Consider the following 81760-nt stretch of genomic DNA (forward strand, 5'->3'; position numbering starts at 1 on the left):
CCCCCGCCTCGATCGCCACATCACTGCCGGTTCCCATTGAAATCCCGACCTCCGCCGCCGCCAGGGCGGGCGCGTCATTGATCCCATCGCCGACAAAGGCGGCATCGGCTTCGCGGACGATCTCCTGCTTGCCTTCGGGCAGCACGCCGGCATGGATCTCGGCAATGCCGATCTGGCTTGCGACATGGCGAGCGGCCGCTTCGGTATCGCCCGAGATCATCACCGGCGTCACGCCCATCTCTTGCAGCGCAGCAATTGCCCGGGGCGTGGTGGCTTTCATCTGATCGGCCACCCGGATCAGCCCGGTGACGGTGCCGTTCCTGGCGACGAAGACGAGGCTTTCCCCCCTTGCTGCCGCCGCCGAGGCGCTGGCCTTCAGGCCGGCGGGAATTGTGCTGAACATCCGCGCGGCGCCGACCGCGATACGGGAGCCGTTAACCGTCGCCTCGGCCCCATAGCCCGGACGGGCCGAGAAATCCTGCGCCACCGGCAGCCTCTCTGCCGCACCGGCTGCGGCCAGAATCGCGGCGGCCAGCGGGTGGTCCGAGCCGCGTTCGACCGCAGCGGCCAGCGGCAGGATGTCCTCCGGCCCCTCGACCCCGACCACGCGGGGGCGGCCCTCGGTCAGGGTGCCGGTCTTGTCGAAGCAGATGCGGCTCTGACCCGCGAGCCGTTGCAGCGCCTCGCCGCGCCGGAACAGCACCCCCATCTGTGCCGCGCGCCCGGTTCCCACCAGAATCGAGACCGGTGTGGCCAGCCCCATCGCACAGGGACAGGCGATGATCAGGACCGAGACCCCGGCCACCAGCGCCCGCGCCATATCGCCGCTGACGGCCAGCCAGAGCCCGACCGTCACCGCCGCCACCGCCAGCACCGCCGGCACGAACCACATCGTCACCCGGTCGATCAGCGCCTCGACGGGGAGTTTCGAACCCTGGGCCTCTTCCACCATCGCGGTGATCCGGGCGAGAACCGTATCCGCGCCGATCGCCGAGACCCCGATCACCAGCGCGCCATTGCCGTTGATGGTGCCGCCGGTCACACGGTCGCCGGTCGCTTTGGTCACCGGGAGAGGCTCGCCAGTCAGCATGCTTTCATCCACCGCCGAATGGCCCGAGACGATCCGGCCATCGACCGGCACCCGCTCGCCCGCGCGCAAGGTGACCCGCATTCCGGGCGTCAGATCGGCAACCGCGATCTCACTGCCATCCTCAAGCCTTGCGGTTTTGGGTTGCAGGCCGATCAGGCTGGCAATGGCGGCACCGGCCCGGCCGCGCGCGCGGGCCTCCATGGCGCGGCCCGCGAGGATCAGCGTCACGATCACCGCCGCCGCCTCGAAATAGACGGCGCGGGCGTTTTCGGGGAAGAGGCCCGGCAGGAACAGGACCAGGGTGGAATAGGACCAGGCCGCCAGCGTGCCAAGCGCCACGAGGCTGTTCATATCCGGCGCGCCGCGCAGCAAAGCCGGGATGCCTTTGAGGAAAAACCGCCGGCCGGGGAAGGCGAGAACCAGGCTCGCCAGCAGGAATTGCATCACCCAGAGCGGCCATGTGCCGAAATTCAGATGCAGCCAGTGGTGAAGGGCGGGGATCAGATGGCCGCCCATCTCGGTGACAAAGACCGGCAAGGTCAACAGCGTGGCTACAGCCGTATCGCGCCACAAAGCCCGCTCATCCGCTGCCGGATCGGCAGGCGGGGCCATCGCGAGCGGCGCCGCCTTGTAGCCGGCTTTGGTCACCGCGCGGGCGAGCAGCGCCGGATCCACCGGTTGCGAAAGCGTGACCTTCGCCCGCCGCGTAGCCAGATTGGCCGTGGCCGAGACAACGCCGGGCTGCGCCATCAGCACCCGCTCCACCCGCCCGGTGCAAGTGGCGCAGGTCATGCCCCCGACCGAGAGTTCGACAGTCACCGGCTTTACCGGATAGCCGATTTTCGCGACGCTGGCGGCCAGGGCGGCGGTATCGGCGGGCGCGTGAAAGCGCACCTGGGCCTCGCCGGTGGCGAAATTCGCGCTTGCCTCCTCGACGCCGGGCACGGCTTTCAGCGCCCGTTCAACCCGGGCGGTGCAGGAGGCGCAAGTCATGCCGTCCAGCTGCAGCCGGACAAAGCCAGGGGGGGGCGCGGAGACGGTGTGGGGCAGGGCGGAGGATACGGTTGTCATGGAATGATCCCTTTCGGGGATGACATATGGGGCTTCCAGTCACGGGAAGGTCAAGACCCGGCACCGCTAAATCGCCATGCAGCTTTCGCATGGCAGCCCTGAGCCTGTGCCGGGCTTGACCTTTCCCCTGCGGGAAGGCGCATATCAGGGTCAAAGACAGGAGTTCACCATGACCAGGCTTTCCGTTCCCGATATGAGTTGCGGCCATTGCAAAGCCTCGGTCGAGGCGGTGCTGAAGCCGATTGCCAGCTCTGTCGAGGTTGATCTGACCGCGCGTGAGGTGCGGGTAGAGGGCGTTGCCGCCGAGGCGGCGGTGGCCGCACTGGATGGGCTTAGCTGAGCCCCTGGCTGAGTCCGCGCGAGGGCCTGTGTCAGGGTCTCTGTCAGGGCCTGTGCCGGCACCCGGTCGGGGGCATTTTACGACCTGAAGGAGAAAAGTGTTTCTATCCCGCCTCTTTCAGGGGCGGGAACTGTGGCGAATGCCGCACATGTGAACATTTCCGTCGGATTGGTGCCGAATCACCCACTTGTATAGTCCGCCACCAGGGCGCAAATGATGCTCGTAAGCAGCATGTCTGCGGAGTGCCTCTCGAGAGCAGAAAGATAGCGAGCAGTAAGATGGCGACGAAACAACAACCTCAGCAGGGTGGAAGCCAATCCCCCGCACCCCAGCAGCAGCAGCAGCAGGGCAGCACCCCGCAGCAGCAGGGCGGGAAGACGATTTTCACCGACTGGGCCTCGATCTGACCTGAGACGGAATCAGGGTCGCAGCAGGGTCTTCGGGCTGTGCCGGCACAAGTGGATGACCGGAGCGGGTTTATCAGGGCGGTGGTTGATGGCCCACAGGATCCCCGATACACAGAAACAGATCAGGGGGTCAGCCATTGGCTGGCCCCTTTTCGCGTTTTGCGGCACTGTTCGGTGTCAGGCCCGGTGGCCCGGGGCTTGTGTCCCGCCTGGCGGGCTGCGAGACTTGGCCTGAAGCCCGCAGCGCTTTGCGGCCTGCCATTGCGTGCCGCCATTCCCTCATGCCAGTCTGCCCATCCAGCCTGCCCCAGCCAGTCTCTCCATGTCAGCCGCAGAGGATTTGCCAGTTTGAACCCCGTCTCTTCCATTCCCAATCTGGGCCCGGCCTCCGAGGCCGCCTTTGCCCGGGCCGGGATCAACAGCGCCGAAGATCTGCGCGCGGTAGGGGCGGATGAGGGCTATCGGCTGCTGCTGTTATCGGGCAGCCGACCGCATTTCATCGGCTATTATGTGCTGGTGATGGGGCTGCAGGGGCGGCCCTGGAATGATTGCAAGGGCGACGAAAAAAAGGCGCTGCGCAAGCGCTTTGATGCGATCTGCAAGGAGGCGCGCAATTCCGACAGCGGCCGGGGGCTCGCGCTGGATATCGCGCTGCGCGAGATCGGTGTGATTGCGCGGGCGGGCTGAAACAGGCGCGCGCGCCGGTGCCGCGCTCAGGCGACGCGCAACTGGCGGGCAAGCGCCTCATTGCCATCGACCAGATCGCTGAGCCGCGTCGCGTCGAGCCTGGCGTAAAACGCATCCAGCGCCTCGTTCAGCACGCAGGTCAGGCGGCAATGCGCGGCCAGCGGGCAATCGCTCTTATCCGGGCCGATACAATCGCTGAACGCCAGAACGCGCTCGAATTTGCGAAACACCTCGCCAACGGTGACATCCTCGGGCGCGCGCGCCAGCATCAGCCCGCCGGAACGGCCCCGGATGGTCTTGAGGAAACCCTGCTGCGCCAGCAGATAGATCACCTGCGCCAGATGGTTTTCGGATGCATTGCAGGACTGGGCGATCTCGGCCCGCCGGACGATCCGGCCGGGATTGACGGCGCAGAACATCAGGGTCTTCATGGCGAGGCTCGTGCGCGTGGTCAGATGCATTCCCGGGGCTCCTGAGTGACGAATTCAGGTAATTCTCGTGCCTTTCTTACCTCTCGCGCCATGACATAGATCAGATATGCCTTTTTCCGAGGCATTTTTGCGCGCCCGCAATGGGGGGAAGTGGCGCAATATGCAGATGCAGCATTGCACTTGGATCAGGGCGGCTGTTCATATGACTGTAACCGTAAGCGAGACAGGGTTTCCCAGTGACCACAGCCAGCCACTCCTTCAGCGAACTCCTGCCCGGCGAACTCTCGACCGATATCCTGCGCCATCTGACCTTTACGCTGGGCAAGGATGCGCCCAATGCCAGTATCTATGACTGGCGGATGGCACTGTCCTATGCTGTCCGGGACCGGATCGTCGGCCCCTGGTTCGCCTCGACCCGCAAGACCTGGGCCTCGGGGCATAAGCGGGTCTGCTATCTGTCGATGGAATTCCTGATCGGGCGTCTGCTGGAAGATGCGATCGTCAATCTTGGCCTTTACGACAAGGCCGATGCGGCGATGACGGCGGTGGGGATGGATCTGCGCATGCTGATCGGGAATGAGCCGGATGCAGCGCTTGGGAATGGGGGCCTCGGGCGGCTGGCGGCGTGCTTCATGGAGTCGATGGCGACGGTGGGCTGCCCGGCCTATGGCTATGGCATCCGCTATGAACACGGCCTTTTCCGCCAGCTTTTCGAGGGCGGCCGCCAGGTCGAGACGCCGGAAGACTGGCTGAGCCAGGCGCATCCCTGGGAATTCCCGCGCCCTGAAAGCGCCTATCTGATTGGCTTCAAGGGCGAGATCACCAAAAAAGACGGCAAGCAGGTCTGGGTGCCGGGGGAAACCGTGCTGGCCGAGGCGCATGACACGCCGGTGATCGGCTGGGAAGGCAAATGGGCCAACACCCTGCGGCTCTGGGCCGCGAAACCGACGACGCAATTCGACCTTGAACGCTTCAACCGCGGCGATTACGCGGCGGCGGCCGAGCCGGAGGCGCTGGCCCGCACGCTCAGCCGCGTGCTTTATCCCGATGACACCACCTATCAGGGCAAGGAGCTGCGGCTGAAGCAGGAATTCCTGCTGACCTCTGCCGCGCTGCAAGACATCCTCCGCCGCTTCCTTGCCTCGAACAGCAATCTGCGCGATCTGCCGAAACATGTCGCGATCCAGATGAATGACACCCATCCCGCGATTGCCGGGCCAGAGCTGATCCGGCTTCTGACCGACGACCACGGCATGGATTTCGCCGATGCGCTGGAAACCGCGCAAGGCTGTCTGGGCTACACGAACCACACGCTTTTGCCCGAGGCGCTGGAGCGTTGGGCGACATTTACCTTCGGGAATGTGCTGCCGCGCCATATGCAGATCGTCGAGCGCATCGACACCTGGCACCGCGATACCTACAATCCGCCGCACTATATCGGCATCGTCAAACATCACGAAGTGCGGATGGGGGAACTGGCCTTCATCACCTCGCATAAGGTGAACGGGGTTTCGGCGCTGCATTCCGAATTGGTGAAGAAGAACCTCTTCTCCGAGCTGAACGCCCTGCATCCTGGACGGATCATCAATGAAACCAATGGTGTAACCCCGCGCCGCTGGCTGAAAATGTGCAACCGCCCGCTGGCTGGCCTGATCACCGAAACCATCGGCACCGGCTGGGAGGATGACCTTGACCGCCTGAAAGGGCTGGAGCCGCATGTCGAGGATCCCGCCTTCAGTCAGGCTTTCCATGAGGCAAAGCGCGTCAACAAGATCCGCGTCTCGAACCGGATCGGCGAGGTGTACGGTGTCAGGATTTCGCCCGATGCGATGTTCGACGTTCAGGTCAAGCGCATCCATGAATATAAGCGCCAGCTCCTGAACATCCTGGAGACCATTGCGCATTGGAACAAGCTGAGGAACGGCCAGATCGCCGATCCGGTGCCGCGCGTGAAGATCTTCGGCGGCAAGGCGGCGCCGGGTTATGCGGTGGCGAAAGAGATCATCCGGCTGATCAATGACGCGGCCCAGGTCATCAATAGCGATCCGAAAACCGGCGATCTGCTGAAAGTGGTCTATCCGCCGAATTACAATGTATCGATGGCGGAATGGCTGATCCCGGCCGCCGACCTTTCCGAACAGATCTCGACCGCCGGCAAAGAGGCCTCTGGCACCGGCAATATGAAATTTATGATGAACGGTGCGCCGACCATCGGCACGCTGGACGGGGCGAATGTCGAGATTTTGCAAGAGGTTGGCGCGGATAACTTCTTCCTCTTCGGTCTGACCGCAGAAGAGGTGATCCAGCGTCGCAAAGAGGCCGAGCATGAGCGCCGCGCCATCGAATCCAGCCAGGAATTGCAGGATGCGCTGCAAATGATCGCCGAAGGGCGCTTCTCCCCCGATCAGCCCGACCGCTATCACGGCATTGTCCATGGCGTCTGGCACCATGACTATTTCCTCGTCTCGTCGGATTTCGCCTCTTACCATGCGGCCCAGGCCCAGGTGGGTGCCGCCTTTGCCGATCGCGAGCGCTGGACCCGGATGGCGGCCCTAAATACGGCGCGCAGCGGATTCTTCTCGTCTGACCGCACAATTCGTGGCTACATGAAAGATGTGTGGGATGTGACACCGGCACTGTAAGCCGGATGAAGGGAAGGCCCAGCAATGGGAACAGGCGCTGGACGACCGAATGATGCGGATGCCCGGGCGATAGCCGAGGGCCGCCACGCTGATCCTTTTTCGGTTCTCGGATTGCATGAAAGCGCCGGCGAATGGCGGGTCACCGCCTTCATGCCCGATGCCGCGCGGCTGATCGTGGTCACGCCTGGCGGCGAATATGCCGCAAGGCCCTGGCCGGGCATTCCCGGCATGTTCACCTCTGTGCTGCCGGGCTGGTCGGGTTATCGCCTGCGGGCCGAGGGGGCGGGCTGGGCCTGGGAATATAACGACCCCTATGCTTTCGGCCCGGTCCTTGGTGAAATCGACGAATATCTGCTGGGGGAGGGCAGCCATCAAAGGCTCTGGCAGGCGCTTGGTGGCCATCTGATCAGCCATGAAGGGGTCGAAGGGGCGCATTTCGCGGTCTGGGCGCCTTCGGCCGGGCGCGTCTCGGTGGTGGGCGCCTTCAACACCTGGGACGGGCGCCGCCATGTGATGCGGCAGCGCGGCCAGACCGGCATCTGGGAGATCTTCATCCCGGGCCTCGCCGAGCGCGAAAGCTATAAATACGAGATTCGCGGCCAGGGCGGCGCGATCCTGCCGCTCAAGGCCGATCCGGTTGGCTTTGGCTCGGAGCATCCGCCTCGCAATGCCAGCGTCCTGCGCCGCCTGCCGGGCAGCCATGATGACGGCGCCTGGCCCGCCATCCGCGCAAGCCGCAATTCCGTCGATGCGCCGGTCTCGATCTATGAGGTCCATACCGCCTCCTGGCGCCGGACGGAGGATGGGCGTATCCTGTCCTGGGCCGAGCTTGCCGAGCAATTGCTCGGTTATGTCGAATGGATGGGCTATACCCATATCGAGCTTTTGCCGATTTCCGAATATCCGTTCGACGGGTCCTGGGGCTATCAGCCGATCGGGCTTTTCGCGCCCACGGTGCGGCATGGCACGCCGGATGAGTTCCGCGCCTTCATAGCCGAGGCGCATCGGCGCGGCATCGGGGTGATCCTTGACTGGGTGCCGGGCCATTTCCCCACCGACCCGCATGGGCTGGGTCAGTTCGACGGCACCGCGCTTTACGAACATCGGGACCCGAAGGAAGGCTTCCACCAGGACTGGAACACGCTGATCTATAATTACGGCCGGGCCGAGGTCTCGAACTATCTGATCTCGAACGCGCTTTACTGGCTGGAGATTTACGGCGCCGACGGGCTCAGGGTCGATGCGGTGGCCTCGATGCTTTACCGCGACTATTCGCGCGAGCCGGGGCAGTGGGTTCCGAACAAGGATGGCGGTCGCGAGAATTACGAGGCGATTGCTATGCTGCGCGCGATGAACACCGCCGTTTATGCCCATTGTCCCTGGGCGATGACGGCGGCGGAAGAGTCGACCAGCTTCCCGGGCGTGTCCCGGGCGGTGGATCAGGGCGGTCTGGGCTTTGGGTTCAAATGGAATATGGGCTGGATGAATGACAGCCTTGATTACATGCAACTCGACCCGGTTTACCGGCAACACCACCATAACAAGATGACCTTTGCCTCAAGCTACGCCTATAGCGAGAATTTCGTGCTGCCAATCAGCCATGACGAGGTGGTGCATGGCAAAGGCTCGATGATTGGCAAAATGCCGGGGGAAGGTGAACAGAAGTTCGCCAATCTGCGCGCTTTCTACGGCTTCATGTGGGGGCATCCGGGCAAGAAGCTGTTGTTCATGGGCCAGGATTTTGCGCAGGGGCGCGAATGGAACCATGATCGCGGCCTTGACTGGGAGCAGGAAAGGATCCCGGCCCATCGCGGGGTACAGCTCTGGCTCAGGGATCTGAACCGGCTTTATCGCGACACGCCGGCGCTTTACCGCCATGACACCCGCCCGGAAGGGTTCCGCTGGCTGCTTGCGGATGAGGCGGAAACCTCGGTCTTTGCCTGGACCCGCTTTGGGGATGCCGGTGATGCGCCGGTTGTGGTCGCCTGCAACATGACACCGGTGGAACGCCGTGTCAGGCTTGGCCTGCCGGCGGCTGGCTTCTGGCGCGAGAGGCTCAACAGCGATGCCGCCGTCTATGGCGGGCTTGATCGTGGCAATATGGGTGGGGTGATAGCCGAGAAAATCAATGCCCAGGGTGAGGGGTTTTCAGCCCTGGTGACGCTGCCGCCGCTCTCGGCTGTTTTTTTGGAGCATGTGATCGAGTAACGGCCCGGTCATCAGATACCGTCATTCCGGGGAGGGGACTATGAAGGCAAGAGTGAATAAGAGACTGTCGGCCCAGGCCATGGCCTTCGTCCTCGCCGGCGGGCGGGGATCGCGACTGAAGGAGCTGACCGACCGGCGTGCGAAACCGGCGGTCTATTTTGGCGGCAAGCAGCGGATCATCGACTTCGCGCTGTCGAATGCGCTGAATTCCGGCATTCGGAAGATGGCGATTGCGACACAGTACAAGGCGCATAGCCTGATCCGCCACGTCCAGCGCGGCTGGAGTTTCTTCCGGGCCGAGCGCAACGAATATCTTGATGTGCTGCCCGCCAGCCAGCGGATGGATGAGGTGAACTGGTATCGCGGCACCGCCGATGCGGTGGCGCAGAATATCGACATTATCGACAGCTATGGTGTTGAATATGTTGTGATCCTGGCCGGGGATCACATCTACAAGATGGATTATGAGATCATGCTGCAACAGCATGTCGATACCGGCGCCGATGTGACCATCGGCTGTCTGACTGTACCGCGCAAGGAGGCCTCGGCCTTTGGGGTAATGGCGGTGGATGGCACGATGCGGATCACCGATTTTCTGGAGAAACCGGCCAATCCGCCGGGGATCCCCGGGGATGAGGCGCATGCGCTGGCCTCGATGGGGATCTATGTTTTCGACTGGGCGTTTTTGCGCGATCTTTTGCTGCGCGATGTGGTCGACAGCAATTCCAGCCATGATTTCGGCAATGATCTGATCCCGTCTATTGTGAAGGGCGGCAAGGCGATGGCGCATCGTTTCGCCGACAGCTGCGTGACGACGGGGATCGAGGATGAGCCTTACTGGCGCGATGTCGGCACGCTGGATGCCTATTGGCAGGCCAATATCGACCTGACCGAATTCGTGCCGAAGCTGGATCTTTATGACCGCAGCTGGCCGATCTGGACCTATGCCGAGATCGTGCCGCCGGCCAAGTTCATCCATGATGAGGACGGGCGGCGCGGGCAGGCGATTTCCTCGCTGGTCTCGGGGGATTGTATCGTCTCGGGGTCGGAAGTGCGCAATTCGCTGCTGTTTACCGGATGCCGGGCGCATAGTTTCTCGGTGCTGGAACATGTGGTGGCGCTGCCGAGGGTGGATATCGGGCGGAATGCGGAGCTGAGGAATTGCGTGATCGATTCCGGGGTGATGATCCCGGAGGGACTGGTGGTGGGCCATGACCCGGAGGAGGATGCGCGCTGGTTCCGCCGCAGCGAGGGGGGCATTGTGCTGGTGACGCAGGCGATGCTGGACCGGCGGGCGCGCGAGATGTGACGGGGAAAGCCGGGGGCCAGCCCCCGGAGCCCCGGAGTATTTAAGTCAAGAGGAAGAGGAAGGCGCTTATGGGCGGTCGGGTTTTGTCAGTGGCGTCAGAGGCGGTGCCTTTGATCAAGACCGGCGGGCTTGCCGATGTGGTGGGGGCGCTGCCGGCGGCTCTGGCGGGCGCGGGCTGGGAAATGCGGGTGATGCTGCCCGCCTATAGGCCCTTGCGCGGGCTTTTGGCCAGGGGGGGCGGCTTTCGCGAGGTGATGCGCGAAGACGGGCTTTGGGGTGGTGAGGGGCGCGTCTTTGCCGGTGAGGCGGGCGGGCTCTCGCTGTTTTTGCTGGATGCGCCGCATCTTTATGATCGTGAGGGCGGACCTTATCACGGGCCTGGTGGGGACTGGGGGGATAATGCGCAGCGTTTTGCCGCCTTGTCCTGGATGGCGGCGCGGGTGGCGCGGGAAGGGGTGACGCTGGCGCGCGGCAAAGCCTGGAAGCCCGACATCCTGCACGCGCATGACTGGCAGGCAGGGCTGGCGCCGGCCTATCTGGCCTATCACGGTCCGGGCGGCTGTGCCTCGGTGATGACGGTGCATAATATAGCCTTTCAGGGCCATGCTCCGGCGCGGTTACTGGCAGAGTTGCGGTTGCCACCGGCGGAGTTCCATGCCGATGCGCTGGAATATTACGGCGGCTTGTCCTCGCTGAAGGCGGGGCTGATCACGGCGGATCGGATCACCACCGTCTCGCCGAATTACGCCGACGAGATCATGCGACCGGAATTCGGGCTGGGGCTGCAGGGGGTGCTGGCGGCGCGCAGCACAGTGGTCTCGGGCATCCTGAACGGCATCGATACCGGTCTCTGGTCGCCCGAGGCCGAGCCGGAAAACCCCTATTCCGCGCGTGCTCTCGCCGGGAAGGCAAAGGCGCGGGCTGGTTTGCAGGCGGAGTTCGGGCTCTCGGTGCCGGGACCGCTGACGGTGCTGGTTTCGCGGCTGACCGATCAGAAAGGCGTCGATCTTTTGCCCGCCGCTTTGCCGGACTTCATTGAGGGCGGCGGTGGTCTGGCGGTGCTGGGCTCCGGCGATCCGGGGGCCGAGGCGCAGATGCTGGCACTGGCGGCGCGCTGGCCGGGGCGCGTCTCTGTCAGGATCGGCTATGACGAAGCGCTGTCGCATCGGCTGTTTCAGGGCGGCGATGCGGTGCTGGTGCCGTCGCGGTTCGAGCCTTGCGGCCTGACACAGATGTATGGGCTGCGCTATGGCACTATCCCGCTGGTTGCGGCGGTGGGGGGGCTGGCCGATACGGTGATCCATGCCTCGCCTGCGGCGCTGGCGGCGGGGGTGGCGACCGGCATCACCTTCTGGCCGACCGATGCGCTGGCGCTGGCGCAGGCGCTGCGCCGGCTGAACGCGCTTTATGCCGATCAGAAGATCTGGAGCCGGTTGCGCCGCAACGCGATGGCGCAGGAGAATGGCTGGTCGGTTTCGGCAGGCGCCTATGCCGCGCTTTACGAGGGGATGCTTCGGTGAGCGCCGCCGCTGCCGGCCCAGCCACCGGCCTGATCACCGGCTCTGGGCTCCCCTGGCCGATGGGGGCCAGCCTGACGGCAAAGGGGGTCAATTTCGCGACCTTCTCGGCCAATGCGACTGCGATCGAGCTGTGCCTGTTTTCGCCCGATGGCGGCACCGAAATCGCGCGGCTGCCTTTTGTCGAGCGCGATGGCGATATATGGCATCTGCATGTCGAGGGGCTGGGCGAGGGCGCGCTTTACGGGCTGCGCGCCCATGGCCCCTGGGCGCCGGAACAGGGGCATCGCTTCAACCCGAACAAGCTGCTGATTGACCCCTGGGCGAGGGCGCTGCACGGCACATTCCGGTGGGATGATGCGGTTTTCGGCTATGTGACCGGCGATCCGGCCGGCGATCTCAGTTTCGATAGCCGTGACTCGGCGCCGTTCATCCCGAAATCGGTGGTGGCCGCGCCGCTGCCGGCGCTGGACCATCCGCGCCCGGAGCACCCCTTTGCCGAAGCCGTCATCTGCGAGGCGCATCTGAAAGGCGCCACCATGCTGCATCCCGGCGTGGCCGAGCCTCTGCGCGGCACCTGCGCCGGTTTTGCCTCGGATATGGTGATCGGCCATCTGGCGCAGGCCGGCGTCACGCATGTGGAATTCCTGCCCGTCCATGCCATCGCCGATGAGCGGTTTCTGGTGGCAAAGGGGCTCAGGAATTACTGGGGCTATAACACGCTGAACTGGTTCACGCCCGAGCCGCGCTATACCGGCCCGGGCGGCATGCAGGCCTGGCGCGGGATGGTCACCCATCTGCACCGTGCCGGGATCGGGGTTATCCTTGATGTCGTCTACAACCATTCGGCCGAAAGCGACGAGCATGGGCCGCATCTCTCGCTGCGCGGGCTGGACAATGCCAGCTTCTACCGGCTCTCGGGCGGGCGGCATTACGCCAATGATGCGGGGACGGGAAACACGCTTGATCTGACGCATCCGATGGTTTTGCGGCTGGTGATGGACAGCTTGCGCTATTGGGTCGAGACCGGGCTGGTCGACGGGTTCCGCTTTGACCTTGCGACGGTGCTGGCACGAGAGCCCGGCGGTTTTGACCCCGGCGCCGGTTTTCTCGATGCGCTGCGCCAGGATCCGGTGCTGGCGAGGGTCAGGCTGATCGCCGAGCCCTGGGATATCGGACCTGGCGGCTATCAGCTGGGTGCCTTTCCGCCGCCCTTCAGCGAATGGAATGACCGCTACCGCGACGGTGTGCGGCGTTTCTGGCGCGGTGAGCCGGGGCAGGCGGCGGATCTGGCAGGCGCGCTGCTGGGCTCGGCTGCGATCTTCGACCATTCCGGGCGGCAGGCCACCGCTTCGGTCAATTTCCTCACAAGCCATGATGGCTTCACGCTGCAAGACCTTGTCAGCTATAGTGAAAAACATAATGAGGTCAATGGCGAGGGCAATCGCGACGGCCATTCCGACAATCATTCCGACAATATGGGCGTCGAAGGGCCGAGTGGTGACCCGGCCATCCAGGCCGCACGGGCTCTGCGCAAGCGCAACCTGCTGGCGACGCTGTTCCTGTCGCAAGGCGTGCCGATGTGGCTGATGGGCGATGAGATCGGCCATAGCCAGGGCGGCAATAACAACGCCTATGCCCAGGACAATCCGATCACCTGGGCCGACTGGAGCTGCGCGGATCTGGCGCTGACAGCGTTTCTCGGCCGCCTTGCCGCGCTGCGCCGCGCGCATCCCGCGCTGCGCCAGCACCGTTTCCTGCATGGCAAAACCCGCGCCGATGGCTTTCGCGATGTGGTCTGGCGCCGCGCCGACGGACAGGAACCCGCGCCGCAGGACTGGCAGGACCCGGATTTCCGCTGTCTCTGTCTTGAACTGCGCATGGCAGCCGAAGGCGGCGAGGCCGGTCATGGGCCACTGTTCCTGGTGTTCAACCAGGGGGGCGCGGTGCCGCTGCACCTGCCCGAAACCGCCCGGGGCTGGCAGCTGGTCCTTGACACCACCCACCCGGATCTTACAGCTGAGGCGGCACCGGACTCCGTTCCGGAAAATGCGGTTCTGGTAATGATTCCAGCCTGTTCCGCCGAAGGCGCCTGTATTCCCCACCCCCGTGTTCCTCCAGGAGAGAGCGGATGAAACTGACCGTCGCGACCACGCCCATCTCAGGACAGAAGCCCGGCACCAGCGGGCTGCGCAAAAAGACGCGCATTTTCATGGGGCGGCATTACCTGGAAAACTTCATCCAGGCGCTGTTCGATGTGGTGGGGGCCGAGGGCAAGACCTTCGTGCTGGGCGGTGACGGGCGCTATTTCAATGACCGCGCGGCCCAGGTGATCCTGCGCATGGCCGCCGCCAATGGGGCGGCGAAAGTGATCGTCGGGCAGCGGGCACTTTTGTCAACTCCGGCCGCCAGCCATCTGATCCGGTTGAATAAAACCGATGGCGGCATCATCATGTCCGCAAGCCATAATCCGGGCGGCCCGGATGAGGATTTCGGCGTCAAATTCAATATGCCGAATGGCGGGCCGGCGCCGGAATCGGTGACCGAGGCGATGTTCGCCCGCACCGGCACAGTCTCGGAATACCATATTTTCGAGAGCACCGATGTCGATCTCTCGACCCAGGGTCAGCAGCGCCTGGGCGATATGATCGTCGAGGTGGTCGATCCGGTCGCGGACTATGCCGATCTGTTGGAGACGCTGTTCGATTTCGACGCCATCCGCGCGCTGTTCCGGGGCGGTTTCCGGATGCGGATGGATTCCATGTGCGCGATCACCGGTCCCTATGCGGTTGAGATCCTTGAAAAACGTCTTGGAGCCGCGCCGGGCACGGTGGTCAATGCGACGCCCTTGCCGGATTTCGGCGGCATGCATCCCGACCCGAACCCGACCTGGGCCTCGGATCTGATGGAAGAGATGATGGGCGATAATGCCCCCGATTTCGGCGCCGCCTCGGATGGCGATGGCGACCGCAATATGGTGGTGGGGCGCGGCATCTATGTCTCGCCTTCGGACAGCCTGGCGGTGCTGGCGGCCAATGCGCATCTGGCCAGGGGCTACCGGTCCGGGCTGAAGGGGGTGGCGCGCTCGATGCCGACCTCGGGCGCGGTGGACCGGGTGGCCAAAAGCCTTGGGATCGAGGCGTTCGAGACACCGACCGGCTGGAAATTCTTTGGAAATCTGCTGGATGCGGGGCGTGTTACCCTTTGCGGCGAAGAGAGTTTCGGCACCGGATCAGACCATGTGCGCGAGAAAGACGGGCTCTGGGCGGTGCTTTTGTGGCTGAATATCCTTGCAGTGCGCAAGGAAAGCGTCGCGGATATCCTTGCCGCCCATTTCGCGCGGTTCGGCCGCAACTATTACTCTCGCCATGATTTCGAGGCGCTGGATTCCACCCGCGCCGACCAGATGTTCGCGACCCTGCGCGAAAAGCTGAAAACCCTTTCAGGTCAAAGTTTTGCAGGCCTTTCCGTCACCAACGCAGATGATTTTGCCTATCACGACCCGGTCGATGGTTCCCTGTCGCAGCGTCAGGGCGTGCGGGTGATCTTTGGGGAGGGCACGCGGGCAGTCTTTCGTCTGTCCGGCACCGGCACTGAGGGCGCCACGCTGCGGCTTTATCTGGAATCCTATGCGCCGGGACCGGGAGGGCTGAATGATGATCCGCAATCCGCCCTGGCCGATGTCATCAAAGCGGCGCATGAAATTGCGGATATTCAGGGTTTTACCGGGCGTACCTCACCTGACGTGATCACCTGAACCCGGTATTCGGAACGCGACAGGAGCGGGTCACAGATACGACGCAATGATCGACTGAAATTGCAATCGCCTGGGCGTCGGGCGGTTCATTTTCGGACCAGGCTACGAACTTGCTTATCAGTATGTCGTCTGGACCACGCCGCAAACGCAGCTGCATATCTGGTTCGGGCTGATTTTTCCCTCGGCGGGCTTTGCGGGGTGCTGACTGTTCCGCCCTGTTTGCGGGTGGGGCGCGGTTACCGGCTGATATGGAGTACCGCTTTGCTGGCCACCACTCAGATCCTGATGAGCGCAATTCGGCCCTTTCAACTTCAGGCGACGATTCACGGCCAGCTTTGGCTGGCGGTAGGGCTTGATTTCTCTGGCTTTGTGAGCTGGGCTGTTTCTATGGCTGGCTCGCGGTGGCGCGGGTACGCGATGCCTGGGGCAGTGGGCGCGGCGCCATTATCACCTTTATCCCGATCTGTTCTTTCGGCCTCGCCGTTCCACTGAGCCGGGATCATCGGGAACAGGGAAAAAAGCCTGCCAATCTGCAAGCCGTGATGATTGTTCTGATGGCTGGTTTCGGGATGTATTTCCTGTTGAAACATACGGGGCGAAATCTGGGGCAGGCGCAGATCCATGCCGAAGCGCTGACCGGAGATCCCCGTTTCGCGAAAGCGACCCTGAGGCGATCTTTCGCGTCTTTGTCCCGGGAGTTGCAGACCCCGATGCAGGTCGATGACACTACCACTCTGGTCGCGATAGATGCCGGGAAAGACTGGATCCGCTTTATCTATGTTCTGGATCACGATTACCCGCAGAGTGTCGGGACATGGCAAAGCTCCATTTCGGCTGACGTCTGCGAGGACAAAGCTGTCCTTGCCGCTATCGGTGCCGGCTGAGGCTATGATTTCACCTTCCGGCAGCGGGACGGCGAAGAGATCGGCTCTTTCTCACTGGATAAAACAGGCTGTCTGATCTGAGCGCGCGCAAGAGCGGCGCCCTTTGCATCCCGGTGCCATAAGCCCTATATGCGGACCATGTTACCGCTGTCAGCGCGGGCTTGGCCGTTCGGAGGAATGTCATGGGTGAGGCAAGGAAGATGCAGGGAAGCTGGAAGAAAACCGACTGGCGCGCTCTACCCAGAATCCAGATGCCGGATTACCCGGATGCCCAGGCCCTGACCGGGGCCGAGGCGCAGCTGTCGAAATATCCGCCGCTGGTCTTCGCGGGAGAGGCACGGCGGCTGAAGAAGCAACTGGCGCTGGCGGGCGAGGGCAAGGCCTTCCTGCTGCAAGGCGGCGACTGCGCCGAGAGCTTTGCCGAATTCTCGGCCGACAATATCCGCGACACTTTCCGCGTCATGCTGCAGATGGCGGTGGTGCTGACCTGGGGTGCGAAAGTGCCGGTGATCAAGGTGGGCCGGATGGCGGGGCAGTTTGCCAAGCCGCGTTCGGCGCCGACCGAGGTGATCAATGGGGTCGAGCTGCCCAGCTACAAGGGCGATATCATCAACGGCTTTGACGCGACGCCCGAGGCGCGGATGCCCGATCCGAACCGGATGCTGCAGGCCTATACCCAGGCGGCGGCCTCGCTGAACCTTTTGCGCGCGTTTTCAACCGGCGGCTTTGCCGATATCCACCGTGTGCATTCCTGGACGCTGGGTTTCGCCGAACATGATAAGGCGGAACAATACCGCGCCATGGCCTCGCGGATCTCGGATGCGCTGGACTTTATGAATGCGGCCGGGGTCAATTCTGAGACCGCGCATCAACTCGCCCAGGTCGATTTCTACACCAGCCATGAGGCGCTGCTGCTGGAATATGAAGAGGCGCTTTGCCGCATCGATTCCATCTCGGGTCAGCCGGTGGCGGGGTCGGGCCATATGATCTGGATCGGCGACCGCACGCGGCAGCCCGATGGCGCCCATGTCGAATTCTGCCGCGGTGTGCTGAACCCGATCGGGCTGAAATGCGGGCCCTCAACCACCGCCGAAGATCTCAGGGTGCTGATGGCAAAGCTGAACCCGGAGAATGAGCCGGGCCGGCTGACCCTGATCGCGCGCTTTGGCGCCGGCAAGGTGGGGGACCACCTGCCGCGCCTGATCAAAACCGTGCAGGAGGAAGGCGCCAATGTCGTCTGGTCCTGCGATCCGATGCACGGGAACACCATCAAGGCGGCCTCTGGCTATAAGACGCGGCCTTTCGATTCGGTGCTGCGCGAGGTGCGGGAGTTCTTCTCGATCCATAAAGCCGAGGGCACGGTCCCGGCGGGCGTTCATTTCGAGATGACCGGCCAGGATGTCACCGAATGCACCGGTGGCCTGCGCGCGGTCACCGATGAGAATCTGCAAGACCGCTATCACACCGCCTGCGATCCGCGCCTCAACGCCTCGCAATCGCTGGAGCTGGCCTTCCTTGTCGCCGAAGAGCTGACCCGCCAGCGCGAGGAAACCCGGCGCGTGGCGCTCTGATTTTTGCCGGGAGAGCCCGCCGGGCTCTCCCCTGACAGGGACCTGAGCGGCCCGGGGCGTCCGCAGTCCACGGGGCCAGAGGGAGCGCAGATGCCGAAAAAGCTGTTCCTGCATATTGGGCGCGCCAAAACCGGCACCTCTGCCTTGCAATTTCAGCTGCGGCTTATGCGAAGAACGCTGGCAGCACAGGGTATCCTTTACCCATCGACCGGTTTCAGAAGGGTGAGCCAGGGGGGAATTGCCCTGGCCTGTCATCAGAATTCCGCGAGCAGCGACGCGGACCTCACGGCATTGCGCGAGAAGTTCGAAGCCGAAATTCTCCCCTTTGACCGGATCATCGTCAGTTCGGAAGGGTTCCAGAATATCACGACGCGGAACCGTCCTGATTATTTCTTCCGCCGGAACCAGCAGGATTTTTACGATATTTCCGTGCTTTGTGTGGTCCGTGAATTCCTCGCCTGCGCCATGAGCGCCTATTCACAGCGGGTGCAGATCACCGGGATGGTTTCCACGCCCGAACAGTTTTGCAGCTGGTTCGCAAAATTCAGCCTGCCTGGCTTCTTTGACTTCTGGAGCGCCTTTGGTGACCGCGCGATTTTCATCGGTTATGAGGCCGAAATTGCCGCGCATGGCTCTCTCCTGCCACGTTTTGCACAGGAGATGGAGGTTGATCTCCTGTGCCACACGGGCGCCGAAATGGTTCTCAAACCACTCCATCAGTGGCAATCTGCTGATGTTCAAGCTGTTGGTGAATTCGACCGTCGGACATCGGGAGGAATTCAATCTGGCTTTGCAGCGGCTCGCCGCGCTGAAACCGCGCTATGCGGGGCGGTTTCATATCGGAGACGCAATGGCGGAGCGGCTGCGTGCGGCCGATGGCGGTTATAATGCCGCCTTGTCCGCGCGGATCGGTGATCCGCCTTTGCCTGGCTTCAGCCAGGCGCCGCCGATCTTCCAGGAAGAACACTGGAGCGAGGATCTGGAATGCTTCCTGTCGCATTTCCACTTTCAGCATCTGCGCGAAATGCCGGAATTTCAGCGTCTGCCACCGGCATCCCTGATCCGCGCCCTGAACCGCGAATAGCTTCTGGGCCGGCAGGCGGGTTAACCCGTCACATCCGGCCGTGAACGGCGCCGGGAAAAACGGGAGGTCCGCCCGGATCAGGGGCGGAGCCTCTTGTCTTCCGGGGATCAGTTGCGCACCAGCTCCACGATTTCGACGCGGCGGTTCTTTGCGCGGCCTTCCTCGGTCCGATTGGTGGCGACCGGGGCGACCATGCCGGCGCCGGCCGGGGTGATGCGGTCGGCGGCGATGCCCTGCGCCGCCAGCGCATCCGCCACCGCCTGGGCCCGACGCTGCGACAGCGAGAGGTTGTAATCGAACGCGCCCTTGCCATCGGTATGGCCGACGATCAGCACCTGCAATGTTGCGCTGTCCTGCAACATTGCCGCCAGCTGGTCGATCTGCTCTTTCGATTCCGGCAGGATTTCGGCGCTGTCGAAATCAAAGAGGATGCCATAGATGGCGATCCTGCCGTCGCGGGCCAGGGTCTCCTCCATCTCGGAGGCCTTGATCACCTGCATCCGCGCTTCCATCGGGGCGACTTCGATCACATCCAGCAGGATGAAGGGCCGGGCCTCCGGCTCGAAACTGGTGGCATAGAGCGAGACATAGACATCGCCCTCGGGTCGGACGAGTTTTGCCGCCAGAAAGCGCTGCTGGTCGCCATAGATCAGCCCGTTATAGCGGGCGCCGGGGTTGATCAGGCTGTTGAAACGCGGGCCGCAATCGGCCTTTGAACAGGTGAAGAGGGTCTCGAAACCAGCCTCTTTCAGCGCGGTTTCGTAATTGCGGAAGACCTCAAGCGCCGAGCGGTCCATGGGCGCGCGGTAGAGGAAATGCGAGACCCTGCCCTCCAGCGGCTGGCTTGCCTCATAGGCGGCGGCGCCGGTGCCGGCCGGCAGGGACGGGCCGGTGATCAGCAGGAATTCGTCAAAGGCATTGACCGCGTAATCGCGGATCTCGGTCCCGGCATAGCGCGGGATCAGCGGGTGATCGGCAGAGCCCGTGACATCCTGCGCGGCCCCGGGCTGTGCGAGGAAGGGTAGCGTGGCAAGCAGCAGGAAAAGCATTCTGAGCAGTGACATAATGAACTCCAGACCTGAAACGGGTGGGGCGGACCGGGTGTTCCCCCCTGATACGCCCCCTGATATGTCGATGGACGGATCGGCGTAGCGGGGCCGGCTGGTGCTGGCCCCCGCCGGACGCGAAAGCCGGGAGGGACAGCAAGGCGGGTTCTCCCGCAGTGCTGCCCGCAAAAGGCCGCCGCTGCCGGGCGGGGCTGCCGGTTGGTCGCCCCGATCTGAGGCTAACGGCCCGGTCAAACACGCGTCAATGCTTTCTTTCCGTGGGGGAAGGGGGAGGGGCGAAGGCCGCTCATCCTCCCCGGAACACCGCGATCCCCTGAAATGCAAACAGCCCTCCGGTCAGGAGGGCTGCAGCGGATTGTAACAATGGCTTCTACGCCCTGCCTGTATCCCCGGCCCCGGCCCGGCAAGGACAGGACGGATGATACCGTGGACGGAATCAGATGCCTTCGGGTGCCGCAGCCGGAGCCTCTGCTGCTGCCGGGGCAGCATGAGACGCTGCCGAAGCACGACCGGTGGCCAGCGGGTCTTCCTGGCGCTGGACCGAGCCCTCGAAATGGGCGCCCGATTCGATGGCGATGGTCTTATGGATGATGTCGCCTTCGACGCGCGCGGTCGAGGTCAGGCGCACCTTGAGGCCGCGCACACGACCGATCACGCGGCCATTCACCACGATATCGTCAGCCACGATCTCGCCGCGGATGGTGGCGCTTTCGCCGACCGTCAGCAGATGGGCGCGGATATCGCCCTCGACCGTGCCTTCGACCTGGATATCACCCGAAGTGCGCAGATTGCCCACAACGGTAAGGTCGGAGGAGAGCACCGAGGCCACAGCTTTGCCCTTGGGCGCCGAGGGGGTGAAATCCATGGAAGGTTTCGACACGGGGACCTCCGGCGCCTTGGGTTTGTCTGCTTCGGGTTTCGCGCCCGGCTCGTTGATGCGGCTCTTAGAAAACATTTCTCGCTGCCCTTATGAAGGTCATCGGGTTCACGGCTGTGCCCCCGATGCGGACTTCGTAGTGAAGATGAGTGCCGGTGGACCGGCCTGAATTGCCCATATCACCGATCTGGTCGCCGCGCGACACCTTTTGTCCGACCTGTACACGGATCTGTGACATATGGGCGAAGCGGGTCTCGATCCCGAAAGCATGCTGGATCTTCACAAGGCGGCCATAGCCGTTCGACCAGCCGGCCTGGATGACGGTGCCTTCGGCGGTGGCATAGATCGGGGTGGCGTAGGGGCCGGCGATATCGGTGCCCTCATGCATCCGCGTGCCACGCCCGAACGGATCATCGCGCCGCCCGAAGCTTGAGGTCCAGCGCACATTTGTCGCCGTGATAGGGGTGGCAAAGGGCGCTTTCCAGGCGGCGAGACGGTAGAGATCCATCTCTTCCATGTCTTTCAGAATCGCATTGGCGCGTTTCTCGCCATCGCTCAGCGGCCCGCCCATGCTTGACGCCGTGATCGGCGCAAGCGGGCCGCCCTGGCCGGAATAGCCCTTGCGGACGGTGGCGATCAGATCATCGGGGTTCATCCCGGCCGCGCGGAACATCTTTTCCAGCGGCTCGACCGAGACGGTCACCGCGTCTTCGATTTTCGCGAAGATCGCGTCATTGCGCAGCTCCAGCGCGCGGCGGTCCTCGATGGCCAGCGCCAGCTCTTCGCGGGCGCTGTCGGCCTCGGCAAGGCGGGTATCGCGCTCGCGGGCGGTCGTCTCCAGCTTGGAAGTCAGGAAGCCAAGCGTTTCGCTGGTGTCGCGGATGCGGCCCATCTCGGTGGTGTCGCCGCCCTGTTCGCCCAGCATGCCGGTCAGTTTCGCAACCTCGGCGCGCGCCTCGTCACGTTCGCGGATCACACCGCGCAGGCTGTTTTGCACCACGTCGATGCCGGTCTCCAGCTCGCGGCGGCGATCTTCCGAGGCGAGCAGCATCTCCTGCATCGCCGAAACCTGTTCCAGGGCCGAGTTGAAGCGCTCCTGCGCCTGGGCGGATTCGGTCACCCGCAGATCGCGGTCGGCGGAGAGCATGACGAGCCGTTCCTCGAAGATCACCCCCTGGCGCTGGCTTTGTTCGCGTGAGGATCCGGCGCCGATCGACTGCATCATAAAGATCGAGGTGGCCACGATCGTCCAGGCGATGGCCAGCGCGCCGACCACGACCACGATGGCCTGGGTGGCGGGCTTCAGCCGCAGGTAATGGGTTCCGTGATCGGATTTCAGATAGAGCCGCTGTTCGGGAAACACCGATTCAAGCGCTGTATTGATCCGGATGGCCAGTCTTCCAATCACGCGGCATTCCATCTTAATGGGCGCCCGATCTGCCATGCCCCGCCCTGGATCAGGCGTGGCCCGGCCGGGCAAGGGTGGGCAGACCCGATTCCGGGCGCCGGCAGCAACTGACCCGGTCTGTCCCGGAGGCATTTGCAGTATCGGCGCCAGTGGCGGGCGGGCGGGGCATCCGGTCGGATATCCGCTCCTGCACCGACAATGCGGCAGAGAAAGGACGACCCGGAAAACAACACCGTCCGAAAACACGCCCGCCGGGGACGAGGATGAGTCGCCCTCCGCCGGATCAGACGTGATTAGCGGCGCAAGGGCGCGCTCGCAATATTTCCGCTCTGTGACAGGGCCGCAGCGGCTGGCCATCGCCTGTTCCCGGCGGTTTCTTGCCGATAGACGCTCTGGACCGGGTTCCGGCCGGTGCGCCGGTCAGGCCGGGGTTTCGGCCTCATCCCCTTCGGCCAGCGGCCAGTAGAAGTCCGGCGGCAGCCCGGCCTCGGCGCGCTTTTCCTCGTTGAAGGGTGGTTTCAGCTGGCCGTGGAAATAGCGCCGGACCAGGGCATGGAAGACCTCTTTCGGATCCGTGCCATCGCGGCCGCAAAGCCAGTTGAACCATTTCGAGCCATAGGCGACATGGCCGACCTCTTCGGCATAGATCACCGCCAGCGCCTCGAGTGCGCCGGTCTTCTCGCCCTGGTCGCGCGCGCGCTGAAACACCGCGATCATACCCGGCGTCACGTCAAGGCCGCGCGCCTCCAGCACCATCGGCACCACGGCGAGGCGGCCCAGGAAATCGTCCGCCGTGTCTTCGGCCGCGCGCCACATGCCGGCATGGGCGGGCAGGGCGCCGTAGAAACTGCCCATTTCCTCAAGCACATCCGAGAGCAGCGTGAAATGTTTAGATTCCTCATCCGCAGCCTTCACCCAGTCGTCGTAAAACCCCGGCGGCATTGGATGCGAGGCGAAGCGAGCGATGATATCCCAGTGCAGGTCGATGGCGTTCAGCTCGATATGGGCCACGGCATGGAGCAAAGCGATCCGCCCATGCACGCTGCCCGTGCGCCGGCGCGGCACATCGCGCGGCGGCAGCAGATCGGGTTTATCAGGCCGGGCCGGGCTTAGCGGCGGCAGGGCCGCACCGATCTCCAGCGGCTGGCCGGCCTGACGGCTGGCAAACCACAAGGCGGCATGGCGGCGGCTGATCGCCGCCTTGGCGCGGCCATCGGCCGTGGTCAGCACCTCGACCGCCATCTCCGACAGGGTCATCGCCATCGCGCTCAGCCCTGCAGCGCCCTGGCTGCCGCCAGCACCTCTTCGGCATGGCCCTTGACCGAGACCTTCGGCCAGACCTGCGCGATCAGGCCGTCGGACCCGATCAGAAATGTGCTGCGGGTGATGCCCATATAGGTCTTGCCATAGTTCTTCTTCTCGCCCCAGGTGCCGTAATCCTCGCAGGTGCTGCTTTCGGCATCGGAGGCGAGGATGATCCCCAGCCCATGCTTGCGACAGAATTTGTCATGCGCGGCAACGCTGTCTTTCGAGATGCCGATCACCGTGGTGCCGGCCCCGGCAAATTCCGCCTTGAGACGGGTGAAATCCTGCGCCTCCAGTGTGCAGCCAGGAGTGTCGTCTTTGGGATAGAAGTAAAGCACCACCTTGCCTGGCGCGAGCGCCGACAGCGAGACGGTGCCGCCGCCATCGCGGGGCAGGGTGAAATCAGGGGCTTTGTCGCCGGCAGCAAGGGTGGTGGTCATCTCGGTCCTTTCCGAAAGCAGATCCGGTCTGAGGGCGGTCGCCCAGGCAAGACCCCGCGCGGGCGGGCACTTGCGGGTCACGGGGCTTTGTGTTTCGCCCGGCTTCGCGCCAGGATAGAGGCAAGCGGCTACCGGTGCCAGAGGTTCAGGCTGAGGTTCAGGCTGAGGTTCAGGCTGGGGCACAGGCTGCTCAGCCAGGGCGGCGGGCGGCTCAGGGGCGATGAACAGCACCCGGGTCGCGGGAATTGAAGGGCGAAGACGCAGTGAGCGGGGAAAGCAGCGCCGGGAAGACCAGTGCCGGGAAGACCAGTGCCGGGCACGGTGCTGCCGGAGATAATGACGCGGAGCGGGCCGACCCGGTTTCCGCCATATCGGACATTGCCGATGCCTTGCCGGACGGAATCGCCGAACCCCGGGAAATCGGGGCATCGGGGCCGGAGGCGTCTGCCCGGGACGCATCCTGCCGCGACGTGCCTGAGCGCGAAATGCCCGATGCCGCGCGGGTAACAGAGCCAAACCCGCCGGGGGATGCATCGCCCCAGAAAGGGCAACAGAGAGGGCAACAGACGGGCCAGAGCGCGACAGCCGCGCAAGTCCCGCAGCCTCCCGTGCCTGTGGTCACCGCGTCGGTTGCTTCCGCTCCGGACCAGCCGGCCGCATCTGAACCCTGGGATCTCGACGACCCGCTTGCCGCGTCGCTGCCGCGCAACCCTGTCGCCGGCGATCTGGCCACAGCCATGACCGCAACCATGACCGCAGCCGCAACCGGCGCGACGCCGGAGCCGGAAGCGAAGAAGCGCCCCCGCCGGTTCCTTGTCAGCCGGGCCGAGGCGCGGGCGCAGCGGGCGCAAAAGCTCAGGCCGAGGATCGGCCTCAGGCTCGGGCTCTTCCTGCTGTTTCTGCTCGGCTTCGTTGGGCTTGCGGGATTTGTGCTGCTTGGCCGCAGCCTGACGCTGCCGGTCTGGGCGGTGGCCTCGATCGAGCAGCGGCTGAATGACACGCTGGGCAAAAGCCACCTGCCCGAAGGCAGCGCGATCTCGCTGGGCGAGGTGACGGTGACCATCTCGCCCGACCTGACACCCAATCTCGACCTGCGCGATCTGCGGCTGATCGACAGCAAGGGCTCGTCGCTGCTGAGCCTGCCCGAGCTGCGGATCGACCTTGCGCCAGGTCCTTTGATTACGGGCCAGATCAGGCCCAGCCTCGTGCGGATGACGGGGGCCAGGGTTGCGGTCGCCCGCGATGCCGATGGCCGCATCGCGCTGAGCTTTGCCGGGCTTTCGGGCAGCCCGCAGATGGGGACGCCGGCCGAGGTGCTGGATGCGCTGGACCGCATGTTCTCGACCGGCACGCTCAGCGCGCTTTCAACGGTCGAGATCGACGGCCTCGCGCTGACGCTGGACGATGCGAGGGCCAGACGGAAATGGGAGCTGGGCGACGGGCGGCTGATGGTCGCGAACGGGGTGGACAGCCTCTCGGCCGAACTTTCGGTGACGCTCCTGACCGGCGCGGCGCCCGCGCGTGCGACGCTGGCGGTCGAGACCGCGAAAGGCGACAGCTCGGCCCGGTTCTCGGCCACGGTCGATCAGGTCGCGGCGCGCGATCTGGCGGTTCAGGCGGCGCCGCTGGCCGCTTTCGCCGTGCTGGATGCGCCGATTTCGGGGCGGCTCGACGGCACGCTGGACGCGGGCGGCAGGCCGGGGGTTCTGGCGGGGCGGCTTTCGCTGGGGCCGGGGGCGCTGGATCCCGGAGCCTTGCGGGCAGAGCCTGCGGATACGGCGGAAACCGCGACCGGCCTCATCGAAGGCCCGCCGCCACCGCCGCGTCTGATGGCCTTTGAAAGCGCCACTGTCGCGCTGCGCTATGATGCCGGGTTGCAGCGGGTTTTCCTCGATGAGGTCGATGTGCAAAGCCCCTCGCTCAGGGTCTCGGCTTCGGGAACCACCGATCTCGGCGATGCCGGGGGCCAGCCGGTTCAGCCCGGCGATCTGCCGCAATCGGTGGTCACCCAGCTGAGTATCGGCGAGGTGATGGTCGATCCGGATGGGCTCTTCGAGGCGCCGGCGCGCTTCTCTTCGGGCTCGGCTACCTGGCGGCTGCGGCTCGATCCTTTCTCGGTCGAGATAGGCGAGGTGGTGCTGAACGAGGGGGATGACCGGCTGGTGCTGTCGGGCCATGCGCGCCTTGATGCGGGCGGCATCTGGTCTGGCGCGGTGGATGTGGCGCTGAACCGGATCTCGACCGAAAGGCTGATCCGGCTCTGGCCGCTGGCGGCGGTGCCGCGCACGCGGAACTGGCTTGCAGAGAATGTCGGCCAGGGCGCGCTTTCTGACGTGGCCGCGGCGCTGCGTTTTCGCAGCGGCGAAGAGGCGCGGTTCGCGCTGGATTACGAATTCTCCGGCGCCGAGGTCCGCGTGGTCAGATCGTTGCCGCCGATCCGGAACGGCCATGGCCGCGCGGCGATCCAGGACAATACCTATACGCTGGTGATCGAGGGCGGCGAGATCACCGCGCCCGAGGCCGGTGCCGACGGGGCGCGGATCCGGGTCGATGGCTCGCTGTTCCGGGTGCCCGATATCCGCAAGAAACCCGCCGATGCCGAGGTGCGGCTGATCGTTGATGCCGGCCTGACCGCAACGCTGTCGCTGCTGGATCAGGAACCGTTCCATTTCATCTCGAAAGCCGGGCGCCAGGTGGATCTGGGCGAGGGGCGCGCGCTGCTGGTCGCCGATCTGCGCTTTCCGTTGAAGCCGAAGATCCTGACCGAGGACATCCGCTATGATGTCAGCGGCCGCATCCTCGATTTCCGCTCGGATCGGCTGGTTGCGGGCAAAGAGATCCGCAGCGATGATCTCGCGGTGAAGGTAACGCCTTCGGGGATGCGGATTTCCGGCGAGGGCAGCATTGCCGGCGTTCCGGTCGTTGCACGCTATGAACAACCCTTTGGCAAGGATGCTGCCGGCAAGGCCACTGTCACCGGGACGGCGCGGCTCAGCGATGCGGGGCTGCGTCGGCTGGGGGTGCAATTGCCGGAAAACTGGATCTCGGGCGAGACCCGGGCCGAGGTGGAAATCGCGCTGCCAAAAGGGGCGCCGGCGCGGCTGAGCCTGAAAAGCGACCTTAAGGGGCTTGGCCTGAACCTGCCACCGCTGAGCTGGACCAAGACGAGGGACAGCAGTGGCCGCCTTCTGGTCGAGGCGGCTCTCGGCCCGGCACCCGAGGTGACGAAGCTGGAGCTGAACGGCCCGGGCCTCAGCGCCAAAGGCCGGCTGACCACCAAAGCCGGCGGCGGGCTTGACCGCGCCAGTTTCCAGGAACTCAAAGCCGGCGGCTGGCTTGATGCTGCGGTCGATCTGACGGGGCGTGGCAAGGGCGCCGATGTGGGCGTGACCCTGACCGGCGGCCGGATCGACCTGCGCGAGATCCCGAAAAGCAAGGCGGGGGCAGCGCCCGGCAGCGGCGGCGGCGCCATCGCGGTCAATCTTGACACGGTGGTGGTGACGGGGGGGATTTCCCTGACCGGACTTTCCGGCACCTTCACCCCGCGCCAGGGCGGGCTGGACGGCAGTTTCGTCGCCTCGGTCAACGGGAAAAGCCGGATCGCCGGCGCCACCATGCCCTATAAAGGCGGCACGGCGGTGCGGATCACCTCGAATGATGCCGGGCGGGTGATGGCGGCGGCCGGCTTTTTCGATATGGGGCGGGGCGGCTCGCTCGATATGACCATCCAGCCCCGCGACGTGCCGGGCCAGTATAGCGGCGTGGCAACGGTCACCAGTTTCTCGATCCAGAACGCGCCGGTGCTGGCCGAGCTGCTGTCGGCGGCCTCGGTGGTCGGGTTGCTGGAACAGCTTCAGGGCGGCGGCATCCAGTTTTCCGAGGGCGATGTCTCTTTCCTGATCCTGCCCGAAGGCGTCCAGATCGCCCAGGGCGCCGCCATCGGTGCTTCGATGGGAATATCGTTTGCCGGATTCTACCATTCCGCCAGCAGCCGGATCGACATCCAGGGCACCATCTCGCCGATCTATCTGCTGAACGGGATCGGCCAGATCTTCACCCGCAAAGGCGAAGGATTGTTCGGTTTCAACTACCGGCTTGCGGGGGCCGCGAAAAATCCGCAGATCAGCGTCAATCCGCTGTCGATTCTGACACCGGGGATGTTTCGCGACATCTTCCGCCGGCCCGCTCCGGTGCTGAAAGGCGCGGGCTGAAGGGGCTAAGACTGGGAGCAGGGCGGATGCAGCTTTCCGATTTCGATTTCGACCTGCCCGAAGCGCTGATCGCGACGCGGCCGGTGCGGCCCCGGTCATCGGCGCGGCTTTTGCTGGCCGAAGGCGGCAGGGTCCGCGATCTCTATGTGCGCGACCTGGTCGATATTTTCCGCCCCGGCGACCTGCTGGTGCTTAACAATACCAAAGTGATCCCGGCCCGGCTGACCGGCAGCCGCGCGCGCGGCGATGCGGTGGCAAAGATCGAGGTCACGCTGATGGAGCCCGCAGCCCAGGGCGGCTGGCGCGCCATGGCGAAACCCCTGCGCAAGGTGAACCCTGGCGAGGTGATCCGGTTCTCCGACCGGCTTTCCGCGACAGTCGCGGAAAAGGGCGAGACCGATCTGCGGCTGGAATTCAGCCTCAGCGGCCCCGATTTCGACGCGGCTTTGCTTGAGGCCGGCACCATGCCGCTGCCGCCCTATATTGCCGCGAAACGGGCGCCGGACGCCGCCGATAACCAGGATTATCAGACGGTCTTCGCCCGTTGTGCCGGCGCGGTGGCCGCGCCCACCGCCAGCCTGCATTTCGACGCGGATCTGCTGGCCGCCCTGCGCGCCAGGGGTGTCGATTTCACCGAGGTGACGCTGCATGTCGGTGCCGGCACTTTCCTGCCGGTCAAGGTCGAAGACGTCACCACCCATAAGATGCATTCCGAATGGGGCGAGGTCAGCGAGACCGCCAGCGCCCGGATCCGCGCGACGAAAGCTGCGGGGGGCCGCGTGATTCCGGTCGGCACCACCGCGCTCAGGCTGATCGAAAGCGCCGCGCGGGAAACCGGCGAAATCGCGCCATGGTCGGGCTGGACGGATATCTTCATTTACCCGGGATTCACCTTCCGCGTGTCCGATGCGCTGATGACCAATTTCCATCTGCCGAAATCGACGCTTCTGATGCTTGTTTCGGCGCTTATGGGACAGGAGAGGATGCGCGAAATCTACGATCATGCCATCGTGAACCAGTATCGGTTTTTCTCCTATGGCGACTCGTCGCTGTTGATCCCATCAGACGGCTGATCGTCAAAGACAGCCCGCCGGCCATCCTTTCGCGGAGCATCAGATGCTGAGAGTCCTTTACACCACCTGGCCGCTTTTGCTGGGAGTGCTGCTTTTGATGCTGGGGAACGGCGTCCAGGGCTCGCTGCTTGGGATCCGCGGTACGATGGAGGCGTTTACGACCTTCCAGCTGTCCTTCGTGATGTCGGCCTATTTCCTCGGCTTCCTGCTGGGCTCGCGCTATGTGCCGGGGATGATTCAGCATGTCGGCCATATCCGCGTCTTCGCGGCGCTCGGCTCGCTGATCTCGGCGGTGCTGGTGGTCTATCCGATGCTGATCGACTGGCAGGCCTGGGCGCTGATGCGGGTGGTGATCGGTTTCGGCTTTGCCGGCGTCTATATCACGGCGGAAAGCTGGCTGAACGATACCGCGACCAATGAGACGCGCGGCCAGGCGCTGTCGGCCTATATGATCGTGCAGATGATCGGCATCATCTCGGCCCAGGGGCTGCTGGCGATTGGCGACCCCTTTGGTTATGACCTCTTCCTGATCCCCTCGGTTCTGGTCTCGCTGGCCTTCCTGCCTTTGCTGCTGGCGACCTATCCCAGCCCGAAATTCGAGACCGGCCAGCGGCTTGGCTTTCGCGAGCTTTACCGAATTTCGCCCCTGGGCTGCGTCGGGATCTTCCTGATCGGCGGTGTGTTTTCGGCAATGTTCGGCATGGCCTCGGTCTGGGGCTCGATCAGCCTCCTGTCGATCGGGCAGATCGCGCTTTTCACCTCGGCGCTCTATATCGGAGGGCTGATCCTGCAATATCCGATCGGGCGGCTGTCGGATCGGATCGACCGCCGCAAGATCATCGTCTGGCTTTCGGTGGTGGCAACCGTGATCATGGCGGTGGCGACCATTTTCCCGCTGCCTTTCCCCGCCTATCTGGTGGTGGCGGCGCTTTTGGGCGGAATCACCTATCCGATCTACGGGCTGATCATCGCCTATACCAATGACTACCTGTCGAAGGAGCAGATGGCGGCGGCCTCGGCAGGGCTCTTGTTCATCAACGGCGTGGGCTCGATCTTCGGTCCGCTGATCGTCGGCTGGCTGATGGGGCGCGATGTGATGGGGCCACGCGGTTTCTTCTTCTTCGTCGGTGTGCTTTACGCCATGCTGGCCGGTTATGCCGCCTGGCGGATGACCAAACGCGCGACGCCGGTGATGACCGGCGCCTATGCCAATATCGCGCCGATGGCCTCGGCGGTGGCCTCGGTCGCAGTGGTCGAGAATGCGGCCGAGATCAACCCTTCGCCGGAAAATCCCGAAGCCGCGGCCGAGGCCGCCCAGGCGCTGATCATCCACCGTGATCAGAGCACGCCGGCCGCCGCGCCCGAACAGCCCGCACCTGATCCAGCACAGCAAGGCGATGACAGGCGCGCATCCGGGGCAGGGGAGCCGGACCCGGGCGAAGAAAATCCACCTCAGCGCGAAGCCTGAGGTTGCACCCCGCCCCCCCCGCTGCCAGTCTGGCCGAGGATTGGCCGGCAGCGGGAGGTGAGGATGTCAGACCCGATCGAGGTTCTGCAATTCTGGATCGAGGAAATCGGTCCGGAGGGCTGGTATGCCGGTGGCGAGGAGATTGACGACGCCTGCGCCAGCCGGTTTGGAGAGCTCTGGCAGGCCTTGCATGAGGGTGGGCTGGAGCATTGGGTCGATGGCACGATTGGCACGCTTGCCTATCTGGTGATCGCCGATCAGTTCGCCCGCAATATCAACCGCGGCCAGGCCACGGCTTTCGCAACCGATGCGAAAGCGCGCGATGCCGCGCGCCGCGCACTGGATGAAGGCTGGGATCTCGGCGCGCCCGAACCCGAACGGCAGTTCTTCTATATGCCCTTCGAGCATTCCGAGGATCCCGCCGATCAGGCGCTCGCCGTCCGGCTTTTCGCGGAACGGATGCCGTCGAGCCCGGAAAGCCTGCTCCACGCGCGGGCGCATCAGGAAATCATCCGCCGCTTTGGCCGTTTTCCCTTTCGCAATGCGGCGCTTGGGCGGGAAACCACGCCGGCAGAGGCCGAATTCCTTGCCGCCGGGGCCTACCCGGCGCTGGTCGAAACCCTGCGAGCCAGCCATGCATCAGGTGCATAGGGGCGCGGCGCTAACTTTGTTGCCTGGTTAAACCGGATTGTTTAAGGGTAAACCAGTTTTTATGGGCCAGTTCTTCTGAGGGAGGCGGAAATGGCGGATTCGAGTTTTGATGTGGTGGTGATCGGTTCCGGTCCTGGCGGCTATGTGGCGGCGATCCGGGCGGCACAGCTGGGCCAGAAAGTCGCGGTGGTCGAGCGCGAGAATCTGGGCGGCATCTGCCTCAACTGGGGCTGTATCCCGACGAAGGCGCTGCTGCGCTCGTCCGAGGTCTTCCACCTGATGCACCGCGCGAAGGAATTCGGCCTGAAGGCCGAGGGGATCTCTTATGATCTTCCCGCGGTGGTCGCCCGCTCGCGCGGGGTGGCGAAACAGCTGGCCGGCGGCGTCGGGCATCTGCTGAAAAAGAACAAAGTCACCGTGATCATGGGCACCGCCAAACTCGCGGGCGGCGGCAAGGTGGCGGTCACCACCGATAAAGGCGCTGAAACGCTGGTGGCAAAAAACATCATCCTCGCCACCGGCGCCCGCGCCCGCGATCTGCCGGGGCTGGAGGCTGACGGCGATCTGGTCTGGTCCTACCGCCATGCGCTGGTCGCCAGTCGGATGCCGAAAAAGCTGCTGGTCATCGGCTCCGGCGCCATCGGCATCGAATTTGCCAGCTTCTTCAACACGCTCGGCGCCGAGACCACCGTGGTCGAGGTGATGGAGCGCATCCTGCCGGTCGAAGACACCGAAATCTCCGCCTTTGCGAAAAAGCAATTCGTCAAACAGGGGATGAAGATCTTTGAGAAAGCGGCGGTGAAAAAGCTCGACCGTCACCCGGGCAAGGGCATTACCGCCCATATCGAAATCGGCGGCAAGGTCGAGACCCAGGAATTCGACACCGTGATCTCCGCCGTGGGGATCGTGGGCAATGTGGAAAATCTGGGCCTTGAAGAGCTGGGCGTGAAGATTGACCGCACCCATGTGGTGACGGATGAATATTGCCGCACCGGCGTGCCCGGGCTTTACGCCATCGGCGATATCGCCGGCGCGCCCTGGCTGGCGCATAAGGCCAGCCATGAGGGCGTCATGGTTGCCGAGCTGGTCGCCGGCCAGCATCCGCACCCGATCAAACCGGGCTCCATCGCCGGCTGCACCTATTGCCACCCGCAGGTTGCCTCCGTCGGCCTGACCGAGGCGAAGGCGAAAGAGCAGGGCTATGAGATCCGCGTTGGCCGCTTCCCCTTTATCGGCAACGGCAAGGCGATTGCTCTGGGCGAGCCCGAGGGCATGGTGAAAACCGTGTTCGACGCGAAAACAGGCGAGCTTCTCGGCGCCCATATGGTCGGTGCCGAAGTGACCGAGCTGATCCAGGGCTATATCATTGGCCGCACGCTGGAGACGACCGAGGCGGAATTGATGGAAACAGTCTTCCCGCATCCCACTCTTTCAGAGATGATGCATGAATCGGTGCTCGACGCTTATGGGCGCGCCATTCATTTCTGAACGCTATTGAGGAGGCCAGATGGCTTCGCTGAACCGGGTCGTGATGCAGAAGATCAGCCTGCAATGGCTGGTGGATCTGGAACCGGCAAAGCTTGATGCGGCGGAAATCTCCGGAAACTGGGGCGAGCGCCTCGGTTTCCTCAGCTACAGCGCGTTTCATTATCCTGACCATGACCCCTGTGCCGGCCCGTTCCGGGATGCGGATGGCAAGCGCTGCAAATTCGACGTGATCCTCGCCAATCAGGTCTGGGAACATATCGAGCGCCCCTACGCGGCGACCCGCAATGTGCTGCGCATGCTGCGCCCCGGGGGATGGTTCTGGCTCGCGGTGCCCTTTTTCGTGCCATATCATGCGGTTCCGGTCGATTGCTCGCGCTGGTCGGCCCTCGGGCTGAAGAATCTGCTGATCGAGACAGGCTTTGACGAAGACAGCATCATGGCGGCGCAATGGGGCAACCGCGCCGCCGCTTTGCGCAACCTTGAACCCGACTGGCCCCCCGCGTCATCCTCGGATGACGATCTGACCAATGATCCGGAATTTCCCCTGGTCTCCTGGGCCATGGCACGCAGACCGCTTGACCGCGCCGCCTCTGGCTGATCTGCGCCTCCGGCGGGAGTATTTAAGTCAAGAGGAAATGCCATCTTCCTCTTGATCTAAATACTCCCCGCGGAGCGTCCCGCAGCCGCGATTTACGCAAAGGGGTTGCGCCACGCGGGCCGGGCAGCTATACGCGCGGCACTTCACAGGCGGAGGCGGGCCTTTGCGGGGAGAAATCCTGCGACAGGTCCACCGGTTGGGGCAATTGCCCTGAAACCTCTGCTCAGGCGCAAACCGGAAAGGTATTTGGACATGGCGCTCCCTGAATTCTCGATGCGTCAGCTTTTGGAAGCTGGCGTTCACTATGGTCACCAGACGCAGCGCTGGAACCCGCGTATGGCCGAGTATATCTACGGCGACCGCAACGGTATCCATATCGTTGACCTGACCCAGACCGTCCCGATGCTGGACCAGGCTCTGAAAGTCGTGCGCGACACCGTCGCCAAAGGCGGCCGTATTCTTTTTGTCGGCACCAAGCGTCAGGCTCAGAAGCCGATCGCCGAAGCCGCAGAGAAATGCGCTCAGTATTACATGAACCACCGCTGGCTTGGTGGTACGCTGACCAACTGGAAGACCATCTCCCAGTCGATCCAGCGTCTGAAGCAGATCGACGAGACCCTTGCGGCAGGCGCAGAAGGCCTGACCAAGAAAGAGCGTCTGAACATGGAACGCGACCAGTCGAAGTTGCAGGCTTCGCTGGGCGGCATCCGTGAAATGGGCGGTGTGCCGGATCTCCTGTTCATCATTGATGTTGGCAAGGAAGACCTCGCCATCCTCGAAGCGCAGAAGCTGGGCATTCCGGTCGTGGCCGTGGTTGATACCAACTGCTCGCCCAAAGGCGTGAACTATGTGATCCCCGGCAATGATGACGCTGCCCGCGCCATCGGTCTCTACTGCGACCTGATCGCCCGTGCAGCCCTTGACGGGATGTCGGCTCAACTCGGCGCCGCCGGCGTTGACCTCGGCGCGCTCGACGACGCGCCGGCAGAAGAAGCCACCGCCGAAGAGGCCTGATCTCAGGGCAGGGGGGCGCTGTTTCTCAGCCCGCCCCCCGCGACTGTCACCGGGTTGTTGCGCGGCGGGGATAGCCCCGCCGTGATCCGTTTCTACCTTTCCGAAGGAGCTGAAGAATGAGCATCACCGCCGCAATGGTGAAAGAACTGCGCGAAACGACCGGCGCAGGCATGATGGACGCCAAGAAGGCGCTGACCGAGACCAATGGCGACATGGAAGCCGCTATTGACTGGCTGCGGACCAAGGGCCTTGCGAAAGCTGCGAAAAAGGCTGACCGCATTGCGGCCGAGGGCCTGATCGGCGTGTCCGTGACCGCCGGCAAGGGTGTTGCCATCGAGATCAACTCGGAAACCGATTTCGTTGCGAAGAACGCCGATTTCCAGAAGCTCGTCCGCGAGATCACCGAAGTTGCGCTGACCACCGCCAATGACGTCGAAGTGCTGAAAGCCACCCATCTGAACGGCAAGCCCGTTTCGGAAGTGCTGACCGATGCCATCGCCCGGATCGGCGAGAACATGACGCTGCGCCGGATGCATGCGCTGGAAGGCGACACCGTTGTGTCCTATGTCCACAACGCTGCCGCCGACGGCATGGGCAAGATCGGCGTGCTGGTTGCGCTGAAAGGCGATGCCGCCAAGGCACAAGAGATCGGCAAACAATTCGCGATGCATATCGCGGCGACCAACCCGCTCTCGCTGTCGGAAGCGACGCTGGACCCGGTCATCGTCGAGCGTGAGCTGGCCGTGCAGACCGCCAAGGCACTGGAAGAAAACGCCTCCTCGGCCAAGCCGAAGCCCGAGCAGGTGATCCATAACAACATCATCCCGGGCCGGATGAAGAAATTCCTCGCCGAGAACACGCTTCTGGGCCAGGCTTTCGTCATCAATCCCGACCTGACCGTCGAAGCGGCTGCCAAAGAGGCCGGCGTCGAGATCACCGGCTATGCCCGTGTGGCGGTTGGCGAAGGTATCGAGAAGAAAGAAGAAGATTTCGCGGCTGAAGTCGCCAAGACGCTGGCTGGCGCCTGATCTTCCCGGATCCTTTGCGGGATCCGTTTACTCCGGGGGCCGTACCGCAAGGTGCGGCCCTTTTCCATTCAACTGCTCAGAGGTGCTGGCAATAACGGCTGGCATCCATCTGTATTTACTCGTCAATCCGGCAGCAACTGGGTGGGCGGGGTCAGCTGGCGGCCTGTGCCATGGGGTCGGGGAAATGCTGGAAGATCATGTTCAGGAGCGCACCCTTGGCCACCGCCTGAGCCGTGGTCTCAACCGCCAGCGCATCGCGGGCAAGCCGCAGGTGTTTTTCAACCATGGCCGGCGAAACGCCCATCAGGAGCGCCACATCCTGGGTGGTCTTGCCATCCGCCACCCATTCCAGCGCCTCGCGCTGGCGCGGGCTGAGCGAGCGGGCGCGCGAGAGCTGCGGCAGTTGCACGATCCTGAGATGCATCATATGGGCGATGGCGCTGATCTCGTCGCTGCGCTCTGCAAAAATGCGTTCGACATCGGCATGGTCAAGATCGGTATCCGCAATCAGCCCAAGCGCGCCCTTCGCCCGGGTCGAGGCTTCCGGAAAGCTGACGGTGATGCCGGCTTTGATGCCCATGGCAGTGTTCTGACGCACGATTTCCGCTTCTTCTGGCGCGAGTTTTCCGGCCGCCAATGCCTCATGCACCCATTGCCAGGTGCGGATGCCGGAATTGCGCTCGGCCCAGCGGAAGACCGGGCTGCGGCTGAACAGGCCGCTCTCAAAGTAGCGCCGCGCATAGTCCTGGTTCATCGTGCTGAGAAACAGCGCATCATCCGGGTCGCCGATCGTTTTCAGATGGCGAAAGCGGGTAAAGCCATAATTCGCCCTGGCAAAGCCCAGGGATGCGAAATGCCGGGTCGCGATGTCCCAGGTCTCATCAATGCTCGTCGACTGCGCGATATAGCCAAGAAGCTCGAGGACTGAACTGCGGGTCATATGGGCCTCCATTGGCGTAGCGGCATGGGGTCCGCCAGGCCAGTTGCTGCTGGTAACTGTTTCTAATTATGCAGACGTGCGGAACCTGTCGAGCCTTGGTGAGCATTGCAGAAAAATGTGACGGAAGATTTCATAAATAGCAGGCCGGAAGGGCCGATGGCGGGATTTTTCGACCCTCGCCATGTGAATAATAACACAAATACAATGTGTTATCTGTTTTGACGGCATTGCCGGGCGCGGCGGGACGGTGTCGGGAAAAATTTCAGCCCCCCGATCAGGTGGCGCCCTGAAATCCGGCGAACCTGGCGCAGGGTTACAATATTCCGGCTTTCGGCGCAGATCCCGACCTGTTCGCCGGGACCGGGTGTCTGACCCTGTGCGGTACTGTCCGGCAGGTGTTGAGACCTTTGCGGAGCGAAAGCCCTATGGTGTGAAATGCGCGCCGGGCGGTTTTGCGGGGATCGTCGCCAATCAGGAGGGCCGCCGTCCCGATCAGTGCAAAACGCCTTCAGCTGGTCTCAGATGTGATCGCCCGCCAGCTCGCCGGGCAGAGCGAGGATCCACATCGGTATCGAGGAGGGAACGTTGGAACTGTGGGCGGTCGAGTGAGGCGGCATCCGTATCGGTTACGTCGGGCAGGTGAAGTGCCTCCGGCTCAAACGAACCGGCGAGGTGTTCCTCCCGATCTACTGGTGCAAATCCCGCCGGAGGAGCAGGTCGGCAGCGTCACCGTCTGACACGAGGGGCCATGGCACCATCGCGGCGCGTGGGGGCGATGCGATCATACCACCAGAGCGAAAGATGGGGCATGATCCTGGCCTGCAGGCGCTTCGGATGGGCGAACCCCGGAGGAAGCGGCCCGGATGTCACCGAGGCAGTCGCGTGGACGCCTGGACGAGATGCCCTAAGCTCCGGGGCGCGCGTATCATGGCGGATGCAGAGGTTCAGATCCAAATCGTGTCGCTGGGTCTCCCGAACCAATGGCGTTACCCTGATCCAGATGAACCGCTTCAGCCCACGCGGCATGCCCGAGACTGACGATCCAGGGGAAAGGCGCCGGAAAGGCAGGGGCACGACCTCAACCGACTGCCCAACAAAGCCCCGCGAGGGTTTGATCTTGAGCCAGCTCGTGTCAGCCCCCTGGACCTCAGGTTCGGATCGACCACGCGCCCACACATCCCGCTGCTCGCTGTCAGTCCGCAGCCAGGTCGAGGAGGCATTCTCTCCCTCAAGCCGGACCCGGAATCAACCCAGTTCACAGCGATACTGCAAGTGTCGCGAAGACAGGACGGCATTTTGGATAACTGAAAATCACAGAATTAAAATCTGGTAATGAAAACGAATCATCAGATCTGTGATTGGAGCGGGCGAAGGGAATCGAACCCTCGTCATCTGGTTGGGAACCAGAAGCTTTACCATTAAGCTACGCCCGCAGTGCGATCCTGAATAGCCGCAGGCGCAGGTGGACGCAAGGCGATAACCGCAAAGAGGCAGGTGGTATCCGCCTGTCCGCCTCGCAATCGCGAAAGGCGGGCGGCAGAGGGGAGCGACAAGGGCCAGCCCGGCAGCACGCCGCAAGGGCCGGAGGCCCCCCGGGCTCACCGCCGCCGCCGCCGGCCCTCGGTGCCGCCAGAGCCGCCGGTGTTGAAGGAAACATCCGGCAGGGTGACGATCTTTGCCAGTTCCGGGAAGGGATCGACCGCATTGGGGATCGCGCTGGCATTGACGAAATGCTCCTGAAAGCGCGGCTCGATGGCGGTTTCGACCTTGTGGATCTGATGCACGGTCGCCTCGATCTGGTCACGCGCGGCGCGGTTCAGGAGGGCAATGCGCGCGCCGGTGCCGGCGGCATTGCCGGCCGAGGTGACCTTCTCCAGGGGCACATCGGGGATCATCCCCAGCACCATCGCATGTTTCGGCGAGATATGCGCCCCAAACGCGCCGGCCAGCGTCACGCGGTCGACATGGTCAATGCCGGTCTCGTCCATCAAAAGCCGCGCCCCGGCATAAAGCGCCGATTTCGCCAGCTGGATTGCGCGGATATCGCCCTGGGTTACCGTGATCCTGGGGCCACCCACGGCGCTGCCGTCATGGACCAGATACGAGAAGGTACGGCCATGCGGCTCGGCGCGCAGCGTGCCGGTCTGGTCGGGGCCACCGATCAGACCCGAGGCATCGACAAGGCCCGCCATCCGCATTTCGGCCACCGCCTCGATGATGCCTGAGCCGCAGATGCCGGTGATGCCGGTCTTTGCAGTCGCTTCGGCAAAGCCCGGATCATCGGACCACAGATCAGAGCCAATCACCCGGAAGCGCGGCTCTTTGGTCAGGGGATCAATGGTGATCCGCTCGATCGCGCCGGGGGCGGCGCGCTGGCCAGAGGAAATCTGTGCGCCCTCAAAGGCGGGTCCGGTGGGTGAGGAGCAAGCCAGCACCCGCTTCTCATTGCCAAGCAGGATCTCGGCATTGGTTCCCACATCAACAATGAGAACCATGTCCTTGGATTTGTTGGGTTCCTCAGACAAAGCCACCGCTGCGGCATCGGCGCCGACATGGCCCGCGATACAGGGCAGCACATAGACGCGGGCATTGTGGTTCATTGCGGTCAGATCCAGCGCCCGCGCGTCGAGCGAGAGCGAATCCGAGGTTGCCAGCGCGAAGGGCGCCTGGCCCAGCTCGACCGGGTCGATGCCGAGAAAGAGGTGGTGCATCACCGGGTTGAAAACGATGACCATCTCGTAGATTTGCGCCGAAGAGATGCCGGCTTCCCCGGAGATCGACAGGATCAGGCTGTTGATCCCCTCGCGCACGGCTTTGGTCATCTCGACATCGCCACCGGGGTTCATCATGGCATAGGAGACGCGGCTCATCAGATCTTCGCCAAAGCGGATCTGCGGGTTCATCAACCCGGAAGAGGCGAGCACCTTGCCGGTGGAAAGGTCGCAAAGATGCGCCGCGATGGTGGTGGAGCCGAGATCGACGGCGAGGCCGTAAAGCGGCTCTTCGGTATAGCCCGGGAAGAGATCGAGGATTCGGTGGGCGGTGTCGTGATTGCCATGATTGAGGACCGCAGTGACCTTCCACTCCCCCTTGCGCAGCACAGTCTGGAGTTTGCGCAGAACGGTAAGATCGGCGCTCACATCATTGATTTTCCACTGATCTTTCAAGGCGCGTTTAAGGCGTTCGAAATCACCGGTCGGAATATGCATATCGGGCTCTTCGACCTCGACATAGAAGCTGCGGGTGGCGGGATCCATCGCGATCTCGCGCTCGGTCGCGGATTTGCGGATCACCTGCTTATGGACCTGGCTTTCAGGCGGCACGTCGATGACGATATCGCCCATGACCCTGGCCTGGCAGCCAAGGCGGCGGCCCTCTTTCAGCCCGCGGATACGGTTGTAGCGGTCCTCGACCGCGTTCCATTCGGAGAGGGCGCCCGGCTCGACCGTGACACCATGTTTGGGGAATTCGCCATAGCCCGGGGTGATCTGGCATTTCGAGCAGATACCGCGCCCGCCGCAGACGGAATCGAGATCGACGCCGAGGCTGCGCGCGGCCTGAAGGACCGGGGTGCCGAGCGCAAAACGGCCGCGTTTGCCCGATGGGGTGAAAATGACGAGAGCGTCTTCTGACAGGGATGCAGACATGGGGCTTGCCTTTGATCTTCGCGCGCGAATTCGGTTCTAGCGGGAAAGGGCGTCGGGGCAAGGGCGGGAAGCGTCAGGTTGCGACCTGTTCGCGGCGTGTTCGCATCGGGGGGAGCGCGGCGCCATCGGGGGCCAGCCCCCCAGCCAATTGGTTTCCTGAACCGATGGCAAAACCAATTGGCTACCCCGGAGTATTTTTATCAAGAGGAAGGGAGGAGAGTTGACGCGATGCGATGCTGCGCATAGCGGAGGGCCATGGCACGCGCACCACTTCTTCAGCTTTCGGGGATTTCGCTGACTTTCGGCGGCAATCCGGTATTCGATGATCTTTCGCTGACGGTTCAGCCGGGGGACAGGGTAGCGCTGGTCGGGCGCAATGGCACCGGAAAATCCACGCTTATGAAGGTGATGGCGGGGATTGTTGAGGCCGATAAGGGCCAGGTCGTGGTGCCGGCAGGCGTCACGGTCGGCTATATGGAGCAAGATCCCGATCTGTCGGGTTTCGCGACTCTGGGGGAGTTTGCGGCATCTAAGCTGCCGGACGATGAGGCCTGGCGCCTTGCCACTGTGGCGGATGGGCTGAAATTCGACCCGGATGTGCCGGTGGCCACGGCTTCGGGTGGTGAGCGGCGGCGGGCGGCTTTGGCCAAGCTGCTGGCCGAGGCGCCGGAGCTGATGTTGCTGGATGAGCCCACGAACCACCTGGACATTCAGGCCATCGAATGGCTGGAAAACGAATTGCGCGAGACGCGGGTGGCCTTTGTGCTGATCAGCCATGACCGGGCATTCCTGAAGGCGCTGACACGGGCGACCTTGTGGATTGACCGTGGTGAGGTGCGGCGGCGCGAGGCCGGGTTCGACGGCTTTGAGGACTGGCGCGAGACGATCTGGGCCGAGGAGGATGAGGCCCGCCACAAGCTTGACCGCAAGATCAGGGCCGAGGCAAAATGGGCGGTCGAGGGAATTTCGGCGCGGCGAAAGCGCAACCAGGGCCGGGTGCGGGCGCTGGCGGCCTTGCGGGAGGAGCGCGCGTCGCAGATCCGCCGTCAGGGCACGGCGGCGATGGCGCTGGAAAGCGGGCCGGTCTCGGGCAAGCGGGTGATCGAGGCGGTCGGGCTGACGAAGCGCTTTGGCGACAAGACCATCGTGAAGGGCTTTGACCTGCGCGTGCAGCGCGGCGACCGGGTGGCCTTTGTCGGGCCGAACGGGGTGGGGAAGACCACGCTTCTGAAGTTGTTGACCGGTGAGATCCAGCCCGATGCCGGCACGGTGACGCTGGGCACCAGCCTGGAGATCGCGGTTTTCGACCAGACGCGCTCGCGTCTTGATCCCGAGGCGAGCCTTTGGGAGAACCTGACCGGTGATCCGCTGATGGCGGTCTCGGGGGCTTCGGATCAGGTCATGGTCAGGGGGCAGCCGAAACATGTGGTCGGTTATCTGAAGGATTTCCTCTTTGACGAGGCCCAGGCGCGGGCACCGGTCCGGTCGTTGTCCGGGGGGGAGAAGGCGCGGCTTTTGTTGGCGAAAATCATGGCATTGCCGTCGAATCTTCTGATTCTGGACGAGCCGACCAATGATCTCGACGTCGAGACGCTGGATCTTTTGCAGGATATTCTGGGTGAGTTCGACGGGACCGTGCTGCTTGTCAGCCATGACCGCGATTTCATCGACCGGGTGGCGACGACCACAGTGGCGATGGATGGGGACGGGCAGGTGAGCGCCTATCCCGGCGGCTGGTCGGATTATGTCAGCCAGCGGCCAGAGCGGGTGGCGCCCGTTGAAATCCCGCGCGTCCCGCCGAAGGTGGAACCCCGGGAAACAGAAGTTATTTCAACCGGTTACGCGCTGTCTTTCACCGAGAAAAAGCGCCTCGCCGACCTGCCTTCGGTGATTGAGAAACTGGGCAGTGAGATTGCGCGTCTCGGCGATTTGCTTGGTCAGCCGGATCTCTTTGACCGCGAGCCGGTCAAATTCCGCAAGGCAAGCGAGATGCTGGCAGAACGGGAGACGGCCCTTTCTCAGGCGGAAGAGGAATGGCTCGCGCTCGCGGAACGCGCCGAGGGTCAGGGCTAAACCAGGCCGGATTCCGGGATCTTTCTGGATTTTTTGACAGCCGATCATCAGCAGGAACTGTCTGTTCCATGCCTTCGGGGTTTGGTGACTTTGCACGCATATGGCGGAAACTGGCCGCCCGACCCGTTGCATCAGGCGGTATCCGGCCTAAAATTGAACTGTTTTGTTCACTTATGCTCGCGAAGCAGTCACGCCATGGTGAGGCGGGCTTGCGGCTCTGCCTTTTCGGGCAGATCTGAGGGGCAGCACAACCCCGGCGGAAGCAGCCCGGCCAAAGCCGCAGCGTGTCGCCCCTGTCTCTTTCCTCACCCGTCGGGCCTCTGGCGGAGGCGGATTCGGAAACAGGCGAGGCTTTCGGGGGGAATGCGGAACAAAGGAGTTAACACATGAAACGTATCGCAGCGATCCTTGCACTCAGTGCAGTTGCGGCCCCGGCCTTTGCAGGTGGCCCGGCGGTGGTCGTGGATGAGCCGGTGCTGGTGGCCCCGGCGCCGGTGCTGATTGCGGCGCCGAAAGGCAATTGGGACGGGTTCTATGGCGGTGCCAGCCTCGGCTATGGCAATTTCGACGGCGACCTGGCCGGGACGAAAGTGCTGGATGCCAATGGAGCGATCGGCGGCGTGCAGCTGGGCTATCGCTGGGATCTTGGCAATACCGTGATCGGTGTCGAGGGCGCGTTCTCGGCTTCGGGCATCAAGGATGACGCGATTGACGCGAAACTGAAGAACAAGACCGACCTCAAGCTGCAACTCGGCTATGATATGGGTCAGTCGCTGATCTATGCGACCGCGGGCGCCTCCTGGGCGAAAGCCAGCATGGCCGGCACCGATTACTCGGATAATGGCTGGGTGGCGGGTCTCGGCTATGACTATGATCTGGGCAATAACTGGGTTGTGGGTGCTGAATATCTCTACAACAAATACGACAATTTCGACAATTCGGGGATCGACATCGACGGCAGCACCTTTGCGATCCGGGCGAATTATCGCTTCTGACGGGCAGAGATCTGCATCTGATGGGGCGCCGCCAGGCTCTGGCGGCGCCTTTTCCTGTCCTTGGGGCGCCGACAATGCCATGAAAGGGCTTGGCGGCGCGGCAGAGCCGTGGCAGAGAGCAGGGCGAAGACGCTGACGAAGCGGGCGACGAAACGGGGCATCGCCCCAAAGCGAAGGGGCCGGTCCAATGACAAGATTGCGCATCACCTTCATCTGCTGCATTACCCGCTGATCCAGGATCGCGCGGGCGGCTTCGTCTTATCCCAGACAGAACCAGGCAGCCCCGCGCGGGGGAGACGCATCTCGCGAGGAGCAAAACTGGTGACCATCCGGCTGACCAATAGCAGAACACGGCGCAAGGAAGCGTTCGAGCCGATCCGCAAAGAGGATGTGCGGGTCTATGTCTGCGGCCCGACCGTCTATGACCGCGCCCATATCGGCAATGCGCGCCCGGTGGTGGTGTTCGACACGCTGTTCCGGCTCTTGCGCCATGTCTATGGCGCGGATGCTGTCACCTATGTGCGCAACTTCACCGATGTGGATGACAAGATCAACGCGCGCGCGGCCGCGACCGGCCGCCCGATCCGCGATATCACCGATGAGACGATCCGCTGGTATAACGAGGATATGGATGCGCTTGGCGCGCTGCGCCCGACGCATGAGCCGCGCGCGACCGAATATGTCGGCGCGATGATCGCGATGATCGAGGGGCTGATCCGGGGCGGTCATGCCTATGAGGCCGCTGGCCATGTGTTGTTCAGGGTGCGCTCTTACGCGGAATATGGCGCGCTGTCGGGGCGCTCGGTCGATGACATGATCGCGGGCGCCAGGGTCGAGGTCGCGCCCTATAAGGAAGACCCGATGGATTTCGTGCTGTGGAAGCCCTCGGATGCGGGCGTCCCGGGCTGGGAAAGCCCCTGGGGGTTTGGCCGCCCCGGCTGGCATATAGAATGCTCGGCCATGTCCTATGAGCTTTTGGGCGAGAGTTTCGACATCCATGGCGGCGGGCTGGATCTGCAATTCCCCCATCATGAGAACGAGATCGCGCAAAGCTGCTGCGCCCATCCGCATGGGACTTTCGCGAAGGTCTGGATGCATAACGAGATGCTCCAGGTCGAGGGGAAGAAAATGTCCAAATCCCTGGGCAATTTCTTCACCGTGCGCGACCTGCTGGACCAGGGGTATCCGGGCGAGGTGATCCGGATGGTCTATCTCGGCACCCATTATCGCAAACCGATGGACTGGACGGCGGAGAAGGCGCGTGAGGCTGCGGGAACATTGCGCAAGATTGCTATATTCCTCAATGGAGATCCGTTGTCGCGGGAATGGGTGGATCTGGCAAATGCGAAGCCGACTGCCGAAGTTGTTGCGGCTCTGAGCGATGATCTGAACACCTCGCTCGCGCTGACCCATATCAGAAAATATCTCAAGGAAGGCCGGGAAGCGGACCTTGTCGGCTCGCTTGGACTGCTCGGCTTCAAGGCTGAGGCCATCACTGAACGGTTTGCGGCGGTTTCATTCGAGGCATTCGACAATGGGATTGTCAAAGGAACCACTGTCCGCAGTTTGGGCGATGCCGGCGGAGAGGTCACCCGGCGATTTAATGAGCTTGGGAAACGACTCGAATTTCTTCGGAGCGAGGCGATGGAGTCGAAGAATTTCGCGGCTGTGGATGCGATGAAGACGCAGCTTCTGGCGGCGGGGGTTGAGGTGCGGATGTCGAAATCGGGGGTCGAGCTGGTGCCGGGGCCCGGTTTTGACGCGGCTAAGCTGGAGGCGCTGGACTGATGGATGCGGCAGGCAGCGGGGGGCTTTCTGCCCCCCACACCCCCCGAGAGTATTTTCGTCAAGAGGAAGGGAAGCGGCGATGAGGGAGCGGCTTTTCCTGTTTGATACCACTCTGCGCGACGGGCAGCAGACCCAGGGTGTGCAGTTCTCTGCCGGTGAGAAGGTTGCGATTGCGCGGGCTCTGGACCAGCTGGGGGTTGATTACATCGAGGGGGGCTGGCCGGGCGCCAATCCGACCGACAGCGATTTCTTTCGCGAGGCGCCGGCGACGCGGGCGGTGATGACCGCCTTTGGCATGACGAAACGGGTCGGGCGCTCGGCTGAGAATGACGATGTGCTGGCGGCGGTGCTGGATGCGGGGACGCCGGCCGTCTGTCTGGTTGGCAAGACGCATGAGTTTCATGTGGTGACCGCGCTTGGCGTCACGCTTGAGGAAAACCTGGAGGCGATTTCGGCCTCGATCCGGCATGTGGTGGCGAAAGGGTGCGAGGCCTTGTTCGATGCCGAGCATTTCTTTGACGGCTACCGCGCCAATGCCGCTTATGCGCTGGATTGCCTGCGTGCCGCGCTGGAGGCAGGCGCGCGCTGGATCGTGCTTTGTGACACCAATGGCGGCACCTTGCCCGCCGAGGTCGGCCGCGTGGTGTGCGCGGTGATCGAGGCCGGCATTCCGGGCGACCGGCTTGGCATCCATTGCCATGACGATACCGGCAATGCGGTGGCGAATTCGCTGGCCGCAGTCGAGGCGGGCTGTCGCCAGATCCAGGGCACGCTGAACGGGCTGGGCGAGCGCTGCGGCAATGCCAATCTCGTCACCCTGATCCCGACGCTGAAACTGAAACAGCCCTTTGCCAGCCAGCTTGAGACCGGCGTGTCCGATGCGGCGCTGGCCGGGCTGGTGCAGACCAGCCGGATGCTGGACGATATCCTGAACCGGGTGCCTTTGCGCTCGGCACCCTATGTGGGTGCCTCGGCCTTTGCGCATAAGGCGGGGCTGCATGCCAGTGCGATCCTCAAGGATCCCACCACCTATGAGCATCTGGACCCGGGCCTTGTCGGCAATGAGCGCCAGATCCCGATGTCGAACCAGGCGGGCCAGTCGAACCTGCGCGCGCGGCTGGCGGCGGCGGGGATCGGGGTCGATCCGAAAGACCCGCGCCTCGCGCTGATCCTTGATGAGGTCAAGCGGCGCGAGGATCAGGGCTATGCCTATGACGGGGCAGGCGCCAGTTTCGAACTGGTGGCGCGGCGCGAGCTGGGGCTGGCAGCGCATTTCTTTGAGGTGCTGCGCTACCGGGTGACGGTCGAGCGGCGCGAAGAGCCCGATGGCAGCCGCAAGACGCTTTCGGAGGCGGTGGTGGTGGTCGATGCCGGGGGAGAGCGGATGCTCTCGGTCTCGGAAAGCCAGGACGGGGCGGGGAATGACCGCGGCCCGGTCAATGCGCTGTGGAAGGCTTTGGCCAAGGATCTCGGCCCCTGGCAGGGGCTGATCGAAGACATGCGGCTGGTGGATTTCAAGGTGAGGATCACCCAGGGCGGCACCGAAGCCGTCACCCGCGTCATCATCGACAGCGAGGATGGCAAGGGGCGGCGCTGGTCCACTGTCGGCGTTTCGCCAAACATCGTCGATGCCTCTTTCGAGGCGCTGCTCGATGCGGTGCGCTGGAAGCTGACCCGTGACACGGAGGCTGCGGTATGAGCCTTGACGCCTGTGCAGAGCTGGTCTCACGGGGCGATCCCGACCGCTGGCAGGCGCTGATGGCGGCTCCGGTCGCGGCGCGGGCGCGGCTCTTGCCGCTGTTCGCCTTCAACCTTGAGCTGGCGCGCATTCCCTGGACCACGAAAGAGCCGCTGATCGCCGAGATGCGGCTGCAATGGTGGCGTGAGGTGGTCGAGGCGGCGGTGGCGGGCGAGGCTGCGCGGGCGCATGAGGTGGCGGGGCCGCTGAATATGCTGATCCGCGAGCGGGGGCTGCCCTTCGAGCCCTTTGACCGCATGATCGAAGCGCGGCGCCATGATGCCTGGGGTGGGGTCTTCCCGTCGGAACAGGCCTTTGCCGATTATCTGGAGGCGACCGGTGGCGGGCTTATGTGGCTTTCGGCGCTGGCGCTTGGGGCGGGGGCTGCGGCAGAGGAAACCGTGCGCCGCTATGGCCAGGCAGCGGCGATGGCGGGCTATTTCCTTGCTGTGCCAGAGCTGACCGCGCGCGGCCGCCACCCTTTGCCCGAGGCAGCCCCGGAGGCATTGGCGCGTGAGGGGCTGGGCTGGCTCAGCTCGGCAAGGGCAGGGCGGCGCAGCCTTGTCGCAACGGCGCGGCTGGCGCTGCTTCCCGGCTGGCAGGCCGGGGCGCTGCTCAGGCGCGCAGTGGCCGACCCGGCGGCGATTGCCGATGGCCGCCTGGAGCTGTCGGAATTCAGCCGGCGCGGCCGGCTGTTGTGGCAGGCCTTCAGCGGGCGCTGGTAGATCACGCCTCTTTCGGGCGCAGCCAGAGCCAGATCAGCGCGCCGCCAGCCAGGATCAGGAAAGGCAGCATCGCAAGGTTCACCAGCTGCCAGCCGGTCTGGGGCGAGCCACCCGAGCAATTCATCAGCCCGCCCGAGGAAAGGGAGGCCAGCGTCACCCCTCCGAACACGATCAGGTCATTCAGCCCCTGCAACCGTCCGCGTTCCTCGGGGCGCTGTGCGGCGGTCAGCATGGTGGTCGCGCCGATAAAGCCGAAATTCCAGCCAATGCCCAAAAGGATAAGCGCTGCGTAGAAATGCTCAAGCTGCACCCCGGTCATGGCGACTGCTCCGGCCCCTGCCAGGATGAAAAGCCCGGTGGCGATGATCTTCTCGACCCCGAAACGCGCGATCAGATGGCCGGTGAAGAAACTGGGCAGATACATAGCCAGCACATGGGCCGATACGATATTGGAGGCATCCGCCGTCTGATAGCCGCAGCCGACCACTGCCAGCGGCGATGAGGTCATCACGAGGTTCATCAGCGCGTAAGACACCGTGGCGCAGATCATCGAAACGGCGATCACCGGGGTCCGGATCAGCTCTGACCGGCTGCGGCCCTGGCCGGAATCCACCCGGGCTGTGGGCCGGGGGATCCTCAGCGCGAAGAAAAGGAACATGCCCACAAGGTTCAGAACGATGATCGCGATATAGCTGCCCACGAAGGGGATCACCCAGGCATCCGCCGTGTTGCGCACGATGACGGGCGCAAGGATCGCCGACAGCAACCCGCCGCCCATCACCCAGGAGATCGCCCTGGGCCGGAAGGCGTCGGACGCGGTATCGGCGGCGGCAAAACGGAAAAATCCCTGTGCGCTCATATAGATGCCCGAGCAGAAGGCGCCGAGGCAGAAGAGTATGAAGTTCCCCTCCCACAACCCCCAGGCGCCAAGCGCGCCACCCGCTGCGCCGCCAAGCGCGCCGACCACAAAGCCCGCAGCCCTGCCATAGCGCTGCATGAGGGCCGAAAGCGGTGTGGCGGTCAGCATCGAGCCCAGCACGGCAAGCGTGATCGGCAGCGTCGCCCAGCAGATATTCGGCGCAAGGCTTTGTCCCGCCAGCCCTGCCACGGTGAAAATCACCGGCATCTGCGCGCCCAGAAGCGCCTGGGCAATGATCAGGATCACCACATTGCGCCTGGCCAATGTATCGGATGCGGGGGGGAGATGAGTCGCGGTCATAGCGTGAGGTAAGAGCTTCCGGCGGGGCAGGGTCAAGAGGCGGAACGCCACACCGCAGGGCGGCGGCTCCTGTTGCCGGCGATTGCCATTGACCGCCGGGCGTGGTCAGGATGCGGCCATGACCATTCCCCGCATCATCAAGGGCGAGGCCTGCCTTGCCGAAGGGCTCGACTGGCTGGGCCGTCAGGAGCCGCGTTTCGCCCATGCCGCAGGGCTGACCGGCATGCCGCCCTTGCGGCTGCGCGATGACGGGTTCCAGGCGCTGCTGGATGCCATCATCTCGCAACAGGTCTCGGTCGCCTCGGCCAGTGCGATCCGGGCGCGGATGCAGGCGGCGGGCTATCTTGACGAGGACCGGCTGGTGCTTGCCAGCGAAGAGGAGCTGCGCGCCGCCGGATTGTCGCGGCAAAAGGCGCGCTATGCCAAAGCGCTGGCAGCGGCGCGGCTGGATTACCCGGCGCTGCGCGCGGCGCAGACCGATGCGGTGATCGCCACTCTGGTGGCGCTGCCCGGGATCGGGCGCTGGACGGCGGAAATCTACGCGATGTTCGCGCTTGGCCATGCCGATGTCTTCGCGCCGGGGGATCTCGCGCTGCAGGAATCGGCGCGCCGGCTGTTCGGGCTGGAGGAGCGGCCTTCGGAAAAGGCGCTGCGGCAGATGTCGCTGGACTGGGCGCCCTGGAGATCGGTTGCGGCACGGCTCCTGTGGTCCTACTACCGGGTGGATAAGGGCCGCGAAGGGATCATGGGATGAGAGAGCTGAAATTCGGACGCAAAGGCGCTGCACAAGGCAAGGCGACCTCGCTGGTGGTTTTCCTGCACGGCTATGGCGCGGATGGGAACGACCTTCTGGGCCTTGCCGATGTGCTGGCACCGCATCTGCCGGGCGCGGGTTTTATGGCGCCCGACGCGCCCGAGCCCTGCGCCGGCAATCCCTTTGGCCGTCAATGGTTCCCGATCCCCTGGCTGGATGGCTCCAGCGAAGCGGCGGCGCGCCAGGGGTTGCTGGCGGCGGCAGAGGATCTGAACGGTTTCCTCGATGCGCGGCTGAAGGAGGAGGGACTGGAGCCCGCAGCCCTGGCCCTGATCGGCTTCTCTCAGGGCGCGATGATGAGCCTGCATGTCGCACCGCGCCGCAGCCAGCCGGTGGCGGGGATCGTGGCGATCTCGGGCCGGCTGCTGGCGCCGGAGCTGCTGGCGGGCGAGGCAAAGGTGAAGCCGCCGGTGCTGCTGATCCATGGCGACCAGGACCCGGTGGTGCCGTTCGAGGATATGGCGCTGGCCGGTGACGCGCTGGTCTCTGCCGGGTTCGGGACCTATGCGCATGTGATGAAAGGAACCGGCCATGGCATCGCCCCCGATGGCCTCGGCGCCGCGCTTGGCTTTCTGAAAGAGCAGCTGCCGGGGTGAGGAAGGCCTGCCGGGCTGGGGGCGCTGCCCCCGTCCCGTTCCGGGACTCCCCCGGGATATTTAAGGACAGATGAAAGAGGCGGAGCAATGGTTTTCATCTGTCCTTAAATATCCCCGCCGGAGGCTTCCGCAATCGGCCAGAGGAGCGGTGGTGTCAGCTCTGGCGCAGCGCTTCCAGCCAGGCCGCGCAACCGGTCAGCGCGGCGTAATCGTCTTCTACCACCGAGACGCGGAAGGCATGGGTCAGCAGATCCACCCGGCGCGGCTCGCGGAACTGTTCGGCCAGCTGGTTCTGCGGGAACCAGGGCGTCATTGCCCGCGCCATGCCGCCGATCAGATAGATGCCACCCCAGGGCAGGTAGCTCAGCGCCAGATCAGAGAGAAAACCGGCCAGGATATGGCTGTAAAGCCGGGCCGCAGCAAGCGCCGCCGGATCCCCGACCGTCATCAGGTCAAGTATCCCGGCCGAGGATTTCCCGCCATGACCACCCGCCTGGTGTGTGGTGAAACTGTAGAGATTGGCGAGGCCGCGCCCTGCCAGCACCTCTTCGACACCGCAATGTGGGATCTCTCCACGCTCCCTGAGCAGTCCCTCCACAAAGCCCAAGAGCGCAAGGTCTTCCTCATTGCGGACCGGCATATTCATATGGCCGCTTTCCGAGGGAGGCACCACACGCTCCGCCCCATGACCATAAACCGGCGCCGCATTGACGCCGGTGCCAAGCCCCACCACCAGCATGGTCTGACCGGGAAGTGCCGCCCCTTCGATCAGCGGCCGCAGGCAATCGGGCGCGATATGACCGAGCGCATGGCCCTGTGCCTGGAGATCGTTCAGGATCGAGACCCGCCGCGCCCCGGTCGCCCGGCGCAGCTTGTCGGCATCCATCACCCAGTCGAGATTGGTCATGGTCGCGACGCCATCCTGCACCGGGCCGGCCGCCGCCACGCAGACGCCATCCACCGCCACATTGGCCGTGCCCAGATAGTCGCGCAGGATCGCCGCGATGTCCTGGCCGCGCGCTTTATACTCTGCATTGGGAAAGCGCCGGATCGAGCCTTCGACCACCTGTCCGCCATCGGCGAGGGCAACCCGCGTATTGGTGCCACCGATATCGGCAAGGATCGCCAGGGCCATGCGTCACTCCATCGCAGAAAGGGGGGTATGGAACGGGGGCTTTGCGCCGCCCCCGCTGCCGTTATCGCTATCATTTCCCGATTGATACCGGGTCCGGCCCGGTAACGGCAAGCCTCAGCCGCGTTTCCCGCGTGCATGGAAGATGAAACCGAGGAAATTCAGCAGCACCTGGGCGGCAAGGATCTGCGTCGAGCCGGAGGGATCGTAATCCGGCGCCACTTCGACCAGATCCATGCCGACCACCTCATGGCGGTTTGCGACGGCCTGGAGGATCTCCAGCACCTCGTAATAGAGGAAGCCGCCATGCGAGGGCGTGCCGGTGCCGGGCGCGATCGAGGGGCAGAAGCCGTCGATATCCAGCGTCACATAGACCCTTGCCTCTTTGGGGATACGGGCCAGCACGCCCTCGGTGCCGAGCTTGCGGGCCTGGCGCACCGAGATGATGTCATCGCCCATCTTCCGCGCCGCGTCATAGCCATCCTTCGCGGTCGAGGAGACATTCCTGATCCCGAGCGCGGTGATCCCCGAGACATAGTCCTTCTCGGCGGCGCGGCGCATCGGGTTGCCATGGCCGTGGCGCACACCATGGCGCACATCGACGAAATCGAGATGCGCGTCGATCTGCAGGATATGGATCGGACCCCGCCCCTCAAACGCCCGGATGCAGGGGATATTGACCGAGTGATCGCCGCCCAGCACCACCGGCAGCGCGCCGGCATCAAGCATGGCGCGCACGCCGGCCTCGATATTGGCGTGGCTGGTTTCGGTATCGGTATGGACGATGTCGGCATCACCGATATCAACGATCCGCACCTCTTCCCCCAGATAGGTCGCGTCATCCTCATGGTCATAGGCGCCGCCCAGGCCGAAGGAGAACAGCGTCGAGGCCTCGCGGATCGCACGCGGCCCGAAACGGGCGCCGGCGCGGAACTGGGTGCCGAAATCGAAAGGCGCGCCCATCACCGCCACATCGGCGTCGATCTGCGTCCAGTCCGGCTGGTAAGTGTTTTTGCCGAAAGTGGAAATTCCCACGAAAGGCAGGTTGAGGCGGGCGGGTTTTGCGCTGTTGGTCGTCATCGGATATCTCCCCGGTTTCGCGCGAGAGTGGCGTCCGCCCCTGCGAATGGCAAGCGCGGGCGCGACATCAGATCGCCTTGAGACGACCGCAATTACCGGCTTGATAGCGGGCTGGAGGTGATTATGACCGAAGATCCCAAAGGCTTTCGTCCAAAACGCTATCCGGCGCCGGAGTTTCCGCTGCGGCAGGCGAAGCTGTTCGCCCGCACGCCGCCGGTGATCTTTACGGCGCTGGCCGGAGTGATGGCTGTGCAGCTGGTTGCGCGACAGCTGCTGGCGGCCGCAGAGCTGCCGCAGGGAGCGGCTGATCTCGGTGCCGGGATCCTGCTGGCGCTCTGGTTGTTCTGCATCTTCGCGCTGATTGTCAGGATCGGGCGGCGACCTTCGGTCATTGCTGATGATTTGCGGGTTCTTGTTTCCCGAAACGGGCTGTTTTCTGCGACGATTTCGGGGATGATCGCCGGGCAAATGATCGCGCCCTGGTGGCCCGGAGCATCACCCTGGCTGATTTTGACGGCGCTGGCGGCGCATCTGGCTTTGGCGCTGGTCTTTTTCACGCGGGCCTTGCGCAACTGGCGATCATCGAGGCCCCATTCATGGGCCTGGCCGGATCCGGGGCTGCAGTTGATTTATGCCGGGCCCCTGGTGGCGGTGCCTGTGCTGATCGCGCAGGGCTGGACCGGCGCGGCGGGTATTCTGGCGCTGATCTGCCTGTTGCTGGCCAGCCTCGGTCTGCTGGCAGGGTTGATCGGGCTGGTGCGCCACCAGAACCCGGCGCCTCTGCGGCCTATGCTTTTGCTGCATCTGGCGCCGCTTGCCCTTGCCTCGTCCGTGGCGCTGAGCTTCGGTCACGAGACGCAGGCCGCAATTCTGGGGCTGGTGGCGCTTTCGCTGCTTATGGTGATGATTACGGCGGTCAGCTGGCTGGCACGGGCAGGATTTACCCCGATCTGGGGCAGTGCGATCTGGCCGGTGGTCCTGGTGGCCGACAGCATGGCGCAGGGCGGCGCCCTGATGACGGCCGCTGCAATTTTGCTGCCGATTTTTGCTTTCGCTCTGGTGATTTGCTGGCGGATCTTCAGGCTTTGGCCCAAAGGCAGGCTGGCGGATATGACCAATACGATCGCGGCCTGAAAGCGACCGGTGTGAGGCTCAGATCAGGCTGACCCAGGCCCGCGCAAGGGTCAGCCCGGTCTGATCGGCAGCCGCACCCCATTTCGCGGCCTCGGCCGGCATGTCCCGCACCCAGCCCGGGCGCATCCCCTCGATCACATCGGGGAAGTCGCGATTCCATGCACGCGCGACATTCTGGTTCACCTCGAAATGGAACTGCATTCCGTAAGTGGCTCTGCCGATCCGGAAACACTGATTCTCGGCCCCCCGCGACGAGGCCAGCCGCACCGCACCTTCGGGCAAAGTAAATGTGTCGGTATGCATCTGATAGATGCGGAACGGGCCGGTCACCGCACCCATCACCGGATCATCCGCTGCGGTCTCCAGCGGCGCCACCTCGCACCAGCCAGCCTCGACAGCGTTCCCGTGCAGGTTCTGCGCGCCAAAAGCCCGTGCAAGGATCTGCGAGCCAAGGCAGACGCCCAGAACCGGCTTGTCGGCCAGGGTATAGGCGCGCATCAGATCGGCCAGCGGGTCGAGATAGGGAAAGCCCGCCACATCATCGGCGCGCTGTTCGCCGCCGAACACCACCAGCGCATCGCTGTCGGGGGAGAGCGGCAGCGCATCGCCAGTCCTCGGCTTGATCAGATTGATCGCGGCCCCGGCCTCATGCAGCGCGACCCCGACCTGGCCATGCTGCGTGCTGGGGGTGTTCTCGACGATGGTGACGCGCATGGTCCGATCCCGGGGAAAGAAATATTCCTGCCATAACGTCAAATGCTGTCCCCACAGGCAAGAGGGGCCGGAGAGAGAAAGGCGTATTTCGCGGATCTGTTTCACGAAAGCCCGGCCAACCCCCTTGCGCATCTGCCGGGGAAGTGAAAAGGGGAACCGCCAAACGACGATCCCTGAGGAGATTCCTATGGAGATTCGCGAGGCTCTCACCTTCGACGATGTCCTGCTTGTTCCCGCAGCAAGTTCGGTTCTGCCAAACATGGCGGATACCTCGACCTTTGTGACGAAATCCATCCGGATGAACATTCCGCTTTTGTCGAGCGCGATGGATACCGTGACCGAGGGGCGGATGGCGATTGCCATGGCGCAGTCGGGCGGGATCGGGGTGATCCACCGCAATCTCGATATCGAGGCCCAGGCCCGCGAGGTTCGCCGGGTCAAGCGGTTTGAGAGCGGTGTGGTTTACGCGCCGATCACGCTGCGCGCCGATCAGACACTGGCAGATGCGAAAGAGCTGATGGAGCGCTACAACATCACCGGCTTCCCGGTGGTCGATGGTGACAACCGTGTGGTTGGCATCGTGACCAATCGCGATATGCGCTTTGCGTCGGACGACAAGACGCCGGTTTCGGTGATGATGACCTCGGACAATCTGGCGCTTTTGCGTGAGCCGGTTGACCGCGAGGCCGCGATCAGCCTGATGAAGGCGCGCCGGATCGAGAAGCTGCTGGTCACCGATGGCACGGGCAAGCTGACCGGCCTGCTGACCCTGAAAGACACCGAGCAATCGGTGCTGAACCCGCAGGCCTGTAAGGATGAGCTGGGGCGGCTGCGCGTCGCTGCGGCCTCGACGGTGGGGAATGAGGGCTTTGAGCGGTCAAAGGCGCTGATCGAGGCCGGGGTGGATATGGTGGTGATCGACACCGCGCATGGCCATTCCGAGGGCGTCGCCATGGCGGTCGAGCGGATCAAGAATTTCTCGAACGCGGTCCAGGTTGTCGCGGGCAATGTGGCGACCGGCAAGGCGACCGCCGCGCTGATCAAGGCGGGCGCGGATGCGGTCAAGGTGGGGATCGGCCCTGGCTCGATCTGCACAACGCGCATCGTGGCGGGCGTCGGCGTGCCGCAGCTGACCGCGATCATGGATTCCGCACAGGCCGCCGGTGACGTTCCGGTGATCGCCGATGGCGGCATCAAATTCTCGGGCGATTTCGCGAAAGCCATCGCGGCGGGGGCGAGCTGCGCCATGGTCGGCTCGGCCATCGCCGGCACCGACGAATCCCCGGGCGAGGTGATCCTGTGGAACGGGCGCTCTTACAAAAGCTATCGCGGCATGGGCAGCCTCGGCGCCATGGCGCGCGGCTCGGCCGACCGTTATTTCCAGAAGGATGCGGCGTCCGACAAGCTGGTGCCGGAAGGCATCGAGGGCCAGGTGCCGTATAAAGGCCCGGTCGCGACAGTCTTGCATCAGATGGTGGGCGGCCTGCGCGCGGCTATGGGCTATACCGGCTGCGCCACCGTGGCCGATATGCGCAAGGACTGCGAATTCGTCCGCATCACCGGGGCAGGGCTGAAGGAAAGCCATGTCCATGATGTGCAGATCACCCGCGAAAGCCCGAATTACCGCATCGGCTGAGCTGGTCGCAGATCCGGGACAAAGGCGGCTCTGCGGGGCCGCCTTTTCAATTTGGCCGGAATGCTGGCGGGCCAGGTGATCAGCCCGATCACCGCGCGGCAGGGAGGGAGGCCGGCAGAGCCGCAACGGAACGCCTGGGCGCGGCGGCTGATTTGCCGCCCCGCCTTGCCCCGGCAGGCCGCGCCGGTAAGCGCGGGCGGCGGCCCGGCAGGCGATGGAGCGATCCGGATTTCCCTGCTGTCCGGAAGGGAGACTGCCCGGGCACAGCAGCCCGGACTGCCAGAGGACTGCCAGAACAGCTGAGGGTTGATTTCCCGTCGCGCGCCCGATTTATCCGCCGCTGCCGGGTGACAGGATCGCGCCCTGGCGCGCGCGGACATAACCGCGTGGAGCTTCCGCAATCTGGCGGCCTGATGCGGCTGGTCCGACATCGCCCTCGCGGCCTTCGTCCGCGCGAAAATGCCAGGACGCCCCTTCCCACAGGCTGCGGCGATTATGACGGGGGTTCTGCTAGGCCGGAACCGCTGCCACGGGAACGCCAGACCCGACAGGCTCGCCGGGCGGCAGTCATGGTTCGCTATGGGGCTGTATTTCCAGGTGCCGCAGGGCGGGAACAGAGAGATCAGGCGTGGTGGTCGATGGAACTCAACCAGACGCGCAGATCGCGGGCGGGGTGCAGGCGGTGTGCCGACGATGTTCCTGCGGATATCTGTCAGTGCAAAGCCGGTCGGATGCGGCGATGGCTTGCCATGCCGGCACTTTCATCCGATCAGGGCACTATCGGCCCCTGCCTGCGCCGATCAGAAGGGAAGGAGACCGACATGCGTTCCCCGGGACGAGCCGCTGCCGCAATCGGGATCCTCGATCAGATCCTTGCCGGGGCACCGGCTGAAAAGGCGCTGACGGCCTGGGGACGGGCCTCGCGCTTTGCCGGTTCCAAAGACCGGGCGGCAGTGCGCGATCTGGTCTATGACGCACTGCGCCAGCGGCGCTCGGCGCTGGCGATGGCCGGGGGGGAGGCGGGAGGCGAGACCGGGGGCGAGACCGGGGGCGAGACTGGCCGCGCGCTTGTCCTTGGCATCCTGCGGCTGCGGGGAGAGGATCCGGGTTTTTGGTTTGACGGCTCGGATCATGCGCCCGCTCCGGTGGCCGCACATGAGGTGCCGCGCGCCGCCGAAGGGGCTGAGGCTTTCGACATTCCCGACTGGCTGGAGGCACCGCTGCGCCGCGCCCTCGGCCCCGATTTCGCACCGGTGATGGGGGCGATGCGGCTGCGCGCGCCGGTGACCCTGCGGGTCAACACGGCGCGGGCCCCGCGCGAGGCGGCGATGGCCGCGCTGCTGGCCGAGGGGATCGAGACCGCGCCGCATCCTCTGGCGGCAACCGCGCTGGAGGTGCGGGCCGGTCAGCGGCTGATCGCCGGCAGCCGCGCCTATGCCGAAGGGCTGGTCGAGTTACAGGACGCGGCCTCGCAGGCGGTGGTGCTGGGCCTGCCGCTCAAAGACGGGATGCGGGTGCTGGATCTTTGCGCCGGGGGCGGTGGCAAGACGCTTGCAATGGGCGCGCAGGCGCGGCTGTCGCTGGTTGCCCATGATGCCAGCCCGCGCCGGATGGAGGATCTGAAGATCCGCGCTGCCCGCGCCGGCCTGCAGGTCCGGCTGAGCGCGCGACCCGAAGACAATGCGCCCTATGATCTGATCCTGACCGATGTGCCCTGTTCCGGCTCGGGCAGCTGGCGGCGCGACCCCGAGGGCAAATGGCAACTGACGCCCGCGCGTCTGACCGCGCTGACCGGGATCCAGGCCGAAATCCTCGACCGTGCGGCGGCGATGACCGCGCCTGGCGGCTGGCTCGGCTATGCGACCTGCTCTTTCCTGCGCGAAGAGAATGAGGATCAGACCGAGGCCTTCCTTGCGCGCCATCCGGGCTGGAGCCTGGTGTCAGACCGCCGCTACGGCCCGCTTGAGGGCGGCGACGGGTTCTTCTCGGCCCTGCTGTCCAGGGGCTGAAGGACGGGATGTTTCGGGCTGCGACGGCTCTGACCTGTTGCCCCGGCGGCAACAAAGGGCGAAATTGGCGTTGAGGAAAAGTTGCGGTTAAGGTGAAGTTAACGAATTCCGGTCTTTGCTCGCCAGGTGGAAATGCGCGGAAGCGGAGGAATGGGTGCAGACTCCGGGGTTTGAGGGCGAGGGGATATTAAGCGGGGCGCGCAGCCTTGCGGTCCGGGCCAGCTGGCTGGTTGCCGTCGCGGCAGTCTGCCTTGCTCTGGCGGTGCTGGCCGGGGAAAGCGGCTTCCGCTTTACCCTCGCGGTCACCGGCCTTGCGCTTTTGCTGGTGACTTTCGTGCTCTGGGCCATGGCGCGGATCGCGCGGCGCGAGGAAGAGCAGATGAATGCCCGCCTGTCATTGCTGATCGGCGAGGATGTGGCACCTTGTTTTTCCACAGATATCATGGGGCAGATCCTGTTTCGCAACCGCGCCGCGATTGCGCGGTTCGGGGAACAGGCACCCGCCACGCTTGCGGCGCAGCTGCATGAACAGATCGCCTCGCCCTCAGCGGTGATGTACCGGCTGCAGTCCCGCGCGGCGCATCAGGGCGGCGTGCATGAGGATATCGTGACCCGGCGCGGCCATTTGCGGCTTTCGGTCCACCGTATCGCCAGCGACAAATTCCTGTGGCGGATCGAGGAATTCGAGGATCGCAGCCCCGCCGGTCGCGGCGCCGAGGGGCTGAGCCTGCCGATGGTGGTGGCAAACCGCGCCGGCGTGGTGCTTTTTTCCAACGAGGCGATGCGTCGGGTTCTGGGGGAGCGGCCCAAACGCCTCGACCGGATTTTCCTGCAACCGAAAGTGACCAGCGGCGAGGAGGTGGAGGTCGCGACCGCCACCGGCCAGATGCGCGCCATCGTGGCCGAGCTGGACGGGCCGGGTGACCGGCGCGAGATCTTTCTCCTGCCCGCGCCGGCGCGGCGCGAGGAGGATTCGGTCCAGGTCGATTTCGAGAATGTGCCGGTGGCGCTGATGAAATTCGGCCTTGATGGTGGCTTGCGCCTGGCAAACCGCGCCGCGCGCGAGCTGCTGGGCGAACGCACGGTCGAGGCGCTGACCTTCCATGACCTCTTCGAAGATCTTGGCCGCCCGGTGAATGACTGGCTGGCCGATGTGATCGAACAGCGCCTGCCCGCCGGTGCCGAGATGCTGCGGCTGCGCAGCCATCCGGGCGGCACGGGCCTGGGGGAGGAAGAGAATTTCGTCCAGGTCCAGCTCAGCCGTTTCGTGGAAAAGGGCAGGGCGCTGGCGCTGGCTATTCTCTCGGATGTAACGGCGCTGAAGAAGATGGAGGCGCAGTTCGACCAGAGCCAGAAGATGCAGGCGATCGGGCAACTGACCGGCGGCATCGCGCATGATTTCAACAATCTGCTGACCGCGATTTCGGGCCATTGCGACCTCTTGCTGCTGCGCCATGGCCATGAGGATTCCGATTTCTCCGATCTCGAACAGATCCGCCAGAATGCCAATCGCGCGGCGGCTCTGGTCAGCCAGCTGCTGGCATTCTCGCGCAAACAGACACTGAAACCGGAACGGCTCGACCTCTCGGATGTGCTGAGCGAGGTCGCACATCTGCTGAACCGTCTGGTGGGGGAACGGATCACGCTCAGCCTGAAAAACGACCCGGATCTGGGCGAGGTCAGGGCCGACCGGCGGCGGCTGGAGCAGGTGCTGATGAATCTTGTGGTGAATGCGCGCGATGCGATGGCCGGCAAGGGCACGATCCTGATCGGGACCGAGGATATCACGCTGTCGCAGCCCGTCAGCCGTGACGGGGCCACCGTGCCGGCCGGTCGCTGGGCGGTGATCCGGGTCTCGGATACCGGCTGCGGCATCCCGCCAGACCGCATCGGCAAGATTTTCGAGCCCTTCTTCACCACCAAGCGCCCGGGCGAGGGCACCGGGCTTGGCCTGTCAACGGTTTACGGCATCGTCAAACAATCCGGCGGCTATGTCTTTGTCGAAAGCGTGCCGGATCAGGGCACCACCTTCGAAATCCTGTTCCCCGTCCGCGAGGGCCAGTCCGAAGCCGGGGCCCAGGCCGAGGAACCGGTGCGGCCACTGATGCTGCGGAACGGAGCCGGCGTCGTGTTGCTGGTCGAGGATGAGGCCGCAGTGCGCGCCTTCGCCAGCCGGGCGCTGAAGATGCGCGGCTATACGGTGATTGAGGCATCAAATGCCGAAGAGGCGCTGGATTTGCTGCAGGATCCGTCGCTGGTGGTCGATATTTTCGTCACCGATGTGGTGATGCCGGGTCTTGACGGTCCAAGCTGGGTGAAACGCGCGCTGGAGGACCGGCCCGATGCGCGGGTGGTCTTTGTCTCGGGCTATACCGAAGACCATCTCGCCGCCGATCAGTCACAGATCCCGAATTCTGTCTTCCTGCCGAAACCCTTCTCGCTGAATGACCTGACCGCCACGGTCCAGGGCGCGTTGCATTAGGTGTTCAGTCCCGGCATCTGTTGGGTCGGATTGACGATGAATCTGTCTGATTCTGAAGTCCAGATTTTGCAGATTTATTCGTAAGGCGTGAAACCGTTGAGCGTCTTCTGGCGGCGGGCAAGGTTGCAGGCGGCCATGAAGTCACCGCGGTGGGTTCGCAATTGTTCGTGGCTCTCGTAATGGAAGCGCGCCAGGGTAGCGTCCTTGATCTCAGGTTCATGCGTTCGACCTGGCCATTTGTCCGGGGATGGTCTGGCTGGGTCTGTCTGTGCCCAACATTGCCTCGCCACGGTCTCTCGAACCGGTGACGTGACCATGGCCCGACCTCGCAGATCATGTCGAAGCGCATTTTCCTGGAGCTGGCGGTGTTCCGATTGCAGGGTTGATCGGCGAACAGGATGCCGCTCGCCATCGGGCTCGGGGCGATGGCGCCTTCGATGGCTCGCCCGGTCGGTATCGTGTGGATACGATATGGTATCGAGACCAGCATATGCTCCGGAAACTCTCAGGCGGTCATCCTGTCTGCCGTGCCCACCAACCCGGGGGCCGCCTCCTTGCTGGTGCGGTCAATGGCCACGCAGAGGTATGGCTTCCCTTCCGTCGTCTGCGCTTCGGCACTATCAATGTGGAAGATACCGATCGGGTAGCGCCTGAACCGCTGCCGCCCGGGCTTGTCGTCATCCACCTCCGGCGGGCGCGAGATCCCGTGGCGGCTGCAGGTATAAATGCAAGGCAGGCCGCGCCAGATGCGGGATCGAGGGTTGCAGAGCGTAAAGGCAGTCATCCGGCGGCAGGGGGTTGTGGCGCCGAACGCCACCATCATCGCCTCGTCCTCCTCGCTCAGCACCGTTGAACGTGGCTCGGCAGGCCCGGCCTTACCGCCCTCGACCGCCTCGCGCTTGCGCCACTTCGCGACCGTCCTGGCATTGATCTCCAGCTCCCGGCTCAGTTGCGCGAGCCCTCAGACCCGCCCCTGAACCAATGGCAGGCAGGTCTTCGACTGTGATCGCTGTATGGCTGCTCGGACTGCGGGCCTGGTCGTGGCGCTGCCATGACGAACCGGTCCCATAGCGCATCCTTCCATTCCACAGGAAGGATCACACCATCAAACCCCGGGATCAAACATTCAGGCCTGTTCTGGGTGCCTGAGCGTCTCATAAAGCGCGAAATCGGCTGCCGCGATCTGGTGGAGCAGGGTCTCGGTCCCTGGCGTCAGATGGGCCTCGCCGGGGGGCGAGACATTGACGCGCGGCAGGATGATCTCGCAGCCCAGCCGCTCTTCGAGGAAATCGACGAAAATGTCGATCTCGGCATAGCGGAACAGCCGGTCCACCCCCCGGCCCTGACGCGGGCGCAGGAATTTCTCCTGAGCGCCGACATCGGCAAAAGCAGGCCGCGGATCGGAACACCAGCCCCGGACGAATTCGTCGAAACTCATACCTTTGGTGGATTTCGCCGGATCGGTCTGATCCTCGCGTGAACGAAAGCGATACCAGGAATTCAGCCAGTCGCGCGGCTCGCGCATCAGGGCCACGACCGTCCATTCCGCCTGGGCCGCCGCTTCGAGATAGGGGCCGACAAAACGGTGATAGCGATGCACGGTCGTGTGTTTCAGCACGGGCGGACGCTGGATTGACACCGATGACAGCGATTCGAGTGCGCTTGCCAGCGAGGTTGAGCCGGTCTTCGGCGTCGCAAGAAGGACGAGCTTTTGCTCCCAGAATACCAGCACGCGCAGATCCTTTATCGGTTTCGCGATATCGGGATGCTTCTAGCGCGAAAACCGCCCGGAAAAACCCCTGGAGACGCAATTTAAGCCAGGCGTTGTAAACCGACCGTTAAGCATTATGCGGTCAGGATCATTTAAAGAAACTTGTTGATACTTTCCCCATTTGTTCTCATAAGGATGAGAACAAATATGAAACATGGCTCGGGATTGCCGCCCCGGCGCGGCTGTGAAATAAAGGAAAAAACCATGGCGACAGCCAGTCTGCTGGACTTCGGGAGCAAGAAAGACATGGATAAGCAAAAGGCGCTGGAAAGCGCTCTCCAGCAGATCGAGCGGCAATTCGGCAAGGGCTCGATTATGAAGCTCGGCGCTGACAGCCCTGCGATGGAGATCGAAGCGACCTCGACCGGCTCGCTGGGGCTGGATATCGCGCTTGGCATCGGCGGCCTGCCGAAAGGGCGGATCGTCGAGATTTATGGGCCGGAAAGCTCGGGCAAGACCACGCTGACGCTGCATGTTGTGGCGGAAGAGCAGAAAAAGGGCGGCGTCTGCGCCTTTGTCGATGCGGAACATGCGCTGGACCCGAGCTATGCCAAGAAACTCGGCGTTAACCTTGATGAACTGCTGATCTCGCAGCCCGATACCGGCGAACAGGCGCTGGAGATCGTCGATACGCTGGTGCGTTCCGGCGCGGTCTCGCTGATCGTGGTCGACTCGGTCGCAGCACTGACGCCCAAAGCCGAGCTTGAGGGCGATATGGGCGACGCGACCGTTGGCGCCCAGGCAAGGCTGATGAGCCAGGCGATGCGCAAACTGACCGCCTCCATCGGCAAATCGAACTGCATGGTGATCTTCATCAACCAGATCCGCATGAAGATCGGCGTGATGTTCGGCTCGCCCGAGACCACCACCGGCGGCAATGCGCTTAAATTCTACGCCTCTGTGCGCCTGGACATCCGCCGCATCGGCGCGATCAAGGACCGCGAAGAGGTGGTCGGCAACACCACCCGCGTCAAGGTGGTCAAGAACAAGGTGGCGCCGCCTTTCAAACAGGTCGAATTCGACATCATGTATGGCGAGGGTATTTCGAAGACCGGTGAGCTGGTCGATATCGGGGTCAAGGCCGGCGTGGTCGAGAAATCGGGCGCCTGGTATTCCTACGGTGATGAGCGGATCGGGCAGGGGCGTGAGAATGCCAAGACCTTCCTGAAGAACAACCCGGCCACCGCGCTGGCGATTGAGGAAAAGATCCGCACCGCCAATGGGCTCGATTTCCACATGTCGGCCGAAGAAAGCGTTGTTGAGGATGATGCCTGATCCCGTGGTCATGCGCCGGGCCTGAACCCGCAATTTGATCATAAGAACAAGGCCGGAAGCCCCGCTTCCGGCCTTTTTTCGGTCAGGGCGCATCCCCCCGTGGACAGGGGGGATGCGCGCCGTTACATGGAAGGCCGAAATCAGATCATCCTCCATGAAGAGGCCCGGCCATGGCGTCGCTTAACGACATCCGCACCACCTATCTCGACTTCTTTAAGAAGAACGGGCACCGCGTTGTGGACAGCTCGCCGCTGGTGCCGAGGAATGACCCGACGCTGATGTTCACCAATTCGGGCATGGTTCAGTTCAAGAACCTGTTCACCGGCACCGAGCATCGCGATTATAAGCGTGCCACCACCGCGCAGAAATGCGTCCGTGCCGGCGGCAAGCATAACGATCTCGACAATGTCGGCTATACGGCGCGCCACCATACCTTCTTTGAAATGCTGGGGAATTTCTCTTTCGGCGATTATTTCAAGGATCAGGCCATCGCCTTTGCCTGGGAACTGCTGACGAAGGATTTCGGCCTCGCGAAAGACAAGCTGCTGGTCACGGTCTACCACACCGATGACGAGGCCGCCTCGATCTGGAAGAAGGTCTCGGGGCTCACCGATGACCGCATCATCCGCATCGCCTCGGATGACAACTTCTGGCGCATGGGCCCGACCGGTCCCTGCGGTCCCTGCACCGAGATTTTCTATGATCATGGTCCCTCGATCTGGGGTGGCCCGCCCGGCTCGGCGGAGGAAGACGGCGACCGGTTCATCGAGATCTGGAACAACGTCTTCATGCAAAACGAGCAGTTCGAGGATGGCTCGATGCGTCCCCTCGACATGCAGTCGATCGACACCGGCATGGGGCTGGAGCGGATCGGCGCGCTCTTGCAGGGTAAACACGACAATTACGACACCGATCTGATGCGGAGCCTGATCGAGGCCTCGGCGCATGTCACTTCGTCCGATCCCGACGGCACCGGCAAGGTGCATCACCGGGTGATCGCCGACCATCTGCGTTCGGTCTCGTTCCTGATCGCGGATGGGGTGATGCCCTCGAATGAGGGGCGCGGCTATGTTCTGCGCCGCATTCTGCGCCGGGCCGCGCGCCATGCGCATATGCTGGGGGCGAAGGATCCGGTGATGCACCGTCTGGTGCCGGCGCTGGTGCGGCAAATGGGGGCGGCCTATCCGGAGCTGACCCGAGCCCAAAGCCTGATCGAGGAAACGCTGAAGCTGGAAGAGACCAAATTCGGCCAGACGCTGGATCGTGGTCTGAAACTGCTGGATGAAGAGCTTGCCCGCATCCCCGAAGGCGCCGATCTGCCCGGGGGCGCGGCGTTCAGACTCTATGACACTTACGGCTTCCCGCTTGATCTGACCCAGGACGCGTTGCGCGAAATGGGCCGCAATGTCGATGTCGTCGGTTTCGAGGCTGCTATGGCCGAGCAGCGCCAGAAAGCCCGCGCCGCCTGGTCGGGAACCGGCGAGGCGAAAGACGCGAAGATCTGGTTCGAACTTGCTGAATCCAAAGGTGTAACCGAGTTTCTGGGTTACGAGACCGAGGCCGCTGAGGGCGTCGTCCAGGCGCTGGTGCGCGACGGGGCCGAGATCGGCGCGGCACAGACCGGCGAGACCGTTCAGGTCGTGGTCAACCAGACGCCCTTTTATGCCGAAAGCGGTGGCCAGGTCGGAGATACCGGCTTCATCCGCACCGATACCGGCGTGGTCGGGATTTCTGACACCAAAAAAGCGGCGGGCATCTTCATCCATATCGGCCAGGTGGTCGAAGGCGGCATCTCGCGCGGTCAGCCAGCTCGGCTGGAGGTCTCTCATAGCCGCCGCTCGGCGATCCGGGCGAACCATTCCGCCACGCATCTGCTGCATGAGGCGCTGCGCGGCGCTCTTGGCGATCATGTGGCTCAAAAGGGTTCGCTCAACGCACCCGACCGGCTGCGCTTTGACTTCTCGCATGGTCAGGGGCTGTCAGCCACGGAACTGGCCCGGGTCGAGGCCGAGGTAAACGACTATATCCGCCAGAACACCGCCGTTGAGACCCGCATTATGACGCCCGACGATGCCCGTGCAATCGGCGCCCAGGCGCTGTTCGGCGAGAAATATGGCGATGAGGTGCGGGTGGTTTCGATGGGCCAGCTGCCGGCCTCGGGCAAGGGAGCTGACGGCCAGACCTATAGCCTGGAGCTTTGCGGCGGCACCCATGTGAAGCGCACCGGCGATATCGGCGCCTTCGTGCTGATGGGCGACTCGGCATCCTCTGCAGGGGTGCGGCGGATTGAGGCACTGACCGGCGAGGCGGCATTGTCGCATCTGCGCGTCCAGGAACAGCGGCTGGCCGAGGTCGCCGCAGTCCTGAAAGCGCCGGTTGGCGAGGTGGTCGACCGTGTCCGCGCGCTGTCAGAGGAACGCCGTCAGCTTGCGAATGAGATCGCGACGCTGCGGCGGGAATTCGCTATGGGCGGCGGTGGCAGTACAGGACCGGAATCCAAAGAAATCAACGGTGTGAAGCTGATTGCTCAGGTGCTGAAAGGCGTCTCTGGCAAGGATCTTCCGGCCCTGATCGACGAGATGAAGACCCGGATCGGCTCGGGTGCCGTGCTGCTGATCGCCGATACCGGTGCAAAACCGGCAGTGGCGGCGGGGGTGACCCAGGATCTGACCACCAGGGTCTCGGCGGTGGATCTGGTCAAGGCGGCGGCGGCGGCACTTGGCGGCAAAGGCGGCGGCGGCCGGCCGGATATGGCCCAGGCCGGCGGCAATGATATTGCCGGCGCCGAGGCCGCGATCCAGGCGGCCGAAGCCGTGCTGGGGGCCTGAGCCATGCCCGCAGCCTATTGGATCGCCCATGTCCATGTGACCGATGCCGAGGGCTATGCGCGCTATGCCAAAGGCGCGACCATGGCCATCGAGGCGCATGGCGGCACCTTCCTCGCGCGGGGCGGGCGTTATGTGCAGCTTGAGGGCAATGACCGCGCCCGCAATGTGCTGGCGCGCTTCCCTGATCTGGAAACGGCGGTGGCCTGCTACAACTCGCCCGAATACCAGGCGGCGCTGGATCATGCCCGCGATGCGGCGGTCCGCGATCTCGTCGTGGTCGAAGCGGCGGAATAACAGCCTCATTTCCAGGCAGTTATCCGCCTTTGGTAACCTTTCGTGAAGCGGCCGGGGCTTATCATGTCCCGGCCGCTTCGTTATTCTGCCACAAAAGCGCAGAAGGGGTGATCAGGCCCTGGCGGTCGGGCAGAGGTATGTCATCATGTGTCGTTGGGCGGCCTATATCGGCGAGCCGATTTTCCTCGAAGACATCGTCTCGCGACCGGGTCATTCGCTGATCCATCAAAGCCAGCGCGCCACCCAATGCCTGACCGCGATCAATGCCGACGGTTTCGGCATCGCCTGGTATGGCGAACGCGCCGAGCCAGGGCTTTACCGCGATGTAATGCCGGCCTGGTCCGACCCGAATCTGAAAAGCCTGACCGCCCAGGTGAAATCCGGTCTCTTCCTCGCCCATGTTCGCGCCTCGACCGGCACGGCAACCAGCCGCAACAATTGTCACCCCTTCACGGCCGGACGGTGGAGCTTCATGCATAACGGCCAGGTCGGCGGCTATGATGCCTTTCGCCGCGATGCCGAGATGCTGATCCCGGAATCCCTCTACTCGCAGCGCAAAGGCGCCACCGACAGCGAGGCGCTGTTCCTCACTGCCCTCGCCGAAGGGCTGGAAACCGATCCGCGCGGCGCTTTGGAACGCGCCTGCGCGAAATTCATCTCGCTTGCCCGCCGCAAAGGCGCCGCCCCACATCTCAGGATGACCGCCGCGCTGTCAGACGGCGAAACACTCTATGCCGTGCGCTATGCCAGCGATGACCTGGCGCCCTCGCTCTGGTATCGCTGGTCCGACAGCCGCATGGGGATGGCTGTGGTCTCCGAACCCCTCGAGGCGGAAGAGGGTGGCTGGACCGAAGTGCCCTCCGCCTCTTTCTGCACCTTCCGCGCCGGCCATGTCAGAACCCAGCCCTTCCTGCCCTGTAGCCTCGCCGAAGCCGCATAAAAAAAGGCGCCCCGAAAGACGCCTTCTTCCTCTTGACTGAAATACTCCACGGGGGTGTGGGGGTGTGAAAACCCCACTTCCTCCATCGACCATTCAGTCCATCGCCTTGAAGTTCAGCGATGCGCCTTCCTTGATCCCCGAGAACCAGCGTGCCGTCACCGTCTTCGTCTTCGTATAGAAGCGCAGCGCATCCGGGCCATATTGGTTCAGGTCACCGAAGGAAGATTTCTTCCAGCCGCCAAAGGTGTAGTAGCTCAGCGGCACCGGGATCGGGAAGTTCACACCGACCATACCGACATTCACCCGGCTTGCGAAATCGCGCGCGGTATCGCCATCGGCGGTAAAGATCGCGGTTCCATTGCCGTATTCATTGTCGATCACCAGTTGCAGCGCGTCTTCATAGGTCTCGGCGCGCACCTGGGTCAGAACCGGCCCGAAGATCTCCTGCTTGTAGATCTCCATATCGCGGGTGGCATGGTCAAACAGCGACGGGCCCACGAAGAAGCCGTTCTCATAGCCCTGGAGTTTGAAATCCCGGCCATCGACGACAAGTTTCGCGCCTTGTTCCACACCCGAATCGATCAGGCCACGGATCCGCTGCGCCGAGGCAGAGGTGATCACCGGCCCGAAATCGACATCATTGCCAGCGGTATAGGGGCCGACTTTCAGCTTCTCGATCCGCGGCACCAGCTTTTCGATCAGCGCATCGGCGGTTTTCTCGCCCACCGGCACCGCGACCGAGATCGCCATGCAGCGTTCGCCCGCCGCACCGAAACCAGCGCCGATCAGCGCATCGGCCGCCTTGTCGAGATCGGCATCCGGCATGATGACCATATGGTTCTTCGCGCCACCGAAGCATTGCGCGCGCTTGCCGTTGGTCGCCGCGCGGCCATAGATATATTGCGCAATCGGGGTCGAGCCGACGAAGCCGACCGCCTGGATCACCTCGTGATCAAGGATCGCATCGACGATTTCCTTATCGCCATTGACGACCTGCAGCACGCCATCGGGCAAACCGGCTTCCTGCAAAAGCTGCGCGAGGTAAAGCGCGGTGGAGGGGCAGCGCTCCGACGGTTTCAGGATCATCGCATTGCCGGCAACCAGCGCCGGGGCCATTTTCCACAAGGGGATCATGGCGGGGAAGTTGAAGGGCGTGATGCCCGCCACAACGCCAAGCGCCTGACGCATCGAGTAAATATCAATCCCAGGGCCGGCGGAATCGGTATATTCGCCTTTCAGGAGCGCGGGCGCGCCCATGCAGACTTCGACGACCTCAAGGCCCCGCTGCACATCGCCTTTGGCATCGGGAATGGTCTTGCCATGCTCGCGCGAGACCAGTTCAGCCAGCTTTTCCATGTCGCGATTGATCAGGGCGGCAAAGGCCATCATCACGCGGGCGCGGCGCTGCGGGTTGACCGCCTGCCATTTCAGCTGGGCCGCAGCCGCCGACTGGATTGCGGCGTCAAGTTCCGCCGGAGTGGCCAGTGCAAGCCGCGCCTGCACTTCGCCGGTGGCGGGGTTGAAGACATCGGTGAAGCGGTCTGACTTGCCCTTTACCAGCTTGCCGTCGATCCAGTGACCAATCTCAGCGACCATGGCGGAACCTCCCATATGAATTTGCATGGCATGGTTTTACTCTTGCGAAATCGCTGATCAAAGCGCCAATTGGCCAAAGGCGTTTTGCATTTTTGCAAAGGTTCGGGATGGCGAAGGTTAAGCATGGACTGGGACGATCTGAGGATATTTCTGGAGGTGGCGCGGCATGAAAGCCTCTCGGGCGCCGGCAAGCGGCTCAAGATCGACGCGGCGACGGTCGGGCGCCGGGTGCAGCGGTTTGAAGATGCACTCGGCCAGCGGCTTTTTGCCCGCAGCCCTCAGGGCTATCAGCTGAGCCCGGCCGGTGAGCGGCTCTTGCCGGCGGCCGAGCGTGCCGAGGCGGCGATGCTGGCGGCGGGTGAGGCGCTGTCGGATGACCGGGCAGGGCAGGGGCTGACCGGGCTGATCCGGCTGGGCGCCCCGGATGGTTGCGCCAATTACCTGCTGCCGCCGGTGATCGCGCATATCTGCGAGCACAATCCGGGGCTTGAGGTGCAGCTTGTGGCGCTGCCGCGGGTCTTCAACCTCTCGAAACGCGAAGCGGATATGGCGATCGGGGTTTCCCGCCCCGAGACCGGGCGGCTGACGGTGCAGAAGCTGACCGATTACCGGCTGGTGCTGGCGGCGTCCGAGGCCTGGCTGGCCCGCAACCCGGCACCCGTCAGTCGCGCCGATCTGCGGGATCTGCGATTCGTCGGTTATATACCGGATCTCATCTTCGACAAGGAACTGGATTATCTGGCCGAGCTGGGCGCCCCCCAGGTGGCTATTTCCTCGAATTCGGTCTCGGTCCAGCTGAATTTTCTGCGCCAGGGGGCGGGAATCGGCATTGTTCACGATTTCGCCCTGCCGGCCGCGCCAGAACTCAGGCAGATCCTGCCCGATGAGGTGGGGCTGACCCGGTCTTTCTGGCTGATCCGCCACGCCGATGACGGGCGGGTTCAGAGGCTGAACCGCTTTGCGCAAAGCCTTGTGCGGGAGACGAAAGCCGAGATGGCCAGGCATGAAAACACTGCTCCGCCCGGCGGTTACAACCTCAAGGCTTGACAGAATCCTGCGGCTCAAAGACGCTTCTTCTGACAGACACGGGAAAGTGAGGAGAAGCCCATGCTTGTCAGCCAGATCCTTAAGACAAAACCGGCAGGGGTGATCACGATTGCTCCGGAGGCCACCGTTGCCGAAGCTGCCGCCGTGCTGTCGGAAAAGCGGATCGGGGCGCTGATCGTCTCATCCGATGGCAAAAAGGCGCTTGGCATCCTGTCCGAGCGCGACATCGTGCGCGAGCTGGGGCGATCAGGCGTCTCCTGCCTCTCGGCGAAGGTGACAGAGCTGATGACTGCAAAGCTTGTCTCCTGCACCAGCGGCGACATGAATATGGATATCCTGAAGACGATGACCGATGGCCGCTTCCGCCATATGCCAGTGATCGAGAATGGCGAGATGCTGGCCATCATCACCCTGGGCGATGTGGTGAAGGCACGGCTGGAAGAGCTGCATGCCGAGAAAAGCGCGCTTGAAGGCATGATCATGGGGCATTGAGCCCTGTAGCTGTCAAAGGGCACGCTGCGCTGCGGCGATTTTGATCTTGCGCAGACGCGGGCAATATTGTTGCGTGCGTCTGCGGCAGAGGGATCAGGGAGGATTCACCCATGCGCATCGGTCTTTATCCGGGCACGTTCGATCCTGTGACGCTGGGCCATACCGATATCATCCGGCGCGCAATGGCGCTGGTGGACCGGCTGGTGATCGGCGTGGCGATCAACCGGGACAAAGGGCCCTTGTTCAGCCTGGATGAGCGGGTGGCAATGCTGCGTGACGAATGCGCGGGGATCACCGAAAGCACCGGCGGCGAGATCCTGGTCCATCCATTCGAAAATCTGCTGATCGACTGCGCCCGCGATGTGGGGGCGAATGTGATCGTGCGCGGCCTGAGGGCGGTGGCGGATTTCGAATATGAATTCCAGATGGTCGGGATGAACCGGGCGCTGGACGATTCTGTTGAGACCGTCTTCCTGATGGCTGATGCACGGCGTCAGGCGATTGCCTCGAAACTGGTCAAAGAAATCGCGCGGCTGGGCGGCGATGTCAGCCGCTTTGTGCCGCCCCAGGTCGCGGCGGCGCTGAAAGCGAAATACGGCTGAGCAGGGGTCCGATTTCTTCAAAGAAATCGGCGCGGATTTTTCAAAAAATCCGCGCGCTTTGAGATGTGCTTAGGTCTGACCCTGTCAGATCAGCTTGCCCATGGCGACAGCCGTATCGGCCATCCGGTTCGAGAAGCCCCATTCATTGTCATACCAGCTGAGAACCGAGACCATGGTTCCGTCCATCACCTTGGTCTGGTCGATATGGAAGATCGACGAATGCGGGTCATGGTTGAAGTCCGCCGAGACATTCTTGAACTTCGTATAGCCGAGAATGCCCTTCAGCGGGCCATCGGCAGCGGCGATGATCGCAGCGTTGATCTCTTCCACCGAGGTCGCGCGTTTCGCGATGAATTTCAGATCCACCACCGAGACATTCGGCGTTGGCACCCGGATTGCAAAACCATCGAGCTTGCCCTTCAGCTCCGGCAGCACGAGGCCCACGGCCTTAGCCGCGCCGGTCGAGGTCGGGATCATCGACAAAGCCGCCGCGCGGGCGCGGTAGAGATCCTTATGCATGGTGTCCAGCGTCGGCTGGTCGCCGGTATAGGAATGGATCGTCGTCATCATGCCTTTCTCGATGCCGATGGCGTCATGCAGCACCTTGGCGACCGGCGAGAGGCAATTGGTGGTGCAGCTGGCATTCGAGACGACCAGATCGTCTTTGGTCAGCGTCTTGTCATTCACCCCGAAAACGATGGTCTTGTCGGCACCATCGCCCGGCGCCGAGATCAGCACACGTTTGGAGCCGTTTTCCAGATGCGCGAGGCATTTCTCTTTCGAGGTGAAAATACCGGTGCATTCCAGGACCACATCGACACCCGACCAGGGCAGTTCAGCGGGGTTCCTCAGCGCGCTTACCCGGATCGGGCCGCGGCCGACATCAATCCAGTCCTCGCCGGTGGTCACCTCGGCCGGGAAGCGGCCATGGACCGAGTCGAAGCGCAACAGATGCGCATTGGTCTCGACCGGGCCGAGATCATTCAGCGCCACCACCTCGATATCGGTCCGCCCCGATTCGATGATCGCGCGCAGGATATTGCGCCCGATGCGGCCAAACCCGTTGATTGCAACCTTGACAGCCATGACCTGTTCCTCCGGTGCTGTGGTATCTTTGCGATGTCAGGGCAGGCTTGCCCCGACGAATCTCTGGTCCCGGCGTCGCAGCGCCGGAATGCTAGCGCTAACAACCCCAGAACGCGCGGAAATGCAATCAAATCCTGGCAGGATCACCGCCAGAATTGAACCCAATCGACAAGATAAAGAAATTTTTTGGCCAGAAACATCAGGATCTGCCCCTGATTCAGAAGCAGATCCAGCCCGATTGCCACAGCAAGCGTCAAGGCGATGTACAGAGCGACACGGTCGGTCAAGTGAGTCCCCGGAATTTCACCGGGTCGGCGCCCGGTCTCAGCCAGCAAGCCGCCCCATGGCGCCGGCCACATCGGCCATGCGGCAGGAGAAGCCCCATTCATTGTCATACCATGCCAGAACGCGGACGGAACGGCCAACAACCCGTGTCTGATCCGGCGCGAAAATCGACGATTGCGTGGTATGGTTGAAGTCGATCGAGACCTTGGGCTCGGGGTCATAGGCCATGACCATGCCCATATAGCCATTGGCCGCCTCACGCACGATCTGGTTCACCTCATCCGCGGTGACCGACTTCGCGGCGATGAAGGTCAGATCGACCGCCGAGACATTCGGGGTCGGCACGCGGATCGCCGAGCCGTCGAGCTTGCCTTTCAGTTCCGGCAACACCTCGCCAAGCGCTTTCGCGGCGCCGGTCGAGGTCGGTATCATCGCCATCGCAGCCGAGCGCGCGCGGTAGAGATCGGAATGGCGGCGGTCCAGCGTCGGCTGGTCGCCGGTATAGGAATGGATCGTGGTCATAATGCCCGATTCGATCCCGATCGTGTCATTCAGCACCTTGGCAAGCGGCGCGAGGCAGTTGGTGGTGCAGGACCCGTTCGAAACGACCAGATGCTCAGGCTTCAACGCGCGGTGATTGACGCCGTAAACCACGGTCAGATCGGCATTCTTCGCCGGGGCCGAAACCAGCACGCGCCTGGCGCCGCGCCCCAGATGCACGGCGGCTTTATTGCGGTCATTGAAATTGCCGGTGCATTCCAGCACGACATCGACGCCGTCCCAGTCCAGCTCTTCCGGATTGTAGGTCGACATCACCCGGATCGGCCCGCGCCCCAGATCCAGCGCGCCGCCCTCGACCTTCACGGTGCCGGGGAAGCGGCCATGGACCGAGTCGTATTTCAGCAGATGCGCATTGGTCTCGATGGGGCCGGTCGCATTGATGGCGACAACCTGAACATCATTGCGGTTCGATTCGGCGATATGGGCCAGGGTGCAGCGACCGATACGGCCAAATCCATTGATCCCGACGGTGATGGTCATATCCTGTCTCTCCGCTGCGCGTGATATACTGGGCCTCTGGCTGGTTAGCGCCGCCCCTGGGGTTTTCAAAGCATAAAAACGACGTATTTTCATTGTGTTAGCGCAAACCTTCCGTGTTTGCGCTATCGCTTGCGGTAACAGGTGCTGGCCCGGGCAACAGAAAAGCCTGCGCCCGGACCATGACGCCCCTTGTCCTGGCCGGGTGATTCCCTGTCTCTGGGCGGGAGAACAGTGAAACAGGTGGAATATGAGCGGTCTGCTGGCACTCCTTGATGATGTTGCGGCCATTGCCAAGGTCGCGGCGGCCTCGGTCGATGACATTGCGGCGGCGGCGGCCAAGGCGGGGGCCAAGGCTGCGGGCGTGGTGATCGACGATGCTGCGGTGACGCCGAAATATGTGACCGGGTTCAAACCGGCGCGCGAGCTGCCGATCATCTGGCGAATCGCTGTCGGATCGCTGCGCAACAAACTGGTGATCCTCTTGCCGGTGCTGCTGGCGCTGGAGGCATTCTTTCCGGTGGCGATCACGCCCTTACTGATGCTGGGGGGCGCCTATCTCTGTTTCGAGGGCGCCGAGAAGCTGTTCCACGCGCTCCTTCCGCATGCGGATGCGGCTGTGGAGGCGGATTTCGCGACGGGTGATGAAAAGCAGCTGGAAGAGGAGAAGGTCGCCGGCGCGATCAAGACCGATTTCATCCTCTCGGCCGAGATTATGACCATCGCGCTTTCGGTGATCGACAGCCCGGATTTCTGGATGAAGGCGGGGGTTCTGCTGGTGGTGGGCGCGCTGATCACGGTGGTGGTTTATGGTGCGGTGGCACTGATCGTGAAGATGGATGATATCGGGCTGCATCTGGCGGCGACCGGTCGTCTGGGGGCAACAAAGGCACTTGGGCGCGGGCTGGTCAAGGGGATGCCGGTGCTGCTGGCCTTTCTCTCGGTGGTGGGGACGGCGGCCATGCTCTGGGTTGGCGGCAATATCGTTGTGCATGGGCTGGAGGTGACGCATCTCTGGACCTGGCCCTATGAGACGATCCGCCATCTGGCAGTGTCGGCGGCAGCGGCGGTGCCACAGGCGGCGGGGCTGGTGGAATGGCTGGTGACGGCGGCGCTGGACGGTGTGCTTGGGCTGATCCTCGGCGCAATGCTGATCCCGCTGGGCACCAGGGTGATCGGGCCATTGTGGAACCGTGTCACCGGAAAACCAGGCGCCCCCCATTGAGCGGGCGAAATCTGATCAGATTTCGTGCCGGAGCCTTCCAAGGCTCCGGACCGGAGTTTTGCAAAACTCCGGTTGCTACCGTCGGCGTCGGAGCATTGAGGTCGAATAGATCACCAGACCCAGCCATATGAACCCGAAGGCGATCAGCTTTTGCCGACTGAAGGGCTCGTCAAACACGAATACCGCCGTCAGGAAGATCATGGTCGGCGCGATATATTGCATGATGGCAATCGTGGTCAGCCGCAGCCGCTTGGCGCCATTGGCGTAAAGGATCAGCGGGCCGGCAGTAACCAGCCCCAGAAAGAACAACATGCCGCTTTGCCAGCCCGGCCCATGCAGGAACTGCATCTGCCCGCTTGCGGCAAGCCAGCCGATCACCGCCAGCGCCGGCAGCATCAGCACCATCACCTCCAGTGTGAAGCCCTGGTTCGGCCCGATCGGCAGGCTCTTCTTAAAATAGGCATAGAGGCCCCAGGTCAGCGTCAGCCCGAGCGCCAGCAAGGGCAGTCGGCCTGCCTCGACGGTCAGGATCGCCACGCCGATGGCCGCCGAGAAGATCGCGATCCATTGCAGGCCGCGCAGCCGCTCTCCCAGCAGGGCGGCACCCAGCAGGATCGAAAAGAGCGGGTTGATATAGTAGCCAAGCGCTGCATCCAGCGCACGTCCAGAGACGATTGCCCAGACGTAAAGCCCCCAGTTCAGCGAGATCAGCGCGGCGGTCACCAGCGTCATCCCAAGCATCGCCGGATTGCGCAGCGCCGCACGCAGATCAGCGGTCCTCCGTGTCAGAGCAAGCACGATCAGCGCCACCGGCAGCGCCCAGATCACCCGATGCGCCACCACTTCCACCGGCGAGACCTGGTCCAGTGCCTTCATGTAAAGCGGCAGGAACCCCCAGAGCAGATAGGCCGAAAATGCGTAGAGAAAACCCGACAGGCTGTCTCCATCCTGCGGCGCGTGGGAAGGGGCGGGTCTGCTTTCCATCCGAAAGGTTTAGCCCTGACGGGCCGGTGCTGCGAGAGTTGATCTTGTGACGGATACAAGATTGACGCGTCCTGCGCCAAAGCCCTCTTATGCCGGTTGGGCTTTCCCGGCCTCAACTGCCGTCGTCATCGCCGGGGAGTGTCCAGCCGGCGGGCGCGAGTTCATACCCCTCAAACCGGAAGCCCGGGCTGACGGTGCAGGACACCAGCGTCCAGTCGCCGGTGCTGCTTGCCGCCTGCCACCATCCGGCCGGCACCATCAGCTGGCATTGCTGGCCGCCGAGGATATCAGGGCCGAGGGTGAAGCGGCGGGCGTTGCGCTCGCCCATCGACAAGTCCAGCGGCGCCCCGGCATGCCAGAGCCAGATCTCATCGGCATCGACCCGGTGCCAGTGGCTGCGCTCGCCGGCTTGCAGCAGGAAGAGGATCGCGGTGCCGCTGGCGCGTCCCTCGCGGATCGGGCCACGCCAGGTCTCGCGATACCAGCCACCCTCGGGATGCGGCTTCAGATCGAGACGGGCAATGATCTCCTGCGACACAGCACTCATACCTGCCTCCATTGCCCCGGGCTGATGCCCGCCAGCGTCCAGTCGCCGATCCGCCAGCGGATCAGTCGCAAAGTCGGCAACCCCACCGCCGCTGTCATGCGGCGGACCTGGCGGTTGCGGCCTTCGCGGATGGTCAGCTCGATCCAGGCATCGGGCACCGATTTGCGCACCCGGATCGGCGGCTCGCGCGGCCAGAGCCAGTCGGGCGCGTCCACCAGACGGGCGCGGGCGGGCAGGGTGGGGCCGTCATTCAGCATGACCCCCGCCTCAAGCGCCGCCAGCGCCGCCGTATCCGGTATGCCTTCGACCTGGGCGAGATAGGTCTTTTCCGTCTTGTGTTTCGGGTCAGAGATCCGCGCCTGCAACCGCCCGTCATCGGTCAATACCACCAGCCCCTCGGAATCGCGGTCGAGCCGCCCGGCCGGATAAACGCCGGGCAGATCCAGCACCGCCGAAAGAGTCGGGCGGGGCGAAGGGCTCTTCAGATCGGTGAACTGACAAAGCATGTCATAGGGTTTGTTCAGCAGGATGATGCGGGGCATGGCCTTATTTTGCACGGCCTGCGGGCGGCGAAAAGCAAGCTTTTGGCCGTGGGCTTCAGTTTGCCATAATGATCTGTCAGTTTTCGCAACCGGGCAGGTCAGTTCAGCCAGAGGTGCGCGATGACATGGAGAGTTTTCTTGCTGCGGGTCTGGCTTAACCGTCGCAAGGCCCTGTGTCTCGTTCTCCTCTTCTCAATCATATTTCTGGGTATGGGTCTTATCCTCGGTTTGAAAGAGGAAATGCCAGCCCTGGTGATAATCAGCCTGTCGACCGGCGCGCTTGCAGGGGCTGCTTTAGCACTTATCGCTGTGATCATGGCGGCATTTGTACCGAAGTCACCTTCCGGCATGGGATGTGTCGCCATCGCCCTTATCTCACTTGTGGTGCTGGCCATTGCCGATGAATACGGATTTTTGCCGGATGCAACACTTGTGCGGATCCTGCTGTGGTCGGTTCTCTTCGGTGTCTTATTCTGGCTGGTCAGTGCACCAACCCTTGAAGGGGTTTTGCGGCGGAATGTTGTGGTGGTCGCACATGCGAAAAGCAGCCTCTCGCGCGAAGATCTCTGGCCGTGGATAATCCCGACACCCGACCTTAACATGGCTCACATCGCTCCTGACGCCGGCGCATGGAAATGGATCGAGCCGGGCAGGCGCTTCACCTGCCATTCAGTCAGCAACGATGTCGCAACAATGGAGGTCGAAATAGAGACCCTGCAATGGCCCGGGCAGATCATTATCCGCTGGCAGACCCGCCCGGTTCCGGGAAAAAAACAGGTTCAGAGACAGGGGCGTCAGACGATCCGGTTCAATCCACTGAAGAATGGCTGCGAGGTTGATATTAGGCTCGAATTGGCAGGCTTCAGCCTTCTGTTGTGGGCTTTGCAGTGGCTGGATGACGGCCTGACCCGCAGATTGATTGAAACCATTCACTATGCGCAGAGATGTGATCCCGCAAGCCGGGGTCACGCCCGATCAGCGGCTGCGTGATCAATTCTGGCGGCTCAGATCGAGAATGACGTCCCGCAGCCGCAGCTGCTCGACGCATTTGGATTCTCGATCACGAACCGCGCGCCGATCAGCTCTTCGGTGAAATCAATCACCGCATTTTGCAGGAAGGGCAGCGAAACCGGATCAACCAGCACCCGCTGGCCGTCTTTTTCAAAGACCAGATCTTCGGGCCCGGCCTCGCCCAGCACGATCTCATATTGAAAGCCCGAACAGCCGCCGCCCAGCACGCCGATGCGCAAAGGCTGCGCCTCGCCGGTGATTTCGGCAATCTCGGCCAGCCGCGCGAAGGCGCGATCCGTGACACGGGGCAGGGCATCCGCAAAGGGGGCCGCATCGGCGGGAAGCGTAAGTTCCATGGCTGTTCCGGTATCTTTCAGCGCTTTCCCGGAATATAGGGGGCAGGACCGCGCCGGACAAGGCGCGGAACAGCCGCCGAACGAACTGGAACCGGAACGTGATGCTCGCCCCCTTTGCCTGCCAGCCCGAAGAATCGCGTGGAAGGCTTTTCGATGAAGGAATGAGCACATTCCGCTCGCCCTTCCAGCGTGACCGCGACCGGATCATCCATTCTTCGGCCTTTCGACGCCTGAAACACAAGACGCAGGTGTTTGTGGAACATGAGGGCGATTATTACCGCACCCGCCTGACCCATTCGATCGAGGTGGCGCAGGTGGCGCGCACGATCTCGGCAGTGCTGGGGCTGAATACCGATCTGGCCGAGGCGATCGCGCTGGCGCATGATCTGGGCCATACGCCCTTTGGCCATACCGGAGAGGATGCGCTGGCGCGGCTGATGCAGCCCTATGGCGGTTTTGACCATAACGCCCAGGCCCTGCGCATCGTGACCCGGCTGGAGCGCCATTATGCCGGCTTTGACGGGCTGAACCTGACCTGGGAGACGCTGGAAGGCATTGCGAAACACAATGGCCCGGTGATCGGCCCGAACGCGGATGAGAAACACAAGCACGAGCCCGACCAGCTGCCCTATGCGCTGGACGAAGTGAACCGCGCCTGGGATCTTGAGCTTTCCACCCATGCCAGCGCCGAGGCCCAGGTCGCGGCCATCGCCGATGACGTGGCCTATTCGCATCACGACCTGCATGACGGGCTGCGCTCGGGCCTGTTCACCGAAGAGGACCTCATGGAACTGCCGGTCGCCGGCCCCGCTTTCGCCCGGGTGGACGAGCTTTACCCCGGCCTTGACCGCATGCGCCGTCGCCATGAGGCACTGCGCCGCGTCTTTGGCCGTATGGTGGAAGATGTGATCCATGTCGCGCAGAACCGGCTCGATGCCGCGAAACCGCAATCGGTGGATGAGATCCGCCATATGGGCACGACGATCATCCGCTTTTCAAAACCGCTGTATCAGGAGCTGAAAGCGGTGCGCAGCTTCCTCTTCCACCGCATGTATCGTGCGCCTTCCGTGATGGAAGTGCGGGCCAAGGTGACCGGTGTGATGGATGATCTCTTCCCGCTTTTTATGAACCAGCCCGGGCTGCTGCCGGCCGAATGGCAACAGGATATCGCGGAGGCCGGTAATGATGAGACCACGCTGGCCCGCATCGTCGCCGATTATGTCGCCGGCATGACCGACCGTTTCGCGATCCAGGAACATGCGCGGCTCTTCAACTGCGCGCCGGTGACCGAAGGGACGTAACCCCCCGGAAACGATTCAGGAAATTCCGCCTTCCTCTTGATGAAAATACTCCCGCCGGAGGCATCCGCGCCTCAAAACAGGCGCGGAACGGGTGCGGGCCCGATCAGTCCCGCCGGCTGGCGCCAAACAGCCAGATCAACGCCAGACCGAAAGACACAATCGCGTTCCAGCCCGCCATCGAGATCCCGAACAGCGACCACGGAATCGCATCGCAACGCACCGGGGCAGGGGTCGCCGTCGCCGGATTCATCAGCTCCGCCGCCGAGAAACCCGCAACCGAGCCCTGGGTGCAGCTGGAGATATATTCCCACCAGCCCTGTTCCACTCCGGCATGGAAAAGCCCGATCCCCGCCGTGACCAGCGCCGCCAGCGCCCCAAGCCAGGGCCAGATCCGCCAGCGCGTCACAGCCCAGAGCAGCAGGATCACTACCGCCGCCGCATGGGGCCAGCGCTGCAACAGGCACAAATGGCAGGGGGGGAGGCCGCCGATATACTGAAAGGCGAAAGCGGCAGCCAGCATGGCGCCCGATCCAAGTCCGGCAATCACGATGGCAGGTGATTTCAGTCCCATATGGCGACCCGCTTTCTCTGGCTTCGCCCTCCGCATTATGCCCATTGAGGAAAAAGGAAAAGCCATCGCGCCGCCGCGCTCACCGCTGCGTGAACGCCGCGCGCAGACGGCCAGCGATCAGGGCTTTCCCCGTATCGCCGGCCCGGCTAGATTTCCCGCTATCACATCGGAGTGACCGGAGGAGTTACCGGAATGCAGTGGAAAGGCCGCCGTGGCAGCAACAATATCGAAGACCGTCGCTCCCAGGGGGGCGGTATGCGCGCCGGCGGTGCCGCCGGGGTCGGCGGGCTCGGCCTCGTTGCAGTTTTCGTGATCGCGCTGGTGCTTGGGGTCGATCCGAGCCAGCTTCTGAACCAGGCCGGGCTTGATACCGGCCAGAGCAGCGGCAACGCCGGTGAGCCGCTGACCACTCAGGACAAGGAGGCCGGTGTATTCGTCTCGGTCGTGCTTGCCGATACCGAGGTGATCTGGGCCGATCTGTTCCGCAGCCAGCTGAACCGGGCCTATAAACCAGCGACGCTTGTTCTGTTCAAAGGCGGCACCCAGTCGCCCTGTGGCGGCGCCTCCGAGGCGACGGGCCCATTCTATTGCCCGGCGGATCGCAAGGTCTATCTCGATACCGGCTTCTTCGTCACGCTGGAGCGCCAGCTTGGCGCCAAAGGCGATTTCGCAGCCGCCTATGTGGTGGCGCATGAAATCGGCCATCACGTCCAGAACGAGCTCGGCATCCTCGGTCGCGCCAATACGCTGCGCGGTCAGCTGAGCGAAACCGACTCGAACCAGATCTCGGTGCTGATCGAGCTGCAGGCCGATTGCCTGTCAGGCGTCTGGTCGAATGAGGCCGCCAATACGCTTGGCACCGTCGAGAGCGGCGATTTCGACGAGGCCCTGAATGCCGCGCGCCAGATCGGCGACGACACGCTGCAAAAGAATGCCGGCCGGCGCCCGATGCCGCATACCTTCACGCATGGCACCTCGGCGCAGCGCGCGGAATGGTTCAACACCGGACTGCGCGGTGGCCAGATCAGGGAATGCCTGAAACTGACCGATCAGATCCTCTGAGAGCGGCCGGGAATAAAGGAACCCGTCAGAAAGGCGGTTTCCTTTAAGCCGCAGGTTCCGGCAGAAGCATGCAGAAACAGTTCTGGCTGGCCGTGGGCAGGAGTTATTTTACATAATACTGATTATAAATCAAGCACTTAGCAAGCCTCACAACATCTTGTAGGGGAGGGAATGACGGCCTGTCAAGCGATAAAATCCTATGGAAAAGCCCCGGAACACCTCAGCCATTTGACAGGCAGGTATTCCGGGGCTTTCCCACAGGTGTTGCACAGTGGTCAGGAGCGCTTGGCACACCACGGCACGAAGGGCCGGGAGCCACCAGAGCCGGAAGACCGGGCGGGGCGGCTCTTGCAGGTGCCGCGCTCAGGGCGCACAGGATCTGTGCGCAAGGCTTGATCAGTCAACGGACGATCAACGCGAGGCCGAGCCGGAGCAGGCCGGGAAAGGGCAGGGCGAGAGACCGCTTTAGCGGGTGCCTCGTCCTGGCGGATTACCCGCCCCCGAGGCGTGTGGACGAGATCAGGCAACAACGTCCGGATACGGTCGAGCGCCTTAGCCT

Annotated in this window: 66 protein-coding genes, 1 tRNA gene and 2 pseudogenes; 44 read left to right on the forward strand and 25 right to left on the reverse strand. The window is 63.5% G+C overall.

Annotated features, from left to right (window positions below):
• A partial coding sequence (locus DRF71_RS04985) for a heavy metal translocating P-type ATPase (RefSeq protein WP_332872042.1) occupies positions 1 to 2161 on the reverse strand: 2161 nt, incomplete at its 3' end.
• Between the two features lie 169 nt (positions 2162 to 2330).
• On the opposite strand from DRF71_RS04985, the gene DRF71_RS04990 reads away from it, so the two are divergent.
• From DRF71_RS04990 to DRF71_RS04995, 3 genes are all read left to right on the forward strand, one after another.
• On the forward strand, positions 2331 to 2501 hold the full coding sequence (locus tag DRF71_RS04990; protein WP_112309995.1) for a heavy-metal-associated domain-containing protein: 171 nt from the start codon (positions 2331 to 2333) through the stop codon (positions 2499 to 2501).
• Positions 2502 to 2779: 278 nt separating this feature from the next.
• Positions 2780 to 2908, forward strand: a complete 129-nt coding sequence (locus tag DRF71_RS28980) for a hypothetical protein (protein ID WP_269814331.1) — start codon at positions 2780 to 2782, stop codon at positions 2906 to 2908.
• Between the two features lie 348 nt (positions 2909 to 3256).
• Positions 3257 to 3595 carry a TfoX/Sxy family DNA transformation protein gene (locus DRF71_RS04995; RefSeq protein WP_112309396.1) on the forward strand — a complete coding sequence of 113 codons (339 nt, stop codon included), beginning with the start codon at positions 3257 to 3259 and terminating at the stop codon, positions 3593 to 3595.
• A gap of 26 nt (positions 3596 to 3621) precedes the next feature.
• Here DRF71_RS04995 and DRF71_RS05000 read toward each other — a convergent pair whose 3' ends face one another.
• Positions 3622 to 4056 carry an RrF2 family transcriptional regulator gene (locus DRF71_RS05000; protein ID WP_112309397.1) on the reverse strand — a complete coding sequence of 145 codons (435 nt, stop codon included), beginning with the start codon at positions 4054 to 4056 and terminating at the stop codon, positions 3622 to 3624.
• 206 nt (positions 4057 to 4262) lie between these two features.
• Between DRF71_RS05000 and DRF71_RS05005 the strand changes: the two genes are divergently transcribed.
• The 10 genes from DRF71_RS05005 to DRF71_RS05050 all read left to right on the forward strand — a co-directional run bounded on the left by DRF71_RS05005 (position 4263) and on the right by DRF71_RS05050 (position 18998).
• Positions 4263 to 6668, forward strand: a complete 2406-nt coding sequence (locus DRF71_RS05005) for a glycogen/starch/alpha-glucan phosphorylase (protein ID WP_232831307.1) — start codon at positions 4263 to 4265, stop codon at positions 6666 to 6668.
• A gap of 24 nt (positions 6669 to 6692) precedes the next feature.
• Positions 6693 to 8876, forward strand: a complete 2184-nt coding sequence (gene glgB / locus DRF71_RS05010; protein ID WP_112309398.1) for a 1,4-alpha-glucan branching protein GlgB — start codon at positions 6693 to 6695, stop codon at positions 8874 to 8876.
• A 40-nt stretch (positions 8877 to 8916) separates the two neighbouring features.
• Positions 8917 to 10185 (forward strand): glucose-1-phosphate adenylyltransferase, encoded by a 1269-nt coding sequence (gene glgC / locus DRF71_RS05015; RefSeq protein WP_112309399.1) that lies wholly within the window; start codon positions 8917 to 8919, stop codon positions 10183 to 10185.
• A 68-nt stretch (positions 10186 to 10253) separates the two neighbouring features.
• Positions 10254 to 11705, forward strand: coding sequence for a glycogen synthase GlgA (gene glgA / locus DRF71_RS05020; protein WP_112309400.1), 1452 nt, complete (start codon positions 10254 to 10256; stop codon positions 11703 to 11705).
• On the forward strand, positions 11702 to 13837 hold the full coding sequence (glgX, locus tag DRF71_RS05025) for a glycogen debranching protein GlgX (RefSeq protein ID WP_269814332.1): 2136 nt from the start codon (positions 11702 to 11704) through the stop codon (positions 13835 to 13837). The genes glgA and glgX overlap by 4 nt, the downstream gene beginning before the upstream one ends.
• Positions 13834 to 15459 (forward strand): alpha-D-glucose phosphate-specific phosphoglucomutase, encoded by a 1626-nt coding sequence (locus DRF71_RS05030; protein ID WP_112309401.1) that lies wholly within the window; start codon positions 13834 to 13836, stop codon positions 15457 to 15459. The genes glgX and DRF71_RS05030 overlap by 4 nt, the downstream gene beginning before the upstream one ends.
• A gap of 554 nt (positions 15460 to 16013) precedes the next feature.
• Positions 16014 to 16343, forward strand: coding sequence for a hypothetical protein (locus tag DRF71_RS05035; RefSeq protein ID WP_157970929.1), 330 nt, complete (start codon positions 16014 to 16016; stop codon positions 16341 to 16343).
• A 200-nt stretch (positions 16344 to 16543) separates the two neighbouring features.
• A complete protein-coding gene (locus tag DRF71_RS05040) occupies positions 16544 to 17914 on the forward strand; it encodes a class II 3-deoxy-7-phosphoheptulonate synthase (protein ID WP_112309998.1) in 1371 nt (456 codons plus the stop codon).
• 90 nt (positions 17915 to 18004) lie between these two features.
• Positions 18005 to 18802 carry a hypothetical protein gene (locus DRF71_RS27220; protein WP_157970930.1) on the forward strand — a complete coding sequence of 266 codons (798 nt, stop codon included), beginning with the start codon at positions 18005 to 18007 and terminating at the stop codon, positions 18800 to 18802.
• Positions 18765 to 18998: a hypothetical protein gene (locus DRF71_RS05050; protein ID WP_157970931.1), complete on the forward strand. Its 234-nt coding sequence runs from the start codon at positions 18765 to 18767 to the stop codon at positions 18996 to 18998. The genes DRF71_RS27220 and DRF71_RS05050 overlap by 38 nt, the downstream gene beginning before the upstream one ends.
• Positions 18999 to 19105: 107 nt before the next feature.
• Here the strand turns inward: DRF71_RS05050 and DRF71_RS05055 are convergent, their stop codons facing one another.
• From DRF71_RS05055 to DRF71_RS05075, 5 genes are all read right to left on the reverse strand, one after another.
• On the reverse strand, positions 19106 to 20062 hold the full coding sequence (locus DRF71_RS05055; RefSeq protein ID WP_112309405.1) for an OmpA family protein: 957 nt from the start codon (positions 20060 to 20062) through the stop codon (positions 19106 to 19108).
• A gap of 439 nt (positions 20063 to 20501) precedes the next feature.
• Positions 20502 to 21020: a bactofilin family protein gene (locus DRF71_RS05060; RefSeq protein ID WP_112309406.1), complete on the reverse strand. Its 519-nt coding sequence runs from the start codon at positions 21018 to 21020 to the stop codon at positions 20502 to 20504.
• Positions 21010 to 22350, reverse strand: a complete 1341-nt coding sequence (locus DRF71_RS05065) for a M23 family metallopeptidase (protein ID WP_112309999.1) — start codon at positions 22348 to 22350, stop codon at positions 21010 to 21012. The genes DRF71_RS05060 and DRF71_RS05065 overlap by 11 nt, the downstream gene beginning before the upstream one ends.
• Positions 22351 to 22770: 420 nt before the next feature.
• On the reverse strand, positions 22771 to 23613 hold the full coding sequence (locus tag DRF71_RS05070; RefSeq protein WP_112309407.1) for a ferritin-like domain-containing protein: 843 nt from the start codon (positions 23611 to 23613) through the stop codon (positions 22771 to 22773).
• Positions 23614 to 23618: 5 nt separating this feature from the next.
• Entirely contained in the window at positions 23619 to 24095 is a 477-nt protein-coding gene (locus DRF71_RS05075; RefSeq protein WP_112310000.1) for a peroxiredoxin, read from the reverse strand.
• 608 nt (positions 24096 to 24703) lie between these two features.
• Between DRF71_RS05075 and DRF71_RS05080 the strand changes: the two genes are divergently transcribed.
• The 8 genes from DRF71_RS05080 (at position 24704) to tsf (ending at position 35626) form a co-directional block, all read left to right on the forward strand.
• The gene (locus tag DRF71_RS05080) at positions 24704 to 28306 is read left to right on the forward strand and encodes a YhdP family protein (protein ID WP_157970932.1); all 3603 of its coding nucleotides are present in this window, start codon (positions 24704 to 24706) and stop codon (positions 28304 to 28306) included.
• A 26-nt stretch (positions 28307 to 28332) separates the two neighbouring features.
• Entirely contained in the window at positions 28333 to 29379 is a 1047-nt protein-coding gene (gene queA / locus DRF71_RS05085) for a tRNA preQ1(34) S-adenosylmethionine ribosyltransferase-isomerase QueA (protein WP_112309409.1), read from the forward strand.
• A gap of 43 nt (positions 29380 to 29422) precedes the next feature.
• Complete coding sequence (locus DRF71_RS05090) at positions 29423 to 30847, forward strand: MFS transporter (RefSeq protein ID WP_112309410.1); 1425 nt, start codon at positions 29423 to 29425, stop codon at positions 30845 to 30847.
• A gap of 63 nt (positions 30848 to 30910) precedes the next feature.
• Positions 30911 to 31498 carry a DUF924 family protein gene (locus tag DRF71_RS05095; RefSeq protein WP_112309411.1) on the forward strand — a complete coding sequence of 196 codons (588 nt, stop codon included), beginning with the start codon at positions 30911 to 30913 and terminating at the stop codon, positions 31496 to 31498.
• A gap of 90 nt (positions 31499 to 31588) precedes the next feature.
• A complete protein-coding gene (gene lpdA, locus DRF71_RS05100) occupies positions 31589 to 32986 on the forward strand; it encodes a dihydrolipoyl dehydrogenase (protein WP_112309412.1) in 1398 nt (465 codons plus the stop codon).
• Positions 32987 to 33005: 19 nt separating this feature from the next.
• Positions 33006 to 33584 (forward strand): methyltransferase domain-containing protein, encoded by a 579-nt coding sequence (locus DRF71_RS05105; protein WP_112309413.1) that lies wholly within the window; start codon positions 33006 to 33008, stop codon positions 33582 to 33584.
• A 252-nt stretch (positions 33585 to 33836) separates the two neighbouring features.
• Positions 33837 to 34598, forward strand: a complete 762-nt coding sequence (rpsB, locus tag DRF71_RS05110; RefSeq protein WP_198672067.1) for a 30S ribosomal protein S2 — start codon at positions 33837 to 33839, stop codon at positions 34596 to 34598.
• A 116-nt stretch (positions 34599 to 34714) separates the two neighbouring features.
• Positions 34715 to 35626: a translation elongation factor Ts gene (gene tsf / locus DRF71_RS05115; protein ID WP_112309415.1), complete on the forward strand. Its 912-nt coding sequence runs from the start codon at positions 34715 to 34717 to the stop codon at positions 35624 to 35626.
• 151 nt (positions 35627 to 35777) lie between these two features.
• Here tsf and DRF71_RS05120 read toward each other — a convergent pair whose 3' ends face one another.
• Positions 35778 to 36566, reverse strand: coding sequence for a helix-turn-helix transcriptional regulator (locus DRF71_RS05120; RefSeq protein WP_198672068.1), 789 nt, complete (start codon positions 36564 to 36566; stop codon positions 35778 to 35780).
• Positions 36567 to 37121: 555 nt separating this feature from the next.
• Between DRF71_RS05120 and DRF71_RS28440 the strand changes: the two are divergent.
• Positions 37122 to 37604: pseudogene (locus DRF71_RS28440) on the forward strand (hypothetical protein); the annotation flags it as partial.
• A 321-nt stretch (positions 37605 to 37925) separates the two neighbouring features.
• Here the strand turns inward: DRF71_RS28440 and DRF71_RS05125 are convergent.
• Positions 37926 to 37999: transfer RNA gene (locus tag DRF71_RS05125), tRNA-Gly, on the reverse strand.
• A 165-nt stretch (positions 38000 to 38164) separates the two neighbouring features.
• Entirely contained in the window at positions 38165 to 40213 is a 2049-nt protein-coding gene (locus tag DRF71_RS05130) for an ASKHA domain-containing protein (RefSeq protein WP_112309417.1), read from the reverse strand.
• A 255-nt stretch (positions 40214 to 40468) separates the two neighbouring features.
• On the opposite strand from DRF71_RS05130, the gene DRF71_RS05135 reads away from it, so the two are divergent.
• From DRF71_RS05135 to DRF71_RS05155, 5 genes are all read left to right on the forward strand, one after another.
• On the forward strand, positions 40469 to 42286 hold the full coding sequence (locus DRF71_RS05135; protein WP_112309418.1) for an ABC-F family ATP-binding cassette domain-containing protein: 1818 nt from the start codon (positions 40469 to 40471) through the stop codon (positions 42284 to 42286).
• Positions 42287 to 42672: 386 nt separating this feature from the next.
• The gene (locus DRF71_RS05140) at positions 42673 to 43281 is read left to right on the forward strand and encodes an outer membrane protein (protein WP_112309419.1); all 609 of its coding nucleotides are present in this window, start codon (positions 42673 to 42675) and stop codon (positions 43279 to 43281) included.
• Between the two features lie 318 nt (positions 43282 to 43599).
• The gene (gene cysS / locus DRF71_RS05145; RefSeq protein WP_112310001.1) at positions 43600 to 45069 is read left to right on the forward strand and encodes a cysteine--tRNA ligase; all 1470 of its coding nucleotides are present in this window, start codon (positions 43600 to 43602) and stop codon (positions 45067 to 45069) included.
• A 79-nt stretch (positions 45070 to 45148) separates the two neighbouring features.
• Complete coding sequence (cimA, locus tag DRF71_RS05150) at positions 45149 to 46768, forward strand: citramalate synthase (RefSeq protein ID WP_112309420.1); 1620 nt, start codon at positions 45149 to 45151, stop codon at positions 46766 to 46768.
• Entirely contained in the window at positions 46765 to 47532 is a 768-nt protein-coding gene (locus DRF71_RS05155) for a squalene/phytoene synthase family protein (RefSeq protein ID WP_112309421.1), read from the forward strand. Before cimA ends, DRF71_RS05155 begins: the two co-directional genes overlap by 4 nt.
• A 1-nt stretch (position 47533) precedes the next feature.
• Here DRF71_RS05155 and DRF71_RS05160 read toward each other — a convergent pair whose 3' ends face one another.
• Positions 47534 to 48751: an MFS transporter gene (locus DRF71_RS05160; protein WP_112309422.1), complete on the reverse strand. Its 1218-nt coding sequence runs from the start codon at positions 48749 to 48751 to the stop codon at positions 47534 to 47536.
• Positions 48752 to 48869: 118 nt separating this feature from the next.
• On the opposite strand from DRF71_RS05160, the gene DRF71_RS05165 reads away from it, so the two are divergent.
• Both DRF71_RS05165 and DRF71_RS05170 read left to right on the forward strand, forming a co-directional pair.
• A complete protein-coding gene (locus DRF71_RS05165; RefSeq protein ID WP_112310002.1) occupies positions 48870 to 49505 on the forward strand; it encodes a DNA-3-methyladenine glycosylase family protein in 636 nt (211 codons plus the stop codon).
• Entirely contained in the window at positions 49502 to 50161 is a 660-nt protein-coding gene (locus DRF71_RS05170) for an alpha/beta hydrolase (RefSeq protein ID WP_112309423.1), read from the forward strand. The genes DRF71_RS05165 and DRF71_RS05170 overlap by 4 nt, the downstream gene beginning before the upstream one ends.
• Before the next feature lie 154 nt (positions 50162 to 50315).
• On the opposite strand, the gene DRF71_RS05175 is transcribed toward DRF71_RS05170, so the two are convergent.
• The gene (locus DRF71_RS05175) at positions 50316 to 51296 is read right to left on the reverse strand and encodes a glucokinase (RefSeq protein WP_112309424.1); all 981 of its coding nucleotides are present in this window, start codon (positions 51294 to 51296) and stop codon (positions 50316 to 50318) included.
• Positions 51297 to 51410: 114 nt separating this feature from the next.
• The gene (speB, locus tag DRF71_RS05180; RefSeq protein ID WP_112309425.1) at positions 51411 to 52373 is read right to left on the reverse strand and encodes an agmatinase; all 963 of its coding nucleotides are present in this window, start codon (positions 52371 to 52373) and stop codon (positions 51411 to 51413) included.
• Positions 52374 to 52496: 123 nt separating this feature from the next.
• Between speB and DRF71_RS05185 the strand changes: the two genes are divergently transcribed.
• Positions 52497 to 53507 carry a hypothetical protein gene (locus DRF71_RS05185; protein ID WP_112309426.1) on the forward strand — a complete coding sequence of 337 codons (1011 nt, stop codon included), beginning with the start codon at positions 52497 to 52499 and terminating at the stop codon, positions 53505 to 53507.
• Positions 53508 to 53525: 18 nt separating this feature from the next.
• Here DRF71_RS05185 and DRF71_RS05190 read toward each other — a convergent pair whose 3' ends face one another.
• Positions 53526 to 54221: a type 1 glutamine amidotransferase gene (locus DRF71_RS05190; protein ID WP_112309427.1), complete on the reverse strand. Its 696-nt coding sequence runs from the start codon at positions 54219 to 54221 to the stop codon at positions 53526 to 53528.
• A gap of 187 nt (positions 54222 to 54408) precedes the next feature.
• Between DRF71_RS05190 and guaB the strand changes: the two genes are divergently transcribed.
• The 3 genes from guaB to DRF71_RS05210 all read left to right on the forward strand — a co-directional run bounded on the left by guaB (position 54409) and on the right by DRF71_RS05210 (position 60348).
• Positions 54409 to 55857: an IMP dehydrogenase gene (guaB, locus tag DRF71_RS05195; protein ID WP_112309428.1), complete on the forward strand. Its 1449-nt coding sequence runs from the start codon at positions 54409 to 54411 to the stop codon at positions 55855 to 55857.
• Positions 55858 to 56678: 821 nt separating this feature from the next.
• The gene (locus DRF71_RS05205; protein ID WP_112310003.1) at positions 56679 to 57866 is read left to right on the forward strand and encodes an RsmB/NOP family class I SAM-dependent RNA methyltransferase; all 1188 of its coding nucleotides are present in this window, start codon (positions 56679 to 56681) and stop codon (positions 57864 to 57866) included.
• 154 nt (positions 57867 to 58020) lie between these two features.
• Positions 58021 to 60348, forward strand: coding sequence for a hybrid sensor histidine kinase/response regulator (locus DRF71_RS05210; protein ID WP_232831309.1), 2328 nt, complete (start codon positions 58021 to 58023; stop codon positions 60346 to 60348).
• On the opposite strand, the pseudogene DRF71_RS05215 reads toward DRF71_RS05210, so the two are convergent.
• Together DRF71_RS05215 and DRF71_RS05220 are read right to left on the reverse strand one after the other, a co-directional pair.
• Positions 60345 to 61417 (reverse strand): annotated as a pseudogene (locus DRF71_RS05215) (integrase core domain-containing protein). The gene DRF71_RS05210 and the pseudogene DRF71_RS05215 overlap by 4 nt on opposite strands.
• Positions 61418 to 61474: 57 nt before the next feature.
• Positions 61475 to 62080 carry a hypothetical protein gene (locus DRF71_RS05220; RefSeq protein ID WP_112309430.1) on the reverse strand — a complete coding sequence of 202 codons (606 nt, stop codon included), beginning with the start codon at positions 62078 to 62080 and terminating at the stop codon, positions 61475 to 61477.
• Positions 62081 to 62323: 243 nt separating this feature from the next.
• On the opposite strand from DRF71_RS05220, the gene recA reads away from it, so the two are divergent.
• From recA to DRF71_RS05240, 4 genes are all read left to right on the forward strand, one after another.
• The gene (gene recA / locus DRF71_RS05225) at positions 62324 to 63394 is read left to right on the forward strand and encodes a recombinase RecA (protein WP_112310005.1); all 1071 of its coding nucleotides are present in this window, start codon (positions 62324 to 62326) and stop codon (positions 63392 to 63394) included.
• A gap of 170 nt (positions 63395 to 63564) precedes the next feature.
• Positions 63565 to 66222: an alanine--tRNA ligase gene (alaS, locus tag DRF71_RS05230; RefSeq protein WP_112309431.1), complete on the forward strand. Its 2658-nt coding sequence runs from the start codon at positions 63565 to 63567 to the stop codon at positions 66220 to 66222.
• 3 nt (positions 66223 to 66225) lie between these two features.
• A complete protein-coding gene (locus DRF71_RS05235; protein WP_112309432.1) occupies positions 66226 to 66516 on the forward strand; it encodes a DUF1330 domain-containing protein in 291 nt (96 codons plus the stop codon).
• A 145-nt stretch (positions 66517 to 66661) separates the two neighbouring features.
• Positions 66662 to 67456: a class II glutamine amidotransferase gene (locus DRF71_RS05240; RefSeq protein ID WP_112309433.1), complete on the forward strand. Its 795-nt coding sequence runs from the start codon at positions 66662 to 66664 to the stop codon at positions 67454 to 67456.
• 93 nt (positions 67457 to 67549) lie between these two features.
• Here DRF71_RS05240 and DRF71_RS05245 read toward each other — a convergent pair whose 3' ends face one another.
• Entirely contained in the window at positions 67550 to 69052 is a 1503-nt protein-coding gene (locus tag DRF71_RS05245) for a CoA-acylating methylmalonate-semialdehyde dehydrogenase (RefSeq protein ID WP_112309434.1), read from the reverse strand.
• Positions 69053 to 69175: 123 nt separating this feature from the next.
• Between DRF71_RS05245 and DRF71_RS05250 the strand changes: the two genes are divergently transcribed.
• The 3 genes from DRF71_RS05250 to coaD all read left to right on the forward strand — a co-directional run bounded on the left by DRF71_RS05250 (position 69176) and on the right by coaD (position 71193).
• Positions 69176 to 70099: a LysR family transcriptional regulator gene (locus DRF71_RS05250; RefSeq protein ID WP_112309435.1), complete on the forward strand. Its 924-nt coding sequence runs from the start codon at positions 69176 to 69178 to the stop codon at positions 70097 to 70099.
• A gap of 60 nt (positions 70100 to 70159) precedes the next feature.
• Entirely contained in the window at positions 70160 to 70591 is a 432-nt protein-coding gene (locus tag DRF71_RS05255) for a CBS domain-containing protein (protein ID WP_112309436.1), read from the forward strand.
• Positions 70592 to 70701: 110 nt separating this feature from the next.
• Complete coding sequence (gene coaD, locus DRF71_RS05260) at positions 70702 to 71193, forward strand: pantetheine-phosphate adenylyltransferase (protein ID WP_112309437.1); 492 nt, start codon at positions 70702 to 70704, stop codon at positions 71191 to 71193.
• A gap of 84 nt (positions 71194 to 71277) precedes the next feature.
• On the opposite strand, the gene gap (DRF71_RS05265) is transcribed toward coaD, so the two are convergent.
• From gap (DRF71_RS05265) to gap (DRF71_RS05270), 3 genes are all read right to left on the reverse strand, one after another.
• On the reverse strand, positions 71278 to 72279 hold the full coding sequence (gap, locus tag DRF71_RS05265; RefSeq protein WP_112309438.1) for a type I glyceraldehyde-3-phosphate dehydrogenase: 1002 nt from the start codon (positions 72277 to 72279) through the stop codon (positions 71278 to 71280).
• A 143-nt stretch (positions 72280 to 72422) separates the two neighbouring features.
• A complete protein-coding gene (locus DRF71_RS27905; RefSeq protein WP_198672069.1) occupies positions 72423 to 72566 on the reverse strand; it encodes a hypothetical protein in 144 nt (47 codons plus the stop codon).
• A gap of 37 nt (positions 72567 to 72603) precedes the next feature.
• A complete protein-coding gene (gap, locus tag DRF71_RS05270; RefSeq protein WP_112309439.1) occupies positions 72604 to 73605 on the reverse strand; it encodes a type I glyceraldehyde-3-phosphate dehydrogenase in 1002 nt (333 codons plus the stop codon).
• 247 nt (positions 73606 to 73852) lie between these two features.
• On the opposite strand from gap (DRF71_RS05270), the gene DRF71_RS05275 reads away from it, so the two are divergent.
• Entirely contained in the window at positions 73853 to 74827 is a 975-nt protein-coding gene (locus DRF71_RS05275) for a DUF808 domain-containing protein (protein ID WP_112309440.1), read from the forward strand.
• Between the two features lie 75 nt (positions 74828 to 74902).
• Here DRF71_RS05275 and rarD read toward each other — a convergent pair whose 3' ends face one another.
• The 3 genes from rarD to DRF71_RS05290 form a co-directional block, all read right to left on the reverse strand.
• Positions 74903 to 75811, reverse strand: a complete 909-nt coding sequence (rarD, locus tag DRF71_RS05280) for an EamA family transporter RarD (protein ID WP_112309441.1) — start codon at positions 75809 to 75811, stop codon at positions 74903 to 74905.
• A gap of 112 nt (positions 75812 to 75923) precedes the next feature.
• Complete coding sequence (locus tag DRF71_RS05285) at positions 75924 to 76358, reverse strand: cupin domain-containing protein (RefSeq protein ID WP_112309442.1); 435 nt, start codon at positions 76356 to 76358, stop codon at positions 75924 to 75926.
• On the reverse strand, positions 76355 to 76900 hold the full coding sequence (locus DRF71_RS05290) for a pseudouridine synthase (protein WP_112309443.1): 546 nt from the start codon (positions 76898 to 76900) through the stop codon (positions 76355 to 76357). The genes DRF71_RS05285 and DRF71_RS05290 overlap by 4 nt, the downstream gene beginning before the upstream one ends.
• 138 nt (positions 76901 to 77038) lie before the next feature.
• Between DRF71_RS05290 and DRF71_RS05295 the strand changes: the two genes are divergently transcribed.
• A complete protein-coding gene (locus DRF71_RS05295; RefSeq protein WP_157970933.1) occupies positions 77039 to 77890 on the forward strand; it encodes a hypothetical protein in 852 nt (283 codons plus the stop codon).
• A gap of 14 nt (positions 77891 to 77904) precedes the next feature.
• Here the strand turns inward: DRF71_RS05295 and DRF71_RS05300 are convergent, their stop codons facing one another.
• The gene (locus tag DRF71_RS05300; RefSeq protein WP_112309445.1) at positions 77905 to 78267 is read right to left on the reverse strand and encodes a HesB/IscA family protein; all 363 of its coding nucleotides are present in this window, start codon (positions 78265 to 78267) and stop codon (positions 77905 to 77907) included.
• 101 nt (positions 78268 to 78368) lie between these two features.
• On the opposite strand from DRF71_RS05300, the gene DRF71_RS05305 reads away from it, so the two are divergent.
• Complete coding sequence (locus tag DRF71_RS05305) at positions 78369 to 79568, forward strand: deoxyguanosinetriphosphate triphosphohydrolase (RefSeq protein WP_112309446.1); 1200 nt, start codon at positions 78369 to 78371, stop codon at positions 79566 to 79568.
• 103 nt (positions 79569 to 79671) lie between these two features.
• Here DRF71_RS05305 and DRF71_RS05310 read toward each other — a convergent pair whose 3' ends face one another.
• Positions 79672 to 80139 (reverse strand): disulfide bond formation protein B, encoded by a 468-nt coding sequence (locus tag DRF71_RS05310; protein ID WP_112309447.1) that lies wholly within the window; start codon positions 80137 to 80139, stop codon positions 79672 to 79674.
• Between the two features lie 192 nt (positions 80140 to 80331).
• Here DRF71_RS05310 and ypfJ point away from each other — a divergent pair, with 192 nt between their 5' ends.
• Positions 80332 to 81201: a KPN_02809 family neutral zinc metallopeptidase gene (gene ypfJ / locus DRF71_RS05315; RefSeq protein ID WP_112309448.1), complete on the forward strand. Its 870-nt coding sequence runs from the start codon at positions 80332 to 80334 to the stop codon at positions 81199 to 81201.
• Positions 81202 to 81760 lie beyond the last annotated feature (559 nt).

The organism is Pseudogemmobacter bohemicus (genome assembly GCF_003290025.1).
GTDB classification, from domain to species: Bacteria; Pseudomonadota; Alphaproteobacteria; order Rhodobacterales; family Rhodobacteraceae; genus Pseudogemmobacter; species Pseudogemmobacter bohemicus.

Coding starts and splice junctions, on each gene's coding strand:
- DRF71_RS04990 (WP_112309995.1), top strand. CDS start 2,331: ATGACCAGGCTTTCCGTTCCCGATATGAGTTGCGGCCATTGCAAAGCC.
- DRF71_RS28980 (WP_269814331.1), top strand. CDS start 2,780: ATGGCGACGAAACAACAACCTCAGCAGGGTGGAAGCCAATCCCCCGCA.
- DRF71_RS05000 (WP_112309397.1), bottom strand. CDS start 4,056: ATGCATCTGACCACGCGCACGAGCCTCGCCATGAAGACCCTGATGTTC.
- glgB (WP_112309398.1), top strand. CDS start 6,693: ATGGGAACAGGCGCTGGACGACCGAATGATGCGGATGCCCGGGCGATA.
- glgC (WP_112309399.1), top strand. CDS start 8,917: ATGAAGGCAAGAGTGAATAAGAGACTGTCGGCCCAGGCCATGGCCTTC.
- glgA (WP_112309400.1), top strand. CDS start 10,254: ATGGGCGGTCGGGTTTTGTCAGTGGCGTCAGAGGCGGTGCCTTTGATC.
- DRF71_RS05030 (WP_112309401.1), top strand. CDS start 13,834: ATGAAACTGACCGTCGCGACCACGCCCATCTCAGGACAGAAGCCCGGC.
- DRF71_RS05035 (WP_157970929.1), top strand. CDS start 16,014: ATGGCTGGTTTCGGGATGTATTTCCTGTTGAAACATACGGGGCGAAAT.
- DRF71_RS05040 (WP_112309998.1), top strand. CDS start 16,544: ATGCAGGGAAGCTGGAAGAAAACCGACTGGCGCGCTCTACCCAGAATC.
- DRF71_RS27220 (WP_157970930.1), top strand. CDS start 18,005: ATGCCGAAAAAGCTGTTCCTGCATATTGGGCGCGCCAAAACCGGCACC.
- DRF71_RS05050 (WP_157970931.1), top strand. CDS start 18,765: ATGGCGGAGCGGCTGCGTGCGGCCGATGGCGGTTATAATGCCGCCTTG.
- DRF71_RS05055 (WP_112309405.1), bottom strand. CDS start 20,062: ATGTCACTGCTCAGAATGCTTTTCCTGCTGCTTGCCACGCTACCCTTC.
- DRF71_RS05060 (WP_112309406.1), bottom strand. CDS start 21,020: ATGTTTTCTAAGAGCCGCATCAACGAGCCGGGCGCGAAACCCGAAGCA.
- DRF71_RS05070 (WP_112309407.1), bottom strand. CDS start 23,613: ATGGCGATGACCCTGTCGGAGATGGCGGTCGAGGTGCTGACCACGGCC.
- DRF71_RS05075 (WP_112310000.1), bottom strand. CDS start 24,095: ATGACCACCACCCTTGCTGCCGGCGACAAAGCCCCTGATTTCACCCTG.
- queA (WP_112309409.1), top strand. CDS start 28,333: ATGCAGCTTTCCGATTTCGATTTCGACCTGCCCGAAGCGCTGATCGCG.
- DRF71_RS05090 (WP_112309410.1), top strand. CDS start 29,423: ATGCTGAGAGTCCTTTACACCACCTGGCCGCTTTTGCTGGGAGTGCTG.
- DRF71_RS05095 (WP_112309411.1), top strand. CDS start 30,911: ATGTCAGACCCGATCGAGGTTCTGCAATTCTGGATCGAGGAAATCGGT.
- lpdA (WP_112309412.1), top strand. CDS start 31,589: ATGGCGGATTCGAGTTTTGATGTGGTGGTGATCGGTTCCGGTCCTGGC.
- DRF71_RS05105 (WP_112309413.1), top strand. CDS start 33,006: ATGGCTTCGCTGAACCGGGTCGTGATGCAGAAGATCAGCCTGCAATGG.
- rpsB (WP_198672067.1), top strand. CDS start 33,837: ATGGCGCTCCCTGAATTCTCGATGCGTCAGCTTTTGGAAGCTGGCGTT.
- tsf (WP_112309415.1), top strand. CDS start 34,715: ATGAGCATCACCGCCGCAATGGTGAAAGAACTGCGCGAAACGACCGGC.
- DRF71_RS05120 (WP_198672068.1), bottom strand. CDS start 36,566: ATGACCCGCAGTTCAGTCCTCGAGCTTCTTGGCTATATCGCGCAGTCG.
- DRF71_RS05130 (WP_112309417.1), bottom strand. CDS start 40,213: ATGTCTGCATCCCTGTCAGAAGACGCTCTCGTCATTTTCACCCCATCG.
- DRF71_RS05135 (WP_112309418.1), top strand. CDS start 40,469: ATGGCACGCGCACCACTTCTTCAGCTTTCGGGGATTTCGCTGACTTTC.
- DRF71_RS05140 (WP_112309419.1), top strand. CDS start 42,673: ATGAAACGTATCGCAGCGATCCTTGCACTCAGTGCAGTTGCGGCCCCG.
- cimA (WP_112309420.1), top strand. CDS start 45,149: ATGAGGGAGCGGCTTTTCCTGTTTGATACCACTCTGCGCGACGGGCAG.
- DRF71_RS05155 (WP_112309421.1), top strand. CDS start 46,765: ATGAGCCTTGACGCCTGTGCAGAGCTGGTCTCACGGGGCGATCCCGAC.
- DRF71_RS05160 (WP_112309422.1), bottom strand. CDS start 48,751: ATGACCGCGACTCATCTCCCCCCCGCATCCGATACATTGGCCAGGCGC.
- DRF71_RS05165 (WP_112310002.1), top strand. CDS start 48,870: ATGACCATTCCCCGCATCATCAAGGGCGAGGCCTGCCTTGCCGAAGGG.
- DRF71_RS05170 (WP_112309423.1), top strand. CDS start 49,502: ATGAGAGAGCTGAAATTCGGACGCAAAGGCGCTGCACAAGGCAAGGCG.
- DRF71_RS05175 (WP_112309424.1), bottom strand. CDS start 51,296: ATGGCCCTGGCGATCCTTGCCGATATCGGTGGCACCAATACGCGGGTT.
- speB (WP_112309425.1), bottom strand. CDS start 52,373: ATGACGACCAACAGCGCAAAACCCGCCCGCCTCAACCTGCCTTTCGTG.
- DRF71_RS05185 (WP_112309426.1), top strand. CDS start 52,497: ATGACCGAAGATCCCAAAGGCTTTCGTCCAAAACGCTATCCGGCGCCG.
- DRF71_RS05190 (WP_112309427.1), bottom strand. CDS start 54,221: ATGCGCGTCACCATCGTCGAGAACACCCCCAGCACGCAGCATGGCCAG.
- guaB (WP_112309428.1), top strand. CDS start 54,409: ATGGAGATTCGCGAGGCTCTCACCTTCGACGATGTCCTGCTTGTTCCC.
- DRF71_RS05205 (WP_112310003.1), top strand. CDS start 56,679: ATGCGTTCCCCGGGACGAGCCGCTGCCGCAATCGGGATCCTCGATCAG.
- recA (WP_112310005.1), top strand. CDS start 62,324: ATGGCGACAGCCAGTCTGCTGGACTTCGGGAGCAAGAAAGACATGGAT.
- alaS (WP_112309431.1), top strand. CDS start 63,565: ATGGCGTCGCTTAACGACATCCGCACCACCTATCTCGACTTCTTTAAG.
- DRF71_RS05235 (WP_112309432.1), top strand. CDS start 66,226: ATGCCCGCAGCCTATTGGATCGCCCATGTCCATGTGACCGATGCCGAG.
- DRF71_RS05240 (WP_112309433.1), top strand. CDS start 66,662: ATGTGTCGTTGGGCGGCCTATATCGGCGAGCCGATTTTCCTCGAAGAC.
- DRF71_RS05245 (WP_112309434.1), bottom strand. CDS start 69,052: ATGGTCGCTGAGATTGGTCACTGGATCGACGGCAAGCTGGTAAAGGGC.
- DRF71_RS05250 (WP_112309435.1), top strand. CDS start 69,176: ATGGACTGGGACGATCTGAGGATATTTCTGGAGGTGGCGCGGCATGAA.
- DRF71_RS05255 (WP_112309436.1), top strand. CDS start 70,160: ATGCTTGTCAGCCAGATCCTTAAGACAAAACCGGCAGGGGTGATCACG.
- coaD (WP_112309437.1), top strand. CDS start 70,702: ATGCGCATCGGTCTTTATCCGGGCACGTTCGATCCTGTGACGCTGGGC.
- gap (WP_112309438.1), bottom strand. CDS start 72,279: ATGGCTGTCAAGGTTGCAATCAACGGGTTTGGCCGCATCGGGCGCAAT.
- gap (WP_112309439.1), bottom strand. CDS start 73,605: ATGACCATCACCGTCGGGATCAATGGATTTGGCCGTATCGGTCGCTGC.
- DRF71_RS05275 (WP_112309440.1), top strand. CDS start 73,853: ATGAGCGGTCTGCTGGCACTCCTTGATGATGTTGCGGCCATTGCCAAG.
- rarD (WP_112309441.1), bottom strand. CDS start 75,811: ATGGAAAGCAGACCCGCCCCTTCCCACGCGCCGCAGGATGGAGACAGC.
- DRF71_RS05285 (WP_112309442.1), bottom strand. CDS start 76,358: ATGAGTGCTGTGTCGCAGGAGATCATTGCCCGTCTCGATCTGAAGCCG.
- DRF71_RS05290 (WP_112309443.1), bottom strand. CDS start 76,900: ATGCCCCGCATCATCCTGCTGAACAAACCCTATGACATGCTTTGTCAG.
- DRF71_RS05300 (WP_112309445.1), bottom strand. CDS start 78,267: ATGGAACTTACGCTTCCCGCCGATGCGGCCCCCTTTGCGGATGCCCTG.
- DRF71_RS05305 (WP_112309446.1), top strand. CDS start 78,369: ATGCTCGCCCCCTTTGCCTGCCAGCCCGAAGAATCGCGTGGAAGGCTT.
- DRF71_RS05310 (WP_112309447.1), bottom strand. CDS start 80,139: ATGGGACTGAAATCACCTGCCATCGTGATTGCCGGACTTGGATCGGGC.
- ypfJ (WP_112309448.1), top strand. CDS start 80,332: ATGCAGTGGAAAGGCCGCCGTGGCAGCAACAATATCGAAGACCGTCGC.